The sequence below is a fragment of the Desulfovibrio mangrovi genome (assembly GCF_026230175.1).
GTDB classification, from domain to species: Bacteria; Desulfobacterota; Desulfovibrionia; order Desulfovibrionales; family Desulfovibrionaceae; genus Halodesulfovibrio; species Halodesulfovibrio mangrovi.
Window position 1 is genome coordinate 2,008,783 of the sequence record NZ_CP104208.1, and the last position, 115,343, is coordinate 2,124,125.

Genomic DNA, 115,343 nt, shown 5'->3' on the forward strand with positions numbered 1-115,343 from the left:
GTGCACAGCTTCGCCCCGGACATTTTCGCACGCTTCGCACGCAATGTCTGGGGCATACAATACGACAGCAAGGACGCCGTTTCGGTTCTCGCCGCAGCCCGTGAAGGGATTGCAGCCACGCGCAACGCCTTTTCCGGCTGGGGTGCCCCGAAGGACCTTTCCCACTGGGGCGTCACCGCAGAACATGTGCCTGTAATGGTGCGCAATGCCTTCAGCTACCGCGCCCTCGGAAGGCTGGTTCCCCTGAACGGAGAGCAGGTCACGCGCATATTTACGCGAGTGCTGTAACGAGGACGAACAGAGCTGGAGAAGATAGCAATCAGAGGTGCAGAATCTCTGTACAGGGACCCAGCGGCGGCAAAGCTGCCGTCACCTCGAAAATGCACTCGCGCAGCCAACGCTGCCCCGCTTCAGCATCACGTGAGGCATGCCAGAACAGACGCAGGGTGAATTCCGCATCCGGAAACGGCAGAGGACGTATGCTCAATTCTTCCCCGTGCACGGTCAAACGGGCCAGACGCTCCGCCATGGTTCCGGCAAGCCCCGTCTTCCGCACCAGTTCCGGCACCGCCAGCTCCTGCTGGATGGTCACCACGGGAGCAAGCGCATAACCGGTCTTTTCCAGCACCGAATCCAGCACGTTCTTTCCTGACACACTCAGAGACAGGGCAATGAAGGGCACACCGTCAAATCGTGACGGCTCCAGACCCCCTGCGGCCAATGGATGATCAAGCTGCACCACGCAGGCTTCACGATCCCTGATCAGGTCGGCACTCAGAATATGCCTGCCCGATATGGGGTGACAACCCATGACGGCATCCAGTTCGCCCTCCTCCAACATGCGTAGCCGCTCTTCATGGGTTGTATGCACCACATGCAGCGACACGCCGGACGCTTCGCGCCGGATGCGTTCCGTCAGAACTGGCAGGACCAGGGCACTGCCATAGTCGTTCATACCGATACGGAACGTCCTGCGAGCCTTGGCCGGATCGAAACTCCCCACGTCGCGCACTGCGCCCTCCAGCATTTCAAGCCCGGATAGAATCCCCGACGCGATGCTTTCTGCCAGTGCGGTGGGCTCCATGAGATTGCCCTGCCGGATGAAAAGAGGGTCGCCGAAACGGCTGCGCAGCCTGCCCAAGGCATGACTCACTGCCGACTGGGAAAGGTTCAGATCGCCACCGGCAAGCGTGAGGTTCCGCCTGCGATAGACAGCGGCAAAGACGGTGAACAGATTGAGGTCCAGAGACTCCAGAGTTGCTGCATGAATTTCATTCATGGTTACATTGCTATCATTTCATTTGATTCATGTACAGCAGAGGCATATGTAGTTGGCTGAGGATCTTTCCGGAGGCATTACCCAATGACATCATTCTACATTCCCTTTGCGCTCACCGTGCTCTCCATGGCCACCTATCACGTGGCGCAAAAACTGCTTTCTTCCAGCGATTCCCCGTTCTCGCTGCTGGCGGCGGCCTATGCCGTGGCAGCGGTACTGTGCATAGGTGCGGCCATGTTTGCCGGTTCAACCGCAGGCGAATCCGGCGCGGTGGCGCATCCCTCGGCCCGTGACACCCTGCATCAGGTCTTCAGCCTGAAAAACTGGCCCGTTCTGCTGCTGGCCGTTGCTGTGGTGGGAATAGAGGTGGGTATTCTGTTCACTTACAAGTACGGCGCATCAATGGGCACCCTGCCGCTGCTGACCAACGCAGGACTGCTGATAATTACCGTACCTGTCGGGGCGCTCTTCTTCCGTGAGCATGTATCCATGAGCACCCTTGCCGGGGGACTCTGCGTGCTGGGCGGCTTCTGGCTCATGACCCGCCACGCGTAGCGCGGCCTTTGCCGCATCGAGACATCACGGTCTGCCCGCAGTCCCCGGCTGCGGAGGCAAGATCAATCAGATTTCCTCTCCCGTTGATCGCCCTGTCCTGCCTGCCGGTCCTGCCGCTCGTGGGACAGGGCGTCCGTCATGCTGACCGACACCGCCGTAACCGGAGGCGGGGTATCCACAGGCGTCCGCACCCGTTGCCAGACATCCCTGCGCCAGCGATTGAGCGGACGGCAGCATCCTTCCCCCACCTGCAGTACAGCTGCGACATCCGGTGATTCGTCGATCAGACGGCAACGATAGCACGTGCCATTCCAATACAATCCGGCACACACGCCTTGTTCTCCGTACCGCTGCTGCCCCGGGATGCACTGCGACTTGACGCAGCAATAACCGCAACCAACGCAATCCCGCTGAAACAACAGAAGATGCAACATGCCGCCTCCATATCCCGCCGGGGAAAACAAGGCCGGAAGCCACTGGAAATCCGTTAAAGGAATCATTACCGCCTGAGACATTTGCCGCCATTGTAGCCTGCCCGACCGCAATCAGGAAGACGGCCCCCATGATATTTCGGCACTCCGCTATAAAAAGGCTGATTCCAAAGGTATTCCGTTTGACAAGGCCGATGCGGGCTAGGTACGGTTCGAGCGGTTTTCTACCGTACAGAAACGCTTTTTCGCGCCATCTCTTACGTGGGAGTACGCTGTGCATATTTCCGGCCTGTCCAACACCTCATCCGCCCCTCGGAATGCTTTTCATGGCAGCCTTCGCGCCATATGCCGCCTATCGGCCTGCATGCTGCTGTCCGTCATTCTGCTTTCGGGCTGCGGCGGTTACTCCGGCGATACGCCCATAGAACGGGTCAGCAAGGCACTTGCGGACAAAGCGAACTTCTCCGTCGTGCTTGCGGACGCCAAGGAAGAAAACGGCCAATACTTCCAGAAGCTTTACGTAGTGGAAGAAGGCAAGGAGCAGCCAGAAGCCACCGACTGGCTCGAAACCTCGCAGGAGGATTTCGAGTCGATGATCCCTCTGATGGGCATGACCGTGTTCAGCAAGAAGGACGGGCAGGAGAGCTTTGAAGCCGCTCCCCCCGGCTACGAATATGTTGGCGATTCCCGCTATGGCGAATGGCAGCGTGACAGCTCCGGCGGCTCCTTCTGGATGTACTACGGCCAGTACCGCCTGATGTCTGACCTGCTCGGCTGGGGACGCGTACGTCAGGGCGACTACGCCACCTACCAGAACCACCGGCAGAACAGTCAGCCCTATTACGGCCCCAACAAGGAATACGGGATGAACGGCGAGGCTACCCGCAAGAAGCATCCCGAATTCTTCCAGCGTGCGCAGTCCAAGGAAGTGATGAAAAAGTCCTCGTTTGCGAACAAGGTGCAAAGCCGCATAGGCCGTACCTCCACGTCATCCATGCGCGCCCGTAGCGGCGGAGTGGGGAAATAACCATGTCCATAACCGAAATTCTTTCCGGCATCGGCCTGCTGATCGGCTTTTTCGTGGTGTTCTTCACCGGCAAGAAGGTCAACGACCTGTGGCACAGGGATTACGACCTGAACGAGGAACTGGTCAAAAAAGACAACGCCGCGCTGGCGCTTACCCTCACGGGCTACTACGGCGGCATGCTCATGACCGTGGGCGGCGCGCTGCACGGCCCCAGCGGCGGTTTTCTCAGCGATATCTGCAACCTGTTCCTGTACGGCATTTCCGGCATCGTACTGCTGAACGTGTCATGGCTTATCTGCGACAAGCTGCTGCTCTACAAATTCCGTGTGACCGATGAACTCATCCGTGACCAGAATCAGGGCACGGGAGCCGTTGCGGGCGGCGTGTGCCTCGCCACCGGCTTCATCCTCTACGGTGCCATTACCGGCGAAGGCTCCTTCGTCACCATGCTTGTCTTCTGGGCCAGCGGGCAGGCGCTTCTGCTGGTAGCAGGCTGGGTATACAACCGCATTGTGCCCTACGATGTGCATGACGAGATAGAAAAGGACAACGTGGCTGCGGGCATCAGCTTCGCCGGAGCGCTCATTGCCATGGGCATGCTGGTGGGTCTTGCCGCTGCGCAGGACTTCGAGTCGTGGCACGACACGTATGTGCCTTTTGTCGTCTATTCCGCACTGGGACTTGCCGCCCTGCCCGTAGTGCGCTGGCTGGCGGACAAGGTTCTGCTGGTGGGCGAATCCCTATCCGACGAAATAGCCAAACAGGAAGTGCCCAACGTCGGCGCGGCATACATTGAAGCCTTTTCCTACATAGCGGGCGCGCTGGCCATTTACTGGTGCGTGTAGCCCTGCCGCCCCGAGGACCGCTAGAGGGCTGCCCCCTTGCGGGCCGGAGAATCAGACAGTGAACAGCATTCGCCGTTTCAGCCTCATTCTGAAGGCTTCCGTCTTTGCCACGGGCCTTGCCGGTATTGTGGCGGAATACGTGCTGAGCACCCTTGCCACCTACCTGCTTGGCAACGCGGTGTTCCAGTGGACCATCACCATGTCGCTCATGCTCTTTGCCATGGGCCTTGGCAGCCGCATCAGCAAGAGTTTCCGCTGGAACCTGCTCGACCTTTTCATCGCCGTGGAATTCCTGCTCTCGGTGCTCTGCGCCTCGGCTTCCGTGCTGGCATACGGGCTTGCCGCCTATACGAGCAACATAGGTCTGGTGATCTATGCCCTCGCCGTTGCCATCGGCCTGCTCATCGGCTTCGAGATACCACTGGTCACGCGCATCAATGAGGACTACGAGGAGCTGCGCACCAACATCGCCAACGTGATGGAAAAGGACTATTACGGCGCACTGGTTGGTGGGCTGCTGTTCGCCTTCATAGCGCTGCCCTATCTTGGCCTGACCTATACCCCTATCGCACTCGGCGCCATCAACTTCGCGGTGGCCTCGCTGTTCCTGTGGTCGTTCCGCCACCTGCTCTACCGCAGCCGCATAGCCATCGGCGGCTTCTTCGTGGTCACGGCCTACCTTGTCGCTCTGGCTATCTCGGCAAAGCCCATCATCCTCTTCGGCGAGCAGTCCCGTTACAAGGACAAGATCGTGTACGAGGAGCAGAGCATCTACCAGAAACTGGTCATCACCCAGTGGAAGAATTACCATTGGCTGTTCATCAACGGGCAGGAACAGTTCTCCACCTATGATGAAGAACGCTACCACGAGCCGCTGGTGCACCCCGCCATGCAGCTTGCCACCTCGCACGAACGGATACTCATCCTAGGCGGGGGAGACGGACTCGCCGTGCGCGAGCTGCTGAAGTACAAGGATATCGGCTCAATCACGCTGGTCGATCTGGACCCGGCCATGCCGCGCCTCGCCAAGACCCACCCCGTTCTGCTTGCCGCCAACGGCAATTCGCTGGCGGACCCGCGAGTAACCGTGGTGCATGAAGATGCCGGCACGTTCCTGCTCAATTCCGCCGACCTGTTCGATGTGGTCATCATCGACCTGCCCGACCCTGATTCCGTGGACCTGATGCACCTTTACAGCCTCGATTTCTACCAGACCCTGCGCCATCACCTTTCGGCGGACGGCGTGGTGGTGACGCAGGCAGGCAGCCCCTATTTCGCGACAATGGCCTTTCTGTGCATAGACAGAACCATGCGCGCGGCAGGGCTGGTGACGCTGCCCTATCACAATCAGGTGCCCACAATGGGTGAATGGGGCTGGGTGCTCGCCATGCGGGCTGGCACCCACGGCACAACCGGCATGCGGGAACGTCTGGAACGCGCAGGACTGGACGGCATTCCCACCCGCTTCCTCAATGAAGAAGCCATGCAGGCCATGTTCAAGTTCGGCAAGGGTGTGTTCGATCACCCCAAGGCCGGAGACGTGGAGGTAAACACCCGCCACAAGCCCGTGCTGTACAGGTACTACAAGGATGCGCGGTGGGATGTGTATTAGAGGGATGACTGGAACCAGAGCTTCCCCGTTGTCCGACCGGTTTTAATAGACTGATACAAGTAAGAAAGCCTCGATCAAAAGATCGAGGCTTTTTCATGCGTTTCGGCTCTTCAGGTCACCCGAGGAACTCACAGCCATGAGTGAGACAAGTGAGCCCACCCGAGCCAGACACAACCCGAACGTGGAACTCCTTCAAAATGGCTTCATATCCAACCTGCAAAGACGTGATACTGGAATAACGAACAGGGATTTGAATCTGTTTATAATCCGTGCAAATAGTCCTTAAGAAATGCATTCACCTTATTCAACGCTGCGTCCGACTCTGGAGCCCCATACAACGCTGCTTGAAACACGTGTATCATTCCTTCATAAATATCCAATTTGACCGTTTGCCCTGCTGTGTCGATATTCTGATAAAGCCGTACGAAATTGCTCAGAAAAATCTCCTTGGTGCCACCTTGGATCAAAGTCGGAGGAAACCCCTTGGTGTAGTCTCCATAGACTGGTGATACATAAGGATTCTTCTGATCCTCAGGTGCAGCATAGGCATCTGCGGATGGTTTGAGGTGCTTGGCGTAAACATACGCAGGCTCAGCGTGCTTCAGCGTTTCATAACTGTCACCCGTATCGGTGATGTCGGCCCATGGCGACCAAAGCACCACCGCAACAGGCATGCCCATCCCTTGATCCCTCATTTTCAGAACAGCCCCGGCGGCCAGCCCGCCACCCGCAGAATCCCCCCAGATTGCGATGTCGTTCATTGCATACCCAAGACTGCGAAGTGCTTTGAAAACGCTCAGGACCTGATCAGTTATCTGCTGCCACTTGGCGTGCGGAGCCAGCGTGTAGTCTATTGAAATAACACGTAACCCTGTTGCGGCAGCCATCGAAGCCGAACAGACTAGCGTGGATTTCGCGCTGAACAGCGTGTAAGCGCCACCATGCGTGTAAACCAGAACCTTGCCATTATCCGCCCAATCTCTAGGCTTGATATCCAAAACCGGCACTCCGCCCAATTCCAACGCTGTAACTGTTGGCTGCAATCGCTCAAGTATCTGCCCTTGTCGTTTAACGGCAAAGGCCTCTCTTTCATCTTGTATGGCCTTCCACGCCTTGATGTCATCAGGACCAGGCAAGGCTGGGCGCAACTCCGGATTGGTTAGCTTTTTCAAAACATCCTGTGCCTGCCCTGAAATAGTGCTTGGAACATATACAAAGGGTGCCTCCCCCTCCTGAGCAGCAGCAAGATGAACAGGCGAATACAGTAAGGCAAGAAGGATGGCACACACTTTGATCTTGTTTATGATCATTTTTATTCCTTTGCTATTTTCACGTGAGAAGCATTGGCACATTGGGTCATTTGTGTTTCTACACAGCAAAGGGGCAACCTGCAATCTGCGTCTTCACAGTCGTGCCAGCACGATATAGCGTTGTCTAGTTGCTGACCATCAGGCGCGGATTAAATCACCACATTGCCTCAGGCATTCCCGCAACGGACCAGACAGACCGGCTCGATTCACCTGAATCCGTCGTTGCCGCCCACCTGTATTACTATTGCCTAAATTCAAACGCTTCACTGAACCAGATTATGAAAACGAAAAAAGCCTCGATCTTGCGATCGAGGCTTTTATTCTCGTGGCGTCCCCAAGGGGATTTGAACCCCTGTCGCCTGCGTGAAAGGCAGGTGTCCTGGGCCAGGCTAGACGATGGGGACGCTTGGTGCATCTGCCGTTTCAGGCGACGCGAAGTGGGTGTATAAGCAAGCACACCCCACTCTGTCAACTGACTTTTTCAAAAATTCTCAAAAACCCACCTTGACCCTTGCCAGCACATGATTACCTTATGGCCGGAAGGAACATGATACATCTCTTCTTAGTAATATTTAGGAAGGACCCCAACGGAGGGTAAGAAGGATTAATATGGAAGATCAGTTCCGCGGCGAGAGAATCTGCTGTTGAAACTACGCCCCTGAGAGCCGGTACGCACGACGTACGACAGGCCGGGGAGAGCCCACCCGCTCAAAGATATTTCAGGCAGATTCTCTCTTTTTGTGCCATAAACACCGATTACCGGCACCGGAAAGCCCCTCCCCTCCCACAAACATCCGCCCCCATTACGCGCCTGAAAAGGCGTTTTCTGTTTTCCAGCCCCCCGCCTCCTTTCTCCTGCAACATTCCCCAACCGAACCAAACGGGTCCAAACAGGCCCAAACAGGCGCGGGATTCCTCCAACACCAAGCTTCCTCCTGCGCCAACAACGGTTGCGCATTCGGCCCTGTAGCACTCCCGCTCCGAACGCTTTACAGGTTACTCATTCTTGGCACTTGCACTTCCAAAGAAATTGTCTATCCTCGCTAGTTCATACCTATTCTCGCTTGGAGCTACCATGGTCAGACTGGAACCGCTTACACATCTCTTCGACATGCTGCACCACTTCTGGGAACACCCGAAGACGGAGCGGCGCGTCTCACAGATGCTCATTGTCATATTTCTCGGCAGTCTGCTCGGAATCGAGCTGAAACGACAGGGCCTGCTGCCGCCTTCTCTTGCCGCCATAACGCCCGACAATCACTTCCACGCCGTAAATCTGGCCTTTTCCATGCTGCTGGTACTGGAAGTGATGAGCCTTGTCTTTGTACTCTCCCAGTCGGTCACAAAATCGCTGGGCAAGCAGTTCGAAATTCTCACGCTCATCCTTCTGCGCAACTCATTCAAGGAACTCAGCAACATGCATGAACCCATCGACATCATGGCCGATTGGGAATCCATGCTGCACATCCTGACATCCAGCGTCGGAGCTCTTGTGGTCTTTCTCGGGCTGGGCATCTACTACCGCATGCACCGGTATCAGGGGTACCTGCGCGACCCCATGGAAAAGCTCCACTACATCATGACCAAGAAGATACTGGCACTGGGCCTCTTTGTGGTCTTTCTCGGCACCGGAGCCTTCAACCTCTGGGATTTCGCCGTAAACGGCGTGCGCCATGAGTTCTTCCACACGTTCTATACCGTGCTGATTTTTGCCGACATCCTGCTGGTGCTCATAGCCCAGCGCTATATGCCCAGCTTTCATGCCGTATTCAGAAACTCAGGTTATCTGATCGCCACCCTGTTCATACGCATCGCCCTTTCTGCACCGCCCTACTATGATGCTGCCGTGGGCATCGGCGCGACGCTCTTTGCACTCGGCGTGACCTATGCGACCAACATGTTCCATTACGGCAAACTGACGCCAGACCAACCCGCCGCAAAGGAATAATGATCTGTCCAGTCGCAAGACCACAGCCCGCAACATCTGACATGAAAAAAGCGCCGCAGATTGGCTCTGCGGCGCTTGTTCTTTATTGAAAGAGAAGGCTGCTACTTGTCGCCTTCCAGACGCCTGATGATTTCCTTGGCAGGAATAAGGCCGGTTGCTGCAGCAGAAACAATGTTGCCAGCCACGCCGGGACCGTCACCGGCCACAAACAGCCCTTCCAGGGCGGTTTCCAGTTCGTTGCTGGTTTCCACCTGCGTTGCAAAGAACTTGATTTCGGGCGCGTACAGCAGCGTGTTGTCATCCGCAATACCGGGGATGACATAGTTGAGCTGCTCAAGCCCTTCCACAATGTTGGTCACGATGCGCTCAGGCAGAGCCATGGCGATATCGCCGGGCACCACGTTTGTCATGGTGGGCTCTATGTTGCCGTTATTGATACGGGTCCACGTGGAACGGCGGCCTCGGCGCAGGTCGCCAAGACGCTGCAGAATGGGCTTGCCCTCGCCGATGATGGTGGCAAGTCTGCCGATGGCTGTTCCGTAACCGGTATTGTCGGAAACGGGGTCAGTCAGCACTACCTTGGACAGGAAGGCGAAGTTGGTATTCTCCGATTTCCTGTCACGGAAGGCATGGCCGTTCACACAGACGAAATCCTGATAGTTCTCCAGCGCAATGAACCCGCCGGGGTTGGTGCAGAAGGTACGGGTCTGGTCGTCATAACGCTTGGTACGCACAAAGAAGGTGGGGTCGTAGATCACATCGGTAGTGTCGCGCATGACGTCGTTGTGGGTTTCCACACGTACGCCCACTTCAATGCCACGCTGCGAGACGTTCAGCCCGAATTCACGGCACACCTCGCCAACCCAGTCGGCACCTACGCGTCCCGGAGCCACGATCACCGCTTTGGCGGAGTATTCGCCACGGGTTGTGACAACGCCGGTCACCTTGCCGTCCTTGGCGAGAACCTTCTTCACCTCTTCCTCGCAACGGATCTCAACGCCACGGGATTCGATATGGGTGGACATGCCGTCTATGTGGTCCGGCAGGCAGTCACTGCCAAGGTGCTTCTGCTTGATGAGAAGCAGTTCGATGCCGTTCTTGCGGGCTTCCTTGCGGATGGACTTGGCACGTTCCATATCAGAGGGAAACACCGGCCCGTCCATATTGAAACGGTTGAAGATGACTTCGGTCTCGTCGATGAGCGCTTGCGCCTCGCTCTTGCTCATAAACTGCGTCAGGTCGGTCTTTCCCAGTTTATGAATGTAATTGAGTTTGCCGTCGGAAAAAAGCCCGCCCCCGCCAATACCGGAAAGGATATGGCAAGGTTTGCATTTAATGCACTTCTGGGTTTTACCGATGGGACAGTTGCGTTTTTTCACACTCTTGCCGCGATCGATCATACAAACGGAAAGTCCGGAATGTTCGGCCAGATAGTAGGAGGCGAAAAGTCCTGCAGGTCCGCCACCTACAACTATCACGTCGAACTGCATCTTCTTGGTCATTACCTGTTCTCCACACTATATATATTGCTCTTGAGCCCACCTTGGAAAGCATGGCGCGCACGAAGGCTTATCCTACCTTGCACACGGAATAATAATTCTGTCAACACGATTTTCCCTGTAGTAAAAACAGGATTTTTCCATAAAAAAACCCCGGCATGACCGGGGCTTATATTCCGAATTCTCGGCGTTCAGCTACTTCTTGCCGCCGCCGTTTCCACCACCATTGCTACCGCCATTACCGCCGCCCTTGCCGTTACTACCTCCGCCTTTGCCGCCGCCCTTGCCGCCGCCCTTGCCACCGGAACCGGAGTTACCGGAGCTGGCGCTACGCGAGTCGGCCTTGCTCTGACCAAGACCTACGGACTTACCGTTACCGGAAGCGCCTTTCGCGCCCCCTGGCTCGGAACTGCCAGTCTTGGTATTGCGGCTGTTGCCGGAAACATTGGCTCCATAAACGCCTTTGGCTTTGGCCTGCGCGTCAACTCTGGCGTTCACCTTGGCCTTGGTCTGCGCCTTTGCGGTTCCGGCAGCCTTTGCGGAAGTCTTAGCAGCAGTCTGAGCCCGTTTGGTCAACCCCATACCCAGTACGCTGGGATGCAGACCCAACTCATGCGCTATCTGGCCCCAGCCCATACCGGCGGCACGCATACCGGCGATGTCGGCCTCGGTAACGGACGTGGATTCGGCCATTACCGTATCAGCCTTTTCGTTGGCGGCATCCAGAGCTGCCTGAGCTGCGGCGATGGCAGTCTCGTCCTGCGCTTCTTCAGCTGCAGCCAGAGCGGCCTCGGCTTCCTGCACCTCGGTAAGGGCACCTTCAAGCGCTTCATTGGGCTGCGCAGCCGCAGCTGCAGCAAGATTGGCTGCACGGGCTGCCTGCGTGGGATTATTGAACGAGGGAGCTTCAGGCTCTGCTTCAGCCTGCTCTTCTCCCGCAACTTCGCCATCAGGTGCCGTGGCATCCGGAGCCTCTGTCACAGTATCAGTAGGCGTCGCCGGATCGTCAGCCGCAAACGAGGCACTGACAAACACAACCAACGCAACGATCAACACTGCAAAAGCGAGTGAAACTATTTTTTTTGCCATGTCATCTCTCCAAATCACTGCTTCTCCACCTCCGTGATGAACGAAACAGCTTCTCTGAGGTCCTTGGTCTTCCCACCTGCGGTCACCTTTTCAGGTACGCCGAACCAGCTGAGAGGCAATTGGGCCGGGGAAACACCCCCGGCATACCCAAGAATGTATTCCCTGATCCGCAAAGCCCGTTTTCTGGCCAGTTCGGGGGCGGCATCCACATACGTCACAATGTGCACCTTCAACGTCTTCGAATTGCCGAGCATGGCGCCCAACAATTGAAGAGAGGGCTTCGCGTCGTTCTTCAGCTCATCGGTACCGGGTTCGAATTGTACAGCTTCGAAACTTACCCGTCGTTTACCGATAAGAAAATTACGCCACGAGAAATCGCCCAAGGCATTCAAACTATCAACAGCCCGCAGTGCAAGCGCACCATCGGGGTAATACTTCAAATATGTCAGCCACGCCTTCCGCTCTTCCTCGAACCGTTTGAGGCCGTGCAGTGCACGAGGACGGTTATAGAGGGCATCGGGATCATAGCTGTCCCGCCCGAGAACCTTGTCATATGCAGCCAGCGCCCCGTTCCAGTCCTTCCTGTCCAGCAGGTTGTGTCCCATGTACAGGCGGGCGTAGAGGTTCATCGGGTTCAGGGCCAGAGCCTTTTCATACGAGCGGAGTTCCTCGTCGTATTCCATGAGCGCCCAGTGTGCGATACCCTTCCAGAAAAGATAGGTATCGTTCCCCGGCTCCAGCTCGACCGCTTTGGTAATGTAAGGCAGCGCCTGCTCGGGCTTGTCATCGGCCAGATACAGACGGGCCATGTAATACCGGGCTTCAGCATTTTCAGGATCCTCTGCCAGTATGGCAGAAAAGTCCTGAACACCTTCATTATATTTCTTCGTATTGAGATAATATGGACCCTTCACAACCGTACATCCAGTCACAAAACCCACTGCCAGCATTAATAAAAGAAACGCCGGCATGACTGATTTTCTCATCGGAACCTCTCAGATACAATTATTTGATAAGGTTCTTACAGTGCATTACGTAAGAACAAGATTCAAAGTCACATCATTTTACAAATTCATTTATTGCCGAACATGTCCCGAGCCGCCAGCACCTTGCAGCGTATCGCGCGAGGTCAGCCCAAGGGCGTCATACAGATCCTGTAACGGTGCACCGTTACGCAACATGGATTCCGCCTGAGCCATCAGGGAGTCGTCTTCAATTCCCTGACGACGGGCAAGTGCGACAAGCCGATTGAATCCTCGCCACCGCGGCATAAGCCCTTCATGAGCGAGTCCGGCGGAAACAAACGAATCCACGCCCGCTTCACCGATACCGTCCTTGCGCAGCTGCGCGGCAAGCCTCACGGCCGCCGCCAGATCGTCAGCCGACGACGAGACATGGTCGCGAATCAAGGCTGCGACAACATCGAAGGGCAATCCCTGCTGCATCGAAGAGCCAATAATAACGACCGCATGATCACCGGCATTCCTGACTCCGGCATTTCGCAACAGATCTCCTGCGCGCTGCATGTCATCCTGCAATGCTACGAGCACCGGCAGAATTCTGGCGGCAGAAATTCGCTTTCCCATCCCCTCTTCCACCTTCTCCTCAAGAGGGTAGAGAGGAACGTTTTTCTCACAGGCATGCTGCAGAGAATCCAACAGGGAAAAGGCATCTTCCCCGGCCAACCTTCCTTCAACGGAGTCAGCCAGAATCCGGTCTACAAGCGAAGGCGATATCCCGCATTGGCGAGCCGAAGCAGCAGCGCTCGCCAGATCACCCTGCTCTGCGACAGCCGTGCACGGCAACCCAAGGGCCACCGCAGATGCCAGCAAGAGTCCCAGCAACGGCATCAAGAAACCGGACTTAAATCTCACGGGTCTCTTCCCCAATGTACAGCACAGAGTTCCTGCTGCCGAAGCTGTCCTCGCGGAACAGGCTCACCCCCGGATCGGGAATAGTCATATGCCCATCCACAAGAAAGACATATTCATGTTCCCCGCGCGGCAAAACGGCTTCCAGCACCCACGCCTTCGAGCCATCATCATAACGCATGACAAAGCTTCCTTCCTGCCACTGGTTGAACGTACCTATTACCGCCACCGATCGCATGCGTTTCTGTCCGTCGGCCAGAACAAAACGCACCGGCACACCGTCATACTCCCGGAGAGAGGCTGGCGTGGCTTTGGCAGAATACAATATCGAGGTCCCCGGAGTCATCGGCGCACCAGCATCACGCAGCATCACATTCACCGATACAACGACCACTGCGGCTAAAGCCAAAGCACAAAGACCGGTTGCAGGTCTGAAGCTCAAGGTTATCGGCTGACGAAAGGTGCGCAGCATTCTTTGCCACACAGAAGGCTGCTTGGGTTGGATTCTGGACAGTATGTTCGGCATGAGCTCCGGCGGGGCGCTGATATCCTCATAGTCCCGAATAGCGTCACGCAGCACAGGTACGCGTTCCTTAGTACCGTTTTCAGGAGTGTGCATCACTCACCTCCAATCAGGTCACGCAGGAGTTCGAGCCCCCGCTTGATACGCATCTTTGCCGCGCTCAGACCGATATCCAGAGCGCGGGCCACCTCGGCAAGTTCCAACTCTTCGCGGTAGCGTAATATTAATGCCTCTCTGTAGAGAAGCGGCAACTGTTCCAGCGCTGCGAACGCCCTGTCCCTGTCGAGCCTGACTTCTGATGACGGCTCCTCAAGGACGGGAATGACTGAATCAATATCCACATGCACCACATTCAATCTGGCCTGCTTGCGGTAGTAATCCCTTACGATATTAAGCGCCACGGCATGCAGCCAAGGATAAAACGGGCGATTCGGCGAGTACTGTTCCAGCTTTTCATATGCCTGCACAAAGGCATCCTGCGTCAGGTCTGCGGCCAGATGAGGGGAGCGCACCGCGCGAAAGACCATAGCATAAAGACGTTGCTGATACCGAAGTACGAGCAACGAAAATGCGTCAACATCACCGTCCAGCACATCACGGACGATTTTCGCATCATTGGAAGCACCTTGCTGGGTGCGGGCAGTTTGTCGCATGCGAAGAATCCGAAACAGTATGTACCTCCTTATACGACATACGAGAGCCTCAGGTCACATGACCATAACAAAAAAAAGAAGCCCGCAAAAGCGGGCTTCCTGTATTTACGTTCGCAGGCTGCTAACGTCCCCTGCCGAAATCGACATCCATATCCTTGGGTGCAGTCACAGTCACGGCATGCCTGATGACCGATTCTCCGCCTGCGGGCAGCTCCAGCTTCCACACAAGCTTGTGTTCCTCGTCCTTTTCAGGGCGTGGTGCGGACTCCATTTCAATTCGAATATCCGAATGACCGGATTGCGGCTCAGGCTCTTCAACCGTCAGCACCACAGGATGCTTTCGGTCGTTTTTCAAGGCAATCTCCCAAGCCCAGACCATGGTCTGTTTGCGGCCTATGATGCCCTTGTTGCCGGACTGCTTCTCAAGAAGACGCATGGTGGCGGAAACCAGCGGGTCAGCGCCGAAGAAAAGGTCCGCTTCGGTACCGGACAACCTGAAGCTGCGCTTACCGATAAGCGCCCCATCCACAAGGAACATTGCCATGCCTTGCGGCAGTTCCCTCGGGGCAGGCAGAACGACCTGTGCGGTCAGGTATGCCTTACTGTCGCCCGAAGGACGGGCCGTGTAGTTGAAGTCGGTTCGCCAGTATTCCGCCTGCACGGGCAGACTGATACGCCTGCCGGCAGGCACCGTGCGACGCCCAAGCTCCCATACGGCATAACTTCCACGCTCCACCTTGCGGGGAGCCGGTGCTGCGGCAACGGATTTCATCATTTCCGGTGCAGCCTCCGCCATCATGGGAGCCCTGCCGCCCACAGCACTGTCATACATGACCACCTGACGTTCTTCCACCAACCAGTCGGGCAGTCCGGGCGGCACGAGCGCGACAAAACGCTCCACCGTGGCGAGGGCTATATTGGCATCCTTCCAATCCAGGCCGGAAGCCTGTTCTATTTCCGCAGTAAAGGTGAAGGCCACCTTGCCCTGACCGGGCAGAGCCTCAAAACGATACAGAGGCTGCCAGTTGCAGTTGCCGAGCACATAGCTGTAGCGCACTTCCATTTGCGCAGGCGCATTGACGAATGCGGCCTGCACGCGCCAGACCTGCCTATCACCGCCTACGGCACGTTTAATGGCGTCTTCAAGTTCGGCAACTTCAGCCTCCAACGCCGTACGGCGCTCCTCCACGTCAAACCGGCTGCGATGCAGCCCCGCAAGGTGTTTGGACATGGCAGCATCAAGTCGCTCCATCTCAGCGGCAGACGAGCCGTCAGCAGGGGTATCGCTCCACAGCGAGATACGGGAGTCTATGGCTCCCAGCTCACCGGAAACCACGGCAAGCTCCCGTCGCTTGGCCAGCAGTTCCTTGCGCATTGTTTCAACGACTCCCTGACCCACGGCAGGAACACGGTCCAGACGTACATCCACAAGAGTTCCGGACTTGGCTGCAATACGCAGCGTCTCGGGATCGGCATAGGCCGGCAGAGTTACCAGAACCCCGCGCTGTCCGTCCGGCAGAATCTCCTGTGAAAGTACCTCAGTGCATTCAAGCAAGGCACGTCCCGGAAACAGCGTTACGGAATCAGGGGCAACAGGCTTCTCCGCGGCAAAGACAGGCGATGCGAACACCACCAGCACAGCCAGCAACGCAAGAAAATGCCCGCCACAAGCATACGAGTATCGTTTCATGAAAACTCCTTTATTCGCTGAATGACGAGACACCCTACCATATACAGAGCGAGCATTGCCAGCGCGGATGAACCCGGAAACACAGCCAGAGCACACTATTTTGTCCAAGCATTGCAATACCGGAAGACAGCGACGAAAGTCCGCCCCCCTCTCACTCCCAAAACCGTTAGCCGTTATCAGCCGCGCCCCCTCGGCTCACGATTATGAAGGATCGACGTCTGCCTCTACAACCAACTCCGTATCCGAATGCGAATACGCCGGTGAGCAACAGCAAAGAATGCGCAAAGGCACGCTGCCCGCATTGGCTATGCAATGCGCCGTGCCCGGCGCTATCAACACGGTGTCACCAACCCCGACCTCATAGCTACCTTCGCCGAGCGTCATGCGGCCCGTTCCGGCAGTCACATGATACAACTCTTCGGTTTCATGGTGCACATGCAGAAGGGTAACGGCCCCCACGGGCACTTCCGCCTCCGCCAGCGACTGATTCCTGCTGCCGTGCACTGCGGGATGCATCAGTTCACGAATGATGGAGCCATCCTTGGTCACATAGGCGGGAATGTCGGCATAGACTGTTTTCATGATCCCTCTCAAGCAAACGCCCCCGCGGGGTTCCACGGGGGCGTTGTCTGTTTTCAATAATCCATCAGGCTAGAACATCTGCTTGAGCAGTTCTTCGCCGCTGGTCGCGTCATCCTGCTGGCCTCTCCGCAACGGAGCACCGGACATGACGGTTGGCTGCGTTCCCTGCTTGAAAGGCAGGAAGTAGGTTTCATCCGAAGCGCCGCCAGCCAGCTGGCCGGTCTTGCCGTCGATCTGCACCTGCACGATGCCGGGCGGCATGGGGAAGTCCATGACCGGATAGCTGTCTTCAACAGCAAGACGGTAATCCCTGACGATGGGCGACGCGGCTCTTGAGCCGGTCTCCCACTTACCCATGGGAGTCAGCTGGTCAAAGCCAACATAGGCACCGGAAACAAGGTAGGGGGTAACGCCCATGAACCATGCATCCTGCTCGTCGTTCGTGGTGCCGGTCTTGCCGCCGATGGGGCGGTTCAGGACCTTGAGGCGCGCGCCTGTACCGTCACGAACCACTTCCTTGAGAATGCTGGCCATGATGTATGCGGTCTGAGGACTCATGGCCTCATGGGCCTCGGACTCGAAGTTGGCAATGGTTTCGCCCCATGCATCCTGAACGGAGCGGATGACGCGATGGTTGATCCATGAACCGCCACGGGCGAAGGTGGTATACGCTTCAGCCAGGTTCAACGGAGTCACTTCCACAGCACCAAGGCTCACGGAAAGGTTGTTGGGGAACGGCCCTTCAAGGCCCATGGCCTTGGCGCGCTCCACAATAGCGGGAATCCCCACCTTCTGCGCCACACGGATGGTACAGAGGTTGCGCGACTTCACCAGCGCCGTACGCAGCAGCATGGGACCGGAGAAAGTGCCTTCAAAGTTCTCGGGGCGCCACACCTTGGAGGTGGACTCGTCCGTATAGACGATGGGGGCATCCAGAACGATGGAGGCCGCCGTAAAGCCATGATCCATGGCTGTGGAGTACACAATGGGCTTGAACGCGGAACCGGGCTGACGCTTGGCCTGCGTTGCACGATTGAACTGGCTGTCGGCAAAGGAGTATCCGCCCACAAGGGCCAACACATCGCCGTTGACGGGGTCTATGGATACGAAGGCGCCCTGAACGGCGGGGTACTGCTCCAGCGCCAGCGGAATGACATCGTCAACGCCGAGCTCCACGGGGTTCCAGGCGTCCTTCTTTTCCTTGGGCACACTGACGGAGGCCCACACGACATCGCCGGGCTCCATCACCTGACGGGCATCCTTGACGGAGGGAACCTGATCGGTGGCCAGTTTGGGATCCGGCTTGCGGCACCAGTGCATGGTGGAAACGGGAATATATCCCTTGTAGGCACCAAGACGCACCGTTGCACCGTTGGCATCAACGGTGGAGACAAGCACCTTGATCCATGCGCCGTCTTCGAGCGCTCCGGGGGATACGGCCTCCTGCTGCAGGAAGTCCTCGTATTCCTCCTTGCCCAGCTTCTTCAGCGGACCGGCCCATCCCCTGCGCTTGGAGGAGTCTTCCAAACCTTTGCGCAGAGCGGCTTCCGCCGCAACCTGATGGTGCATATCCACGGAGGTGTAGATGTGCAGACCGGATTCATACACAGCATCTTCGCCATAACGGGGAAGCGTTACGCCAAGGCGCTGCAGATTCTCTTCGCTGAGGAAATCGATAAGCCTGCGGCGAACTTCTTCAAGATACCATGCGCCCTGCTTCCAGCTGGGATCTTCCATGCTCTTGTAGACCAGTTCCTGCGCCATGGCCTCTTCATACTCGGCCTGCGTGATCCACTGCAGTTCCAGCATGCGGCCGAGCACATAATGCTGACGTGCCACAGCCAGTTCCGGGTTACGCAGGGGATTGTACTTGGAAGGCGACTGGGTCAGGCCCGCCAGCAACGCACACTCGGCAAGGGTCAGCTCGTTGGCATGCTTGCCAAAGTAGGTACGGGCTGCAGCCTCCGCACCATACGCGCCGCCGCCGAGGTAAATCTGGTTCAGATAAATGGTAAGGATTTCGTCCTTGCTGAGATAACGCTCCAATCTGTAGGCCAGAATGGCTTCCTTGATCTTGCGTTCGTACTTCTTCTCCGAAGTGAGCAGAAGCTGCTTGATGATCTGCTGCGTGATCGTTGAGCCGCCCTGCTTGATGGAGCCAGCCTGCATGTTCTTCACAAAGGCACGCATGATAGCGCGCAGATCAATACCATCATGCTGGTAGAAGCTGTCGTCCTCGGCGGCAAGGAAGCTCATGGGCAGCTTGGGAGACATGTTGTCCAGAGAAACGAGGAAACGCTTCTCGCGGTAGAAGTAGCCCAGCACCGAACCGTCGCGACAGTAGACGGTGGTAACAAGCGGAGGACGATAATCGGCAATCTTGGTAAACCCGGGCAGATCCTTGGAGGCCCACCAGTAAAGGCCGGAAAGGCCAAGCGCCCCGAGAGCGGCGCACAGCGCCACAACCATGGCGCCATACATGAGAAATTTTTTCATATCGTGTTCTCTGATTCGAGCTCAGTTCAAGGTGAAGCAGCGGACCGCAAAAGTCACTGCATCATGATTCGTTCGCCCACCTAGTAGACCCTTGGGCCAAACAAGGCAACAGGCGAAAAAACAAAACGCAGGGCCGGAGCCAAAACGCGCCCTACCCCGCTATGGAAAACTCATCCAAACAAATCATCAAAAGCACTATGCAAAAAGAGCCATTCTCATACGATTCATCCTGCAGAACGGCCTACTCATCAGATTCCGGTTCAAATCCCCATGCAAGCTTCAATCGACCGAAAATATACCGGACTTCCTTGGTCGTGGTGCCGATAAGAACGAGGGACTCCTCAAGGGTCTTCGTCTCACGGCAGACAAGGCAATCCGAGGCCGTAAACATGGTCAGCATCCGCCCCCGCACCCAGAAGGGAAAAAGCAGGCAGAACCACGGCCGCACATCGCGCGGCAATCGACATCCTTCGGAAGTAAGGAACGCACAGTAGCCCTCTTCGTCTGAAGCAAGGCGCATATGCGTCCCGTGCGGCGGGAACAGCTCCTCCACTTCCAGATCATGCAGGGGAAACAGACGACGCATGGTATCCACAAAGGGGCGGGAATTCCTTTCCTCGGCAAAGCCGCCTTCATCACGGCAATGCTCCACTATCCGCTCCCACTCGGAACGGGACAGGGGAAAACAGAACTCCTCGTTTCCCGGCGCTACGTGACAGCAAGTCGGCCCCAAACCTGCACAGCGGGCACAAACATGCGGGTCACCATGAGCGAAAGATTTCACGTCATCCTTATCATGCACTGTTAAAACGCTCCGAAACTCTGTCTGGGCCATACGCCCTTGAAATTTCTGAGGGTGACGATGAAAAAGGACCGTCCTTTCCTGCCACCGTGCATAGTCTGATACTCGATATATGAATATTCTTCAAACATGTCCGCAAACTGTGGAACGATCACGGGATATTCCTTGCAGACATACAGCGCATCCCAGCCTTTCTTGTCCTGCGGCCCCGGCCAAATGTCGTACTGGCTCATGCGTCTGCCGAAGTCCGCACAGTAGGTGATGGGCTTTCCGGGCGCATAAAAGGCCAGCGCAGCGGTAACATCGTAGGAATCGGAAAAATAGAACACCTTGTCGGGGGCCGGCAATTCATGCCGCATTTCATCCAGCTTGTTGCCAAGGTCGTGCCAGCCCATGAGCCGCACGGCAGGATTAAACTTGTCCGGCAACGGCAGATACGGCAGGCTGTGCACCACAACAAAGATGAGGCACCCCAAGACAACGCAGCCTCTGCGGAAGGAAATACGCTTCTTCCGTGCACTGACGGCTGCCCTGCGCAGCAGCAGCGATCCCCTGTCCGCAGCCGTGGCGGCAAGGATAATGCCTGCCACATAGCTCATGGCGGACCAGTTGGGGTAGATACGGGTATGGAAACTCCAGATGATGAAGAAGCCCCACAGCATCCAGAAGGCCGAAGCAAGCAGCATTGCCTGCCGGACATGCACCCTGTCCTCGCGGACACCGTCCTGCGAGGCGCCTCTCCAGCCAAGCTTGAGGGCACGCCATGCACCCGCGATCATGAACGCGAACCACCACGGCGTAATGATGCCTATCTGAGACCCGAAGTATTCGGGGAAACGGTCAAAGCGGATGATCGGCTTGGGTTTGGACGAAGTGACCCCGGCCAAAGTGGAAACATGCTTGAAGCCCACCCAGTCATTCTGCATATTCCAGATGAGAATGGGAGCAAACCCGATGGCCGTGCCCACTGCCATGGCAAGAAATGCCCGCACGGCAAAACGGCGGGACAGCATGCGGTGCCGGTACAGCCCGAGCATATAGAATACTGCTACACCGAACATGGCAAGCATCATGTACTTGGCAAGCATGCCCAGCGCCATACTCAGCCCCAGCAGCAGATAAGGCCAAACGGCATCCTCCCGTTCGCCGGCTGCATACAGGGAGAACAGGGCCATGGCCCAGCAGACCAGCAGCGGACTGTCCGTGGTCATGAGAATGCCGGAGACCATGAACAACGGTGTGGTGTTGGCTATGACAAGGGTCCAGAGAGCCACGGAGGGTTTTCTGAACACCCGGGCAACCCCGTAATACAGAAGCATCTGGGCGAGGCACGAGTGCAGCACAGCCCCGAAACGAACCCCCAACTCCGTATCGCCGAAAACACCGGTCCACAGATGGATGATCCACGCGATGAGGGGGCCTTTGGAATAGTAGGAAAGCTGCAGTCTGCGGGTCCAGTCCCAGTACTGGGCTTCGTCCTGAACAAGATCTAGCTGAGAACTGGCCACAAACCACAGCCGGACTGCCGTGGTAATGAAGATAATGGCTGCAGCGGCCAGAACCGGCCTGCGCTGCCATATGGGGATATTTTGCAAGAAATGTCTCTCTGGTCGCGGTTACTCGATGCTCCGGCACCTGCCCAAAGCCGCCTTTGAACGCATGGCTGTCATCCTGAGCATTCAAGGCCAGACACCTTACCCCCTCATCCACCACCTGTCCAGAACGTGAAGTTATAGTAGAATGGAGGGCAATGACCTGCTATAGTCATGAAGGATGGACATTTCACATTCTGGAACAGGAAGCAGCCCATCATGCACAAGATCCTCATCATCGAAGACAGCAGGTCCACTGCGAAACTCATCCAGCACGCCATTACCGAGCGACTGGGCATCGCGTGCGACATTGCCATGAACATGACAGAGGCTGAAGGGTTCATACAGCCCAATCCGGCCGCCTACGACATCGTGCTGTGCGACCTGAACCTGCCGGATGCGCCGCAAGGCGAAGCCGTGGACATGGTCATGCGCTACCGGCTTCCCTGCGTCGTCGTCAGCGCCAGCATTACCGAAGGCACACGCAGGCAGATGCTGCACCTGCCCATCAGCGACTATGTGCTGAAACGCGGAGCGCGCGATATACAGTACCTGATCTCCGTCATAGAGCGCCTGCTGAAAAACGAACAGACCAAGGTTCTGGTGGTGGATGATTCAAACACCTACCGCAAGGGGCTGGTGGACCTGCTTACCCGCCAACGACTTCAAGTGCTTGAAGCAGCAAACGGTCTGGAGGCGCTGGAGGTTCTTGAAAAGAACCCGGACATCATGCTCATCCTTTCAGATTTCAACATGCCTCATATGGACGGGTTCCAGCTCACGGAAGCCGTGCGCACGAAGTATGCGCATGACAGGCTGGCCATCATAGTCACAACGGGTCTTGAAGAGGATCTTGCGGCCCAGTTCCTGCGCTTCGGCGCCAACGATTTCATTCCCAAGGCTGCGTCCTTCGAAGAATTGCTGTGCCGCATAAACATGAACCTGACCATGCTTGACCTCATCAAGGTCAACCGCGACCTTTCCGAACGCGACGCCCTGACCGGACTCTACAACAGACGCATGCTGTTCAAGGAAGGCAACGGCATGCTGGACAGAATCAAGAACGGCGACCGGATCACCGCAGCCATGCTCGACATAGACTTCTTCAAGAAGGTAAACGACACATACGGCCATGCAGGGGGCGATCAGGCTCTCAAAAGCATGGGCAAACTCATTGCGCAGGAGTTCCCCCTCCCGTGTATTGCTGCCCGCTATGGCGGCGAGGAGTTCTGTATCCTGTTCCCGGAGACTGTCCCCTTCGAGACCGCGCTGCAGCGACTTGAAAGTTTCCGCGAACAAGTCGCGGCAATGCAGGTTACCTCCGGCGGCAAGGAATTCGGTTTCACCATATCCATCGGGGTAACAAACAAAGCGACCACCAGTCTTGATACTCTTCTAAACGCCGCAGATCTCTTTCTCTACGAGGCTAAAAAGTCTGGCCGGAACCGTGTCGTCGCAGAGGTACACCAGTAACAATTACTGCTGACGCCCCCTCAGAAATGCAGTACCGTATGCCACAAACAGCGGTGACACCACGCACAACAGAAGTCATGCAACACTCCTTTCAAAACCAACCTAAACTCTTAGCAGCAAAAGACGACTAGACCAAAAGACAGGAAAGACACGAGGCACACCAGCAATACGACAGCAAAAAGGGCCAGCAATGAACATCTTCGCCAACCTTCGCATGCGTCCGAAATTGATCACCCTCTTCCTCTTGGCCGGCGCTCTCCCTGCGCTCATCATCGGCCTGTGGACAGCCCGCCTTTCAAGCCAGGCACTCCTCGAAAAGAGCCTTGCGCAGCTTGCAACCGCGCAGAAGATCAAAACCATTCAGGTGGAACGCTTCTTCAGCCAGCAAATGGGGACAGTGGAGGTATTCGCTCAGAACCCCTATTTCATTGAAGCCTTTGCCAAATTCAGCAGTGCCTTCATGGCATCAGGCGGCAGCAGTTCGGGCAAGGTCAAGGGGCTGGGCAACGGCGAGGTGGAGGCGCCCAACTCCTACAAATCCGTCATGCGGCGCTACGATGAGGCCATCAAAAACTTCCAGCAAAGCAACGGCTTCAGAGACATACTGTTCCTTACCGCCAACAATGCCCAGATTTGCTACACCGCCCAGAAAGGGGCAGATCTCGGGGCCTCGGTCAGCGACTTCAAGTCGGTACTAAGCAACCTGTTCACCACAGCCATTGAAAAGAAAAGCGCTACCATTGGCGACATGCAGCCTTATGAACCGGACGGCAACACCCCTGCCCAATTCCTCGCCGCCCCCGTTTTCAATGGCGAAACCCTGCTGGGCACTGTGGTTTTCCGCATGAACCTGAACGCGCTGAGCAACATAATGCTGGAGCGCGAGGGCATGGGAGAATCCGGCGAGACCTATCTGGTCGGCAGCGACTTCCGCATGCGTTCCGACTCATGGCGGGACAATGACAACCGCTCCGTAACCAAATCCTTCAGCGGCACGCCGGATGCAAACGGCATCCGGACCGCTCCGGTCAAATCCGCCCTGTCCGGCACAACGGGCGCAGACGAAACTACCGACTTCGCAGGCAAACTCACCCTCGCAGCCTATGGCCCCGTCAAGGTGGGCGACATGACGTGGGCACTGGTGGCCGATATCTACAAGGAAGAGGTGCAGGCTCCCATCACACGTCTCTATACCTCCGTCGCCATCATGCTGCTTGTCGTGGCGGCGCTGGTGGCCTTAGCCGCCCTCATGGTGGCCAATTCCATCACCAACCCGCTCAAGGCGGTGCAGGGCTATGCCCGCAACATCGCACAAGGCAACCTCAACAGCGAGGTAGGCTGCACCCTCAGTGCCGAACTGGGCGAGCTGTCCAACGACATCTGCACCATGGTCGGTGAACTCAAGGTCCGGCTCGGATTCGCACAGGGCGTGCTCAACGCCATTCCCATCGCCGTTGTCACCACGGACCGGCAGGACCGCATCACCTTCGTGAACCAGGCCATGCTGGACCATGCGGACAGGGACGGCACGCCGGAGTCCTTCATCGGCATGCATGTGGGGGAATTCATCTACGGCGAGGTACGCGACACATACTCCTCCCGCGCCATCCGTGAAGAGCGTACTCTGGACGATGAAGGCACCATGCAGACACGCAAGGGCAACACCCGCATATCCCGCGCCGTGGCCACACCGCTCTACGATCTGGATAACGAACTCATCGGCTGCATCGAACTCATTGTGGACCTGACCGAACTGCGCACACAGCAGGAGGCCATGCGCCGCAAGAACGACATCATCGAAAAGGCCGCAGCGGATGCGGACGCCATCTCGGAACAGGTTTCCTCGGCGGCAGAACAGCTCGCCGCACAGGTGGAAGAATCCACTCGCGGTTCCGAGATACAACGGGAGCGCACCGGCCAGGCCAGCTCTGCCATTGACCAGATGAATACGGCTACGCTTGAAGTGGCTCAGGCCGCCTCCACTGCCTCTGAAAACGCCACCACGGCAGTCAACACCGCCCAACACGGCAGCACTGTTGTAGAGCGTCTCGTCCAGTCCATCGGCGATGTCCGGCAGAAGTCGGACACCCTCAAAAGCCTGCTGGCAGATCTGGGAGTTCAGGCGGAAGGAATCGGCAAGATCATGGGCGTCATTTCGGATATCGCCGACCAGACCAACCTGCTTGCCCTGAACGCCGCCATCGAAGCAGCCCGGGCGGGCGATGCCGGTCGCGGATTCGCCGTGGTAGCGGACGAAGTTCGCAAGCTTGCGGAAAAAACCATGAACGCCACCCGCGAAGTGGATGCCGCCGTCACGGCCATCCAGCAGGGCACCCGCAAAAACATTGAAGAAATGGAATCGGCGTCCAAGTCCGTCGATACGACGACGAGTCTTGCCGGTGAAGCGGGCGACTCCCTGCGCGAAATAGTCTCCGTCATCGAACAAACCGGCGACAATGTCCGCGCCATCGCCACTGCGGCGGAAGAGCAATCCGCCACCAGCGAGGAAATAAGCCACGCAGCAGAAGAAATCAGCGTTATCGCCTCTGAAACGGCCCACAACATGACGCAGTCCTCGGAAGCCGTGGCCGACCTGGCCCGCCTTGCGCAGGAGCTTCGCACCATCATTCAGGATATGCAGAAAGAATAGCCTTTCTCCGCCAGAAAAACAGACGGGGCGCACCGCATGCACGGTACGCCCCGTTTTTTGATTCGCTTCAGCCTCTGAAAAAGGCGGGTCGCGCTAGAAGCTCCTGATGGCGCTCTGGCAGAACACCACGGTATCCTGCGCCATTGTCTCGTGGTTGGGCGCGATGGGGCCGAACAGCCTGCGGCGGTTCACCCCGACTAGCAGGGTCGCAATAATCACGGAGGTCTGCTGAATGGCGATATCACTGCGCACAGTGCCATCCTTGATCCCGCGGTTGAGGCAGGCCACAACGGTCTCTGCAAGGTAGTCGTAGAACGCATCCATGGCCTTGCGGGCGCTGTCTATCGTCGTATAGGCGTTCAGGATAACCTTGAACTCGATGTTGCGGGCGTCGATGAAGCCGCACAGGTCGAGGATGAGGTTCTCTATCAGGCAATAGCCGGACTTCTGGCGTTCCTTGATCTGGTCCAGAAGCACGCGGTAATCAGCCAGAAAGGTCTCCACGATCACATCGAAAATCTGCTGCTTCGACTTGTAGTGCCGGTATATTGCGGCATCCGTCACATTGGAGGTCTTGGCTATCTGGGCGATGGTGGTGCCCTTGAATCCATTCTCGGCGAAAAGCTGCTTGGCGTTTTCCAGAATCAAGTCTTTGGATGATGCCATCATTGCCTCGTATTGGTTTGGGATCTGACCGGACGCCATGGCCTCCGGAGCACGGTCTCAATATGTCTGCAGTATCCCGCCCCCGGTACAGTGGACGGGCAAACCTAACGTACATTCAAGTATGCAATGCAACACACGCATTGCGTTCACTATACTGCACTGTCAGACCAAAAAAAGCAAACCGCCATGACAGCAGATTCCGAAACGCCCCGTCCGACACCGGCCAACAGACCGAAGCCCGCCCGGAATCAACGTTCCGCATCAGACAAGATCACGCTCCGTGCCCGTATACTCACGCGGAGTCTCCCGCCCCTCCAGCACGCGCAGGCAACCGGCTGCCAGCGCCTGCATCTCCTCCACTTCAGGCAAGACAACAAAAGGCGCAAGGAATCCCATTCTGCGGCGAAGCGTCTCAATCAGCCGTACACTCCGGGCCATACCGCCCGTAATGACAATGGCGCTGATGCCGTCTTCCCCGCGTGCATCCTCCACTCCTTCAAGCAGGGCTGGGGCAAGAGAGACCAGTTCCTTGGCAACATTATACGCCATGGCCTCGAAGATTCGTCTGGCCTGCTCGTCACCTTGCTGCATGCGGCGCTCAACCTCGCGCAGGTCGTTGGTGCCCAGATGCGCCCACAATCCACCTTCCTTGAGGATGATTGTGCGCAGGGCCTCATAGGTATACCTGCCCTCGTGCACCAGATCCAGCACCCCCAATGCAGTGAGCCTGCCGGTGCGCTCCGGCGTGAAGGGACCGTCGCCATCCAGAGCGTTCACAACATCGCAGATGCGCCCGTGCCGGTGCGCCGCAACGGAAATGCCGCCCCCCATATGGCAGACGAGGAACTTACCCTTCTCATACTCGATCCCCAGCTTGCGGGCGGCGGTACGGGCAGCGGCGCGCTGCGACAGAGCGTGAAACACGCTGCGTCGCGGCAGTTCCGGCAGGCCGGAGATGCGGGCCACGTCGTCCATTTCATCCGTAACCACGGGGTCGACGATGACCGCCTCAACGCCGTGCTGTCTGGCAAATTCCAGCGCCAGCGGAGCCCCGAGGTTGCAGGGGTGTTCACCATGTTTAGCGGAAGCCAGATCATCCAGCATGGCCTGCGTAACCCGCCACGAACCACCGTGCATGGGGGCCAGCAGACCACCGCGACCAACCACGGCAGCCAGTTTCACGTCTGCGTAGCCATGTTCGGCAAGCGCCTGCAAAATGGCATCGCGTCGCAGGGACATTTGTTCCGTAACCCGCGCATAATGGCGCAATTCCTTCTTGTCGTGCTCGACGGTATGGGAAAACAGTTCGGTTTCGCCATCGAACAACGCCACCTTGGTGGAGGTGGAACCGGGATTGATCGCAAGTATGTGCATCAGGGAGCTTCCTTCTGTGCCATGGTCATGAGGGTGGCCAGCGCAATGGAGTAGAACTTGGTTCTGTCGGTATCGCCACGGGAAGGCAGCACCACGGGCACGCTGCTACCGGCCACAATGCCGGCCATTTCTATATTCATCATGGAAGTCAAAGCCTTATAGAGAATATTGCCACTTTCAATATCAGGCGCGACCAGAATATCAGCATTCCCGGCCACGGGATTGCACACGCCCTTGCATTCCACGGCCCGCTGGCTCACGGCAAGGTCAAGCGCAAACGGCCCGGCCACAATGGCATCACCGAACTCGCCCTGCTCGCCCATCTTAGCCACCATCTGAGCATCAAGGGTGGCAGGCATGGCGGGATAGATAACCTTCTCCGTAGCGGCCAGCATGGCAACGCGGGGAGCCGCAATGCCCAGCGCCTCAGCCACCTTGAGGGCGTTACGCAGGATATCCGCCTTACGCTGCAGATTCGGCGAAATGTTTATGCCGGCGTCGGTAAGGATCATCAGCTTGTCATGCCCCGGAGCATTGAACACACCGACATGCGAAAGCACGCCCGTGGGCGGCACGCCGGTTTCCTTGTTCAACACGCCGCGAAGCAGAACATCCGTATTCACCTTGCCCTTCATGATGGCACCTGCGTCACCGGCCTTGTAAAGACGGATGCACAGTTCAACCGCTGCCGCGGGATCGGCCACGTCATGCCGTTCAAAGGAAGACATGTCCGCACCAAGCTTGCCTGCAATATGGGCCACCTTCTCCTGATCCCCAACGAAAATGGGATCAACCAGCCCCCGTTCATGAGCGGCCAGACACGCCTGAATGACAAAGTCCTCGGCACAGGCCGCCACGGCCAGACGGGTCCGGACATTCCGGGCGAGCATATGCTCGGCAAGATGCTCAAGAGATCGAATGGTCATGCTTTCTCCGCTGCTATTCATCGCCACGCTTCAAGGCCACCACGCCGGTGCGGCACAGGCTGCGTATACCGTGAGGACGAAGCATCTTGATAAGGCCATCCACCTTGTCCTCGTCACCCGTAATCTCAACGCTGATGGTCTCCTGTCCCATGCCGATGACGTTGGCCCGGAACACCTCGAAAATCTGCATGACCTGCGTCATGGTCTCACGGGTGAAGCCTACCTTGATCAGCGCCATCTCGCGATCGACGAACTCCTTGCGGGAAAGGTCATCCAGTTCGGCAATGGAATCGAGCAGGCGCACTTCGTCGAGAACCTTTTCCAGTTGGGCGTCGTGATTTTCCACGGTGATGACCAGACGGGACACGTCAAACTCTTCCGTTTCCGCACAGGAAATGGATTTGAAGTTCACGCCGTTTCTCTTGAATACATCAGTAACGTCGGCAACTACACCGACCCTGTTTTTCACCAACGCGGAAATGGTATGTTTCATTGTACTACTCCTTGATAAGCTGGCAGGACTATACCTTTCTCCGCCGCGCATCACAACATCGCCAACCCGCTTTAATCCTTACATAAGACCATTTCTGACAATAATCGTAATTACTGCACCGGCCCCATTCCGTAAAAAACCCCGTCCGGCTCGCTGACACATAAGATGTCTGCCGGACGGGGTTGCCGCCATGTGTCCGCCCTCTGTAAAGAGCGCCTGTCTGTTCATCAGATGTCAAAATGCCCCTGCTCATCCATCACCGGACAGACAAGATCAACGCCGGAACGCAGATGAAGATCCATAAGGGTTTGCAGCGAATGTGGCGTGTGACGTGAAAGCCGTGCCGTGAACGCCCGCAACAGCGCCGGAGAAGCCCGCCCCTGCATATACAGACGGCGCAGCCACTTCCAACGGTCGCGGTACGGGTAGCACCGGCCCAGCCCAGTCATTGACACGGCCCTGTCCATGGCTTCCACAGCCAGGTCACCTTGCCTCAGCACCATGAAATCGTGTTGTACTTGCTGTCCCATAGTCACCTCCCGCAATCGCTCTTACGGTATCCGCCTTCCGGCTCATATCGCTGCCCGCTTTGACAGATGTCCGGCTCCAGCAAAATATGTCGTCATCCGGAGGTTCGGCAGAGGAAAAGCGAAGCCCCCGTCCGGGGAAGCAAACTTCTCCTGTTATATAGAAAATGCTTCTCGGATGCCTTTCTGGCAATGATTCTTTCCTCTCTTGCCCAATTTATCATGGGTGCTTACATTCGAAAACGAGCTACAATACAAAATGTTCGGAGATTACCATGCGCTACATCACTCCCTTGCACCACCTGCTTGCCTTTCTGCTTGTTCTTTCCATGCACGCCGCAGCTTTTGCCGAGGCCGGAGACGTTACACCGGAAGAGGCCATCCGCCTTATCAACGAGGCCACCCCGCAGAACGAGCTGGTCATACTCGATATACGGACAGCACCCGAATTCATGATGGGACACATACAGAATGCTGTGCACATGAACTTTTACAACAGCGACTTCGAAACGCAGCTCAGCACCCTGCCCCGCGACAAGCGCTACCTGCTTTACTGCCATTCCGGCAGCAGAAGCGAGCGCGCCCTTGCCATGATGCGCAAGATGGGCTTCCACCATGTCTATCATCTGCAATCAGGCATTGTCGGCTGGTACAAAGCCGACCTGCCCCTTGAACACTGATGCCCGGTCAAACGCCCTTTGCTACGATTTTGTAGCGCCCGTGAAAAAGCGGGATTTTCCCGCATCATTATGTTATTATTTCATCGCATTTTCTATACGCCGCTTGCACTGCTGTGCCAAAATCAGTAGGAAGGGCAACATCAATAACATGCAAAGCCGACTCCGGCCTTTTTTAAGGAGTTATATATATGTGTGGCATCATCGGATACACTGGACACAGACCTGCCGTTCCGCTCATTGTTGAAGGCCTGCGCCGTCTGGAATACCGCGGATACGACTCCGCCGGTGTTGCCTTCATCCAGAACAAGCAGCTCACCACCATACGCGCCGAAGGCAAGCTGCTGAATCTGGAAGCCAAGCTCGAAAGCGTGAACACCACCCTTGCCACTTCCGGCATGGGCCACACCCGTTGGGCTACCCACGGCATTCCCGTTGAACGCAACGCGCACCCGCACATGTGTTCCGACGGCTCTCTTGCCATCATCCACAACGGCATCATCGAAAATTACCAGCCCCTGAAGAATGAACTCATCGCCAAGGGCTACACCTTCAAGTCCGAAACCGACACCGAAGTGCTGGCGAACCTCATCGCCGAAGGCCGCAAGCAGACCGGTGCGCTGGACAAGGGTATCAGCTGGGCCCTGCAGCGCGTTGAGGGTGCCTACGCCGTGGTGGTTTACGCCACGGATATGCCCGGCATCATCTACGGCGCACGTCTTTCCAGCCCCTTTGTGATGGGTATCGGCCAGGGCGAGAACTTTGTTGCTTCCGACATCCCCGCCTTCCTGCCCTACACCCGCGACGTAGTCTTCCTTGAAGACGGCGAGATGGTCCGCATCGAAGCCAACGAGTGGCAGGTGCTGAATGTGAAGACCCTTGAGCCCGTGGAAAAGCAGATTCACCACATCCAGTGGGATATCCAGTCCGCCCAGAAGGGCGGGTACAAGCACTTCATGCTCAAGGAAATCTTCGAGCAGCCCCGCGTCATCACCGACTGCATGACCGGCAGGGTGGACTGGCAGCGCAAGGAAGTACTGCTGCCCGAACTGGATGCCATGCCCGTGCCCAAGCGCCTGCACATTGTGGCCTGCGGCACCAGCTACCATGCGGGCATGTGGGGTCAGACCCTCATTGAGAACTGGGCGGGCATTCCCGTGAACGTGGAAATTGCCTCCGAATTCCGCTACCGCGATCCCATTCTGCAGGACGGCGACATGATTCTCGTGATCAGTCAGTCCGGCGAAACCGCCGATACGCTCGCGGGCCTGCGCATTGCCAAGGAACGCGGCATCGAGGTCATCGGCCTGTGTAACGTGGTGGGTTCCTCCATCGCACGCGAATCCGACACCGTCATCTACACGCAGGCAGGACCGGAAATCTCCGTGGCCTCCACCAAGGCCATGTGTTCGCAGATGACCGTGATCACCCTCATGGCGCTCGCATGGGCACGCCGCAACAACACGCTTGCCGACGAAACCCGCCTGAACGCCATCGCGGGACTTTCCAAGCTGGCAGGCCAGCTGGAAATGGAACTGCCCCGCATGCGCACCGAAGCGCAGACCCTTGCCCGCCAGTACTCCACGGCCCGCAGTTTCTTCTTCCTCGGCCGCGGCCAGTGCTATCCGCTGGCGCTGGAAGGCGCGCTGAAGCTGAAGGAAATCTCCTACATTCATGCGGAAGGCTATGCCTCCGGCGAAATGAAACATGGCCCCATCGCGCTGATCGATCCGGAATTCCCCACCTTTGCGCTGGCGCTGAACGACCACCTGTACACCAAGGTCAAATCCAACCTTGAAGAAGTGCAGGCCCGTTCCGGCAAGGTTATCGCCCTTGCCAATCCCGGCCACGACCTCAAGGTCGACCACCCGTGGATTCTGCCCGAAGCATGGGGCCCCCTGAACGCCTTCCTCGCCCTGCCCGCCCTGCAGCTCTTCAGCTACGAGGCTGCCGACTACCTCGGCAAGGACGTGGACCAGCCGCGCAACCTCGCGAAGAGCGTGACGGTGGAGTAAAATCATCCACAATGACTATGTGTTACGTCTAATGTGAGCATAAAGAATAGCTCTTAACAGAAAGCGCTCCCTGCCAACCTTCACCAGAAGGTATAGCAGGGAGCGCTTTTTTATGGCTCGCAGCAGCCTTTCTCGAAAACGATCTGGGACTAACCCTAGAAGGATTCCTCAGAATAGAGTCACCGATGGCCGGGCATTCTGATGCGGAAATAAGTTGGTTAAAATCAGTGGGTATGACTTTCTCACTCTGATGGTGCTTTTAGCCGCACTCACAGCATGTGATTGCGTAAGCCTCCCCTAAAAGAACACAGGTCAAAAATAGAGTCTTTTGGCATAACCATGTCAGGAGACGATCATGAAACAATCACGATTCACCGAGACACAGATTATTACGATCCTCAAAGAGGGCGAAGCTGGTATCAAAGCAAAGTATATTTGCCTTAATCGTGGTATTTCAGACGCGACTTACTACAACTGGAAGGCAAAGCATGGTGGCATGCATTAGTCCGCCCTGAAGCGCATGAGGGATATGGAAGCGGAAACGTATCAGCTTAAGCTGTGGGTTGCTGACATTGCTCTGGAGAACAGAGATCTTAAGGATTTAATTGAAAACAAGCTCAAAGGCCGTTCAACAAACGACAAGCTGCGCTCTTTCTGAACTTTGAACACAACATGCACATACAGCGTGGCTGCCGCTGTGTAGGCCCGTCTAGAACGGCCTACGACTGCATCCCGGCCAGGAATGCCCGAGACAAAGGATTACCAGGAACCAATTACAACTGTGACATGCTACCGCTTTCGCCATACTGCACGAAAGGCTGCAAATGCTGAACGCCCCGGCAACTGATTGAATAGACTTTCTAGTGGGAAAAGGATGGGGGCCAGGAATGGTTTCGCCTTTAAAGGAACTCGTGTAATCAAACTATTCAGTATCAAATAAAAAGCAGGACCTCCAAAAAAACTTAAAGAGTGTGGCTCAAAATATGCTTTAGCAAGCTCCAGTATCTCGTCATGGCGTAGAGCAGACTCTGACTCAGCTTCAAACCACTTGTCCTTCTTGTACCAAATATTCCTAACTGAATTTAAGAAGAACTCTTCATTAGGCTCTACCATAAAAAGATAACCATTAGGTTTTAGCACCCTCGCAATGTTCAAAAAAACAGCATCTAAATTTGAAATGCAGTGATGGAGCCCTCCGACAATAAGGACAGCGTCGTATTCAGCATCGGCAGTAAAGGGATTGGTAAGATCAACCTGATGCGCCTTGCCCCCTGTATTTTGAACGTACGCCTCACATGCTGCTTGAGAAATATCATACCCTGTTGTTGATATTCCGGGGAATAATGTGCGAAGCTCAATGGAGTTATGCCCACTTCCGCAGGCAAAGTCTGCCAGTCTTGCTCCAGAAAGGTCAAAACCCTTGAATAAAGGAGTATAAATAAATTCACGCCGATACTGCAACGAAGAATTGTCATAGTAGTGCTTTTCATATGCATCATGTACTTTTTCATAATGCGCTTTCTGAGGATTCACATTTGGTGAATTCATTGTATTTTCTGCACTTTTGGTAATGATTGATAAATTATATTGCTATGCCTATCGCACACCAGAAGATATAGGCTTCATTCCTATAAACACATTATTCATCCCATACACAAATCGCTCATGGACAATGTCAATAAAAGAATTATCCTCTAATAGTTTTAAAATTTCACCATTATTCATCCCCATCTCTTCATCCTCGTCCACATCTCGATGTTTATCTTCACTGTACCACCAAATTTTGTGCCCTAATGTTCCAAGCGTTCTATTTATCATAGTAACAACCACCCTCCCTCCGGGTCGAAGGACCCTGAAAGCCTCTGCTATAGCCTCATTTCTTTCAGGAATATGATTCAGACATGCAATGAAACATATAGTATCAAAGGAATTGCTTTCAAATGGCAGCGCTTTACAATTAGGAACTATAATACAATTGCCACCCCAGTCAACGACATCAAGACCAATGCTATCATGAACATTAGAAGCTGATCGTTCCGCATACAGCTTGAGCAACATATTGTCTCCAGCACCAATATCTAAAACTCTACCTTTAAGAAGAGGTAATATTTTTGCGAATCGTTCTGCGCGGAGAGATGTAATATGAAACCGCTCACAAATATGATCAGGAAGCATTGCCATTCGCAAAGGGATGGCAATAAAATCAACAAGCTCTTGCAACAGCGTTTTGGGCCTGTTTAACGCCCAAGACGGGACTTTAATTGAATTCATATCGTTCTCCTATACACAAACGTCGTGCTTATGCTTGTTTTTTTGAACTGAGTTTCAATCTTGCGTTGCCAGCGGGACCCTACTCGTCTTCGTCGATGTAAGGATGGCGACTGGCTAGCCCAGTCAATCTGATCTGACTGATCTGGTCCGCGACCAAGCCGAGAGCGACTACGAGCAAGCCGGATAGCATTGCAAACATCCCGGCAACCGGCAGGCCATTATGAAAGTTGTAAGCAATGAACAAACTGTAACAAACTCCAAGCATGAAAATTATCATACCTGTAGGCAAGAAGAAACGCATCGGTGCAAAGAGAAGAACAGAACGGATCAACTGCAAAATAGCTTCGAAGCCGTCTTTCAATCTTACAGTAGAGTTACCCACTCGAGCGTTTGTTTTAACCGGGTGAAACTTCATAGGAAAACCCCGTTCGAGAATGATTAGCGTTGTAACAAGACTCGAACTGAAGCGATTGGGTATAAGTTGCAGGTAATTTGTGATAACTTTCTTTCGGAATATCCGTAATCCGCAATTGAGATCGGTACCGGCTTTAATTTTCAAGCTCTTGCCAATAAGTCTAATTACCCATTTGCCCAAAGCCCTTGTAATTGATGCAGAAGGTGTTGAACGCTGACCGATAACAGCGACTAGATTCTGAGATTGAGCGAGCTCATATATCTGTTGCAAATCTTCCACTCTGTGCTCATTGTCAGCGTCAAACCATGCGACCCATTCCCTGCTTGCCAGCATCATTCCGGTACGTAAAGAAGCACCTTGCCCCTGATTAAAGCTATGCTGTACGTACTGTACATTTGGAAATTCTTTGATAACATCTTTGGTTTGATCTGTTGACCCATCATTTACAACTATGACTTCTGCCCCAGGAACCCCACTGATAAGCGAAGGGATACTTTCTTTTAGGCCATTTTCTTCATTATAGGCCGGAACGATTACTGTAAGATTACAATAGTTCTTAGTCTTCATGCTAAATCCTCAGTATATATTTTCAGCTTCTAGCCAAGTTCCAATAGTAAGCAGGGTCCAAATTGTATATTTACAGTCAATATTTTGTATAAAATGCTCTTTCCAAAGCTGACGGATACCATCAGGATTGAGGTAAGGAGAAAAAATATCAGGATTGGTAAATAAAAAATACCTGCAACGTTCATAAAGGGGGCCAGACAGAAGGAGACTCACAGGGACGCAAAATCCTTTCTTCTTTCCAGAAACAATTTCGTTAGGAAGCCCTGTTTTTGCCAAAGCCTTTCTGAGTATAGATTTGCATTGTCCTCTGGAGGTAAAGAAATTGGAACTATCAATCTTTCCCGCAAGCTCCATGACTCTACGGTCAAGAAAGGGGACGCGGACTTCTAGTCCGTGCGCCATACTTGTTCTATCAACCTTTACAAGCATGTCTCCAGGAAGATAGTAGCGCTGATCTGCCACTAAAGCCTTGTCAATGATATTTCCATCTGTATGTAAAAAAATCTCAGCATATTTTGAGAATGGGTCATTGGAAAGCTCATGCAGCATCATCTTGCCATATATAGATTCGCGCTGTGATGCATGAAGATAATGCCTCCAAACGGCATGCGGAACTCGGTGCGGCAAACCAGAAAGAAATCTAAAAGCTTTTTCAGAATTAGAGATTCTTTTATTCGATGATTTGACTTGTTTTCTAGCAATGCTAGAGATCCTTTTCCAAAAACAAGCTGGAAGCAATTTGGAAAGGTGTGTAGCAATGCGGGTTGCCTGATATGTTGGATAACCGCCAAAAAACTCATCACTACCATCGCCTGATAGGGCGACTTTTATATGACGACTTACTGCGCGGCTTAGGGCAAAGGTTGCAAGCGCACTTGAGTCGGCCAGCTGTCCGTCAACGGCTCGCACGACAGCCTTGAAGTCATCAACAACATCAGCTCCACTCTCTAGCTCCACCCATCGGAGTTCACGTTTTGAAGCCTTTGCGACCTGCTCTGCCAAGCGGGATTCATCGTGATCAGTCCCAGGAAAGCGCACAGAATATAGCGGTATATCACGGTTCTTCGGCGCAACCATTGTAATCAAAGAGGAGTCTACACCTCCGCTTTGCATGATACACACCGGAACATCGCTTGCTAGCTGATCATCAACAACTTTAGAAAAAGTATCCAAAAAAACAGTCTCAAAATTATTAGAATACTCACTTGATACAAGGCGGTTGGGCAGCCAGAATCGTTTCTCGTACACCTTTTCTGCAGAAAAGACAAATAATGTTCCCGGAGAAAGCTGCCTAATGCTTTTAAGCAAAGACCCAAAGGGACTTGTATATCCCAACGCAAGCATATGAGCTAATTCGGTTGATGATATATCCTTGTTAAGCCCAGGATAAGCAAGAATTGCCTTTATTTCGCTTGCAAAAATTATAGTTTCATTGTGCTCTGCAATATATAAAGGCTTTGTCCCTATACCATCTCTTGCTAAAATAAGTTTTTGCTGCACCTCATCCCAAAGGGCTATAGCAAAAATCCCTTCAAATTTATTGAAAGCCTCAAGCCCCCAAACTTCGTAAGCCGCTGGAATTATTTCAGTATCTGACTTACTTTTTCGTACAAACCCCGTTAATCGTTCAAGCTCACGCGCAATATCAGTATCATTATAAATCTCGCCGTTGAAAACAACACACGTTTTAGACTTTTCATGGATAAAAGGTTGATTTCCAGCAGGGGAAAGCTCCCTAATAGACAACCTTCGATGCCCCAGTGCAATACTACCATTGTGCCAAACCGCACCAAAGTCTGGGCCCCGGTGTGAAAGTTGCGCACACATAGACTCGATTACACGAAGGTCGACCCTGTCACCTTTAGTATGCAAAACACCAGCGATACCGCACATTACGCTTTCCTTGGTTTAGTACTTACTATTACCAATTCTATTAAGAATTATGTTATATTAAAACAAGTACACAAGGTTTATAAAACACCAAGATACAACAACACCATAAACGAACACAGATTATCAATAGCCTTACCAACATTTAACATCAGAATGTATACAGATAGACATAATAAACAACATCTTACACTACAGAAGCGCAAGATCGAAGCATATTGATTGAATTAAAACACCACCATAATCCGACACATCTATAAGCAGCACAACAAGGACACTATAAAATAAGACTACATAACTTTAAATTTCAAAATAAAATACGACAGCACAGTCATACCGATTGCACAAATTGTATTTGACAATAAAATCGAAAAGCTTGCAATGTTCACTAACACATCAACTGCTCCACCCATAAAAATAGAACTTACGGCTAGAAACATCACATAACGCCAAAGAGATTGAAGTATTTTTTTATTTTTTGGGAATGTATAAAATCTGTGCATCACATAGTTGAAACATCCGCTAACTATATAAGCCACACATGTCATGATCGGAACTGAAACAGAGAAAAGAGCAGGAATTCCACTAGAAATAGATAAGTATATTATAAATGTAGACAATCCGACTAAAAGATAGCGAACAACGCTTCGATCAAAAAAGTAATCAAATGACTTCATAAACACAACATGGGTAATATTGTTTAATACTGGAAAAGGATTTGCAAAAAGATTAACTACGTCTTTTAATATTGCAACTCCTATGGTTAATTCGAGGACAATCCCCCCCATCAACAGAACACCTGAAAAGCAGAGACCATGCAGCAACTATCAACTCCTGGACAAGAGCGACTCCCTGACGTCTACGTCTGACAGTTCTTTGTTGCAGGCTAACAACCAACCGACGACATCCCAACCACACATCTTCAATGTATGAAAAAAGGAACTGCTCAAGCCAATCATAACGGACGACTTGATTGCGCCACTCCTCGCAGGCGCCCTGCTGGACTACCTTAGTTGAATACGCCCAATGCCCCCCCCGACCCGCAGCCTACGCCAGGGGCTTATTGCCTTTACACTCCAACCCATTGCCAAAACGATTAGGCCCCAGATTTCACCACAACACGACACCCCGTTCAGAACTGCGGATGACTCGTTTTTTTTGCAGACAGGGAGAAGTACGCCTCTATAGCCCACCCCTCACGGCTGAAGCAGTCGATTACATTAAACAACCTGACACAGCGTCAAACTTGCAGCTAGTCGCGCACAAAGTCCATCGGCCACGATCGATTATGGACATCAGGGGTTGGACAAAAGGCTCTGTTATTTTTACCCGCAAAGCGTTTCTTGGACTTGATCCACATGTTGAGTTTTAGTTCGCAGCATATTCGACACACGCCTATGGCTACGCTGTCCCCTGTCATTGCGCAAATCCAAATAGCACAGACCAATACTCCAGCCCGTTGATCGTGCGTCAAACCAACAAGAAAGCACCTGACCAGCCCGTTCTCGGCAAAAAACTTCGCCTCTTGGAGGCAGCACGTCGAACTGATCCTGAAAGCAGAACACTCCTACCGGACACTCAGCCGCTTCTGACTCACGGCTTCCCTAGCTCTCTCCCGCCAGATAGATAGTCTTATCACTTTCTCCGACGGCCTCCCGCAGCAATTCTGCCTATACCTGAGACTCGGCAAACATCTTCTTTAGTTGCCGATACTCCTGCCTCAACGCCTTCATTCGAGCCACAAGCGAAGCATCCATACAGACACACCCGGCCCACCACTTGAAAAACGTGACACAGCTCATGCCATGCTCGAGACAGAGTTTAGAAACACAGGGACACCATCATCGGCCTGCGTTAAGGTGTTCACGACTTAACTGTCGGTACGCGCGAGATCTTCATGCAGGATGTCCTCATCATGACTTGTGAGAAAATTGCACCTTTCAGCAACAACATCATTCGGAGACATCACCGGAACACATGAAATGTGACAGATCAACTACAACAACGCCATCGTCAACAACAGCATATGCAAATTGTTGCGACCTTGCAAATTCAGCTGTAGTTAAAAAATAACGAGCATTTAAATTATCTCTTACATAAAGAAGAAAATCACAATAAGTAGACTCTGTTACGTTATTTAATTTTCTTTCTACTTTCCACCAGTTTATGAATGTTTTTTTGTTGTTAAATCCAGCCCATCCGCCAATTTTATCACCATGAACCACTCCCCTGTGGGTAAGCAGTCGAACATGAAATGACTTCAACTTTAAGTTTGGATCTACAAACAATAAATCATCTTTTGAAGTAGATGACAAAGCCCAATTAATTAATCCCGCATATTTATATCTCCAATCATATTCAGATAAATATGCAACGTTTTTATCGACAAAAAGCGGGTTCACGAGCCTTTTATCCAACTTCCAAGACTTTAATAGCACAGTAGTGAATACAAGAACTGTCACCAATACCAAAAACGTATTGAATGTAACTTTGTACACATTTGCATATCTGAATATCAATACAAAAGCTGAACCCATTAAGAGAATTGGAATCTTTCCGAGTCCCAACATTGCAATAATGATTAAAGAAGCAACAAAGAACAGTGATAACTTTACATGCTGTGAATTCATTTCAGAAAATGAAAGTGCAACCTCTTTAAGCAACAGTCCAATCAACGGAATGCACGGCAACAAAATATAACCAGTGATCTTTGGTGAAATTAAGAAAATAGGAAATCCTATTCTATTAGTAACCAGATAAGAGTTAATTACTTCATTTGTAAAAAATGCGAGAACCGAACAAATGAATGCAAGAAAGAATGAATTTAAAATAAAACAGTCTTCTCTTTGCCAAGGATCTTGACGAGAAATTCGCATTAGAGAATAGACAACAGGCGTACAAAGCAAGACAATAAAAGTCGAAAATTCAAATCGATTCCCAAGCAAGAGGAATAACAAAACAGTTACTAGCGAGTACGAAACTACAAACAGACTTTTTGACTGCCTTCCTTTTCTGATGTGGTAATTAAAATATAAAACAAATACAATAAAAGGCACAGCCAACATTAGCTGCTTATCGCCAGATAAAATATTCGACTTGGATCTTGTTAATGAAATATTGAATGGATAGTCTACAGTAAACCCGTCCGTTCTATATCTTTCTCGGAAACCTTCCATATATTCCGAATACTGTTCGGGGGTGAAATCACCTACTGGAGTTGTGTCCACAAACGCAACCATGTGCGATATTGCAACTAATGGCAATACAGTGTAAATAGCCACCTGTTTCACTGTATACCTTTTGCTGATTATAAGCGGTAAAATAAAGAATATTACTAAAAAACCGACTGCGGTTGGGGGATGAAGCAGGCTGCACAAAGAGACGACCGTGAGCGGAACGGCATACTTTTCCAGCCGCGAGTCTTTTTGAGCACATTTATATAACATAGCGTAACAAAGAAGAATGAGCGGCATTATCGCCGATCGAGACCACCAGGATGATGGAAACCCAACACACATCAATACCGAATCAACAGTTCTGATGTATTGTGTAAAAAACAGTGCGACTATAAATGATATGAAAGGAGCTCTTGTGAAAGTCCCAACCAAGAAGTATGCGGAAAATAAAAAAAGAGCTGTAAATATGAACTGCATTAATGTCACCTGCATCTGCAGTGTGCCAGAAATGTCTCTAAAGAACTGAGCTATCCTTCCGTACACAGGGTACAATGAAAACTTTGCATCTTGTTGATGAGTAAACATTGGATCATTTGACCACAGCGAAGGATCATTACTGTGCTCAAAAAGTGTCATATATATAGTTCGATCGCCAGTCGGCAACTGCTGGTAAAAACTAACATATTCTGCAAGCGCACTTACAAGGGAAATAACAATTATTGCCACACAGACGGCAACGCGTATTTTGATATTTTTTGACATACTATACTACATCAGATGGAAGCTGAATTTAATTATTACGTGTAATATTTTGCAAATTCAATATTCGCGCTGCACTGACCACTACACTTCTCACTTTAATCAGTATAATTAATTCTACATGTTAAATCACATTCTATTTTTACTTAAGAACTCGCTACACACCATTACTTAACAACCTTTCGCCGACCACTTTTAATATCCCTTATTTTTGCAACTTGAAGGGACTTGAAAGTATTTTGATTGATGTCACTATAAGAACAATTTTTCTTTAGGCTGCCTACAGTGAGCGCGAAGGGGATATGGAAACCATGCCTAGCCGATATTTCACACAGGTTATCATGAGAAAATATTAGATTTTCTTAAAACCTCTGCCGTCTGAATAACGCCTATTACATAGTCTAACTAGATTTACAATTGGGGTGTAGCTAGCTGATTTGTTGACATTCTTCAGGCACACAGCATTCTATATATGTGAATAATTATATTAACTATATCGTGCGCTGGAGTTACTCGTCAAGCTTGTTCAGTTGAGTGTAATCCCCCCCTAAAGTCGTAGCCGACGGTCTCCATGCATGATCAGCCTCAAATCGGATACAGCTTCAGGCTTTTCTATGTAATCGACGACTTCAACCGCGAAGGATTGATCATAGAAGCTGATTTTTTCCCTTCCGCATAAAGTGTCATCCGAAGACTTGATCAGGCTATCGAGTGACGAGGAAAGCCAGAGTCGATTCGTTACGACAATGGGCCGGAGTACATCAGCTACGAGGCTGCCGACTACCTCGGCAAGGACGTGGACCAGCCGCGCAACCTCGCGAAGAGCGTGACGGTGGAGTAAAGTTTCAAATTTGGGAGAAGGACATTGCAGGATGCCCCTCCCTGTCCTGACGAGTAACTTTCAAAAATATAAGTTCCCTGCCATCCTTCAACTGAAGACATGACAGGGAACTTTTTTTGCGTACTCTCAAGCCCCCCAAACGACCAATGGGCTGGAACTGGTTTTTTACGCACAACAGCAAACTCCTCACTCTCGTCCCTGGAGACCTGAGCAGGATTAAAACCGCCCCCTCCTCACCGAACCCCAAAAATCATCTCCCTTTCCGCCACATACGCATAAAAGACTTGAATGCCGGAGAGCATCGTGGCAGAAGCCTTGTTACGTCATTCTGATTGAGGGCCATCCCATTGAAGATCAAGCGTTCACGCTGTCTCGTCCTCCTCAAGCTGCCCCAGCGCAAGCTTTCAGGCCGCACACATTCTGTGCGCCGCTTTCTTGCGCCCGGCGAGCAGTCCGGCGAGCCCTATAGTACGCACATTTCCTCCACGCTGCCCGAAGTCTGATCCCCTTTTCTACTGTCTCTGTCTGATCCGACTCCGTAGCGTGGCTTACGGTTGCGGTGCGCGCCCCTGCGCGTTGTAAACTGTCTGCCCCGGCTGTGCCCGGGTAATGGAACTTCGATGGCGAATACGGACTCCATTTTTGAATTGCGTGGTGTCAGCAAATACTTTGAAGACACCTGTGCCCTTTCCGATATCAATCTCAGCATCCGCAACGGTGAATTTCTCACCCTGCTCGGCCCTTCCGGCTGCGGAAAAACCACCATTCTGCGCCTGCTTTCCGGCTTTGAGACCCCTTCTTCAGGCGAAGTGCTCCTGAACGGCAGCGTGGTCAACGATGTGCCGCCTGAAAAGCGCAAGGTGAACACCGTATTCCAGAACTACGCCCTGTTCCCCCACATGACCGTGCGCGACAACGTGGCCTTCGGGCTGAAAATGGCAGGTGTGGACAAAGGCGAAATCGCCCAGCGCGTCCGCGAAGCCCTGACCATGGCCCACATGGACCACCTTGCGGACCGACGCCCCGGCCAGCTTTCCGGCGGCCAGCAACAGCGTGTGGCCATTGCCCGTGCCGTGGTGAACAACCCCCTTGTCCTGCTCCTCGACGAACCCTTCAGCGCGCTGGACTTCAAGCTGCGCAAGGCCATGCAGCTTGAAATCAAGCAACTGCAGCGCAAGCTCGGCATCACCTTTGTTTTCGTCACCCACGATCAGGAAGAGGCCTTTGCCATGTCCGACCGCGTGGTGGTCATGAATGAAGGTCACATCGTTCAGATCGGCAGTCCCAAGGAAATATACGAAGACCCCGCCAGCCTGTATGTCGCCCGTTTTGTGGGAGATATCAACATCCTGGATGCAACCATCCTCTCCTCTTCCGGCAACGGCATGTACGATGCCGAGGTGGAAGGCGTGCCCATGTCCCTGCACAGCAAGCGCACCTTTGCTGACGGACGCGACGTGAAGGTGCTGCTGCGCCCTGAAGACCTGCGCGTGCACCGCGTTGCCGAAGGCATGCTGGACGAGCCTCACCTGCTGGGCCGCATTGCCCAGACCGTATACAAGGGAGCCACCGTGGACCTGCACGTGCAGCTCGACGACGCGCATGGCGGAAGAACTGTCATGGCTTCCGAGTTCTTCAACGAGGACGACGAAGAGATCATCTACGACGCCGGTGAACGTGTTGCAGTGACCTGGGTTGACGGCTGGGAGGTGGTACTGGATGCAGAAGATCACTAGCAGCTTCGCCAGAACAAGCATCATCATCGTGGCCGCATGGCTCAGCCTGTTCGTGCTCGCACCGCAGGCCCTGCTGTTCGTTGCCACGTTTCTGCAGCGCGGACAGCAGGAATTCATCACGTCCACCTTCACGCTGGAAAATTACGCGCGGCTCTTTGATCCGGTATTCCTGTTCATTTTCTGGGAATCCTTCCGTCTTGCGGGCGTTACCACGCTGGTCTGCCTGCTGTTCGGCTATCCCTTCGCATACATTCTGGCCACCAGCCGCAAAACCATACGCCCCTGGCTGCTGCTTCTGGTGATCATCCCCTTCTGGACGAACTCGCTCATCCGCACCTATGCCATGATCATCATCCTGAAGTCCGGCGGGGTGCTCAGCAACCTGCTGCAGTGGGTCGGCTTCATTGATAAGCCCTTGTCGCTGATGTACACCGACTTCGCCATTTTCATCGGCTTTTCCTACACACTTCTGCCGTTCATGATTCTGCCGCTCTATGCCGCCATCGAGAAGCTGGACATGCGCCTGCTGGATGCGTCCAAGGATCTCGGCGCCTCGGCGCTTCAGACCTTCCGGCACGTCACCCTGCCGCTGACCATGCCCGGAATACTTGCTGGCTGCATGCTGGTCTTCCTGCCCGCGCTCGGCATGTTCTATGTACCTGAGATTCTGGGCGGTTCCCGCTTCATGCTGCTGGGCAACTACATTACCAACCAATTCCTTGTGGCCCGCGACTGGCCGCTGGGTGCAGCGGCGAGCACCATTCTCACGGTCACGCTCATTATCATGATCGCCCTGTACCTGCGCAGCGTACGCGCCTCTTCGCGCACCGGCGGAGACGATCTGGAAGATGAACTGCTGAGTTCGGCGGAGGGCGCATGATGAAGCGACTTTCCAACGCCTATCTCTGGCTGGTCTATGCCTTTCTCTATACGCCCATTTTCGTGGTCATGGTGTATTCCTTCAATAATGCACGCTTCGCCACGGACTGGCGCGGCTTTACCTGGAACTGGTACGCCAAGCTCTTTGCCAACACCCAGCTCATGGACGCCGCGCTGAACACGCTCATGGTCGCCACACTGGCAGCCACCTTCGCCTCCGCACTGGGAACGCTGGCCGCACTGGTACTGCACCGCTACCGCTTCCCCGGGCGCAAGGTGCTGCACGGCTCCATCTTCGTACTCACCGTATCGCCGGACATCGTCATGGGCATCGCCATGCTCATGTTCTTCATCGCCGTGAATATCGAGCTGGGCTTTCTCACCCTGCTCATCGCGCACATCACCCTGTGCCTGCCCTTCGTGGCGGTCACGGTGCTGGCGCGGCTCGCCGAGTTTGACGAAAACATCGTGGAGGCCGCCAAGGATCTGGGCGCTACGGAATCAAAGGCCTTCAGGCACATCATCCTGCCGTTGATCATGCCCGCCGTGGCCGCAGGCTGGCTGCTCAGCTTCACCCTTTCCATGGATGACGTGCTTATCAGCTTCTTCGTCACCGGGCCCACCTTCGAGATTCTCCCCCTGAAGATCTATTCCATGGTCAGACTGGGGGTTAAGCCGGATATCAACGCCTTGAGCGCTGTCATGTTCACCCTTACCGTGGTGCTCGTACTTGCCGCCCACGTACTGACCAAAACGAGGAGAAAATGATGAAAAGACTGTGTATGGCCCCCGTGCTGCTCCTTGTGATGCTGCTCACCCTCGCAATCGCTCCTCTGAGCGCGAGCGCCGCAGAAGAAAAGGTACTGAACCTGTTCTGCTGGAGTGAGTATTTCCCGCAGGCCGCGCTGGACATGTTCGAGGAAGAGACGGGCATCAAGGTTGTGTACACCACGTATGAAACCAACGAAGCCATGTTTGCCAAGCTCAAGATGCTTGACGGCAAGGGCTACGACATTGTTGTTCCTTCCACCTATTTCGTCTCCCTGATGCGCGAGCAGGGATTGCTCAGCAAGATCGACCGCAGCAAGCTTTCCAACTTCGGCAACCTTGATCCCAAGGTTCTCGGCGGCCCCTTTGACCCCACCAACGACTACTCCATTCCTTACATGTGGGGCTCCGCAGGCATGATGATCAACACCAAGCATGTTGATCCCGCCTCCATCACCAGCTGGAACGACCTGATGCGCCCCGAATTCAAGGGCAAGGTGCTGCTTTCCAGCGACCTGCGCGACACCATGGGTATCGCCCTCAAGGCTCTTGGGTACTCCGTGAACACCCGCAACGAAGCTGAAATCAAGGCCGCCTACGAATTCCTGAAGGCCTTGAAGCCCTCCGTGCTGGTCTTCAACGTGGAATCCACCAAGCAGGCGTTCATCGGCGAGGAAGTGGTCATCGGCATGAGCTGGAACGGCGACGCCGTTATCGCCATGCAGGAAAACCCCGACCTGAAGTTCGTCTACCCCAAGGAAGGCCTGCCCCTGTGGCTCGACTCCCTCTCCATTCCCGTTGGTGCAGAGCATAAGGAAAACGCCCACGCGTTCATCAACTTTACCCTGCGTCCCGACATCGCCAAGATGATCGTTGAGGAGTTTCTCTATTCCACCCCCAATACGGCGGCATGGAACCTGCTGCCTGACGAACTCAAGAACAATAACGCTGTGTCTCCCACCGACAAGGATCTTGGCACGTCTGAATTCACCAACTCCGTGGGTGATGCCAAGGCCATCTATGAAAAGTATTGGGAAATGCTGAAAACAAACTAGTAAACCGCTACTGTTTACGCTATGTTTGTACGAACCATTAGCTGCGCACTGCAGATATTGTTCGTCAAAAAAGACTTCGGGGCGGTGCCGTGCATCGCCCCTTTTTTATACAACACGCCTAGTTAGGCATAACAGTGGAGAGGCATCCCCCGCAGGGCCGGGACGTACAGTCAACGGTCTTAACGGTGCCGATCCGACAGGATTGACCGCCTTATGGCTTCTTCCGGAGACAGCTCCTCTGAAAAAGGGGTCATTGCTGCCGAGGAATCGGCAGCCCCCTCCTTTTCACCGCTTTCCGCAGAAGAGCTGCTGCAACGACTGCAGCAGAGCGAGCAGCGTTTCCGCACACTTTTCGATGGTATTGAGGATGCCGTCATACTCTTTGCCATCAACCCGGACGGATCACGCGGTCCGATACTGGAAGTCAACGCTGCAGCCTGTGCGCGTCTGGGATTCACACCGGACGAATTTCGCGGCATGACCGTCAACGACATAGACGCACCGGAAACGCAGAAATCCCGCCCTCAAATTTTCGAACGATTCCGAAACGGTGCTGGCGCAACGTTCGAAGCCGTCCACGTTTCCAAAAATGGCCAGCGCTGGCCTGTCGAGATAAACGCACGACTCTTTGACTATGAGGGAACGCCCAGCGTTCTTGCCATAGCCCGCGATATTTCGGAACGGTACAAGGCCGACCGGATCCGGCAGGTATATTTGCAGCAGCTGGAGGCGGAGGTAGCCCGCCGTACCTCGGAACTCGAGCAGACAAACCGGCAGCTGAAGGAACAGATAGAACGCGCCAATGCGGCCGAAGCTTCGGCCCGGCAATCCGAGGCCAGACTGCGGGGCATATTCAATGCCACAGGCCAATCCATCCTGCTGCTGGGCAAAGACGGCACTGTGCATCATGCCAATGCCATTGCGGCATCCGGTTTAGACCTTCCCCCTGAGAAAATTGAAGGTACCAATATATATGACTACCTTCCCGATCACATAGCCAGACACCGCAGGGAGATTCTTGATATGGTCGCGGCCAGCAGAAGTCCCGTGGCCTTCAAATCCCGAAGAGGCAAGGCCTTTCTTGCTAACAATGTCTATCCTGTCTTCGACCGCAACGAGGTTGCAGGCTTTGCCGTCTACTCCGAAGACATCACCCGGGAACTGGAAGCGGAAAACGCTCTGGCAGCCCACCACCGCCTGCGGGATGTTCTGCATGAAATTCTGAACTACTCACACTCGACACATAATCTGGACGAGCTTCTCGCCTCCATCCACACAGTCATGCTGCGGGAACTGCAGGCGGAGAATCTCTATGTGGCATTAATCAATGAAGAGAATGACACCCTGACCTACCGGTACTGTGTTGACGCACACAGTACGTTTCACGATATCCCCAGCCTCAGCACCCTGTCCGCTCCGCTGCTGACGCTGGAACCCATCCGCAGAAACGCCGTGGTCCACTTCACACAGGAAGCCCTGTCCCGCTCCATCAAAGAGGGCACAGTCCTGTTCTTCGGTCCCATGCCACGCTCATGGCTGGGCATTCCCCTGCGGGTACGGGGACGTACCATCGGGGTACTGGTTACGCAGGACTATAGCTCTGAACGCCGCTACTCGGAAAACGACGTCCACCTGCTTACCGCCTGCTCGGAACAGATAGCGCTGGCCATCGAGCGCAAGCAGGCGGAAGAAATGGCACAAGCCGCAAGAGACATCTTTGCCAATATCCCGTCCGGCCTGTTCATCTATCAGCATACGCCGCCGGATTCACTCACGCTGGCCAATGCCAACCCCGCTGCGGAACGGCTCACCGGCATATCACTCAAAGACTGGGCTGGTGCCGAATTCAAGGATTTGTGGCCTTCAGCACAGAGTTCAGGCCTGTATGAATCCATCACCAGTCCGCTGAACACGAAACGAGATTTTACAGCCGAAGACATACACTATGAAGATGACCGAATCTCCGGTGCCTATCAGGTGCATTCCTTCGCTCTGCCGGAGAACCGGCTCGGCGTGACCTTTCAGGACATTACCGAACGCAAGAAGGCCGAACTCACCATTCAGGAAAGCAATGAACAGTATCGCGCATTCTTTGAAGATAACCATTCGGTCATGTTCGTTCTCGATTCCGAAAACGGCACGATACTGGACGTCAACAAGGCTGCCGAACAATTTTACGGCTACCCCCGTGAAGAGATGAAGGGCAACAGCGTCGGGATACTGAACCATTTTCCCGAGAAGAAGCTCAAACGCACACTCAAACGCCTTGTCAACCAACGCATCTCAAGCATCATTACCCGCCATAGGCTGGCCAGCGGAGAGTGGCGGGACATTGAGGTCTTTTCCGGTCCTTTTATCGTCAACGGCCACATCCGCCTCATCTCCATCATCCATGACATTACCCAACGCAAGCGTGACGAGGAAATCCTTGCCGCCGCAAAGACTGCGGCAGAACAGGCAAGCAGGGCCAAGAGCGAATTTGTGGCTAACATCAGCCATGAGGTACGCACCCCGCTCAGCGGGCTCATGGGCATGCTGCAGCTCCTGCTGACCACGCCGTTGAACACTGAACAAAAAGGCTACTTAAACACCGCCCTGAAGTCCTCGAAAAACCTTTTGCAGGTGCTCAACGATGTGCTGGACTTCTCGAAGATCGAGGCGGGCAAACTGACCCTCACGGACAATAGTTTCGACGTATCCGAACTACTGGGCCAGTGCGTGGATCTATTCCGCCATCAGGCTGCCGCTAAGGGACTGACCCTGATTCCCGAGCTTTCCTCGCCGTTGAACGGTTGCTGTATCGGTGACGAGATGCGCATCCGCCAGGTACTGCTGAACCTGATCGGCAATGCCATCAAATTCACCGAGCAAGGAGCCATACACATTGACATGTCCATCGCTCCATCACGCGGGCGAAAATCTGCCCAGCTTGAACTGATGGTTCGCGACACGGGCATCGGCATACCGAAGAACAAGCTGGACAACATCTTCGACGCCTTTACGCAGGTTGATGGATCCATCACGCGCCGGCACACGGGAACCGGTCTTGGCCTTGCCATCGTTAAACGTCTTGTGGAGCTGATGCAGGGGACTATTCAGGTAGAAAGCACCCTTGGCAAAGGAACGTCCGTACGAGTCTCCGTCAAATTGGGGTTGACCCCTGAAGCCGCACCGGCAACCTGCACGGAACCCGATAGTATCCCGGAACTGCCACCGCTACGCGTACTGGTTGTGGAAGACGAGGCTGTCAACAGACTTATGGCCACACGCCTTCTGGAAATCATGGGACACAAGGTCCAGGTGGCGGAAAACGGACTGCAGGCTCTGGAACAGCTCAAGAGCAAGGCATTCGATGTCGTACTCATGGACATCCAGATGCCGGTCATGGACGGTCTGGAAACGGTCCGATATATCCGCGGTGCAACCGGCATGGTCACCCCTTCGGATATCCCCGTCATTGCCATTTCCGCCCACGCCTCGGCCGCGGACCAGGAAAACGCCCTGCAAAACGGCATGGATGACTACATCGTCAAACCATACGAGACAACGGAAGTGAAGATGAGCCTGCTCCGCGTAATGCAAGGCCAGCGGCAGAAAATGGCTGCCGACGCGTCTGCCCCCCCGGAGAACGGTACGGGATAAGCCCCTTCCGCCCTGCGGATCAGCGAAGACCCAGCACGCGGTAGACGGCCTGCATGTCCAACGCCTCACGCACCACCGCAGCCAACCTGTCCAGAGCAGGGTCCAGCGAATATGGTGCGACAACCCGGCCGAGGGGAGACTCGCCCTTGCGGAACCGTAGCCTGTCCACAAAGGCACGACGGAATTCGTCCGAATCGAACAGGCCGTGCAGATAGGTTCCCCACACCATGCCGTCGGAAGACGAATAGCCGATGGCCATTCCGTCCTGCAGCACTACGCAGGGCGCTACACCGGCGCCTTCGCCCATCAGCGTTCTGCCGTGGTGGATTTCATAGCCGTTTACAGGAAGGTCGAATCCGGTATGGGTTCCGGACACGCGGGTCAACACCTTGTCCTGCCCCATAACGGTATGCACATTCAGCAGTCCCAGCCCGTCGCAGTCTGTGGCCCGATCGGCAGACTCTACCTGCAGCGGATCTTCCACGCTTCTGCCAAGCATCTGCAGACCGCCGCATATGCCCACGATCTCAGGAGCCGCATCTCCGGCAGCAAGAGCTGTCACGGCCTCGGCAAGCCCCGTGCTGCGCAGCCATGCAAGGTCGCCCAGCGTATTCTTCGACCCAGGCAGGATGATGCAGTCCGGATGCCCCAGCGACTCCGGAGAACGTACACCGCGAATCTGCACATCCGGTTCACAGGAAAGTGCGTCCATATCCGTGAAATTGGCAATATGGGGCAGATCGATAAGTGCGACATCCACGCAGGCCCCCTGCTTGACCACGGTTCTCCCCATGGCCTCCTTGAAGGAGACGGAGTCTTCTTCAGGAAGTCCCAGTTCCGGGACATGTGGCACCACCCCGAAGAAAGGCTTGCCGGTCTTCTGGGTGGTATATATGAGGGCGGGGTCCAGCAAACTGGCATCGCCGCGGAAACGATTGAGGACAAAGCCAACCACCAGCTCCCGTTCCCACGGATCAAGCAGCTCCATCGTTCCCACCAGCGAGGCGAACACCCCACCCCGGTCGATATCTCCCACCAGCAGCACTCTGGCGTCCGCATAGCGGGCCATCTGCATGTTGACGATATCGTGCGCCTTGAGGTTGATCTCGGCGGGGCTGCCTGCTCCTTCAAGCACCATCACATCGTGTTCGGCAGCAAGCGAATCATAGGCCATCTGTACGGTCCGAAAGGCTTCCGGCTTGAAGGAGACATATTCCTTCACACGCATATTCCCCACGACACGTCCCATGACGATGACCTGCGAACCGGTATCGGAGGAAGGCTTGAGCAGCACCGGATTCATTCGAGCGTCCGGCTCAAGACGGCATGCGGCAGCCTGAACTGCCTGCGCCCGGCCTATTTCACGGCCGTCAGGCGTAACAAAGGAATTCAGCGCCATGTTCTGGGCCTTGAAGGGCGCGACGGAATACCCGTCCTGCAGCAAAATACGGCAGAGTGCGGCGGTCAACACGCTCTTGCCGGCATTGGAACTGGTGCCCTGCAGCATAAGAGCGGGAATCTTGCGGTTCAGACTGTGATTTGGCATGGTGGAAGCTGTATCCCGTTTCCCTTTGTAAAACCAGTGCATTCCTTGTCTACAGGGCGCACACAGGCATTATATTCTGTCGTTTTAGCAAAGAATAATGGACGGTTGCCGAAATAATCGGCACAAGGGCCACATGACTCAAATTCTTGTCATTGCGCGCGATAACGAAAATGGTGACATTCTCAAACGGCGGCTTGAGCAGCTGGGAGCTTCCCCCATCCTTGCCTCCGAATCAGATGCCATTGTACACGTCATGCGCACCGTTCCACTGCAGGGCATATTGATCAACATGCCTACGTTCCTGCGTCTGCACGGGGAAGGGAAAAACATTCTCAACGAATCCATGGACAGCTTCCCCCTGCTGCGCTGCAGGCTGGACAGCGAATCCGGTGCGCTCACGGTCTTTGAGCAGGGGCAGAATCCCGACCAGGCTCTCACCCTGTTTGTCCGGCAATGCACTGAAGCCAAAAAGCGGACCATCCGACGCGAGGAGCGCACGGTCATCACCTGTGCCGTACTTCTGTCTCAGGACGCGAGCTTCAATCCCGCCACCACGGAACGGACCATAACATTCAACGTCTCCACTCTTGGCGCCTTCTGCTTTTCCACACACGCCTGGAAGCCCGGCCAACCGGCTTGGCTGCAATTCCTTGACCTTAATGACAAAACCCCCATATCCGGCTCTGTCGCCCATGCCACCCGATGGGGCAAGGGCTGTCGCCAACCCGGATGCGGCATCAGCTTCAACCCCATCACGGATGCACAACGTGAAGAACTGGCAGCTCTGCTCAAGGGCAACGGGGTAAAGGTTAGGCAGCTTGTGACAACTTGATTGCATCTGCAAATAGCATATTGATATGCAAGCTGATTACGACTACATGTTCCTCTGCCGGCGGCAAGCATTCACGGCCCCCTCCTCTGACGGAGCGCGTCCCCTTGCCCGCACTCACCGGCACAGGCCATCCAGGAGTAACTCATGGGAAAATTCCTTAAAATATTCGGATCCATCGTCGGCGCGTGCCTGCTCATTGTCGCCGTCGGCACCATCGCCCTCATCACGCTGGTGAATCCCAACGACTTCAAGACCCGTATCGCCGAAGAAGTCCGCAAACAGACCGGAAGAACCGTGGAGTTCACCGGCGACATCACGCTTTCCTATTTCCCGTGGCTCGGACTGGAAACAGGCCCTGTGCGCATGGCCAACCCTGACAACTTCGGCGGAGGCGACTTCCTCTCGCTGGAAAAAGCCGGCATCCGCGTAAAGCTCATGCCCCTCCTTAAAAAGGATGTTCAGGTCTCCTTTGTCACGGTTGACGGGCTCAAACTCAACTTCATCCGTAATGCCAAGGGACAGGTGAACTGGCTGTTCACTCCCCAGCAGCCTGCCCCCGCGCAGCACGCGCCCGCCATGGACAAGAACGGCTTCAGTGACGAAACGGCCGCATCACCGCTGGAAGCCTTTCCCGCTTTGCTCGTGAACTCCATCGGCATCACCCGCGCCAGCATCTCCTACACGGACGAACAGAGCGGCGCGAGCTACGCACTGAACGAACTCTCGCTTGCCACCTCAGCCCTCACGCTGGGCAAACCCGTGGATATTACGCTGAAAGGTGATATCGCCGCCAATGCCCCCAAGCTGGATGCGGCATTCGACTTTCATACCACGCTGCTGCTGGCTCACGACCTGACCCGCATCGAACTGGACAACCAGACCCTGACACTCGACGCCACAGGGGAACCGTTCCCCGGCGGCAGCATGAATCTGAACCAGAAGGGGGCCATGTCCTACGATCTGATTCAGCAATTGTTCCATGTCCGTTCCTTTGCCGTCTCCGCTTATGAGGCCGACCTTGCTGCCAACGGCAAGCTGAATCTGGCGGACGGCCCGAGCTTCCACGGCAAAGTGGCACTGGGATGCGCTCTGCGCGACACGCTCAAGGCGCTTGGCGTGGAAGTGGCAACAACCGATCCCGCCGTGCTGGACAAGGCATCGCTCAGCTTCAGCATCGCCGCCTCTCCGGTCCAGATTGCTCTTTCCGAAATCAACGGAGCAGTGGATGATACGACCCTCACGGGCGCCCTGCGCGTAAAGCAGTTCAACCGTCCGGACATCAAGGCCGAACTGGCCGTTACCGGCATCGATGTAGATCGTTATCTTCCCCCCAAGACTGAAGCTGCCGAAGAAGAGAAGTCCCTTCCTTCGGAAACGGCCCAACCTGCTCCGGCTCCGGCTCCAGAGCAGGGGTTGCCTGCCGAAACCAGAAAGGCCCTGCGCAAACTGCTGCTGGATGCTGCTCTCAAGGTTGGCTCGCTTACCGTACAGAAGGTTACCCTGACCGACGTAGACATCAAAGCCACGACCCGGGACGGCCTCATCAAGATTTCTCCATGCTCGGCAAACCTCTTTGAAGGTCGTTACGATGCCGACATCTCTGCCGATCTTCGCGGCAAGACCACAAGATCAGGTCTCACGCTGGCCGTGAAGGACCTGCAGCTTGCCCCCATAACCTCCACCTTCATGGGTGAGCCTCGCGCCACGGGAACGGCTAATTTGCAGACCAGTCTGGATGCCAGCGGCGAAACCATGTCCGACATCCTCTCCACCCTGAACGGCAAGGGCTCGTTCGCGGTAACGGACGGTGCCGTGCTGGGCGTGCAAATCCTGCCCGACAATGCAAAAACCCAACTGAAAGACACCAAGGTGGACAAGGCAGACGAGGCTGCGCGTCAGCAGCGCTTCGACCGTCTTTCCGGCAGCTATGTCGTCCGCTCCGGTCGCGTCACCAACAAGGATCTGGCCTTGGTAGCCCCCAACATAAAGGGATCCGGCGCAGGCTATGTGGATCTGTATCAGGATAAGATCGACTACAAAGCCGTTGTGCGCGTTGCAGGGCTTCCCAAAATGCCCGTAACAATCACCGGAACGCTTGCCAACCCCCGTTATGGATTTGATGCCACTCTCCTGCTGAAGAACACCCTGAAGGACGTGCAGAACCTGCTGCCCATCCCCGGCCTGTTCGGCAAGGAAGCCAGCACCACCGACAAGCAGCAGAACGGCACCACGAAGGAATCCCAGAAGCCCCAGAATCCGCTTGAACAACTCGGCAAGGGCCTGCAGCAACTGTTCAAGCAATAACTACGGGACGGTAGACAGCCATGACAGCACAGACGCAGGACCACAAGACGCCGCAACCAGGCGACAAGGCCCCGTTGTTCGACCTCGTAAACGCGAACGGTGAGGCGCGTCCCCTTTCCTGCTATGCCGGAACATGGCTTGTGCTCTACTTCTATCCCAAGGCTTCCACACCGGGATGCACACGCGAGGCCCAAGGCTTCACGAGCCTGCTTCCCGATTTCGCGGCCTGCAACGCAACCGTAGTCGGGGTATCTCCCGATTCATGCAAGGCCATCACGGGCTTCATCAGCAAGCAGCAGCTTGGCGTTGAGCTGCTCTCCGACCCTGAACGTTCGGCCGCCAAAGCCTACGGCGTGTATCAGCTCAAGAAGAACTACGGGAAGGAGTCCATGGGCATTGTGCGTTCGACCTTCATCATTGACCCTAAGGGTGTAATCCGGCAGGTCTTCAGCCCCGTAAAGAAGGTCGATACCCACATGCAGGAAGCGCTGGAGGCTGTCCGCAGCCTTACGGCCCACGTCTAAAAAAACCTGTGCATTCCGGCATATTACAAGAGCCCGCCCTTCCTTTTACGCCCCCCTTCCCTTGACATGGGTGTTGGCCGTTGTTACCCGTGAAGTCTTGAGGGAAGCGACGACCGTATGACGGAGCACGCAAATTGCTCCCTTATGACGGCCTGTTGCGCCACCGCCTTCCCAGTGCTGCATGGCGGCACAGGCATCGGGATGTTGATCCTGCCAGCGGACAATGCTGACGGCTGACGAATCATGGCCGTCCCCTCCGGAACCCTTCATACGGAACGGGCAGCGAATACGAATGACCCTTGCACAACGCGAGACGGACGTACTCTCCACGATCATCGAGTCCTACATTTCCACGGCCCTGCCGGTGGGGTCTCGTACCGTGGCCAACGCCTCGCGTCTCAAGCTTTCCGCAGCCAGCATGCGCAACACCATGGCCGACCTGACCGACAAGGGGTATCTGGAACAGCCCCACACCTCGGCAGGCCGCATTCCCACGGCAAAGGCATTCCGCCTGTATGTGGACTCCCTGTTGCGCATGCGTCCCATCTCACGCGAGGAACGAAGCAGCATTCTGGCCAGACTGACCCTGCAGGGGCTGGAAATCAGCAAGATGCTCCAGCAGGCAACGGCCATGGTTTCCTCGCTTTCCCATGAGGTGGCTCTGGTCCTTGCTCCCGGCGGAAACGATGTACGCTGGCGCCGCGTGGACTTCTCCCTGCTGGCCGACCGGCTGATATTGGCCGTACTGGTGCTGGACGGCGGCATGGTCCACAGCCGCGTGGTGCAACTGGACGAACAGGTCACCACTGACGACCTTATCCACTTTGCCAACTACCTGAACAGCCACTACACGGGACTTTCATTTTCCGAAGCCCGCAGCCGCATTCTCCGCGAACTGCACCGCACCGAAGCGCATCTGGAAAAACTCTGCGCACGGGCGCTGGGGCTTGCCCGTCTCGCCTTCTCCGGTGAAACCGAAGAAGAACGACAACTGTTCGTAGAGGGCACCCTGACCATGCTGGACAAGGCGGAGTTTACCGATGCCGCCCGCATGCGGGAACTGCTCGCCCTGCTGGATGAACGCACCCGTCTGCTCAAACTGCTGGACAACACCATGCGCAGTGCGGATGTTTCCGTTTCCATTGCACCGGACATGCCCGAGGCAGAAGACAGCTTTGCCGGACTCAGCGTCATTTCCGCCCCCTACGGCGGCGACGTGCCGCTCGGAGTCGTCAGTGTCATCGGCCCGCTGCGCATGGATTACGGCACAGTCGTCCCCGTTGTGGACTGCATTTCCAAATCCCTTTCCACCCTGCTGAAAGACCGGTTTTCCGCTTAGAAAACCGAAGCGAATATTCTAAGGAGCGATTATTTCCATGGTAAAAGACAAGGTTGAACTGAGCGAGGAAGCCGCGGAGCAGCTTGAAAAAGACAAGGCCAGCGCCCCCGAACAGGGAACCATCGAATTGACTGATGAAGAGCTTGTGGCACTGTGCAAGGCGCGTGTTTGCCCCGCCTGTGACGAGAAGGTAAGCGCTGATGAAGCACGCCTTCGCTCTCTTGCAGAGATGGACAACTTCAAAAAGCGTATCCAGCGCGAAAAGGAAGAACAGGCCAAGTACGCTGCAGAAAGCGTTCTTTCCAGCCTGCTGCCCACGCTGGACAATCTGGGCCTCGCCATCGACTACGGCCGCAATCTGGAAGGCTGCAAGGACATGCTCATCGGTGTGGAAATGACCCAGAAGCTCCTGCTGGACGCCATTGCCCAGCATGGCCTCGTACAGGTCGGCACCAAGGGCGAAGAATTCAGCCCCGAGATTCACGAAGCCATAGGACAGGAGCCCTGCCCCGAAACGCCCGAAGGGCACGTAAAGCAGGTCATGCAGAAAGGCTACCGTCTCAAGGAGCGCCTGTTGCGCCCCGCCAAGGTCGTCATTTCCTCCGGCAAATAGCTGGTACAAGAAACCGAGAAACGCCCGCACTGCATACAGTGCGGGCGTTTTTTCTTTGTCTCAGCCGCCAGCGGGTGTCGATCTGACAATGCAGGCATGGGATTCGCTGCAACGCAGCTCAAACAACGTACGCAACCTGCGCAACCTACGCACCGGGCACGCAAGCCCCCCCAAGTTGGCCGGAGTGCCTCCAAAAGCTCAAGTGAATCCTGTACATACGACAAGGACGGGCAACAAGGAAAAACCCTGAAAAACATGCATTTGCAACAAGTTGCAACATCTTGTGTAAAAAATTTCACCATTCCCCCTTGCCCCTCCCGAAAACGAACTTAGTTTCTCCCCGACGCTGACACGACGCCGCGCCGCCCGGCAGCGGCTCATATATCAGGTAGAATTTACACTCATATTTCGTGACCATCTCGTTAGGAGGAATCGCACATGGGCAAAATTATCGGTATTGACCTTGGAACCACCAACTCCTGTGTCTACATCATGGAAGGCAAGGACCCCAAATGCATCACCAACCCTGAAGGCGGCCGTACCACCCCTTCCATCGTCGGCTTTACCGACAAGGAACGCCTCGTTGGTGACATTGCCAAGCGTCAGGCCGTTACCAACCCCGAGCGTACTGTTTTCGCCATCAAGCGCCTGATGGGGCGCCAGTTCAGTTCTCCCGAAGTTTCCCGCTGGGCCGACCATTCTCCCTACAAGATCGTTGCCGGTAACGGCGGCGACGCACATGTGGAAATCGAAGGCCGCAGCTATTCTCCTGCCGAAGTTTCCGCAATGATCCTCGGCAAGCTGAAGTCCGATGCCGAAGCCTATCTGGGTGAAGAAGTAACCGAAGCGGTCATCACCGTTCCCGCATACTTCAACGACTCCCAGCGCCAGGCCACCAAGGACGCAGGCCGTATCGCCGGTCTTGAAGTGAAGCGCATCATCAACGAACCCACCGCAGCGTCTCTCGCTTACGGCTTCGACAAGAAGGCCAACGAAAAGATCGCCGTATTCGACCTCGGCGGCGGTACCTTCGACATCTCCATCCTTGAAGTTGGCGACAACGTTGTTGAAGTTCGCGCCACCAACGGCGACACCTTCCTCGGCGGCGAAGACTTCGACCTTGCCATCATCAATTACCTGGTGGACGAGTTCAAGCGCGAGAACCACGGCATTGACCTTTCCAAGGACCGCATGGCCCTGCAGCGCCTGAAGGAAGCCGCTGAAAAGGCCAAGAAGGACCTTTCCACCTCCATGGAAGCGGAAGTGAACCTGCCCTTCATCACCGCCGACCAGACCGGTCCCAAGCACCTCATGCTCAAGCTCTCCCGCGCCAAGCTGGAAAAGCTGGTTGAGAGCCTGGTCGACCGCACCATCGCCCCCTGCAAGAAGGCGCTGGCTGACGCTGGCCTCTCCGCAGCGGAAATCGACGAAGTGGTGCTCGTTGGCGGCATGACCCGTATGCCTCTGGTGCAGAAGAAGGTTGCCGAGTTCTTCGGCAAGGAACCCAACCGTTCCGTGAACCCTGACGAAGTGGTTGCCATGGGTGCGGCCATTCAGGGCGGCATTCTCGCCGGTGACGTGAAGGACGTTCTGCTGCTCGACGTGACCCCGCTGTCTCTGGGTATCGAAACCCTCGGCGGCGTGTTCACCAAGCTGATCGACCGCAACACCACCATCCCGACCAAGAAGTCTCAGACCTTCACCACCGCTGCGGACAACCAGCCCTCCGTGTCCATTCACGTCATGCAGGGCGAACGCCCCATGGCCGGTGACAACATGACCCTCGGCCGCTTCGAACTGACCGGCATTCCTCCGGCACCCCGCGGCATGCCCCAGATCGAAGTCAGCTTCGACATCGACGCAAACGGCATCGTGCATGTTTCCGCCAAGGACCTCGGCACCGGCAAGGAACAGTCCATCCGCATCACCGCTTCCTCCGGTCTTTCCGAAGACGAGATTCAGCGCCTGATCAAGGAAGCCGAATCCCATGCTGACGAAGACAAGAAGAAGCAGCAGGTCATCGAAGCCCGCAACCAGGCCGACACCCTGATCTACTCTGCCGAAAAGTCCATCCACGACCTCGGCGACAAGCTGGATGCAGGACTGAAGAGCGATATCGACAGCAAGATCGAAGTGCTCAGAAAGGCCATGGAAGGCGAAGACATCGACGCCATCAAGAAGGCCACCGACGAACTGTCCCAGGCTTCTCACAAGCTGGCTGAGCAGCTCTACGCACAGCAGGCTCAGGGCGCTCAGGGCGGTGAACCCCACGCCGACGCAGGCGATGCAGGCGGTGCCCGCAAGGATGACGACGATGTAGTCGACGCCGACTACACCGAAGTGAAGAAGTAAGCCTCCCTGCCTGCATGCAGGAGTCGGAACACCCCGCTCTTGCAATTGCAACGGTATATGATTAGCTTGGCCTGATTCGCTGTTTGGCGGATCAGGCCTTAATCATTATGGTACCTACTATGCAAAAATACTCTGCCTTGAATTCCCTGCGGCGCTCCGTGCTGCCGCTCTTTGCCGTCCTGAGTCTGCTCCTTGCCATCACCCTGCTTGCAGGCTGCCAGAAGACGGTTGTGGTTCCTGCACAGTCAGACGCCCGGTACCTGACGCTGCCCGAACAGGCTTTTGCGGCCTACTCAATCGGCGACTATCAGCGTGCTGAAGCCTTGTATGACAGGACATTGCAGTTGCCTCAGCTTTCGCCGTCCGAAGCGCAGGAAGCCTGGAAGTATTTCGCCCTCAGCACCATCGCCAACGGCAAATACAACCTCGGAGTGGAAGCACTGGAAAAGTGGCGTACCCTCGCACCGGATGCTGACAGCTCCACTGAATGGCTGGACGCTTTCAGCAAGTGCATGCTCAACCTGCCGCGCCAGAAGGCCGTGGACATGCTTGCTCCGCTGGCTGTTGACACCGAGCGCTCCTGGGCTGTCCGCACTGAAGCCTCTCTGCTGCTTGCCAGCCGCGAGTGGACCGACGGCAAGGATACCTACGGGGCCATGCAGACCCTATCCAACCTGTACCAGCAGGCCCCCGACGCAGACGGCGCCAAGGCCTACAGAGGCACTCTGGAAAACCGCCTGTTCTCCCAGCTGCAGACGGCCGAACCCGAAGCGCTCGCCATGCTTGCCGGTCTGCTTACCCCTGAAAACGAACTGAATTTCCCCTATTCCGTCATCCTGCTGGAAAAGGCCCGTCGCTCCGCCACGGATACCGAAAGCTGGCCGTTGGCCTTTCAGGCCCTGCAGCGCCTGCGTCAGGCAGGACATTTTGCTGACAAACTGCTGGTGGAGCGCGTACTGCGCCCGCTGGAGCAGGAGTTTGGCCAGCCTGTACAAGGCATCGCACTCGCACTTCCCCTCACCGGCCCTTACGGCAACATCGGCTGGAAGATCATGCGCGGTGCAGGCGTTGCCCAGTGGGATCTTGCCCGAACCGGCAACGACCTTTCCGTAACCGTCATCAACACCGCTGCCGATGGCTGGGAAGAGAAACTTGCCGGACTGCCCAAGGGCATCAGCATCGTGGGCGGCCCCCTGCGCAAGGATGCCTTTGATCACATCAAATCCCACGGGCAGTTGAACCATCGAAACTTCTTCACCTTCCTGTCCTCGCTCGGCGAGGGCGAAGAAGGCAGAGTGGCGTGGCGTTTCTTCTCCAGCCCGCGCGACCAGGTACGCACCGTTCTCGAATTCGCCCGCAATGATCTGGGCATAGAGAATTACGGCATTCTGTATCCCGACGAACCGTTCGGCTCGCGCATGAGCGGCCTGTTCAAGGAAGCCGGTGCCGAACTGAGCATCAACACAGCGGCTACCGCAAGCTATGCCCCCAAGGACTCCGCTTCCTGGGGCAAAACGCTCAGAAGCTTCCTCAAGGTTCCGGCCCCCCGCCCCGGCGAAGACGACCCCATGCCGCCACAGCCGCCTTTCCAGGCCGCGTTCCTGCCTGACGGCTGGCAGCAGATGCAAAGCCTTATTCCGCATTTCTTCTTCTATCAGGAAACCCGCATGGTATTCCTCGGTTCAGCGCTGTGGGAACAGGGACTCACCTCCGCCAAGGATATTGAAAGCCGCTACTTCCATCTGGCGGTATTCCCCGGCTCGTGGAATCCCTTCACCCCCACGACTGCCTCGGCAAACCTTGCCAAGACCCTTGACGAATCCGGTCTCGGCAAACCCGACCTGTGGGTCGGGCTGGGGTACGACTTCGTCCGCTTTGCCTCGCTGCTCGGCTCTCCTGAAGAAGCCCTTTCCGCTACGGAAATGAACAAGCGCATACAGACGGCGCAGGCCATGGACTGGAGCATCGCTCCCATCCGGTGGAATGAAAAAGGCCGTGCGTCCCAGAAGATGTTCCTGTTCACGCCTTCCAGCTCCGGTTTCACTCCCCTTGATCCGGAACGCTTCCGCGAACGGCTGGAGCAGGCCCGCCTGCGTCAGGAAGAGCGCGTGAAGATGCTGGAAGAAGAATATCAGACCAAAATCAAGGCCGGTGCATCGCCCCAATAACAGGGCGACAGGCCAGCACCCCACGGCCAAACGGTTGTGCAGGTGCGCATAACGGATACGAGGAGATCATTCCATGAAGATATCACCCGAGCGGGTTGCCGAAATAGCAAAACTCGCGCGCCTTGAACTGGACGATGACAAACTGACGCTGTTTGCCGGTCAGTTCGAATCCATTCTCAACTACATGGAAACGCTCAACGAGCTGGACACCAGCGACGTGGAGCCGCTCTACAGCCCTGTCATGCACAGCACGGTCCTGCGTGAAGACGTGGCGGCCAAAACCGCCGAACGGAATGCCGTTCTTTCCAACGCCCCCCAGACAGACGGGCAATTCTTTGTGGTGCCCAAGATCGTCTAACACGCCGGAGAAACAGTATAATGTCTAACCTGTACACCAAATCGCTTTCAGAAGTCCGCTCTCTGCTGCTCTCGCGAGAGGTTTCGGCGGAAGAGGCTGTCACCTCCTGCCTTGATCGCATAGACGCAACCGAGCCCAAGATTCAGGCCCTGCTCTCCGTGCAGCGTGAAGAAGCCATTGCCGCCGCAAAGGCCATGGATGCGGCCGGTCCCGATGCAGACAAGCCGCTCTGGGGCGTTCCCGTCACCGTAAAGGACGTGCTCTGCACCAAGGGTGTGCCTACCACCTGCGGCTCCAAGATACTCGGCGACTTCAAGCCCTTCTACGACGCTTATTCCGTACGCAAGCTGAAGGAAGCCGGAGCTGTCATCGTGGGCAAGACCAACATGGACGAATTCGCCATGGGCTCTTCCACCGAAAATTCAGCCTTTCATCCCACACGCAACCCGTGGGATCTCTCCCGCGTACCGGGCGGTTCTTCCGGCGGCTCCGCAGCTTCGGTTGCCGCCTCCCAGACCTTCGGCTCGCTGGGCACGGACACCGGCGGCTCCATCCGCCAGCCTGCGTCCCTGTGCGGCTGCGTGGGCATGAAGCCGACCTACGGTCGAGTTTCACGCTATGGCATGGTCGCCTACGGCTCCTCTCTGGATCAGATCGGCCCCATGACCCGCACCGTGGAAGACAACGCCCGCATGCTGCAGGTCATTGCCGGACACGACCCCAAGGATTCCACCTGCTCCGACCTTGCCGTTCCCGACTATCTGGCCGCGCTGGGCCGTGCAGACCTGAAGGGCCTGCGCATCGGTCTTCCCAAGGAATTCTGGGGCAAGGGGCTTGACCCCGAAGTGGAAGCCTCCTGCGCCTCCGCCCTGAACACCCTCAAGGAGCTCGGCGCGGAACCCGTGGAAGTATCCCTGCCGCATTCTCCCTACGCCATCGCGGTCTACTACATTGTGGCCACTGCGGAAGCCAGTTCCAACCTCGCCCGCTTTGACGGCGTGCGCTACGGCTACCGCGATGCCGATGCCTCCGAGTTGCTCGACATCTACGTAAAATCCCGCAGCAAAGGCTTCGGCGACGAAGTGCAACGCCGCATCATGCTGGGCACCTACGTGCTCTCCTCCGGCTACTACGACGCATATTACCGCAAGGCGGCACAGGTGCGCCGCCGCATCCGCGAAGACTATGAGCAGGCGCTTGCCCAGTGCGACGTGCTGTGCGGCCCCGCTTCGCCAGTCACCGCATGGAAGGTGGGTGAACTGACCGACGATCCGCTGAAGATGTACCTCATGGACATCTACACCATTTCGCTGAATCTTGCGGGACTTCCCGGCCTGTCGCTGCCTGTGGGACTCGGCAGGGACAGCGGCATGCCCGTGGGCCTGCAGCTGCTCGGCAAGGCCTTCGATGAAGCGACCCTTTACTCAGTGGCGAGCGTTCTCGAAAAGGCTACCCCCACCATCGGTACCCCCGCAGGCCTCTAGTACCGGCAGCTAGTTACGCAAACAGACAACAGGCGGGAAAGCTCCATTGCTTCCCCGCCTGTTTCCTTTACAATAGCCATACACGATCACCCCATCAGGACTCGCACCATGACCACAGCGGTAGCCATCAGCGGCGGCACGGATTCCATGTTCGCCCTCCTGACCCTGAAGGAACAGGGACACGACGTCTTTGCCCTGCACGCACATTTTCTGCCCCGCAGCACTGAACGCGAAGAGGCATTGGCATCCATGTGCAGACAACTGGACGTTCCTTTTCATGCCGTGGACCTGCATGAGGAGTTTGAACGGTGTGTGGTAGCGCCTTTTCTTGATGAATATGCCCGTTCGCGCACGCCCAACCCCTGCGCGCTCTGCAACGCCCGCATGAAGTTCGGGGCCTTGTGGCGTGAGGCCGAGAAGCTCGGCGCATCGCGCATCGCCACCGGACACTATGCCGTTCTGCACGATCATCCGAAGTATGGCAGGGTGCTGTCACGCGGCCATGACCCCAACAAGGACCAGAGCTACTTTCTTTCTCTGGTACCGGCCGCCAGCCTTGCGAGGGCGGTCTTCCCGCTGGGAGAGCTGACCAAGGACGCCGTAAAGGCGGAACTGGCCCGACGGGGGCTGACGCCTCCGTATCCCAGTGAAAGTCAGGAAATCTGCTTCGTACCGGATGACGACTATCGCGCTTTTCTACGCAGCCGGGCAACCAGCTTGCGAGGGGCAGGCCCCATTGTCACGACAGCTGGCGAAAAGGTGGGAACCCATGCGGGATTGTGGCAGTACACCGAAGGGCAGAGAAAGGGGCTTGGTATTGCATGGAGAGCGCCGCTGTATGTTGTGGGCAAGGACGCCCGCAATAACACCCTGATTGTCGGGGAAAAGGAGAAACTGACCTCGGAAGGCTGCACTGCTGCACACGTGAACCTGCTGGTGCCTCACGAATTGTGGCCCGAAGACCTGCTCGTGAGAATCCGTTACAGGCAGCAGCCGCTGAAAGCCGCCGTCTCTCTGGAAACGGACCGGGACAATGGTACACACAGTGTGACTGTGCGCTTTGAAACGCCCCGCACCCCTCCTGCCGCGGGACAGGTCTGCTGCATCTATGACGCAGAGCAGAATGTACTGGGTGGCGGAATAATCGAAAACGCCCTGTAAACGCTCTGATTACGCCGTGGCGCCCCCCCCGATCAGGCTGCCCATCAAGTCCAGAAGTGCACCGTGATTCAGGGGTTTCGCGATGAAGCCGTCAGCCCCCAGCAAGGTGGCCGTCTCCCGCGCATTCTGAAGGCTCAGATAGGCCGCGCCTGATGTCATGGCCACCACGCGCACAGCGGGAAATTCCTTCTTGAGCTGCATGATGGTCTGCAATCCGTCCTGTTCCGGCATAAACAGATCGGTAATCACAAGGTCCGCCCCATGACTGCGCATGGCCTGCATCCCCTCGACACCGTTACCGGCAAGGACCACCTGATAGCCCCCTTTCAGGAGCACTGCCTGCAACAGGTCGCGATACAGGGCATCGTCTTCCACAACAATGATCCTGCCACTGCCGTTCACGTTGCAGCTTGGCGTACGATTCATAGCCACCTCGTCAAACCCCGCGAGCGGACTGCTCCTGTCCGCACTCAGCACCATCGCCCCTGCGCTGACCGGAACAGCTCACATCCGGCACAAGGTCAAAACCGAACTGCTTGGCCATATAAATCAGGGGATCCACGTTTCCTGTCTGCCGCATTATTTCCATGAGCGTGTCCACGCCCAGCTTTGCCCCCGTATCATAGGGATTAACCTCGCGGAGCAGCGTGGAATAGGATTTCCCGACTTCCTTAGCCAAGGCCTTTGCGGGCATTTGGCTATTCAACACGACATGATGAACTATCCGAGATAAATCAGTAAGCATGAGTCCCTCCCATTTGCCACCCTGGAGAGTACAAAATGCATACCACCAGAAAGAAACTCCTAACCCCATCAATTACAGGATATTACAAAAAAACACCCATCATTATGTGCAGGGCAGTACAAACTATAACAGCATTTTGTAAACTTTAAGTTTACAAAATAAATAAATCCAAGATCACAGCTCCGTTTCAAAACGCCAGGATTTACTGATTCCGTGCTTGCGCAACATGGCGTAAAGCCGCTGGCGAGATATGCCTGCAATGCCGCTGGCCCGGGTCACATCTCCCTGCGTACTGTGCAGCAGCCGCAGCAAATAACTACGCTCCGCGTCATCCAGCACCTTGTCACGAAACTCTTTCCATGGAGACAACACCCCTGCTTCGCTTTCAGCTGCGAAGGTGTCCCGTGCATTGCTACTTGCCTTTGCCCAATTCCTTTCCTGAGTTTGCCCCCTGTTCTCGCTACCCCGCCAATCCTTTCCGGATTCATGCGAATCGTCACCATGTTTCTGCAGATATTCAGATTCGGCCACCTGCCCGGTATTCATGATACGCGATCGCGCAACGGCTACGCGGATACTGCTGGGCAGATGCTCCGGCAGCAGTTCGTCAGAAAAACGCCCCCTGATGATGCTCTGCTCCGTCACATGCAGCAACTCGCGCACGTTCCCCGGCCAAGGGTAGGTCTTAAGCTCATTCACAAAGGCAACATTGAGTGTTTTAGGCTGGAACCCATAGCGCTGGCAGCCCTTTTCGATGAAATGCGTCACCAGTTCCGGCAGATCCTCCATACGCTCCCGTAAAGGCGGCAGGTGAATATGCACCGCCTGCAGGCGATACAACAAATCCGCTCTGAAGGTCCCCCGATGCACCATGGCCGGTAGAGGACGGTTTGTAGCGGCAACCAACCTGAAATTGCTGAAAATCTCATGCCCACCACCAACCGGCCTGAAACGCTGCTCTTCCAGCACCCGCAGAAAAGCCCGCTGCTGAGGCATGGCCAGTTCGCCGACTTCATCAAGAAAGAGGGTGCCGCCGTGCGCCTGAAGAACAAGACCGTCTCTCGGTCTATCCGCTCCAGTGAAGGCCCCCTTGGCGTGCCCGAACAGTTCGCTTTCAGTAAGGGATTTGGCTATGGCCCCGCAGTCCACAGCCACAAAGGGACCGGACACTCTCTGGCTGTTCCTGTGTACGGCCCGGGCAAACAGCTCTTTGCCGGTACCGGTCTCACCGGTAATCAGCACAGGGGCATCGCTGGAGGCCGCTTCGGCAAGCAACCGGAAACAACGCTGCATGGAGACACTGTTACCCACAATGCCGAAGCGTTCAGGCTCTGAAAGCTGACGGGCCCCCTGCCGGTAGGTCAGAGCACGATCTACTGCCTGATGAACGGAAGCCAGTGATGCCGGCTTGCTGATGTAGTCCAGAGCGCCACTGGATATGGCCAGCTCCGCACCGTCCGCGTGTCCGTCGCCAGTGATGATGATCACCTCGGGAGCCCCTTCCGCAGACGAAATTTCCGAAATGAACCTCAGGCCGTTTCCGTCCGGCAGCCCGACATCGAGCAGCACCAGATCAAAGGCCGGTCCGGCAAAAGCCACCCGTCCCTGAGCCATAGAGCTTGCGCCTTCCACCTCATGCCCTTCCAGCTGCATGGCGGAGGTAAGCATCTCCCTGAACAGTACGTCGTCCTCAATAATCAGAATACGGGCCATTATGCTTCGCCCCCGCTCCCCTTCCGGTTCATCGTTGCCCCTCAGGCAGCAGGATGCGCACGGTTGTGCCTGCCCCCTTCTCCGAAGTCACAAAAAAACGTCCGCCATGCGCCCAAATTATGCCGCGGGCCAATGCGAGCCCACGCCCCTTTGCCCCTTCGGCCTCACGGGTGGTGAAATACGGTTCGGCGCACACAGCGAGTACATCTGGCTCCATTCCCGCGCCGCTGTCCTGCACGTCGAGCACGACATGCCCCCCCTGCCTTTCACTGCTGCCAATGCGCACGAGCAGTGTCCCTTCACCATCAAGGGCACGCAAGGCATTATCCCACAATGCGTCAAAAGCTGTTTCAAGCAGGGAGACGTCCACCGAAAGCATCACATTCTCAGGCTCCGCCTGAAACTTCAGCTGAACAGCGAACGGCAGAAGGGACGAACGCCGCCTGCACCATTCGCCCACCACAGAACCGATATCCACCACCTCAAACTTGCAGTCGATCCTGCCCGCCATGATTCGGGCCATGAGAATGGCCTCTCCAGCCTGTTCACATCCACGCAGAATATTCTGCAATGCCCGCCCCACCATGGGAGCTCCCTGTACATCAAAGGAGGCGGCAATTTCGGCAAATCCTTGAATGGAGGCAAGAGTATTATTAAATTCGTGCGTTACCCCTCTGGCAAATCGAAGCAGGGCACTTTGCTGGCCCTGAGCCAGCCCCAAATCTTCCACAACGAGTACGCCCACCCCACTCTGGCCCATGGGCATAGGATGAAAACGCGCAAGAAGGGGAATGCCGTCAGCCCCCGTCAAGGCCCCATGCCACTCGCCACCAGCCGCCACGGCCTGATGCAACGATGCGGGGAACCGTTCCGCAATGTCGGCGTGCAACATATCGGCACCGACGGATACTCCCATCAGCTCCTGAAAAACGGGGGTTGCCTGGCACACGCGGCCAAAGGCATCCACCGTGGCTGCTCCCGCACGAATACCGGCCTTGTCATTATATATGGTCACAGGCAGTTTCTCCCCTTATCAGTTAGACACGGAGCCCAATGGCCCCTTCAGCCGAGTCTGGCGGCAAGATCATTCGGGAACTGAACGGCTCATGCCTTGGTGCGCATGGCAGCCAACCCGCTCCTGATGCGACGTGCTTTGGCCGGTCCGATACCGGGCAGCGCAGCCAGTTCAGCCTCAGACGCATCTGCCATATCCCTGATTGAAGAAAAATGCTCCCACAGAACCTTGGCGAGAGACGGTCCGATTCCTTCGATGCGTTGCAGTTCACCGGCCAATGCCGAACCCGCCCGCGCCTTTCTGTGTCTGCGTAACGAGTAATCATGCACGGCATCGCGGATAAGCTGCAGATACAACAGTTCCGGAGATCCCGCCCGCATGGAGACTGGATTCATTCTTCCCGGCAAGAAAATGGAATCGGCAACCCCGCCCTTCCTCCTGTCCGCACGGTTGGAATCCTCGGACCGCGCCTTGGCGATGGCTGCCACGGCAAAAAGCTGCCCGCAACCGGCCTCCTCAAGCACGGACATGACCGCCCCGAGCTGGCCGCGCCCGCCGTCCACCAGCAACAGATCCGGCCATGGCGGACCGGATTCCAGCCTGCGGCGCATCCATGCGGCAAGCACACCGTAATCATCTCCTCCTGATTCCTCATCCGTAAAGGCGTAAGTGCGGTACTGGTCTTTGGCCGGTTTGCCGTCTTCAAAGACCACCACGCCCACGCGAGTATCCCTTCCTCCCGTGTGCGAGACGTCCACGGCTTCAATCCGGTGCGGCAGGGATGCCATCCCCAGCTTCGCCGCCAGAATCTCCTCCACGTTTGCAGAGGCTGAAGTGCGGGCCTCTTCCGCCGCGTTGGTCTGCGCCATGGTTACGAGCCTGTTCTCGGCATCGCCGCGCGGAGGTCCGATGCGTACCGTACTCCCACGCAGCTCGCTTAATGCTTCGGCAAGCGCGGCGAGCGGATCATCACTGTCTGCAAGCACCTCTTCATCTGACAACCCCAGACTATCGGACATTACCGGCAAGGCCGAACCATCTTGAGCCTGCTCTTCCAATGCCCATGGAATGACTATTCGTTGCGGTACCACACTCTGCGGGCCGTAATACTGCCCCAGAAAGCTGAGCACCATTTCCGGAGCCTCTTCCAATCCCAGTCCGCTCCAGAAAAAGTTACGCCCGTCGAGCAACACGCCACCGCGGACAAACAGCACACCAAGCGCGAGCCCCTTGGAGGTTTCGGCAACACCAAGCACGTCCATATCTCTTTCGGAGCCGAGCACCGCCGCCTGCTTCTCAACAGTACGCCGGATAGCGGCAATCTGATCGCGCAACTCTGCAGCCTTCTCGAACTCCAGCGCTTCCGAGGCATCCAGCATCTGTTGCTGCAGCAACTCAAGCAATTCCGATGAACGGCCATTCAGAAGCAGTTCCACCTTGCCGACCATGGCCCTGTATCGGGCATTATCCACGGGCAGGCAGCAGGGGCCGAGACACTGTCCCATATGATGGTACAGGCAGGGCCGGACCCTGTTTCTGAAAGCGGTATCCGAACACCGCCTGAGCAGAAAGACACGCTGGATGGCCTTCCATGTATCACGGGCAGCCTGCGCCGATGTATACGGCCCGAAATAGGCCGAACCATCGCGCACCACCTTGCGGGTCAGCGTAAGACGCGGCCACTCATGCCGCTTTGTGAGCTTGAAGAGAATGTACTGCTTGTCGTCGCGCAGCACGATGTTGTACCGCGGCCTGTGCTTCTTGATGAGGCTGGCCTCCAGCAGCAGCGCCTCCTTCTCCGAAGTGGTGGAGAGGGTATCCACGCTGACAGCCATGCGAACCATGGCTCTGGTCTTTGGCGTAAGCGTCTTGTCAGGCCGGAAGTAAGAGGCAAGGCGCTTGCGCAGCACCTTGGCCTTTCCAACATATATGATATGGCCCCCGGCATCCTTAAAAAGATAGACGCCGGGCGTAAGGGGAATGTTTCGCGGTTCAATGGAGTCCATGACCTGTTCTCTGCCAAGTTAGCCAAGAGCCGTCAAATGCGATGTCAGCCAAATCTTGAAAAACACTGTCATAATATTGACGAAACAACGGCCAATCCAGATACAAAACTTTGTACAAAATTAATCTCTAGACTTAACAATAATATCAACATGCCAATTTAATTACACATTACTGAAGAAACGTCATCCGAGATAAATTTTTTGTACCGTTTAAAAAATTTTACCTTTTCTCTTGCCATGCTTCCGGTACTGGGATAAAAGTCTCGTAACTGATTATGGTCATTCGCGTCAGGAACGTTGACCAAAGCAAAAGAAAGAAGGACAAACCAATGAAAAGAGTTATCACTCTGATGCTCGCTCTGGCACTGGTATTCGGCGCTGTCGCCAACAGCTCCGCTACCGATTTCAAGGCCAAGGGCACCTACCAGATCGGCTACCAGTGGACCGACAACACCAACTTCAACGACGCTGATTCTGACGGCGCATCCGAAGACGATTTCGTTGCTAAGCAGCGTTTCCGTACCCAGATCGACATCGTTTCCAGCGAAAACCTCTCCGGTGTTGTTTTCTTCGAAATCAACAACACCTGGGGCCGCACTTCCGGTGGCGCTGGTAACGGCGCTGGTGGTGCAATCGGCGCTGACGGCGTGAACGTTCAGACCCGTCGTGCTTTCATCGACTGGACTGTTCCGAACACCGCTCTTGACATCCGCATGGGTATCCAGGGCCTGGCCCTGCCCGGCGTTGTTGCTGGTTCCCCCGTTCTGGACAACGACGTAGCAGCTGTTGTTGCTACCTACAAGTTCAACGACATGTTCTCCATGAATGCTGTTTGGGCACGCCCCTTCGACACCTCTGCAGGTGAAGACACCACTGTCAACGCTCAGGACGAAATGGATGTTTTCGCTCTGATCGGCGGCGTTAAGATGGACGGCATGGAATTCACCCCCTGGGCTGCATACGCAGCTGTTGGCAAGGACATCGCCGACATCGGTAACGAACTGCCTGGCCTGCTGTCTGTTGCTGGCGCACAGGGCGTGGAAACCTATGAAGACAACGCCCGCGCTTACTGGCTGGGCCTCGGCTTCTCCATGGACATGTTCGATCCCATCGTTTTCAAGATGGACGCCATGTACGGTTCCGTTGACTCCGGCGACGCCAAGAACTCCTCCAACGACGACGCTCTTGACCGTTCCGGCTGGACCATGATCGGCAAGCTGTCCTACAAGATGGACATGGTTACCCCCGGCGTTATCGGTTGGTACTCCTCCGGTGAAGACGACGACGTAACCAACGGTTCCGAGCGTCTGCCCCGCGTTGACGGCTCCTTCACCGCTACCTCCTTCGGCTTTGACGGCGCTGCTGCCGGCTTCGCTTCTCAGGACAACATCGGCCTGACCAACGAAGGTACCTGGGCCGCTGGTCTGCTGCTCGAAGACATCAAGGTTATCGACAGCCTGACCTCTCAGTTCCGCGTTGTGTACGTAAAGGGTACCAACGATGCTGACTTCCTCGACAGCTATGTCAACGACTACGCTGGCGCCAAGTCTGACCTGCTCGGCACCATGCTGACCGACGAAGACAGCGCTTGGGAAATCAACTTCGACCACAAGTACGACATCTATGAAAACCTGGCTCTCTTCGTAGAAATGGGTTACATCAACCTGGATCTCGACGAAGACGCTTGGGGCATCACCGACAATTCCTACGACGACGACGCCTACAAGCTGGGCTTCGTATTCCAGTACACCTTCTAAGGTTTACTGCGAATCTCGTACGCAAAAAACATCCTGACGCTTTGACAGCCGGGGGCTTCGGCCCCCGGCTTATATTTTTGCAGCATCACGGATGCATGGTGCTGCCAAAGCGTCCGACAAACTCCGGTTCTTGCCCGATTATCCCATCCCTCCCCTCCAGAAAACAGCCTGTCTCCATACTCGACTTTTCCCTCCCCCTCCTATAAGAGAAGTGCGTTCCGAACAGTTCCCACGACCAGCCTGCCATTCAGCCGCTCTGCTCTTTCCTGCGGTCTGGTGAAACCATACGCAGTCACCGCCCGGGACGGCAGAATACGCATAACGGTCAGGCGCAACATAAGGAGCCGCAATGCCCTGTCGTACCTTTTCCTATCAGTCGCCCGCAGATGCCGCGCCCATTCGCGCACTGCTCTCCGGGCGGGATGATCCCAACAACTCCGTAGAGCCCGTGGTGCAGGACATCCTTGCCACCGTGCAGAAAGACGGGGATGCGGCCCTCATTGCCTATACCCGGAAATTCGACTGTCCTTCCTTTTCCCCCGAGATGCTTCGCGTTCCCGCAGCCATACTGGAGAATGCCTCGAAGCATGTTCCTGCAGAAGATCTTGCCATCATTCTGGAAGCAGCGGACAACATCCGCGCCTTCCATGAACGCCAGAAGCAGAATTCCTGGTTCACCACGTCTGAAGACGGCACCGTGCTGGGTCAAATGGTGCGCCCCGTAGATCGCGTAGGCCTCTACGTTCCCGGCGGACAGGGCGGCAACACTCCGCTCATTTCCAGCATGCTCATGAATGCCATTCCCGCGCAGGTAGCCGGCGTTCCGTCCATTGCCGTGGTTTCGCCCCCGCGTGAAGACGGCACTCCCAACCCGTACATTCTGGCAGCAGCCCATGCCCTCGGCATTGACGAGGTGTATGCATGCGGCAGCGCATGGGCCATAGCCGCACTGGCCTATGGCACAGAAAGCATCGCGCCTGTGGATGTCATTGCAGGCCCGGGCAACATCTTCGTAGCCACGGCCAAGCGCATGCTCATCGGCAAGGTGGGCATAGACATGATTGCAGGCCCCAGCGAGATTCTCATTCTTGCGGACAATACCGCCCGCGCCGATCAGGTAGCGGCCGATATGCTCTCACAGGCCGAGCACGACACGCTGGCCTCATCCGTGCTGATCACCGACAACGCAGCGCTGGCGGATGCCGTAAAGGCCGAACTCATCACACAGACAGAGGCATTGCCGCGTTGCGACATCGCCCGCAAGGCTCTTGCCGACTGGGGTGCCATCGTCGTCACAGACACCATGGAACGCGCTGTTGAGCTTTCCAACATCATCGCGCCGGAGCATCTGGAAGTCATTGTAGCAGATCCCTGGACCATGCTGCCCAAGCTGCGCAACGCAGGCGCCATTTTCCTCGGGGCCAACTCGCCCGAGCCTGTCGGCGACTATTTTGCCGGCCCCAACCACGTGCTGCCCACCAACGGCACGGCACGTTTCTCATCCGCCCTTTCGGTGGAGACCTTTACCAAGAAATCCAGCATCATTGCGGCATCTGCCTCCTTCACGCAGGAAAACGCGGCCAAGATAGCCCGCCTTGCACGCCTTGAAGGACTGGAAGCTCACGCCCGTTCCGCGGAATCCCGCACACGATAACCATTTCAGGAGAAGCACCATGAACGTTGTCACCAAGACCAACATTACCGAGTATCCGCTCATTTCCCGCGGCAAGGTTCGCGACATTTATGAAATCGACAAGGACACCCTGCTGCTGGTTACCACCGACCGCATGTCCGCCTTTGACGTCATCATGAACGAACCCATTCCCTACAAGGGCGTGGTGCTCAACCAGATCACCCTGTTCTGGATGGAAATGTTCAAGGACATCCTGCCCAACCACCTCATCGCTTCCGAGGTGAAGGACTTCCCCGAGCCTCTGCACAAGTACGCCGCTGACCTTGAAGGCCGCTCCGTACTGGTCCGCAAGGCCAAGCCCCTGCCCATTGAATGCATCATCCGCGGCCACATCACCGGTTCCGGCTGGAAGGATTACCTCAAGACCGGTTCCGTCTGCGGCCACAAGCTGCCTGAAGGACTCAAGGAATCCGAAAAGCTTGCCACCCCCCTGTTCACCCCCTCCACCAAGGCCGAACTGGGCGAGCACGACGAAAATATCACCGTTGAGCAGGCTATCAACATGATCGGTGAAGAGCTGGCCCGCAAGGTTGAGGCCGTCTCCATCGCCATCTTCAGTCAGGGTCGTGAATACGCAGAAAGCAAAGGCATCATCATCGCCGACACCAAGTTCGAATTCGGCCTGCTGGACGGCGAACTCATCCTTATTGACGAAGTTCTCACCCCCGACTCTTCCCGTTTCTGGCCCATGGCAGGCTACGAGGCAGGCAAGGGGCAGCCAAGCTTTGACAAGCAGTACCTGCGAGACTGGCTCTCCGCCCAGCCTTGGGACAAGACGCCTCCTCCGCCCGCTCTGCCCGAAAATGTAATCGCCGAAACCAGAAAGAAATACGAAGAGGCATATTCCATTTTGACGGGCAAGGCGCTTCCCTGCTAGTATTACTCTTACACTGCCCGAAACATGTTTTTCATGCGCGCCGAAAGTTGCGCATCCCTCACAAACAATAACGGAGAATCACATGCTGCTTGAAGGTAAAAGAGCCCTCATTTTCGGAGTGGCCAACAACAAGAGCATTGCATACGGCATAGCCAAGGAATTCAAGGCGCAGGGCGCCCGCCTCGCCTTCAACTATCTCGGCGACGCGCTGCTCAAGCGTGTTGAGCCCATTTCCGAAGAACTTGGTGGCGACTTCATCTTCCAGTGTGACGTCACCAGCGATGAAGAAATCGCAGCCAGTGTTGAACGGGTCAAAAAGGAATGGGGCGGGGTAGACATCCTCATCCACTCCATCGGCTTTGCAAACCGCGAAGACCTTCAGGGACGCTTCATCGAAACTTCCCGCGACGGCTTCAAGCTTGCGCTCGACATTTCGGCCTACTCCCTCACCGCTCTGGCAAATGCCTATGAAGACCTGCTGACAGAGAACGCATCCGTGATTACTCTTTCTTACTACGGTGCGGAAAAGGTCATCACCAACTATAACGTCATGGGTGTAGCCAAGGCCGCTCTCGAGGCCAGCGTGCGCTATCTGGCTGTTGATCTGGGTGCAAAGGGCGTCCGCATCAACGGCATCAGCGCCGGCCCGATCAAGACCCTTGCAGCATCCGGCATTTCCGGGTTCCGCAGCATCCTCAACTACATTGAGGAACAGGCTCCCTTGCGGCGGAACGTAACCATCGAAGACGTGGGCCGCAGCGCCGTCTATCTCGCCTCGGATCTTTCCTCCGGCGTGACCGGCGAAATCCTGCACGTAGACAGCGGCTACAACGTGATGGGCATCGGACTATAGGCGAGCCATAAGGAGAAACCACCATGTGGGATTTCATCATCCCCCTTGTGGGATTCGTGATTCTTGCCTTCATCACCATCAAGGTGATGCCGAAGGACTATGTGCCCAAAGGCGGCTGAATTCCGCACATTGATGGACGGAGAGGCTCTTCGTCCGGCTGTGGCTGCGGTGCAGGCCTGCGGAAACAGAAAGGCTGCAACAAGTAGCAAAGGGGCGGCGCCCGTGTGCCGCCCCTTCTTTTTTTTGCTTGCCAAGCATACGCCCTTTTGCTAGTTACACGCTTCCTGATGCGGTGAGGTGTCCGAGTCCGGTCGAAGGAGCACGATTGGAAATCGTGTGTACCTTAACAGGGTACCGAGAGTTCGAATCTCTCCCTCACCGCCATCAAAAAATTTTTCTGCCATGGCAGAAAGGGAGTCGGGCGGCGGATGCGCTGCCAACCCGGTCAGGTCTGAAAAGAAGCAGCCGCAACAGTTGCTTTCGGGTGCCCGACTCCCAGAAGGCGCAATCTTCGGATTGTGCCTTCTTTTTTTGCCAAAACAGCTTTTTTCCGCATTTTTCGCTTGCCAAGGTCACGCCCCTTTGCTAGCTATCTCTCCGCGTTGGTGAGGTGTCCGAGTCCGGTCGAAGGAGCACGATTGGAAATCGTGTGTACCTTAACAGGGTACCGAGAGTTCGAATCTCTCCCTCACCGCCACCGCAAACAAAAGCGGCGCAATCTCACGATTGCGCCGCTTATTTTTTATCCTCTCAAGAATCCGCTACCACTCGGGCTCCTTCTCCTTATCGAGCTTGCATGCAACCCAACTGGTGAGCTGCCTGACCGGGGCAAAAATCGACGCAACAACCAGCCCCACGACAAAGCCTCCGAATGCGGTGCCTCCTGCGGGAACAACTCCGAGCTTGTTGAACGCCGTAGCGGTCAAGATGGACACGCCTATTCCCAGCGCAAGGAACCACACAGCGCGCAGACCGGTCTCGGCCCCGTCGCGCAGCACGATGAGCAGCTTGGCATACAGCCCCACGGCCAGCAGATAGGCTGCAAAGGTCACCAGACCGGCGTAAGGACCGGCATACAGGAAACAAAGCAGCAATGCGCCTGCCACGGTGGAGAGCCAGATGCCTGCCTGAATATTCATGCCGGTTTCACGATCAAGACAGCGCAAGGTCAGGGCAAGCAGCAGGCCGGAACTAACCAGACATCCGAGGACCACAGCCCATTTCCCGGGGAGATAGAAGGCCGCATTCGCCATGGCAAAGGCGAGCAGCCCCATGAACGCACAACCGGGCATGAACGCGCCACTCTCCTTGCGAAACTCGGCAAAGGCGTCCAGCATCACTGCGCAGATGCAGCCCAGCAGCCCTCCCAGCCCAATCATCGCGAAAGGAACGCCGCCAAACACCAGCGCCACAGACAGCAACAAGGCGCAGACGCCCCATTTCAGCCAGAAGGCACCCCCTAATGCGACCACACCGCACAGGACGGCATCCTTCCAGGCCTTGATTCTATTCCGTATCTTCATAGCAACTCCTGTATTCCTCTCTCTTGTGCGGCTACCGCACGCCGCGCAGAGGTAGCACATATCGCCCCGACACGCCAGCTTCAGGCCCTGCAGAGAAGGCTGGCAAGGCCGCAAAAAAGCCCCCGTCATCCGTAACGGGGGCTCAAATACTTAGTCAGATGCAGGGCTACATGCAGGCATCGGAAATAAGCTTCTCCAGAAGCTGCTGATCAATCTCCATGCCGTTAGCAAAGCGGATACCGAACATACCACCCTGTACCCATGCCACCTGAGCACGGGCATTGGTAATGACTCCATCCAGTTGCACAGGCGGATCAAGGATGACGATATCGTCACCAACGACCACGTCAATGGAAAGCTCACCCGGAGGCAGCGCCACCTGCGCTCCCTGCAGACTCAGATCGCGCAACAGACAATACACTTCCAGCCCGTCCTTCAACTGCAGAGTCGCAAACACCGGACAATCAAGAGGAACCCGCGGCTCACTACGTCGCTCAACCATACAATTCTCCTTGAGGCCTAACCTTTTCCCGAAGCATCCAGAAACCGCAGAAAACGCCGTGCCATTTCCAGATCGGGATTGATTTCCAACGCTCTGAGCAGCATGTCGCGTGCCTTCTCCACCTGCCCCTTCTCAAAATAGACTCTCGCGAGGTTGAACAAGATGTGGTCGTTATGCCCGTCCAGCTCAAGAGCCTTGGAGTAGTAGGCCTCAGCTTCATCAAACTTGCGCTGCTTGCGCAGGTCAATGGCCGCCCCGGTCAGCACGCGCTGATACTCGAGAATCACGTTACCCGTATGCCGCATGGCATCCAGCATGCTTTTCACGGAAAACAGATCCGTATCCGTCAGGGGCACGTCAGGACGTGCATGCATGAAAGCCATGAGCCCCCTGAGCAACATTCCCTCCTCGCGGGAAAGCGACGGCACCTCTTTGGCTGCCCTCGCTCCGTTCACCTTGTCCCGTAGCGAGTTCACCACGCTGCGCAGGTGCTCTTCATACACATCCGGCACCAGCACGTAGTCTGCGAGAAATTGGTTCTTGTCGATCTTCTGTACGAAACCGGAAGGCAGATTGTCTTCATTGAGCGGCTGACAGCTAATTTCCCCCCCGGGAACCTGCGCCGCAAACCAGAGAATACGCAGTTCATGCGTCTGACGTGTTACCCCCGAGCCGAGGGTATCGATCCTGCGGGTTTCATACACACCTAAAACTGTCGGGATCATCGACTCCCCTTTCACCCATAGGTTTCACAGTGGTTACGCTATGGTCCCCCCACTGCTGTATTTTTTAACTAAACCTGCAAACTCCGGCAAAGTCAATTTGTTACCCGGCCCCCAAGCCCAAGTTTTTCAACATATCCTTGGCGAAAACCAAAGAATGTGGAATAGTAAGAATAGGTATCGGAATTACGCCCATCCATCTGTTGTCGTTTTGCACATGCATGTTTACGGGAACCAACATGAGCCAGCAGATTTCGCCGTTTCGCAGCAGTCAGGAGTTGGAAGAGACGTTTGCCCTGGTGCAACAGCGTATCGCCCAAAAGCTTCTGGACTATAAGGCGTATGACTTCAGCAAGAAGCAGACCTGCGCATTCAACGTATTCTTCGACCTTGCGCAGGAATTCGACGCCCTTGAAGACCTGCTCACTCTTGCCGTTCTCATCATCCGCTCCATGTTCGACGTCCATGCGGAAATCTACGTCCTGAACAGCCGCTCCGTGCTGTTGCGCTACGGTTGCTCCACAGGGGCATCCTGCGCCATTCCGGTCATGAATACAGAAGGTCTTCCCCTCACTGACGGTCCCTTCTGGCAGGATAAACGGTACTGCATCCCCATCAGGGGAAAAAAAATCGATCAGGATCTGCTTCCCATCACCCCGGTAGGCGAAACGCTCGGTCTTCTGGTGCTGCATCCGGAGCCCGACATTACCGAAAAGGACGCATTCTTTTTTGAAAAGTACGCCAACCGCGTAGGCTACCAGCTGCACAACCGCATGCTCGCCTTCAAACACCGCGAGCATCTGGAATTCATCAAGAATCTCGTGCATGACATCGGCCACAACGTCATTGTTCCGAACATGTACTTCAAGCTGCTGTTCCGGCAGCTGGACGGCAAGATGAAGGCCATGCGCCATGCCATTTCCGACCTCATGGAAACCTCCATCAGCTCGCCTACCCTTGCCCAGCTGGACTACATTCAACACCGCATGGACGAACAGTATAATGAGGTGTTCCGCCACTTCCAGCAAACCAGCCTGTTTCTGGAAACCCTTCTCCGACAAAGCCATTTCGAGAAAGGCCGCTACGTCCTGCACAAGAGCGTTGTCAATCTGAACGACCGCATCATCACACCCCAACTGGAACGCTTCAAGGCCCGTTTTGACGAAAAGGACATAAAGCTCATTCCCTATTGCGAAGGCAGCGGCACCTTTGATGACAGCATTCTGGTCACGGCCGATGTGGGGCTCGTCAGCCAGGTCCTGGCAAACCTCTTTTCCAATGCTGTAAAATACACTCGTCCGACACCGCATGACGAGGCCGCCCCCAATGGCGAGAAAAGCGGTAAGTACCTCTGCTACGGAGTAACTCTGCTGCCTGATCATTTCGGCAAGGGGTGTTGCGGAGCCCGTGTAAACGTGATCACCTCCGGCCCTTACATCAATGCCGAAGATGCCCCTCAACTCTTCAAGGCAGACTTCCGCGGCAGAGACGTGGGATCCGAATACGGCACCGGCCACGGCCTGTTCTTTGCCAAGGAAATATCGCGTCTGCACGGCGGCGACGCCGGTTATGAAGCCCACCCCATGGGCAATTGTTTCTACTTCACCCTGCCCTGCGACGACTCAGTGCCCAAATCATCATAATTCCACCATGATATGATGAAACCATCACCAAATTACACTCTTGTAAAATAGTTTTGCAAACAGCCCCCGAAAACAGGGCTTTTCCTCCCTTCATCCCTCCTGCAAAACCCCACCGGGGCGGGAACTATTTTTTTCCGCAATATTTTTGCAGAGCTAACCGCGTCCCATCAGCTTTCCCAGCCGTTTCGCGCCCAAAATGCAGCAGACAATATTGTCAACTCGCCAGTTTTTCGTTGCCCCACCAAGGGCTTTTTTGTTAGCACCCATGTGCGGGATTGAGGCATTCCGCAGCCTTTTTTCTTTTACTGGGAGAGATACGTGATCCGTTTTGAACAGGTGAACAAGTGGTACGGCAGCGACCACCACGTGCTTAAGGATATCAATCTTGAAATCGCACAGGGGGAGGTTGTGGTTATCTGCGGCCCCTCCGGTTCCGGGAAAAGCACGCTCATCCGCTGCATCAACAGGCTGGAACCCATCCAGAAGGGACGCATCATCGTGGACGGCATGGACCTTCACGACCCGCGACTCAACCTCACCAGCCTGCGCGCCGAAATCGGCTTCGTTTTCCAGCAGTTCAATCTCTATCCGCACATGACCGTGCTGGAAAACATCACCCTTGCCCCCACCATGGTACGCAACACGCCCCGCGCCGAGGCGGAGCGTCTGGCCATGGAACTGCTGGAAAAGGTGAACATTCCCGACAAGGCCAAAGCCTATCCCAGCCAGCTTTCGGGCGGCCAGCAGCAGCGTGTTGCCATTGCGCGCGGCCTTGCCATGAAGCCCAAGATCATGCTCTTCGACGAGCCCACGTCAGCGCTCGACCCCGAAATGATCAATGAAGTTCTCGACGTCATGAAGACTCTTGCCCGTGAGGGCATGACCATGGCCTGCGTGACCCACGAAATGGGCTTTGCCCGTGAAGTGGCCGACCGCGTCATCTTCATGGACTACGGCGAACTGATCGAAGAGAACACTCCCGAGGAGTTCTTCAACAATCCCCAGCAGGATCGTACCAAGGACTTCCTCAGCAAGATTCTTTCACACTAGCATGGTTGCACAACTCCGGTTCTACACCGGGGTTAACGTATGTTGAGGCGCGTTGCGCTCGTACCGTAACGCAGAGGAAACTGAAAACACTGGGAGTAGAACATGCGTATTGGGAAGATTATTGCCATGGCTCTGGCCGCCACCATGATGGCTTCCACCGCCTTTGCCGGTGCCGTTTACGACAAGGTCATGCAGGACAAGAAGATCCGCATCGGCATCATGACCGACTCCATCCCCGGCGCCTTCTTTGACGCCAAGGGCGAATGGACCGGCTTCGACTACGACATCTCCACCGAACTGGCAAAGCGCATCGGCGTTGAAATCGAGCGCGTCAAGGTGAACAACAAGACCCGCATCGCCTTCATCCAGCAGGGCCGCATCGACGTTTCCGTTGCCAACATGACCCACACCCGTGAGCGCGACAAGTCCATCGACTTCTCCATCACCTACTTCTTCGACGGTCAGAAAGTTCTTTCCAAGAAGGGCGCCTTCGCTTCCCTCGCAGACATGAAGGACAAGAAGATCGCCACGATGCAGGGCACCACTTCCGAAATCAACATCAAGAACGCCCTGAAGGCTCTTGGCGTTGCCAACCCCGATGAGCACATCATTTCCTTCCAGAAGGAATCCGAATGCTTCCAGGCGCTGGAAATGGGCCGCGTTGCCGGCTGGACCACCGACGCCACCATCCTTCTCGGCTACGCAGCCAAGAAGCCCGGCGCATTTGAACTCGTAGGCGACTTCCTCTCCGACGAACCCTACGGCATGGGTCTGCCCCAGGACGATTCCGCTCTGCGTGACGCCGTGAACGCTGCCCTGCAGGACATGTGGCGCGACGGCACCTACATGAACATCTACAACAAGTGGTACGGCCCCGAAACTCCCTACGCCATGCCCATGACCAACCAGATCGAGCTGTGGCCCTAAGCCACACCGGTTATTGAGAATCTGCGCGCGCCCGGTTCAGCCGGGCGCGCGCTTATCCGCCTTTCGGCGTACGGGCAGCGCCCGCCGCACCTCAACATAATGGTTTATTGTTCATGATACGTTTCTGGCTGGAAAAGGTTTGGGTTCAGAACACCGTGCTGCTCGCCATTGCGGCGATCATGACCTACTACTGGGGCTGGGTTTTCGACTTTGGTTACAAGTTCGAATGGTCCATGCTCTATACGGTCAACGAAACCTATCAGGTCAATCTGGGCCTTGAGATCCTCAAGGGTCTGTGGGTAACGGTAAAAATCACCGCGATCAGTGCCGCCATCGGCCTCGGCCTCGGCACGGTTCTGGGACTTTCGCGCCTGTCGGACTTCAAACCGCTGCGCTATACCGCGACCTGCATAATCGAATTTTTCCGCAACACGCCGCTGCTTGTCGTCCTGTTCTTCTTCTACTTCGCCTTCCCGCGTGCCTTGCCTGACGCGGCACGGGAATGGATATTCTCCTTCCATTTCGAATTCTGGACTGCAGCAGTGGCCGTGGGCATGTACACCAGCGCATTCATGGCGGAAGTCATCCGCGCCGGTCTTCAGTCCATCCCCAAGGGGATTCTGGAAGCCGCATACTCCTCGGGCCTCAGCTACGTGCAGGTGCTTCGCAAGATCATCCTGCCCCTTGCCTTCCGCGAAATCATTCCGCCGCTGGGCAGCGAATTCCTCAACAACATGAAGAACACCTCGCTGGCCATGTTCGTTGGCGTAGCAGACATGACCTGGCAGGCTCAGCAGGCCGAAGCCCTTACCTTCAAAGGCTTTGAGGCTACCACCGCAGCGTCCGTTATGTATCTCAGCTTTTCGCTGATCATCTCCTTCGTCCTCAACGGCGTGAACGGCAAACTGCGCACCGTTGGCAACACCAACCGCTCGCTGCCTGTATTGTTTGTTTCCCTCTTCTACTTGCCGTTCTCCGTGGCAAGCAGCGCCCTCTTCAATCCCGTCGGACGCTTTTTACGAGCCCGCCGCCGTCAGCGCGCTGCCAGCACGTATGTCTCCGCCCGGCAGGCCGCCCTGCGCATGGTTGCCAAGCGCGCGGCGCAGGCTGCCATCCTTGCAGGCAAGGCAGCCTTTCTCCTCCTGCTCGGCTCGTGCCTGTACGTCACGATAAAGGGTCTGATCACTTTCGACTGGGCAGCCATCGTCACCGAATTCAGCCACCTGATCATCTGGCAGTTCCCGCACGAAGAGGCAGATCCCTTCCTCGGCATGGGCGGCTTCACGCTCTCCTTCATCATTGCCGTGGTGGCCATTGCGGCCAGTTTCCTCATCGGGCTTGTGGTAGGTCTTGGACGCTGCTCCAACAACCGCATTTTCCGCATTCCCAGCCTGCTCTATATCGAGCTCATTCGCGGCAACCCGCTGATCATCGTCATCTACTGGGTGTACTTTCTCATTCCCGTGCTGTTCAACACCTTCTTCAACACGGTTTGGTCGGCATCCATAGCCCTGACCCTGTTCACAGCCGCCTACCTTGCGGAAATCGTCCGAGGCGGCATCCAGAACATCCCGCCCGGTCAGGTGGAAGCCGCCACGGCATCCGGCCTGACTTACTGGCAGACCATGCGCAAGATCATTCTGCCACAGGCTCTCAAGCAGATGATTCCGCCTATTGTGGGCCTGTTCATCGCCATCTTCAAGGATACCTCGCTGGTTTCCATTCTCGGCGTCATGGAGCTTACGTCCGTGGCCAAGGCCGTGGACAACCGCCTGATGGTCGCCTCAATGGAAATCTGGACAACCACCGCCCTGCTCTACTTCATTCCCTGTTTCCTCATGTCCAAGTATGCCGCTGCCCTTGAGCGGAAACTGAGCCCGGAAAAGGTTAACCTGAAGATGTAGCACGGTTTTCAACCGAAAGACGACCAGCAAGCCCCCGCAATAATGTTGCGGGGGCTTTCATTTTTCATCCTGCGGACGTATAGTGTGAAGTAGAACCGTAACCCTCTTCCCGGGAGCATCAAAAGCATGAAGGCCAGACTTTCCCTTTCCCTGATTGCAGCCACAGGAGCCCTGCTGTTGCTGGTTCTTGTGCTCAACCTTCCGGCGGCGAAGGAAAGATTGACCATAGTCTGCGACATATGGCCGCCTTATCAGATGGAAGAGCAAAGCTCCGCAATAACCGGCTTCTCAACGGAGGTTGTTACACGCGTGCTGGATAACATGGGCGAAAAATACAATCCCATTCAGGCGTACCCGTGGAAAAGAGCTTTGGAACTCTTTCAGCATGGCAACGTAGATGCGCTCTTCTCAGCCAACCACACCAAGGCCAGAGAGGTGTACGCCCTGTACCCTTCAGTTCCGATAGTGGAGTCACCGTGGGTGATATGGACCCGCGACACCGCCATATCTTCGTTGCAGGATCTTAAAGGGAAAAGGATAGGAGTGGTATCCGGCTACAGTTACACTCGAGAATTCTGGGAGTTCATTCAAGTATACTGCACTGTTGAAGAAGTGTATTCGGACGAACTCAATTTCAAGAAACTCCAGATAGGCAGACTTGATGCGCTTGCTGCCGAACTGGGCAACGGCCTGCACATAGCCCGCAATCTGGGGGCAACCAACATTTTTCCCAACCGTGACCTGCAGATCAAGACTGACGGGCTCTACATCATGTTCAAGCGGTCAAGCACCAGCCCGGAATTCATAAACCGCTTTTCCGAAGAACTGGTACGCTTCAGAAAATCCGATGAGTACCAGGCCCTGCACAACAAGTATTTCCTTACGGCAAACTGCAACACGTCTCCCCAGCGAAGTACCACACAATAACAGGCCAACTTGCACGCCACCGGCATAAACAGCAGGAATCGCCCCCCAGCAGAACGTGACAGAACTGGCAGAGAGTATCCGCCCTCATCAGATATCAACGACGGCACACCCCTATTCGCACAGCGCAAAGGAGGTCCGCCATGTCTGCCGAAGTACGAGAACTGGTCAGAAAGTATCTACCGGACTTCCCCATCCAGTATTGCAGAAGTCTTGTGACAGACACCACCCAATTCATGTCCATAGATTACGGTAACGTCATCCGGCTCAACGACATGCATTACATGGTATACAAGAACGAAGCTGAACGCCGTTTCGGTCTGGAAGACCCCAAGTACTGGGTCAAGCGATGCCATGAACTGGAAACGGGACAGCGCAAGATTCTGAAGCTGGAATTTTTTGAAACCTTCCCCGTGCAGGTCGGGCGGTTCAGCGTGGAGTGCTACCGCAGTCCCGACAAGGAATCGCGCATACTGGAAATAGTTCGCGACGATGAGCGGTTCATGCAGGGAGTGACCGTCAAAGACGCCGCAGGACGAAATGTGCGAATACTGGAAATCGTCAACGGAAGGCGGCTTGATGTAACCGTGGACCGCATAGACCTTGACCACCAGACCTATTTCCGTGAACGCCTGCCCGGGCTGCTGCGCAAGTACCTCGAAGCCATCCGCGCCATCGGCATGCTGCATCAGCATGGGGAACGTCATGGCGACATCCGCCGTGACCACCTGTATATGGAGTTTGGCACCGAACACCTGCGGTGGATCGACTTCGACTACACATTCCACTCCTATGAACACCCCTTCGGGCTGGATCTCTTCGGCCTCGGCAACATTCTTGTCTTTCTGGTTGGCAAGGCCAACATCACCGTGCAGTCCATAGAGTCCATGGGCTTTGCCGAACAGTTGCAGGGCAAACTCTCAACCGAGGACCTATCCATAGTCATCCCCAACCGTATCGTGAACCTGCGCAAGATTTATCCTTACATTCCGGAAGCGCTGAATAATGTGCTGATGCATTTTTCCAACAGCGCAGAAATTTTCTACAACACCACGGACGATCTGCTCGCCGACCTAGTTCCCTGCATCGAAGCACTGGAAAAGGAATTCGGCGGCGCCGCTCCGGCATAAAGGACGACAATACGAAGGAGAACACCGTGAGTAACAATCGTATTCTCATCGCATTTGACTCTTCCGAATACGCGTTCAAAGCTGTCGCATATACGGGCGAGATGGTCGCAAAGCTGCCGGGTGTCCAGATCACCTTGCTTCTTGTGGAACGTCTGCCGGACCGGGACTTCTTTCCCGACGAAGAGCGATGGAGAGCGGAATGCGGCAAACGGGTGCAGGCCCACAAGGAAGCACTGGCAAAGGCGCGCGGCATTCTTGAAAACAGCGGCATTCCCCCGCAGGCCGTCACGGTGAATTACCTCGTGAGCTGCAAGTCGCCCTTTGAAGAGGCCATCGTATGCAGCACGGGGGAAAGTGTAGTGGAAGACATTCTGCGCACTCAGCGCGAGGGCGATTACGGCACCGTGGTTGTTGGACGACGAGGCGTTTCGAAGACCGAAGCCTTCATGTTCGGCAGCGTCTCCAACCGTATCGTACAGGAGACGCATACCTGTACCGTATGGGTCGTGGGCTAGCGAGAGTCGAACTTGCCCATAGCGGCATCCACGATGAGCTGCACGTTGCCAGGCAAAAGCCGCTCAAGGCTGAACCGCTCAAGAACGGTCCTGCGGGCTTCTTTGCGCATGGGAAGCATTTCAGCAGGGTTGGAAAGTGCCCTGCATACCGCTTCGGCAATAGCATCGGAAGAAAAGAAGTCTACAAGCTGCCCGTTCCTGCCATGCTCCACCACCTCCTCAACCGGAGCAGTGGCGGAGGCAATGAGCGGCACTCCGCAGCTCATGGCTTCAAGCATGGACCAGGAAAGCACAAAAGGTCTGGTCAGGTAGACATGTGCCATGGAGTGCTGCAGCACCTGACGGTATTCACCGTAGGGCAGTCCCCCCGTGAAGTGCACCCTGTCCATACCCGGCACCCCTTTCAGCCTGTCCAGCATCACAGCCTTCCAGCTGCCGCCCTCCTGAGGCGGTTTGCCGTAACAAACCCTGTCCTCACCCACCACGAGCACGTGTGCCTCTGGCCGTTCGGCAAGGATGCGCGGCAACGCCTCCATGAACTGCGGAAAGCCTCGGTAGGGCTCCATACCCCGCGTGGCGTAGGTGACGAGTTCACGGACACCGGAAAGATCAAGGCCGGGCAACACAAGCCCCTTGGCCCGCTCCTCGGCGGATAGCGGTGCGAAAAATGTGGTATCCACTCCGTCATGACGGATGGCGAGCTTATCGCGATACCGTTCAGGAAACTGTGACGCCTGCCATGTCGTAGGCAACTGGCCGATGCAGCAGGCATCAAGGTCGTTCAGGATCACCGCGTTGCGTGTACGCAGGTTCATCCGCTGAATCCCCGTGACCGTTTCGGCGGGATCAAATCCCACATCCGCTCCGTCCGCATTGTAATACCATTCGAAGTACCCCACGAAGGGGGTTTTCGGCAGGGCATCACGCACAAACATGGTCGCCCCCCAGCCCGAATGTCCCACCACCACGTCCGGCGTGAAACCGGATTCGACAAGCTTGCGGCACAGCATGTAGCCAGCCTCGCCCTGTGCCACAGCCCGCTCATAATAATGCGCCAGCTTGTGGCCGTTTGTCGGGGGCTGAAAGCGCGTGCCGAACTGCACCTTGCGCACGTTGGCTATCACCCACTCCGGGCGCGTGTTGGTGCAGGCAAAAACAACCTGATTCTCGGGCGACTGGGCCAGCCTTGCTGCCACGTGCCGGAACTGCGCAGGAAAATTGGGGTGGATAAACAGGTATTTCATACAGTTTGTCTACTGAAATTCCAGTCGGTTGTCTGCATCCAAGCAGAAAAAAAAGCCGGAGACGCAAAGCGCCTCCGGCTGAATAAACGGCTTGTCCCGTAATCTAGAAGGTCACGGTAACGGCGGAAGACACGCGCTGAGCCTTGGCTTTGGCTTCCTCAATGGAATCGGCCAGCGCCAGAGCCACGCCGAGACGACGCTTGCCCTTCACTTCAGCCTTGCCGAAGAAGAGCAGCTGGGTTTCAGGCTCCTGCAGGGCCTTGTCCAGATTGCCGAAGGTGGGGCCGGTGCCGTTGCCTTCCACCAGCACCACGCTGGATGCGGCAGGTCCGCGCTGGGTGATGGCGGGAATGGGCAGGCCCAGAATGGCGCGCGCATGCAGGGCAAACTCGCTCATATTCTGAGAAATGACGGTTACCAGACCGGTATCGTGAGGACGCGGAGACACTTCACTGAAGATAACGGCATCACCCTTGATGAACAGTTCCACACCGAAGAGGCCGTAGCCGCCCAGAGCATCGGTAATGACCTTGGCTACACGGCGGGATTCCTCAATGGCCTTGGGGCTCATGGGCTGAGGCTGCCAGGACAGACGGTAATCGCCGTCCACCTGCAGGTGACCGATGGGATCGCAGTAGCTGGTGCCGCCCTTGTGGCGAACAGTCAGCTGGGTGATTTCGTAGTCAAACTCGACAAAACCTTCCACGATTACACGCCCGCTGCCGGTGCGACCGCCTTCCTGGGAATAGGCCCATGCCTTGGCGATATCGGCTTCGGTCTTCACGGTGCTCTGGCCCTTGCCGGAAGAGCTCATAACGGGCTTCACAACGCAAGGAAGACCGATTTCCGCGATGGCGGCACGGTATTCTTCCTCGGTGTCTGCAAAACGGTAGGGAGAAGTGGGCAACCCCAGTTCCTCGGCAGCAAGCCTGCGAATACCTTCGCGGTTCATGGTCAGTCGGGTTGCGCGTGCCGTGGGCACAACGGTAAACCCTTCTTTCTCCAGTTCCACAAGGGTATCGGTAGCGATTGCTTCAATTTCCGGCACGATGAGGTCAGGCTTTTCGGTCTCGATGATTCGACGCAGCGCAGCTCCATCAAGCATATTGATCGGGTACGACCGATGCGCAACCTGCATGGCGGGGGCGTTATCATAGCGGTCCACGGCGATCACTTCAGCACCGAGACGCATTGCCTCGATGGCGACTTCCTTGCCCAGCTCGCCGGAGCCGAGCAGCATGATTTTGGTCGCGGACGGGGTAAGAGGGGTTCCGATGGAAGCCATGGATGGTGCTCCTGATACGGTAAGAGGTTGTTGATGCGGTTAGGCGGAACACGCCTGACGCGGTTTTGCACATACCGCAGCGTATTGCAAGGAACTTCTGCCCCACCGCTTGCATCCGTGTGAGTCAGCCATGCAGCATAATAGGGCATCACCCGCCAAGATCTACCCAAGTCAAAACCCTACGAATCACATTGGCAGAGTCAAGCCGGAACAACACACCAGTCCGCAGGCTTACCCTCTAGGAATGGTCTCCCAGAATAACACCGGTAAAGGTCTGGTTCACATGCAGGGCGTCAACCTGTTCCCCGTAGGTGTGAAAACCGATGTGCTCCATCCTGTCCAGAACACGCTGCATCTTGTGGGTAAGCCCCAGTGACTCCACTTCAAGCCGGCGATGTATGCATTCGCAGCCTATAAGCAGCTTGGGATACGGCACCTGAATAAGGCTGTCATAAAAAGCGCGCTCAAGATTGGCGACGATGTCGTGACTGGTTCCCAGATACAGAATGAGTCCGGTCTCAATGGCGCTGTAGAACTGCAGACTGCCATCCGGCAACGCAGCGCGCACCGCCCGCACGTAATTCTGCCCTGCAACCCTGAGGATGAGCGGATGCAGCGAAAACAAATCCGGAGTCAGGTCGTTTTCAGGCACACCAATGGCTTCGGCATAGACAGAGGCTGCCCGCCGGTCATTAATGGTGAAAACCGTTCGCGAATCAGGGTCTGCGTCCGTGATCTGAAACCGGCTCTCAGACCTGACGAAATGTTGCGCCTGCAACACGGTGAAAGGCAGAGTCGTCTCAAACAGAGCCAGCAAAGCGGCACCGGAGTGAAACTCCCCGTCGTGGTAGACGAAGGTCTTGTGCAGTTCAAGATCGTCCCCTGCCGAGCCGCCCACGATTGGGACGGAACCAAAGACCTTTTGCAACGCAAAGACCACACGCTCCTCAGCTCCGGAGAGTCCGTCTATCATCAGCAGGCCGAACCTGTTGTTCTTTTCCTCATGTCCCTGCAAGCCGTTGCCCAGCAACGAAGACGCCACATTGTCGGCCGCATCCTGCGAAAAGGACGACAGCGAATCAATCAATACAGGGCGAACTGACAGTTCTGACGAACTGATGCTGGCCGCCACGATACTCCCTTTGCGATATCCCATGCCGGAAACGAACTCTCCGGCCGAAGTGCATCCAATAATGGGACAGGGAAACGTCTTCCGGAGCGCCTTGCCCAACGCTGCAAGGTCATAGCGGACAGAACAGAAGAACACCACCACCGCCATTTCAGGCTGCATAATGGCATCTGCAAGCTCGCGGACAGCCTCTTCGGCATCAGCGGCAACAGATATTGAGGTACGAACTGATACGGCTTTCAACGCAACCCTCTCATTGAGTGAACATAACTATGCAACATTCATAATCCCATACGCATGGCATTTGCCATAAAAATCATCAACAGACACATACCGGAGACCCATATTATAATAACATGACTTTTCGAAACGCTGACAAGCGGTTACACTGTGCTCCAGCATCAGTACACTCTACCAAAACAACGGACAAGATTCCATGGCTCACCCTCCATCTGAACGCATTCTGCTCGTGGAAGACGACCCCGCCTTCGGCACCATGCTCAATGAAGCACTGGAAGCCAAAGGATATCGTGTGCAGCGGGTATCAAGAGCTGAAGACGGGCTGGAGCTTTTACGCACGGAACGCTTCGACCTGATTCTTACAGATGTGAAGCTGCCCGGAATGTCCGGACTTGAATCCATTCCCCACTTCAAACAAAGAGCACCGGAGAGTGACATCATCGTCATGACCGCTTTCTCGACCAAGGAAATGGCTGTTGAGGCCGTGCGGCAAGGGGCCTACGACTTCTTCTCAAAGCCTTTCAGCCTGAGCGAACTGGAAATAGTGGTTCGCCGCTGCATGGAAAAACGGCACCTCCAGAACAAACTGGTCCAGTTGCAATCCAACCTGCTGTGCAGTGGGCCAACAGGATGCATTATCGGCGAAAGCACAGCCATCCGTGAAGTGAAGGAGCGCATAGAGCGCATCGCCCCGCTGGAAACCACAGTACTCATTCTCGGCGAATCCGGCACCGGCAAGGAACTGGTATCAGACACTGTGCACGCCCTCTCACCTCGGGCAGGAAAACCGTTCATACGGGTGAACTGTGCGGCCATCCCCGAAAACCTGTTCGAAAATGAACTGTTCGGTCATGAAAAAGGAGCCTTCACCGGCGCAGTGCAAGCGCAGCCCGGAAAGTTCGAGCTGGCGGACAAAGGCACCATCCTGCTGGACGAAATCGGTGACATGCCGCTTTCCATCCAGCCCAAACTCCTGCGCGTGGTGGAACAGAAACAGGTGGAGAGGCTGGGCGGACGCAAACCCATTACGCTGGATGTGCGCATAATAGCTGCCACCAACCAGCACCTTGACGAGCTGATACGGGAAAAACGCTTTCGTGAAGATCTCTACTACCGCCTGAACGTGGCTGTCATCGAGCTTCCCCCCCTGCGGAAACGCAAGGAAGACATCCCCCTTCTTGCGCGCCACTTCCTCAACCGCATCCGTACACAACTGGCCCTGGACGTGGACGGCTTCACCTCAGCGGCTGTATTCGCCCTGCAGCAGTACGACTGGCCGGGCAACGTGCGCCAGCTTGCCAACGTTCTGGAAGGGCTCGCCATCAGTGCGGCCCCCGGCCGCATAGACGAACGCCATGTAATCCGTGCATTAAGCGGTTCAACCGAAGGTGCGGCAGCCTTGCAGGTTTCCGGCACCGCAGATTGGAAAGCGGAAAGCAGCCTCGCCGCCCTGCCTGACGGCCCCATCAATCTCAAGGACAGTGTGGCAGAGCTGGAACGCATGCTTATACTCAACGCCCTGCAACGCACCCATGGCAACCAGAAGGAAGCAGCGGCCCTGCTCGCGCTTAACCCCAAGAATCTTTGGGCAAAAATGCAGAAGCATGAGATTTCACAAAACGATATAAAAGCATCACTTCCATAGTTCTAATTTTTATAGATCACCATTATCTTCTGATAATCTCCCCGCCTTCCTCCCCCTCTTCGTTGTTCCACAACGGGTTACCAACCATCCTCAAAAGTCTAGAAAATACCTAAAATCAAGGGCTTCGTGTAGCTCTATTTTTTTTAGATCACCCGTTTCTTCGCGAATTTCCACAGTTCCCAACCCCTTCCCGCGAATACCTGAGCAATTGCCCTTTTTTGCGTTCTAATTTTCATAGAAAACATCCTGAACGCCCCCACCAGAATACTTCCTGCCAGAGCCGTAAAAACGTGAAAAACAGACGTTTTACATTTTTTTACATTTAAATAACAGATGGTTAAAAAAAAATCCGACACTTCAGATCAGAATTGGCACAAGGGTTGCCATAGAAGAGTCGTGCAGCTTCGATAGGCAGTCTAATAAGACAAACGTCATCCCAAAAAAAAGGAGCCCCCAAATGCGTACCATTAAGAATTTTATCCGTGAAGAAGAAGGCGCAACCGCTCTGGAGTACGGCCTGCTGGCCGCTCTGATCGCCGGTGTTCTGACCGCCGCCGTTACCTTGCTCGGTGGCAACATTCGTGACCTGTTCAACCGTCTTGCTGGCGACATCAGCGGCGCATAACGGCTACCGAACACACGGAAGCATACTACGAAGGAGACACCCCAAATGCGTACCATCAAGAATTTCATTCGTGAAGAAGAAGGCGCCACTGCTCTGGAATATGGCCTGCTGGCCGCTCTGATCGCCGGTGTTCTGACTGCAGCAGTTACCCTGCTCGGTGGCAACATTCGTGACCTGTTCAACCGTCTTGCTGGCGACATCAGCGGCGCATAACAGCTACCGAACCACGAAAGCATATTACGCCTGATCGCAGCGTAAAGCGCTCGACGGGACCGGGAGCCCCCGACCCCGGTCCCGTCAACCTTTTAAATGACCAGACGAGGAGGAAGCCATGCAAGTATACCTGAACCTTCTTCTTGCAACCATACTGCTCATCGCAGTGGTCACGGATCTGAAGGGCCAGCGCATCCCCAACTGGCTTACCTTTCCCGCCATGGCTTTCGCTCTTGCTTTTCACGGCATAACCCAGGGTCTGGACGGGCTGGTTTTCAGCTTTTCCGGCCTGGCCCTCGGTTTTGGCGTGATGATCCTCCCCTACCTCTTCGGCGCCATGGGAGCCGGTGACGTCAAGCTCATGATGGCCACCGGAGCCTTTCTTGGCTTCTCACTCACCCTGCAGGCATTCATCCTTACAAGCATTGTGGGCGGCTTCTACGCCCTCGTGATGCTGGCAAGGCACATGGATGTTCTTAAAAAGGTACTTGCCGCACTGCGCGACACGGCTTCGCTCTTTCTTGCGACACGCCAGTTCGCCTATGTCCGGCAGGCCGACGACAAGCGTTTCCCGCGCCTTTGCTACGGTGTGGCCATTGCGGCGGGAACCTTCGGGGTTATGGTCATCACTTGGGGCCCTGCCGGATTCTTACCGGCACCTTGGATGTAACCGGCAACCATTCCGGGGGGAATAATGCGCGCGTCCACAATAATTCCCATAGCCTTAGGGCTCATCCTTTCGCTTGCCGCCGGCTTCATGGTCTTCACATGGATGCAGGGGAGTCAGAAGCGTCAGGCTGTGCAAGCTCCTCAGACCATTGAGATCGTCGTTTCCGCCCAGCCCATTGCCAAAGGCACCAAGCTGACGGAGACCCATCTCAAGCTGGCCTCTTTCCTTCCCGAGACCGTGCCGGCAGGCACTTTCTCCGAAGCCACCAACCTCATCGGCCGCGTTGTCTCCACGCCTTTTGAACAGGGCGAGATGATCACCGCAGGACGTCTGCTCGACGACAGCGTGCAGTACGGCGGCGTTTCCACCCTCATCAGCCCCGGCATGCGCGCCATAGCCGTGAAGGGCAACCAGATTCTCGGCATCGCCGGATTCATTCGCCCCGGCAACCGCGTAGACGTGCTCGTGACCATTGATGACGAACGTCGCACCAAGGACAAGGCCGTCACCAAGACCGTACTGGAAAACATCCGCGTCATCGCCACCGGCACCGAACTGGAGCAGAAGGGCGAGGACAAGGAAACCTCTTCCGTAGATGTATACACCCTTGAAATGGAACCCAAGGACGCGGAAAAGCTGGCTCTGGCAGCCACCCGCGGCACCTTGCACTTTGCCCTGCGCAACCCTGCGGACACCGAATCCATCAAGACCAAGGGCACCAACGTTCCCGACACACTCTCCTCTCTTGCCCCGCCCGTACCCAAAAGCCGCACGGCAAAGCCTGAAACCAAGGTGGAAGTCATCTCCGGAACCAACCGCCAGACCATGAGGTTTGCACAATGAGAACCATGCACACAACCATAGCGGTTATCGCGGCAGTTCTCCTCTGTGTTGCCTCGGCGGCCCTTGCTGCCGGCCCCGCACAGATTACGCCGCAGACCCTGGAAATCGTAAAGGGCAAGTCGGAAGTCGTGTCCCTCACCATTCCCGCCTCCCGAGTTTCCATAGCCGATCCGGACACTGCCGACATCGTCCTGCTCTCTCCGTGGCAGGTATACGTAACCGCCAAGAAACCCGGTGTGACCAGCCTGACCCTGTGGTCCCGCACCGGTGAGCTTGCAGGGGTGTATGACATCCATGTCACCGCCGACCTTGCGCAGCTTAAGGAAATGCTCCATCGCCTGCTGCCCAAGGAAACCGACATACGCGTGATGGGCACCGGCGACAAAATCACCCTTTCCGGCACCGTGACCAGCGCAGCCAGCCTTGCCACGGCGCTTGAGATTGCCGAAAACTACGCCCCCGAAAAGGTGACCAACCTGCTCAGCGTGGGCGGCGTGCATCAGATCATGCTGGAAGTGAAGATTGCGGAAATGCACCGAACCGTGCTGGACCGTTTCGGCATCGACCTTGCCTACGCCTTCAAGGGCGACTTCGCTTACTCCATGCTGAACAACCTGTTCTACCTCGACCCCACGAAGGGTGCCTTCTCCATGGGTGAAAGCGCCGCTATTGTTAACCCGGCCCGCAACGGGATGTTTCGTATGACCTCAGGTCAGGTGACCCTGACCGGTTTCCTTGACGTGCTCAAGCAGAACGGCCTTGTGCGTGTGCTGGCGGAACCCACCCTTATCTGCCGCAGCGGTGAAGACGCCCAGTTCCTCGTGGGCGGAGAAATCCCCATCCCCATCCCGCAGGGCTTCGGCACCATCGCCATCGAATACAAGCAGTACGGCGTACAGCTCGTGTTCAGCCCCACGGTTGTTTCCGGTGACCGCATCAGCCTCAAGGTCTTTCCCGAAGTTTCCGAACTCGACTACTCCAACCTCATTGAGATCAGCGGCATGAAGATTCCTGCTCTGAGCAGCCGCCGCGCCTCCACCGTGGTCGAACTCGGTAACGGCCAGAGTTTCGCCATCGCGGGCCTGATGCACAACCAGATCCGCGAGAACATGAAGAAGTATCCTGGTCTCGGCGAAGTTCCGATTCTCGGCACCCTGTTCCGCTCCAGCGAATTCCGCAAGGAGGAAACAGAGCTCATCATCATCGTAACCCCGCACCTGACCAAGCCGCTGGACGTGGCTCAGCAGAAGCTGCCCACCGACAACTTCGTTGAGCCCACGGAAATGGAATTCTTCTTCCACGGCAAGATGGAAGGCGACCGCCCCGCCAACTCGGGTCGCATCAAGCCCGTGAGCACCGGTTCGCCTGAAGACGACAACCAGCCCTCCACCGGTATGGAAGGCGACTTCGGCCATATCATCCCCCAATAGCGGAAAGGAGAATCACCATGAAACGCACCATGCATCGCATCGCCCTCCTTGCCGCACTGCTCGTTTCCATGACGTTGCCCATCATGCTTTCAGGCTGTGCCAAATTCTCGGAAACATGGAACAGGCCCATGGGTGAACAGGGCTTCCACGCCCCGCAGGGCGAGGCCTTCCGCCAGCAGCTGGAAGCGCAGAAGTTCGACCCCGTGCCCCCCACGACCACGCCGGTCATGGGCATGAACGGCCAGCTTACCGAAAAAGCCATCAAATCCTATCAGGATCCGCGCCCCGAGGATAAGGGGCCGTCCTTCGCGGAAGTGATCGACTCTCTCATGAAGGAAAAAAAGTAACCAAGGCATACTTGCCGGAGTCATATCATGAACGCCGTACCCATTCACTTCAGACTGCATCACACGGAAGCCGTCACTTCCTTCGCCAAACTGGTGAAGGAAGACGCGCGTTTTTCCGTGGTGCTGCCCGGCTCGGCAGAGGCTGACAAGCCCGCCGGTCTGGTCATCGTCGAGGTTGGCGGTACGCAGGATGTTCCGGTCATCGCGGTACTGGCGGCCAATCCTTCAGTTCGTGAGATATTCGTCATCGGGCCCGCCCAGAACGCCGACCTCATTCTCGGCTGCATGCGCGCCGGTGCCACCGAATATCTGCCCCTGCCGCTCAAGGTAGGCGAATTCCGCGCCGCCTTGGACCGTTTCGCCACCCGCAACACCCGCTCCGCAACAGAGCGTAACGCTGGCCAGCCTCAGCCCACCCGCCCCGGACGCATCATCCACATCCTCGGCGGCAAGCAAGGAACCGGCGTGACCACCATTGCGGTCAACCTCGGCGTGGAAGCCTCGCAGCTTGAGGACGCCCGTCCCGCAGCACTGGTGGATATGCGCCAGCCGCAGGGTGAAGTGCCCCTGTTCCTCGACGTGCACTACACCCACACCTGGGCAGCCGCCACGCACAACGCGCACAGACTGGACGACGCCTTCATGCAGAGCCTGATGGTGCGCCACGCCTCCGGTCTGGACATTCTTGCAGCTCCCGACCGCTCCGAAGACACCGGCGCCGCCGCTCCGCAGGCCGTTGCCGCCATGCTCAGCATCATGCGCTCCATGTACTCCACTGTATTCGTAGACGGCAGCCCCTTCGTAGACGAAATATCCCTCGCCGCAATGCGCGAGGCTGATGTTGTGCTGCTGGTATCGGAACTGTCCCTCCCCTGCCTCGCCAACACCCGCCGTCTGCTGGAAACCCTGGATAGCGTAGATCCCGAGGTGGCAGACAAGGTGCAACTCGTGGTCAACCGCTACACGACCAAGGCCGGGGTAACCATTGCCGAGGCCGAGGAGCTTCTGGGCCGCCCCGTGGTATGGAAAATCGACGAAGACTACATAGCTGCCGTCAACTCCATCAATATGGGCACCCCACTGCGCGATACCGCACCTAAATCGCCCTTGACCCGTAATATCGCCAAGCTGGCCGCCACGTTTTCGCGTCCTGCCACGTCAAGCAGCCCGATGAAGCCCAAGTCCGGCTTCATGGGCAAGCTCTTCCGCGCCTCCCAAGCCGAAGCTGGCACAGATGAACAGCAAACCCCCATGCACATATTGCAGGGAGCAGGAGGTTAGCCATGTCGTTGTTAGCCAGACTCAACCGCACTACCCGCAAGTCTCCTTCTGTTGACGATGCAGTACCCGCCGCAGACGCAACTCCCGTCCGTGAGCAACGTCCTGCGCAGCCAGCTCAGCCCCTCAGACTCCGCGATGAACAGAAGCAGGACAGCATCTTAATCGAACCGGAAGACGGCCACGCACTTCTTGATCTGCACGAGTTGGTGCTTGATGACGTAACCCCCGAGGCACAGGCTCCCGAAAAGCCCGATACGGCCATGGCAGCCGCGTCCCTCGCGTCATCAGCCAAGTCCGCAGCTTCCCGCACCAACGCTCCCACCACTCATCCCGTGAGCAGGACTGCCTCCATGCCGGAAGCCCGCGAAACCACCTCAAACCAGAACGCTGCCCGCGCCGGCATCCTGCCCCCCCAGTCCAGGGTGGAACCGAGATCTCCCACCACACAGGTTGCCGCGCGCCTGGCAGAGGCCAAGAGCAGGACGCAGGATCAAGCTCGTGCAGCCCAGCCCCAGCAAGCCGCACCCAAGCCTGCGCCTTCCGCACCCGTGGCCGCACCTGCGGGCAACGGCAACGAAGAGACGCACGATGAAGGCTACTACCTCATCAAGGCACAAATTCATGAACGTCTCATCGAACTGCTCGACCTTTCCGCCGTGGAATCCCTGCCCCCGGCCAAGCTGCGCGAAGAGATAAGCCGTCTGGTAGAAAAGCTGCTGCGCGAAGAATTCCGTCAGGCCCCCCTGAACGGGCGCGAACGTCGCGGCATCATCAAGGAAATTCAGGACGAAGTACTCGGCCTCGGCCCTCTGGAACCCCTGCTGCAGGACCCCACGGTTTCCGATATTCTGGTGAACAACTACCGGATGGTCTACGTGGAACGGCACGGCAAGCTGCAGAAGGTGCAGACCCGATTCAAGGATGACAACCACCTGCGCAAGATCATCGACCGCATCGTGGCCATGGTCGGCCGCCGTGTGGACGAAGCTTCGCCCATGGTGGACGCACGCCTCATGGACGGCTCACGCGTAAACGCCATCATCCCTCCGCTGGCGCTGGACGGCCCGAGCCTGTCCATACGACGTTTCTCGAAAGACCCGCTCGAACTGGCGGACCTCATCAACTTCAAAGCTCTGACTCCCGAGATCGGCAAGGTGCTGGAAGGCATCGTCAAGGCCCGCCTTAACATCATCGTTTCAGGCGGTACCGGTTCCGGTAAGACCACCATGCTGAACTGCCTTTCCCGCTTCGTGCCCCACGATGAACGTATCGTTACCATCGAGGACGCGGCGGAACTGCAGCTCAAGCAGGATCACGTGGTGCGCCTGGAAACCCGCCCCGCCAACATCGAAGGAACGGGCGAAGTGAATGCCCGCGATCTGGTCAAGAACTGTCTGCGTATGCGCCCCGACCGCATCATCGTGGGCGAAGTACGTTCCAGCGAAGTGCTGGACATGCTGCAGGCCATGAACACGGGCCATGACGGCTCCCTCACCACCATCCACGCCAACAACCCGCGAGACTGTCTGATGCGTCTTGAAACCATGGTGGCCATGTCCGGCCTGAACATCGCCAGCAATTCGCTCAAGCGCTACATATCCTCCGCCGTGGACGTGATCATTCAGGTGAACCGCCTCTCCGATGGCTCTCGTAAGCTCACGAGTCTGCAGGAAGTGACAGGCATGGAAGGCGACGCCATCACCATGCAGGAAATTTTCGCCTTCAAACAGACCGGCCTTGACGAAAACCGCAAGGTTGTCGGCAAGTTCGTCTGTTCCGGCATCCGGCCCAAGTTCTCCGAACGCCTGCTCGCGCAGGGTATCGAACTTGACCCGAGCCTCTTCGACCCCTCTCTGGGCAATGCATAACTGCCCTAAGGGATAACAAGGGAGACGCGTATGGGAACCATAGCCATCATATCCGGCATAGCCATCCTCGGCCTCTTCGTCCTGTATATCGGGATGATGAACCTGCTGTTCGCGCGCAAGCGTTCACAGAAGGAACTGGTGCGCCGTCGTATGGAACGCCTGCGCGCCGCCATGGACAAGACCGAAGACATCAGCATTGAACGTCACTACAGCATGTCTTCCGTACCGTGGCTGCACCGCTTCCTTTCCACGCAGGAATGGTCGCGCAAGTGGGAGTCCGTGCGTGAACAGGCACAGGTAGACGTCAACCTCGGCACGCTGGTGCTCATCAGCGGCGTGGGCGCTTTGGCCATGTGGTTCGTCATGCAGTTCGTCACCGACCATTTCCTCATGCGCCCCATTCCCTCCCTGCTCTTTGCCTATGCGCCTTTCGGCTGGCTGCGCCGTCGTCAGGCCAAGCGCATGGCCCACTTCCACCGCCAGTTGCCGGACGCCCTCGACCTTATCGCCCGCGCGCTCAAGGCTGGTCATGCCTTCACGCAGGGCCTGCGCATGGTGGCAGAAGAAATGCCCGACCCTATTGGCCCCGAGTTTGCCAAAACCCTTGATGAAGTGAATTTCGGCATCGCCATGGACGTGGCGCTGGCCAACCTCATCAACCGCGTTGACTGCCCCGACCTGAAGTTCTTTGTGGTTTCCGTGAACATCCAGCGTGAAACGGGCGGCAACCTTTCGGAAATCGTGGGCAACATCGCCCGCCTGGTCCGCGAACGCTTCAAGTTCAACGGCCGCGTGCGCACCCTTGCAGCGGAAGGTAAACTTACCGCCTACGTCCTCTTTGCCCTGCCCTTTGCCGTGGGTGTGGTCATTAACCTGATCAACGCCGACTACATGAGCCTTCTCTACACCACGCCCGAAGGCAAGTTCATGCTCACGAACGCACTCATCCAGATGGGCCTCGGGGCGCTGTTCCTGAAAAAGCTCATCACCATCAAGGTATAGGAGGCGCATATGAATATTGAAACATACGCACCCCTTATCGCCGCCGGACTCGCCTCCGCAGCCGTCATGCTGTTTATCTCCGCCATCATGCGTATGACCGCGGGCAGAGGCCGCGTGCGCAAGATGCAGCAGCGAATCACCAACACCCCGCAGGAAGCCACGGCTGCTTCCCGCGGCGTCTTCGGCAACGTGGTCGCCAAGGCCGCGGCCGGAGCGGACCGCATAGGCGAACACCTTTCCCCCAGCAAGAAGGAAGAGCTGGAAGAAGCCAATCTTTCCATGGTCCGTGCGGGTCTCAGCAACCCGGCACGCGCCAACCGCATTTTCTGGGGCGTGAAGGGCGGCCTCGTACTCATAGGCCTTATCGCTGCATCCTTCGTCTTCTTCGTCCTGCGCATACCCGCGCCCCCGGCGATCATGGCCCTGATGTTCATCTTCCCCATGGTGGTGGGTATGTACGTTCCCAACATCTGGCTGCATTTGCGCACCTCGGGCCGTCGCACCGCCATCACCAACGCCCTGCCCGACGCACTGGACCTGCTGGTAGTGTGCGTGGAATCCGGCATGGGACTTGATCAGGCACTGAGCCGCATCGCCCGCGAAATGAGCTTCACCAACCCCGAACTGGCAGGCGAGCTTAACACAGTCATCCTTGAGCTGCGCGCAGGCAAGACCCGCACGGACGCCCTCAAGAACCTCGCCCGCCGCGTGGGCATCGAAGACATGAACAGCCTTGTAACCCTTATCGTACAGGCGGATACCTTCGGCACCAGCATCGCCACCACCCTGCGCGTCTACTCGGACCACATGCGGACCACGCGCTACCAGCGGGCCGAAGAAATTGCCGCCAAGCTGCCGGTAAAGATGCTTTTTCCGCTCATATTCTTCATTCTGCCTGCCCTGTTCGTGGCCATCATGGGTCCTGCGGGCATCCAACTCATGCGCGTATTCCAACAACTTTAGGCATCCGCAGCAGAACGATTATCAGGAGGAACAACCATGAAGCGCATAACCACCATATCCGTCGCAGCCGCCACCATAATCGTCATGGCGCTTACGGGCTGCATGGGGTCCAAACAGGACCAGGGCTCTTCCATGTCGCTCAAGGAACGCTATCACAGCGGCAAGTCCCTTCTCGGTAACGAACGCGACCTGACCGCCGACGGAAAGGAACAGAACCTGACCAAGGATCAGGCCGATGCGCGTGAAAGCTTCATGCGCGGCCTTGCCTACGCCAATCAGGGCAGACAGGAACTGGCGCTTGAGCAGTACTCCCGTGCGGCCATGCTTGATCCGTACCTGATGCAGGCACGCTACCAGCGCGGCCTCCTTTTTCTGGAAAAGCAACTGCCCGCTCCGGCCCTTGAAGAGTTCAAGGCAGTCATGGAGCTCAGCCCGGACTTCGCTCCCGGTTATGCATCAACGGGCCGTGTATACTTCCTGAACGGTCTCTATCCCGAAGCTGAAAAATTCTTCAACAAGGCGCTGGAGATTGACCCCGAACTGCTGGATGCCTACGACCACCTTGGCGCCATCCATAATTACAACAAGGAATACGAAAAGGCGCTGGGCACCTTCCAGAAGGCGATCATGCTCAATCCCAACGCAGCCTACCTGTACAACAACCTCGGCCTCGCCTACTCCATGCTTGGTCGGGACAAGGATGCCGTTGAAGCATTCCGCAAGGCTGTCATGCAGGGTGCCCCTTCATCCAAGGCATATAACAACATGGGTCTTGCCCTGTGCCGTCTCGGCAAGTACCGCGAAGGGCTGGAAGCCTTCCGTGCCGCCAGCGGCGAAGCTGCAGGTTGGAACAACCTCGGCTACTTCTTCTTCCTCGACGGACAGTACGAACGCGCCATCAAGAGCTTTGAAAAGGCCATTGAACTGGAACCCACCTACTATGAACGCGCCGCTGAAAATCTGAAGCGCGCCCGGCTTGCCGCCCAGTTCACGGAAGGTTCCGAGGGCTCTCCGGCACGCCCCTACACGCAGGACGACCTGTTCGCACCGCGTCCGCCTGCAGTTCCCTCCAACACCTATCCAATGAAGCCTCCGCAGGTCATACCCACAAATGAGCCTGCATCAGCACCTGCCGCCAAGAAACACACCCTGACTAAGGCTGAACCGTCCAAGCCCAGCACTTCTGCCGCGCAACCGGCCAAGGCCGTGGCAACCGGACCCAAAACGCCGGAACCTGCACAGCCCCGCGCCAGCAAATCATATGCGCTGCACGTAAGCTCCTTCCGTTCACGCGCAGCAGCCGAATCGCACGCTGCAGAACTGCACCAACGCAACATGGATGCCCGCGTAGTCAGCGTACTCATCCCTGACAAGGGAGAGTGGCACCGTGTGCTCGTGAATTCCTTTACCTCTGTGGATGAAGCAAAGGCCGGACTGCTTGCCCTGCAGGCAACCCACCCCGAACTTACCGACATCCGCGTGGTGAATGCCGGTTTCTTCACCGATACCGCACAGGCTTCAGCCAACACTGCTGAAGAAACCGCTCCCTCAACCAATGATACGGCAAATGCGCTGCCCGAAGCTGCCATTTCAGGACAGGCGCACGCCATTCAGAATGACATGAAGTCCGATACCGAATCCGACGCCACTGCAGACGGGGCCTCCGCCCCTGCCGGTCCTGCCACCGACCAGATGCAAGCCGCGGACCACACGCCTGACTCCCAAGGAGGCGTAGAGTCCCTGCGCGTTCCCGCAGCTCTTATGCTTCAGCCTTAAAGGAGAGATGCCCCTGATGAAACGATTCCGCACCTCTGAACACGGTATGGCCGCTGTGGAAATAGCCCTGCTCCTGCCTGTGCTGGCCATAATCCTCTATGTACTGGTGGAAGGGGCCAACACCCTGCACGACTATTCAACCATCTCGGAGGCAAGCCGCTCTGCCGCACGGCAGGTGGTCATATCCGGAGATACTTCTGTTGCCACATCCGTCGTGAACTCGCTGGTCACGGAACTGCCCATTGACGCACTCACCACCACGACGGTGCTGGGCGACAACGGCAAGTCCGTCTGCGTCGAAGTCCGCTACGCTTACCGCTCGTTCTTCAACGCAAACAGCAACGAAAACGGCCCGCTTCCCTCCTTCTACACCCTTACGGCACGGACAACGATGCCCATCCCCTAAGCGAGGATTTCGACCATGAAAGGACTGCACACCATACTGCAGCGATTCTATTGCGACGAGCACGGGGGAACGGCGGCCATTCTTGCGGTACTCATACCGGTCATACTCGGTGTTTCCGCACTGGCGCTTGACTCCGCCCTGCTGTTCACGTCCCATTCCCGACTCCAGGCGGCAACAGATGCTGCCGCTCTGGCCGGAAGCCTTGAACTGCCCTACGACCCGAACATGACGCTGGGCAAGGTTTCCGCTGCAGCCACTGACTACCTTAACCGCAACTACGCCGAATCGGAGGTGGTCTCCATTGCCCCCGGCCCTCTTTCCCGTTCGGTACAGGTCAACACGCAGGCGACTGTTCCCCTGCTGCTTATGCCCGTACTCGGCATCAAGGACCGCCTCATCAAGGCAACGGCAACGGCCGGGTTCAACAAGCTTGAAGTGGTGTTCGTCATCGACAACTCCGGTTCCATGAAGGGCACGCCCATCAACGAAACCAACGCCGCAGCCAGCAAGCTGGTCGACCTGATCATGCCTGACGGCCTGAAGACCTCCGTGAAGGCAGGCCTTGTTCCCTTCCGCGGCAAGGTGCACGTTCCCGTGAATGTGGACGGCATCGAAGATGGATGCCGCAATGCGGACGGCACCCTCAGCCCCGACCTGAACGCGGAATACTACAAGACCCAGTATCGTTACCCCAGCGACTCCAGACTGCGCGTCAGCATGGACACCTGCGATGTCATTCCCCGTACGCAGGGACTCACCAACGACAAGACCGTCATCCTTTCCGCCATTGCCAAACAGAATGCACTGGGCAGCGGTTCCGGTACGGTCATCTCTGAAGGGCTCAAGTGGGGACGCCACGTGCTGACCAAGGAAGCCCCGTATACCGAAGCTTCCGACGATCCGGAAATGCGCAAGATCCTCATCCTGCTCACGGACGGTGATACGGAAGACGGCAAGTGCGGCGGTAGCTATGCCACCAGCTACACTCCCAACAACTACTGGACCAACGCCTTCTACGGCATGCTGGACATGAATTCCCACTGTGAAAACGGCGGCAAGCTCAACCAGTATGCCCTTGAGGAAGCGGCTGCGGCCAAGGCGGCTGGCGTCGAAATCTTCACCATCCGCTTCGGGGTTTCGGACACCGTTGACGTGGACATCATGAAGGCCATCGCCTCTTCATCGCCCGGCACCACGGACCATTACTTCGACGCACCGTCGGCATACGACCTTGACGATGTGTTCATGCGCATCGGACGCCAGCTCGGCTGGCGGCTTCTCAACTGATTGGAGGTAGCGTCATGAAAAGCATACACGCCGATACTGATACCGGATACAGCCTCAACCCGTTGCGGCATGCCCGCCGCCTGCTGCGCGGCGACAGGGGAATAAGCACCACGGAATTCGCACTGGCTCTACCCGTTCTGCTGCTCCTTGTCTTCGGCCTCATTGAAACGGGCTATCTGTTCTTCGCATCCGCCTCCATGGACAAGGCGGCGCAGGCCGGAGCCCGCGTCGCAGTGACCGGAGCGGGAGCAGACGACGGCACCCGCGTAGAACTTATCAAAAACAAAATAATGACCACGCTGGACGCCTTTTCCGGCAAGGGAACCATTTCGGTAGAAGTGAAGAGCTTCCCGCAGTCGGCTCCCGGCAACATCACCACGGGGGCCGGTGGCCCCTGTGACATCGTGGAAGTTAACGTGGAGTATGTCTACGCCTCGCTCACCCCCATCGTCGGGCCCATTTTCGGCCCATCGATCACGGTGCACGGGACAGACAGGATGGTCAACGAACCGTGGCGGGTATGCGAATAATTCTGTAACCGGTTGTCCCCGAAGGCATGAGTTGCTACTATGAGTCAGGCATGTGAACTTTGCGATCTCCTCCCACGTCAATCGGGCATGCAGACCGCTCGCTCCTCCGTCATGCGGACCATAATGCGTACGACTACGGAGAAGCGGGAACAGTACTACGCCCCCAAGGACTACGCCATGGCTACCCGCTTCAGCCTGCTTGTGGTTTCCGATTCGGAAGAACTTGCCCGCACACTCTCCGGCCTGCTCTCCGGCGCGGGATATGATCCCGCGTACACACTGGTGGACACCCCTGTGGAACTCAGCATGGCTCTTGCGGAAGAGCCGTGGGACGTAGTGGTCACAGCCGCGGATTGCCCCGGCCTGCCGTGGGAGGACGTGCTCGCCTTGGCCCGCGCCACACGTAACACCATGTCTGTGGTCCTCATGGTGCCCGACGCGGCCCCCGAGCTTGCCCGCGAAGCCATTGCCGCAGGCGTGGACGATGTGCTTGCGCCCGAGGACTGGCGCACGGCGGCCGCCTTTTCCCGCATCCTCCGCGAGGGGGTGCGCCGCAAAGAACTGGCCCGTCTGTGGGACAAGCTGCGAGGAGAAGAACGCAAATACCGCGGAATGATAGACAACTCGGTGCTCGGCATATTCCAATGCCGCCCCTGGGGCGAAATCATCAGCGCCAACCCTTCCTTTGCCCGCATCTTCGGCTACGGAGATGCCACCGACATGATGCGCGAATACGCGCGCAACAAGACCCGTCTGGACATCCTGCCGGAAGACCGGGAGCGCATGCTGGCGCAGATACAGACCAGCCGCCTCGTCTCCGGCTTCGAAACGCAGGCCTTCCGCAAGGACGGCTCCACCTTCTGGGTTTCCGTGAACGCCCGCCCCGTACTCGGGGAATCGGGCGAGATTGCCGCCATCGAAGGTACCGTGGAAGACATCACGGACCGCAAGTCAATGGAATTGCTGATCATCCGTGCAAAACAGGAGTGGGAAAAGACGTTCGACAATGTACCGGACATCATTGCGATTCTTGATCACGACCTGCGTCTGCGACGCGCCAACCGTGCCCTTGCCGAACGCCTTGGCGTGCATCCGCGCGATATCATCGGAAGACCCTGCCACGAGGTTCTGAACCTCCCGGAAGTATGCTCCTTCAACACTTCAGACGAGGAGGACGGTGATACCCGCCAGTCTGAAGAACTCTTTATCCCCGCCCTCAACGGCACCTTCCTTGTCACCTTCTCGCCCTTCTTCCTCAACGGAGACGAGCATAGCAATGCCGCGGGCACAGTCATGGTCGCCCATGAGATCTCGCGCCGCAAGCAACTGGAAGGCCAGCTGCGCCAGAGCCACAAAATGGAAGCCATAGGCACCCTTGCAGGCGGCATTGCCCACGACTTCAACAACATCCTCGGCGTAATGATGGGGTACACGGAAATGAGTCTCGACGAGGTGGAGCGCGACACCCGCCTGCACCGACGCCTTGGCGAGGTGCTTACGGCCGGCCGCCGTGCCCGCGACCTTGTGCACCAGATTCTCACTTTCAGCAGACAGGAAGAGCTTGACCTGCAACCCCTGCAGTTATCCGGCGTGGTGAAGGAGACAGTGAAGCTCATGCGCGCCTCGTTGCCTTCCAACATCCGCATCCACACAGAGATAGAGGACTCGGGCGGCACCATCTATGCCAACCTGAGCCAGATGCAGCAGGTGCTGATGAACTTGTGTACCAACGCCGCCCATGCCATGCGCGACAAGGGAGGCGTCATGGAGGTGCAGCTTGTACGCAGGCATCTGGAAGCGCCCACCGCAGAAGGATTTCCCAACCTTCCTGCAGGCGAATACATGCAGCTTTCCGTCACTGATACGGGCTATGGCATTTCCCCGGAAATCATGGAAAACATCTTCGACCCCTTCTTCACCACCAAAAAGCCGAATGAAGGGACGGGAATGGGCCTTGCACTCGTGCACGGCATCGTCAACGCTCATAACGGCGGCATCAGTGTGCGAAGTATTCTGGAAGAAGGCACCCGCTTTGATATCCTGATCCCCGTAGCGGATGCTGTCCCTATCAGAGAAAGCAAGGCCCCAGTGCACACCCTTACCGGACGAGGGCGAGCCCTCATCGTGGACGACGAGGCCCCCCTTGCCGAAGTGGTGGGAGAAATGGTGCAGCGTCTGGGATACGAGCCGGATGTCTTCTCTGACAGCGGCAACGCCCTGCAACACTTTCTTACCACCCCAGACGACTTCAGCCTGCTCATCACAGACCAGACCATGCCCGGGCTGACAGGCGGCGAGCTGGCAAGAATCGTTCTCAAGCACCGTCCGGACATGCCTGTCATTCTCTGTACCGGGTACAGCGAGCAGCTCTCGCCTGAAGAGGCAAAATCCCTTGGCATCCGTCAATATCTGCTCAAACCCGTGCTGCGCGAGGATCTGGCTAAAGCCCTTGCCTCCATTGCCGGAGTTGCCGAACAGTCCTGATTCCGGCTTGACTTTGGGCCTTCTTATTAGTATTGATACCCAATAAGAAAAGGAGACCAAACCATGCAGGATAAAATTCTCAAGGTTCTTAAAGATACAGACCAGCCCCTCCGCCCCGGTGAGATTGCAGCGACCCTTGGTGTAGACAGTAAAGAACTGAGCAAGCCTCTCAAAGAACTCAAGGAAGCTGGAAAAATCCACTCCCCGAAGCGTTGCTATTACGCAGCAACATAGCGAAAACACACAACTTATTACACAAGACATTTCACCTTACAAAAGCCCGTTGTTCGCAGCGGGCTTTTATCATTGTATCACCCCGATTTTTTTTGTGTTATAGCACTCTAAAGCTATTTCCAAATCGATCGAAAGTGTTACCTTAAAAAGAGGATTACACACACCATCCTGAGGGGGTGCCCATGAAACGTTCAGTCATCATTCAATTACTGCTCTTCGTAGTTCTTGGCCTGCTGGTCCAAGGGGGGTTCTTTTACTCCTATGTGTCATACGACCTGATGAAGTTCTCCAATAATCAGGCAGAAAAGACACGTACCAACGTGTACAACGAAGAACAATATTCCCTACGGGACATGGTACAGATGGCTCACAGCGTCGTTGAAGAATACCACGCCCGTTCTCAGGACGTAGAAGCCCTCAAGGAACTCAAGGCCAAAGAACTCCGCATTGTCATCGACGGCCTTGAAAGTCAGATCAAGGCCTTCATAAAGGCCAATGACTACCTCCCCCGTGAAGATGTAGAAGCGGGGATAAAGGAACTCGTGCGCACCATGCGTTTCAGCGATGGAAACTACGTATGGATCAATGACATGCATCCGACCATGATCATGCATCCCATCGCCAGCCAGCTGGACGGCAAGGACCTTTCCGAAAACAAAGATCCCAAGGGCAAGCGCCTGTTCATGGAAATGGTCAAGGTCTGCAAGGCCAACGGTGAAGGCATGGTGGACTACATGTGGGCAAAGCCCGGCGAAACCGAAGCCAAGCCCAAGGTTTCCTATGTCCGGCTCATCCCTGAACTCGGCTGGATCATCGGAACCGGTGCGTGGATAGAAGACATCTCCACCGTCCTCCAGAAACAGGCCCTTGATCAGATCAGCAAGATCCGCGTCTCCAACGGCAACTACTTCTGGATCCACAACACCGAGAACATGATGGTGATGCACCCCATCAACCCCAAGCTTGACGGGACTTCCGTTGCCGGCATCAAGGACACCAAGGGCAAATCCCTGTTCGTTGAGATGACGGACGTTGCCACGCGGGACGGTGAGGGCACGGTATCCTACTACTGGGCCAAGCCCGGCAAGCAGGGCGCCTTTCCCAAGCTCTCTTTCGTGAAACTTTTCGAACCCTGGGGCTGGGTCATCGGCATGGGCGTATACATGGATGAAGTGGATGCCCAGATTCTGCAGGAACAGGAGGCGTTCTCCGACTCCATCTTCGGCGTCATGAACCGCACCCTGCTCTTTGGCAGCATTATCGTGCTCGGCGTGGTTGCCGCTCTGGTGCTCTTCATCCGCAGCACTCTGCGTACTCCCATGAACAAGCTTGTGCAGTATGCTGACGACGTTGCCTCCGGCAGGCTAGATGCAAGCATCGACGGCAAATTCAAGGGGGAAATCCTCAAACTCAAGGAAGCCATCCACGCCATGGTGCAAAGCCTGAAGGCCAAGATGGGTGAAGCAGAGCAAAAGAGCCGCGAAGCCGCTGAAGAAGCCGAACGCGCCAAGCTGGCGACTGCAGAAGCGGAAGAAGCCCGCAAAAAGGCAGAAACCGCGAAGCAGGAAGGCATGTTGTCTGCCGCGAACATTCTGGATGAAATTGTCAGCTCCATCTCTGCGGCCTCCGAAGAGCTTTCCGCGCAGGCCATAGAGATCAACCAGAGTTCCGATAACCAACGCGGCCGCATCAGCGAAACCGCTACCGCCATGGAAGAAATGAATGCGACCATTCTTGAAGTCGCGGGCAGTTCCGGCAGCGCCGCGGAAAACGCCGATTCCACCCGCAACCATGCCGAACACGGCGAAGACACGGTCCAGAAGTCCGTAAAGGCAATCGAGCACGTGCAGCAACTGGCCGGAGAACTGAAGGAAAACATGGGCCATCTGGCACAGCGGGCCGAGTCCATCGGTCAGATCATGACCGTGATCACGGACATTGCCGACCAGACCAACCTTCTCGCCCTGAACGCAGCCATTGAGGCCGCCCGCGCGGGCGAAGCCGGACGCGGATTCGCCGTCGTGGCTGACGAGGTACGCAAGCTGGCCGAAAAGACCATGCAAGCCACCAAGGAAGTAGGCGATGCCATTCATGCCATCCAGCAGGCAGCCGCCCAGAACAACGAGAGCGTGGATACTGCGGCAGAAGCCATCGACCAGGCGACAGGCCTCGTGGTTGCCTCCGGCGAGGCGCTTGCCGAGATTGTCCGTCTGTCCGAGACCTCCGCAGACCAGATCCGCGGCATAGCCACGGCCGCGGAAGAGCAATCCGCAGCCAGCGAAGAGATCACGCAGACCCTTGAAGAGGTGAACTCTCTCTCCGCCCAGATAGCGGAAGGCATTGCACAGAGCACACTGGCCCAGCAGGAACTGGCCTCGCAGTCCGCCCGGTTGAAGGAACTGATCGACAAGATCAAGATGGAAAACAAGTTGTAAAGCGATGCCCCCCCTGCAGGGCAAAAAGCAGCAGAAAAAAGCACGAACAATAAAAGGCCGCACGGAGTACCGTGCGGCCTTCCTTGTTACTACAGATTCGGCTCGGCAAGCCTCACTTCCCAACTCTCCCGCCTGCCCCTGTTGCCCCGTGTACCCATGGGCATGAAAAAGGCCGCTTGCTTGGCGGCCTGTTGTTTACAGAGGATATCGTTACTGAAGGGACTGGTTAGAGTATGGGCCAGCGCACCGAGCGAAGCAAGTTATTCAACCACAACGGCATCGGCCTGCAGAGCGGGCGGGATAATCAAACCGGCTTTCTCAGCTTCAGACCGGCTGAACATGAACACACCTTCCTCCACGGCCAGGGGAACACCAATATTCCGCTCTCCGGCAAGAAGCTTCTTGGCAATTTCTCCGGCAGCCCTGCCCTGATACTCGCCTAAATGTACCAATCCGGCAGGCAACTTGCCCTTCCCTATACTGAAATCCCAGAGTCCCATACAAGGAACAGGGGCGTTTTTCACCGTCCACTCAAGAACACTTTCTCCCTTGGTGCACAGTCCCCTCGCGTCCTTGAGCCGTTGCAGAAGACCCACAAAAAGCAGATCATACCCATTTTTCTTGGCGGAACGCACGATTTCCATCCATTCCGCGACGGTGGAAACCTGCCGCACGTCCGCCCTGACATCGCATATATGCTTGGAAGTGCCGTCATGGAACGCATTGGCGACAACGAGGTTGGACGTCTCGCTGGAATCAAAGAGGAACAGAACCCTCTTTATGGCGAACGGGCTAATCTTACGGGCAATATTAACGGAAGCGAACAACAGGGGGCGCTCAATTATGCCGGCCACATGGGGATAACCGTACAACCCGTATTCACGGGGATTGTTGTTCACCCCGAGAAAAACGATGGGAACGCCGGTGCCCAGAAGCTTCGGCGCCAGAAAACGGTTGGCGTTGTCATCCGCAAGCACAACAAGATCAGGCCGGTACTCCTGAAACAAGGCAAATGCCTCTTCTGCCTTGTCCGCAAAGAACTCTTCGGGGATACGTTTGGTATCCATTTCAAACGTACGTATCTCATGCTCGGGAGAAAGCACTCCGTATAGACCACGCAAGTAGCTCTGATCCCAGCTGAATTCATTATGATAGCTCTCTATCACGAGCACCTTACCGGCCCACGCCTGTTGCGCAAAAACCAGCAAGACCGCAATGTAGCATAAGCACCAGATACGACGCATACCTTTCTCCTGACGAGGGATAGTACCATGATACCCCTACGGAGTAGCAAATCAAGTATTCCGGCGTTAGAATCTGCTAAAATGAATAGGACAGCTGTAAGGAACCAAAGTGCTGCTCCTTGTCCTGTTCAACAAATTCTTCCGTTCTCACGACATGCGTGTAGGCAATGCGCCATCCGCCGATAATGAATGCGATGCCGCCGTTAATGTCGGCCACGAGATTCTTTTTCTCCACATGATGGCTTTGCACAAAGGTATTCCCGTCAAGAAAGATATTCCGTGCCACCCCCCGCACATCCGTCCCCAGAAAAAAATAAAACCCGAAATCGCCGTTCACGCGGGGATCATCATCACTGGTGGGCGCGCCAACTCCTCCTCCCGCCCTGATGAGCGAAGTGCCGAAATCAGAGGGCAGGTTCCAGCCGAATCGCAGTTCTCCCCCTGCATTGGCATAGGTCATCACGTTGCCCGCCGTGGCACCGAAGTGCGGCAGGGCATCCCAGTCCCAACCGGTCCCCAGCTCCTTGTTCATGCGAAAGGTCCGCTCCCACGCAACCATGAGCCCGGGTTCATTGTGCAACTGGTTGTCCCATCCCTTGGCCGTTTTGAGATGCCGCAGGCTGTGCACTTCGTTCTGTGCCGTTTCGCCAAGGGCATAAGGCCCCACAACGCCCAGCGTGAATTCCAGCGTATCCAGCCTGCGCCCTTTCTTGGCATGCAGTCCCACGGCTCCGTAGAGGAACCCCGCATAGGGTCTGTCATCCTCTTGCAGCCCTCGGGCCTGCGTATCAGAAGGTGTATAAATGGACTGCCCCAGACTCAGGCTCACGTTGTAGAGGGCATCATCATCCCCGGCAAAGGGCAGGGACATGATCGCATTGTCCAGCATATCGGGCAGGTCACGGGACTCCGCCCAGTTTACCAGATCGGGCGAGATGGCTGTAACGCGCACGGCGTTCGTATAATACTGGTCTGTGCCGCCAAAGAGATCATTCTCGAAATACAGGATAAGAGTGCGGGCATTGCGCGCCGAATTGGGGGCATGCCCGTCGGCACGACCGGAAACGGGAATTGCGCAGACGGCAAGAAGCAGCACAGCAGCGCAACACAACTTGCGAACAGTCACTTTCACAGACAAATCCTTTGTGGTGATAATATGCAGGCCCGACAGACCTGTGGAACACCGCCCACGAAAAAGGGGCGCTACGCGCCCCGTTATTTCACAGCCAACGCGTTACCGCCCCGGCATCTTGGGCAGATCGAGGTCGTATTTTCGAATGATATCGTTATGCTCCCGCAGTTTGGCAAACGTTGAGGACTTGCGGAAGGAACTGTTGCGGTTGGTGCGGTACAGCACGTTCAGATCCCAGATGGTATCCACATCGTTCCAGTCGGGAAGACGCAGTACCTCCAGCCCCTTTCGGCGCATACGCTCCATGGTGGGCCGGAACACGTCCGCCTCGCCCCAGACAATGCCGTCAAAGATTTCGGGGAAGAAGAACTCACGGCGGAAACCGATGAGGTAGTAGCCACCGTCATATGCGGGTCCGATAACGGCGTCCTTCATATCCAGATCAAGCAGCGCCTTCTGTACCAATTCCGGCGGAAAGTCCGGGATATCGCTGCCCATGAGTATCACACGGGAAAAGCCGTCGGCAAAAGCCTTCTGCATGGCGGCCTTCATGCGCTCGCCAATATTCTCCCCTTCCTGCGGGAAATAGGCATACCCCTCGCCGAGCCACTCACGAATGCGGGGTTCGATTTCCGCGCCGCTCACAGGCAGGTAACAGATACGCAGGGCCGCCTGCACCTTGGAAAGTCCCTTCAGCATATCCTCCACAAAGTGCTTGTAGAGGTCAGCGGCAACATCATCGCCAATCACTTCGCCGAGGCGGGTCTTCACCTTGCCGGGCTCCGGATACTTGACGAACAGCAGCACACAGGTATCGGTCATGATTTCCCCTTGTACGCGAGATACCATCTCGAAAGCGTTTGCGCGGGTACCCCCAGCGCGTAGAGAGTTCGCAGGCAGACATTGCGCAGCGAACAATACAAAACTCCCTCGGCCTGCCAGCGCCGTGCCGAGGTGCGCACCTTCTGCGGCAGCAGTGCAAGAACATCGCCCCGCTGCCGGATACGGCGCATGATATCCACGTCCTCCATGATGGGAATGGCCGAATAGCCTCCCAGCAGACGGTAATAGGACGTTTTGAAAAACTGCACCTGATCGCCGTATGGCGTACGCGTCAGGCGGTTCCTCCAGTTTGAAAGCCTTTCCACGGCATACAGGAAACCGCGGGCTCCTTCAATCCCGAGCCGGAAGGCTCCGGCGCCGCCCTTTTCGCCCAAGATCTCCAGCCCCTGCCGCATGGCGGCAAAAGCGTCGGGCGGCAACGCCGTGTCCGCATGCAGGAACACCAGAATATCGCCGGACGCCGTATGTGCACCGGCGTTCATTTGCACGGCCCGCCCCTGCGGGGCACGCACCCTGATGACTTCCGTATCTTTAATGGCGGCAAGCGTGTCACGCTGCGGTGCTCCATCGCTCACAATAATCTCGAGCTGTTCATCACGGCCTGCATGACGCACATGCGCAATCAGCTCATTGATGCGCGCAGCCTCGTGCCACACCGGAATGATGACGGAAATACGTGATAAACCGGAATGCATGAAACTCCCGCTTGCAACTGAATTCTCCTGCCGCCATGGAGACAGACGGCACCGTATCAGGGTACTCCCAAGAGGCATGGCGCACAAGCCCCCACGTGACAAGCCTGTATCAAATAGGTACAGTCAGAACGCGTGTCCCGCACGCCGACCATCTTCACATCCTGCAGGAGCATCATGAGCAAAGTCCGTCCTCTTCCCGCGAGCAAGTTGCGCACCCAATTTGACCCTAAACGCATCAGCTGTGATGACAGCCACGGTATTTCACGCAAGCCCGTCAGACGCTCTCCCCAGCCCCGCGCCATGGAAGCGCTGGAGCTTGCACTCTCTATTCATAACAACGGCTACAACGTCTACCTTGCTGGCGGCCCGAGCCTTGGACGCAACTATATGCTGCAGGAATTTCTGCGTCCCCGCGCCGAAAAGCTGCCCACGCCGTCCGACCTTATCTACGTAAACAATTTCGAAGATGCGGATGCGCCCAAACTCATCGAACTGCCCGCTGGGCAGGGACGCAAGCTCAAGACCGAACTGGCGCAGGCCATTTCCAAGGTACGCAAGGAACTGCCCGCCCGTTTCGAGAACGATGCTTACATCAAGAAGCGCAACATCATAATGGATCGTTTTCAGGACGAGCGGGACAAGCTCTTTCAGGAAATGGACAAGGTTGCAGTGAGCGAAGGCTTTAACATGGACCTGGATGAAACGGGC

The 115,343-nt window shown here is 56.0% G+C and carries 97 protein-coding genes, 3 tRNA genes, 1 other RNA gene and 2 pseudogenes (2 of these 103 only partly in view); 61 read left to right on the forward strand and 42 right to left on the reverse strand.

Features of this window, described 5'->3' with window-relative positions; translation table 11 throughout:
- Positions 1 to 288, forward strand: partial view of an iron-containing alcohol dehydrogenase gene (locus tag N1030_RS09290; RefSeq protein WP_265825173.1) — the end only. Its footprint begins 915 nt before the window's first position; 288 of the gene's 1,203 nt are visible here — the last part of the coding sequence; its start codon lies beyond the left edge, outside the window; it ends in the stop codon at positions 286 to 288.
- Between the two features lie 31 nt (positions 289 to 319).
- Here the strand turns inward: N1030_RS09290 and N1030_RS09295 are convergent, their stop codons facing one another.
- Positions 320 to 1,279 (reverse strand): LysR family transcriptional regulator, encoded by a 960-nt coding sequence (locus tag N1030_RS09295; protein WP_265825175.1) that lies wholly within the window; start codon positions 1,277 to 1,279, stop codon positions 320 to 322.
- An 84-nt stretch (positions 1,280 to 1,363) separates the two neighbouring features.
- Here N1030_RS09295 and N1030_RS09300 point away from each other — a divergent pair, with 84 nt between their 5' ends.
- On the forward strand, positions 1,364 to 1,834 hold the full coding sequence (locus N1030_RS09300) for a hypothetical protein (RefSeq protein ID WP_265825176.1): 471 nt from the start codon (positions 1,364 to 1,366) through the stop codon (positions 1,832 to 1,834).
- Positions 1,835 to 1,896: 62 nt separating this feature from the next.
- Here N1030_RS09300 and N1030_RS09305 read toward each other — a convergent pair whose 3' ends face one another.
- The gene (locus tag N1030_RS09305) at positions 1,897 to 2,268 is read right to left on the reverse strand and encodes a hypothetical protein (RefSeq protein ID WP_265825177.1); all 372 of its coding nucleotides are present in this window, start codon (positions 2,266 to 2,268) and stop codon (positions 1,897 to 1,899) included.
- A gap of 271 nt (positions 2,269 to 2,539) precedes the next feature.
- Here N1030_RS09305 and N1030_RS09310 point away from each other — a divergent pair, with 271 nt between their 5' ends.
- From N1030_RS09310 to N1030_RS09320, 3 genes are read left to right on the forward strand one after another with little or no spacing between them, the layout of a single operon-like run.
- The gene (locus N1030_RS09310) at positions 2,540 to 3,292 is read left to right on the forward strand and encodes a hypothetical protein (protein WP_265825179.1); all 753 of its coding nucleotides are present in this window, start codon (positions 2,540 to 2,542) and stop codon (positions 3,290 to 3,292) included.
- 2 nt (positions 3,293 to 3,294) lie between these two features.
- Positions 3,295 to 4,137, forward strand: a complete 843-nt coding sequence (locus N1030_RS09315; RefSeq protein WP_265825181.1) for a DUF350 domain-containing protein — start codon at positions 3,295 to 3,297, stop codon at positions 4,135 to 4,137.
- Between the two features lie 58 nt (positions 4,138 to 4,195).
- Positions 4,196 to 5,749, forward strand: coding sequence for a polyamine aminopropyltransferase (locus N1030_RS09320; protein WP_265825183.1), 1,554 nt, complete (start codon positions 4,196 to 4,198; stop codon positions 5,747 to 5,749).
- A 260-nt stretch (positions 5,750 to 6,009) separates the two neighbouring features.
- Here N1030_RS09320 and N1030_RS09325 read toward each other — a convergent pair whose 3' ends face one another.
- Together N1030_RS09325 and N1030_RS09330 are read right to left on the reverse strand one after the other, a co-directional pair.
- On the reverse strand, positions 6,010 to 7,059 hold the full coding sequence (locus N1030_RS09325) for an alpha/beta hydrolase fold domain-containing protein (protein WP_265825184.1): 1,050 nt from the start codon (positions 7,057 to 7,059) through the stop codon (positions 6,010 to 6,012).
- Positions 7,060 to 7,385: 326 nt separating this feature from the next.
- A tRNA-Glu gene (locus tag N1030_RS09330) sits at positions 7,386 to 7,463 on the reverse strand.
- A 671-nt stretch (positions 7,464 to 8,134) separates the two neighbouring features.
- On the opposite strand from N1030_RS09330, the gene N1030_RS09335 reads away from it, so the two are divergent.
- Complete coding sequence (locus N1030_RS09335; protein WP_265825185.1) at positions 8,135 to 9,007, forward strand: hypothetical protein; 873 nt, start codon at positions 8,135 to 8,137, stop codon at positions 9,005 to 9,007.
- A gap of 101 nt (positions 9,008 to 9,108) precedes the next feature.
- On the opposite strand, the gene N1030_RS09340 is transcribed toward N1030_RS09335, so the two are convergent.
- The 11 genes from N1030_RS09340 to N1030_RS09390 form a co-directional block, all read right to left on the reverse strand.
- Entirely contained in the window at positions 9,109 to 10,509 is a 1,401-nt protein-coding gene (locus N1030_RS09340; protein WP_265825186.1) for an NAD(P)/FAD-dependent oxidoreductase, read from the reverse strand.
- A gap of 192 nt (positions 10,510 to 10,701) precedes the next feature.
- The gene (locus N1030_RS09345) at positions 10,702 to 11,595 is read right to left on the reverse strand and encodes a hypothetical protein (RefSeq protein ID WP_265825188.1); all 894 of its coding nucleotides are present in this window, start codon (positions 11,593 to 11,595) and stop codon (positions 10,702 to 10,704) included.
- A 14-nt stretch (positions 11,596 to 11,609) separates the two neighbouring features.
- Entirely contained in the window at positions 11,610 to 12,509 is a 900-nt protein-coding gene (locus N1030_RS09350; RefSeq protein ID WP_265825190.1) for a tetratricopeptide repeat protein, read from the reverse strand.
- Between the two features lie 162 nt (positions 12,510 to 12,671).
- On the reverse strand, positions 12,672 to 13,469 hold the full coding sequence (locus tag N1030_RS09355) for a hypothetical protein (RefSeq protein WP_265825192.1): 798 nt from the start codon (positions 13,467 to 13,469) through the stop codon (positions 12,672 to 12,674).
- A complete protein-coding gene (locus N1030_RS09360) occupies positions 13,459 to 14,085 on the reverse strand; it encodes a glycogen-binding domain-containing protein (protein WP_265825194.1) in 627 nt (208 codons plus the stop codon). The genes N1030_RS09355 and N1030_RS09360 overlap by 11 nt, the downstream gene beginning before the upstream one ends.
- The gene (locus N1030_RS09365) at positions 14,085 to 14,642 is read right to left on the reverse strand and encodes an RNA polymerase sigma factor (protein WP_265825196.1); all 558 of its coding nucleotides are present in this window, start codon (positions 14,640 to 14,642) and stop codon (positions 14,085 to 14,087) included. The genes N1030_RS09360 and N1030_RS09365 overlap by 1 nt, the downstream gene beginning before the upstream one ends.
- A 121-nt stretch (positions 14,643 to 14,763) precedes the next feature.
- Positions 14,764 to 16,332 (reverse strand): DUF4139 domain-containing protein, encoded by a 1,569-nt coding sequence (locus N1030_RS09370; protein ID WP_265825198.1) that lies wholly within the window; start codon positions 16,330 to 16,332, stop codon positions 14,764 to 14,766.
- 201 nt (positions 16,333 to 16,533) lie between these two features.
- A complete protein-coding gene (locus N1030_RS09375) occupies positions 16,534 to 16,914 on the reverse strand; it encodes a cupin domain-containing protein (protein ID WP_265825200.1) in 381 nt (126 codons plus the stop codon).
- 69 nt (positions 16,915 to 16,983) lie between these two features.
- Positions 16,984 to 19,410 carry a penicillin-binding protein 1A gene (locus tag N1030_RS09380; RefSeq protein WP_265825202.1) on the reverse strand — a complete coding sequence of 809 codons (2,427 nt, stop codon included), beginning with the start codon at positions 19,408 to 19,410 and terminating at the stop codon, positions 16,984 to 16,986.
- Positions 19,411 to 19,651: 241 nt separating this feature from the next.
- The gene (locus N1030_RS09385) at positions 19,652 to 20,062 is read right to left on the reverse strand and encodes a YkgJ family cysteine cluster protein (RefSeq protein WP_265825204.1); all 411 of its coding nucleotides are present in this window, start codon (positions 20,060 to 20,062) and stop codon (positions 19,652 to 19,654) included.
- A 152-nt stretch (positions 20,063 to 20,214) separates the two neighbouring features.
- On the reverse strand, positions 20,215 to 21,807 hold the full coding sequence (locus tag N1030_RS09390) for a glycosyltransferase family 39 protein (RefSeq protein WP_265825206.1): 1,593 nt from the start codon (positions 21,805 to 21,807) through the stop codon (positions 20,215 to 20,217).
- A 216-nt stretch (positions 21,808 to 22,023) separates the two neighbouring features.
- Here N1030_RS09390 and N1030_RS09395 point away from each other — a divergent pair, with 216 nt between their 5' ends.
- Complete coding sequence (locus N1030_RS09395) at positions 22,024 to 23,277, forward strand: GGDEF domain-containing response regulator (protein ID WP_265825207.1); 1,254 nt, start codon at positions 22,024 to 22,026, stop codon at positions 23,275 to 23,277.
- A 190-nt stretch (positions 23,278 to 23,467) separates the two neighbouring features.
- Positions 23,468 to 25,927, forward strand: coding sequence for a methyl-accepting chemotaxis protein (locus N1030_RS09400; protein WP_265825208.1), 2,460 nt, complete (start codon positions 23,468 to 23,470; stop codon positions 25,925 to 25,927).
- 93 nt (positions 25,928 to 26,020) lie between these two features.
- Here N1030_RS09400 and N1030_RS09405 read toward each other — a convergent pair whose 3' ends face one another.
- The 5 genes from N1030_RS09405 to N1030_RS09425 form a co-directional block, all read right to left on the reverse strand.
- Positions 26,021 to 26,593 carry a TetR/AcrR family transcriptional regulator gene (locus N1030_RS09405; protein ID WP_265825210.1) on the reverse strand — a complete coding sequence of 191 codons (573 nt, stop codon included), beginning with the start codon at positions 26,591 to 26,593 and terminating at the stop codon, positions 26,021 to 26,023.
- Between the two features lie 261 nt (positions 26,594 to 26,854).
- Positions 26,855 to 27,967 carry a butyrate kinase gene (buk, locus tag N1030_RS09410; protein WP_265825212.1) on the reverse strand — a complete coding sequence of 371 codons (1,113 nt, stop codon included), beginning with the start codon at positions 27,965 to 27,967 and terminating at the stop codon, positions 26,855 to 26,857.
- Positions 27,967 to 28,893 carry a bifunctional enoyl-CoA hydratase/phosphate acetyltransferase gene (locus tag N1030_RS09415; RefSeq protein WP_265825214.1) on the reverse strand — a complete coding sequence of 309 codons (927 nt, stop codon included), beginning with the start codon at positions 28,891 to 28,893 and terminating at the stop codon, positions 27,967 to 27,969. Before N1030_RS09415 ends, buk begins: the two co-directional genes overlap by 1 nt.
- Positions 28,894 to 28,906: 13 nt before the next feature.
- Complete coding sequence (ilvN, locus tag N1030_RS09420) at positions 28,907 to 29,386, reverse strand: acetolactate synthase small subunit (RefSeq protein ID WP_265825216.1); 480 nt, start codon at positions 29,384 to 29,386, stop codon at positions 28,907 to 28,909.
- A 227-nt stretch (positions 29,387 to 29,613) separates the two neighbouring features.
- The gene (locus N1030_RS09425) at positions 29,614 to 29,916 is read right to left on the reverse strand and encodes a hypothetical protein (protein WP_265825219.1); all 303 of its coding nucleotides are present in this window, start codon (positions 29,914 to 29,916) and stop codon (positions 29,614 to 29,616) included.
- A 272-nt stretch (positions 29,917 to 30,188) separates the two neighbouring features.
- Between N1030_RS09425 and N1030_RS09430 the strand changes: the two genes are divergently transcribed.
- The 3 genes and pseudogenes from N1030_RS09430 to N1030_RS17710 all read left to right on the forward strand — a co-directional run.
- Positions 30,189 to 30,593 (forward strand): rhodanese-like domain-containing protein, encoded by a 405-nt coding sequence (locus tag N1030_RS09430; RefSeq protein WP_265825221.1) that lies wholly within the window; start codon positions 30,189 to 30,191, stop codon positions 30,591 to 30,593.
- Between the two features lie 188 nt (positions 30,594 to 30,781).
- Positions 30,782 to 32,605, forward strand: coding sequence for a glutamine--fructose-6-phosphate transaminase (isomerizing) (gene glmS / locus N1030_RS09435; RefSeq protein ID WP_265825223.1), 1,824 nt, complete (start codon positions 30,782 to 30,784; stop codon positions 32,603 to 32,605).
- Positions 32,606 to 32,960: 355 nt separating this feature from the next.
- A pseudogene (locus N1030_RS17710) lies at positions 32,961 to 33,104 on the forward strand (transposase); the annotation flags it as partial.
- A 290-nt stretch (positions 33,105 to 33,394) separates the two neighbouring features.
- On the opposite strand, the gene N1030_RS09445 reads toward N1030_RS17710, so the two are convergent.
- The 6 genes from N1030_RS09445 to N1030_RS09470 all read right to left on the reverse strand — a co-directional run bounded on the left by N1030_RS09445 (position 33,395) and on the right by N1030_RS09470 (position 41,686).
- Positions 33,395 to 34,153, reverse strand: a complete 759-nt coding sequence (locus tag N1030_RS09445; protein ID WP_265825225.1) for a class I SAM-dependent methyltransferase — start codon at positions 34,151 to 34,153, stop codon at positions 33,395 to 33,397.
- A gap of 48 nt (positions 34,154 to 34,201) precedes the next feature.
- Positions 34,202 to 34,876, reverse strand: a complete 675-nt coding sequence (locus tag N1030_RS09450) for a class I SAM-dependent methyltransferase (RefSeq protein WP_265825227.1) — start codon at positions 34,874 to 34,876, stop codon at positions 34,202 to 34,204.
- Between the two features lie 79 nt (positions 34,877 to 34,955).
- On the reverse strand, positions 34,956 to 35,858 hold the full coding sequence (locus tag N1030_RS09455) for a glycosyltransferase family 2 protein (RefSeq protein WP_265825229.1): 903 nt from the start codon (positions 35,856 to 35,858) through the stop codon (positions 34,956 to 34,958).
- Between the two features lie 9 nt (positions 35,859 to 35,867).
- On the reverse strand, positions 35,868 to 37,751 hold the full coding sequence (asnB, locus tag N1030_RS09460) for an asparagine synthase (glutamine-hydrolyzing) (protein ID WP_265825231.1): 1,884 nt from the start codon (positions 37,749 to 37,751) through the stop codon (positions 35,868 to 35,870).
- Between the two features lie 287 nt (positions 37,752 to 38,038).
- The gene (locus tag N1030_RS09465; protein ID WP_265825233.1) at positions 38,039 to 38,572 is read right to left on the reverse strand and encodes a GtrA family protein; all 534 of its coding nucleotides are present in this window, start codon (positions 38,570 to 38,572) and stop codon (positions 38,039 to 38,041) included.
- A gap of 1,128 nt (positions 38,573 to 39,700) precedes the next feature.
- Positions 39,701 to 41,686 (reverse strand): hypothetical protein, encoded by a 1,986-nt coding sequence (locus N1030_RS09470; RefSeq protein ID WP_265825235.1) that lies wholly within the window; start codon positions 41,684 to 41,686, stop codon positions 39,701 to 39,703.
- Positions 41,687 to 42,254: 568 nt separating this feature from the next.
- Here N1030_RS09470 and N1030_RS09475 point away from each other — a divergent pair.
- The 7 genes and pseudogenes from N1030_RS09475 to N1030_RS09505 all read left to right on the forward strand — a co-directional run.
- Positions 42,255 to 42,395, forward strand: a pseudogene (locus N1030_RS09475) (IS3 family transposase); the annotation flags it as partial.
- Between the two features lie 476 nt (positions 42,396 to 42,871).
- Positions 42,872 to 43,027 carry a hypothetical protein gene (locus N1030_RS09480; RefSeq protein ID WP_265825237.1) on the forward strand — a complete coding sequence of 52 codons (156 nt, stop codon included), beginning with the start codon at positions 42,872 to 42,874 and terminating at the stop codon, positions 43,025 to 43,027.
- Between the two features lie 117 nt (positions 43,028 to 43,144).
- A complete protein-coding gene (gene potA / locus N1030_RS09485) occupies positions 43,145 to 44,260 on the forward strand; it encodes a spermidine/putrescine ABC transporter ATP-binding protein PotA (protein ID WP_265825240.1) in 1,116 nt (371 codons plus the stop codon).
- A complete protein-coding gene (gene potB / locus N1030_RS09490) occupies positions 44,244 to 45,140 on the forward strand; it encodes a spermidine/putrescine ABC transporter permease PotB (protein WP_265825242.1) in 897 nt (298 codons plus the stop codon). The genes potA and potB overlap by 17 nt, the downstream gene beginning before the upstream one ends.
- Complete coding sequence (gene potC, locus N1030_RS09495) at positions 45,140 to 45,907, forward strand: spermidine/putrescine ABC transporter permease PotC (RefSeq protein WP_265829048.1); 768 nt, start codon at positions 45,140 to 45,142, stop codon at positions 45,905 to 45,907. The genes potB and potC overlap by 1 nt, the downstream gene beginning before the upstream one ends.
- Entirely contained in the window at positions 45,907 to 46,962 is a 1,056-nt protein-coding gene (locus N1030_RS09500; RefSeq protein ID WP_265825244.1) for an ABC transporter substrate-binding protein, read from the forward strand. Before potC ends, N1030_RS09500 begins: the two co-directional genes overlap by 1 nt.
- A 213-nt stretch (positions 46,963 to 47,175) precedes the next feature.
- On the forward strand, positions 47,176 to 50,604 hold the full coding sequence (locus N1030_RS09505) for a PAS domain S-box protein (protein WP_265825245.1): 3,429 nt from the start codon (positions 47,176 to 47,178) through the stop codon (positions 50,602 to 50,604).
- 19 nt (positions 50,605 to 50,623) lie between these two features.
- Here the strand turns inward: N1030_RS09505 and N1030_RS09510 are convergent, their stop codons facing one another.
- Positions 50,624 to 52,150 carry a cobyric acid synthase gene (locus tag N1030_RS09510; protein WP_265825246.1) on the reverse strand — a complete coding sequence of 509 codons (1,527 nt, stop codon included), beginning with the start codon at positions 52,148 to 52,150 and terminating at the stop codon, positions 50,624 to 50,626.
- Between the two features lie 133 nt (positions 52,151 to 52,283).
- Between N1030_RS09510 and N1030_RS09515 the strand changes: the two genes are divergently transcribed.
- From N1030_RS09515 to mnmA, 10 genes are all read left to right on the forward strand, one after another.
- The gene (locus N1030_RS09515; RefSeq protein WP_265825247.1) at positions 52,284 to 52,982 is read left to right on the forward strand and encodes a PilZ domain-containing protein; all 699 of its coding nucleotides are present in this window, start codon (positions 52,284 to 52,286) and stop codon (positions 52,980 to 52,982) included.
- A 144-nt stretch (positions 52,983 to 53,126) separates the two neighbouring features.
- Positions 53,127 to 55,286, forward strand: a complete 2,160-nt coding sequence (locus N1030_RS09520) for an AsmA family protein (RefSeq protein ID WP_265825248.1) — start codon at positions 53,127 to 53,129, stop codon at positions 55,284 to 55,286.
- A gap of 20 nt (positions 55,287 to 55,306) precedes the next feature.
- A complete protein-coding gene (locus N1030_RS09525) occupies positions 55,307 to 55,810 on the forward strand; it encodes a peroxiredoxin (RefSeq protein WP_265825249.1) in 504 nt (167 codons plus the stop codon).
- A 292-nt stretch (positions 55,811 to 56,102) separates the two neighbouring features.
- Positions 56,103 to 57,149, forward strand: a complete 1,047-nt coding sequence (gene hrcA / locus N1030_RS09530) for a heat-inducible transcriptional repressor HrcA (protein ID WP_265825250.1) — start codon at positions 56,103 to 56,105, stop codon at positions 57,147 to 57,149.
- A 37-nt stretch (positions 57,150 to 57,186) separates the two neighbouring features.
- A complete protein-coding gene (locus tag N1030_RS09535; protein WP_265825251.1) occupies positions 57,187 to 57,762 on the forward strand; it encodes a nucleotide exchange factor GrpE in 576 nt (191 codons plus the stop codon).
- Between the two features lie 438 nt (positions 57,763 to 58,200).
- Positions 58,201 to 60,114 (forward strand): molecular chaperone DnaK, encoded by a 1,914-nt coding sequence (gene dnaK, locus N1030_RS09540; RefSeq protein ID WP_265825252.1) that lies wholly within the window; start codon positions 58,201 to 58,203, stop codon positions 60,112 to 60,114.
- A gap of 119 nt (positions 60,115 to 60,233) precedes the next feature.
- Positions 60,234 to 62,282, forward strand: coding sequence for a penicillin-binding protein activator (locus tag N1030_RS09545; protein WP_265825253.1), 2,049 nt, complete (start codon positions 60,234 to 60,236; stop codon positions 62,280 to 62,282).
- A 73-nt stretch (positions 62,283 to 62,355) separates the two neighbouring features.
- Positions 62,356 to 62,640 carry an Asp-tRNA(Asn)/Glu-tRNA(Gln) amidotransferase subunit GatC gene (gene gatC / locus N1030_RS09550; protein ID WP_265825254.1) on the forward strand — a complete coding sequence of 95 codons (285 nt, stop codon included), beginning with the start codon at positions 62,356 to 62,358 and terminating at the stop codon, positions 62,638 to 62,640.
- 20 nt (positions 62,641 to 62,660) lie between these two features.
- A complete protein-coding gene (gene gatA, locus N1030_RS09555; RefSeq protein ID WP_265825255.1) occupies positions 62,661 to 64,124 on the forward strand; it encodes an Asp-tRNA(Asn)/Glu-tRNA(Gln) amidotransferase subunit GatA in 1,464 nt (487 codons plus the stop codon).
- Positions 64,125 to 64,232: 108 nt separating this feature from the next.
- Positions 64,233 to 65,285, forward strand: coding sequence for a tRNA 2-thiouridine(34) synthase MnmA (gene mnmA, locus N1030_RS09560; RefSeq protein ID WP_265825256.1), 1,053 nt, complete (start codon positions 64,233 to 64,235; stop codon positions 65,283 to 65,285).
- Between the two features lie 9 nt (positions 65,286 to 65,294).
- On the opposite strand, the gene N1030_RS09565 is transcribed toward mnmA, so the two are convergent.
- From N1030_RS09565 to uvrC, 5 genes are all read right to left on the reverse strand, one after another.
- On the reverse strand, positions 65,295 to 65,711 hold the full coding sequence (locus N1030_RS09565) for a response regulator (protein WP_265825257.1): 417 nt from the start codon (positions 65,709 to 65,711) through the stop codon (positions 65,295 to 65,297).
- Between the two features lie 10 nt (positions 65,712 to 65,721).
- Complete coding sequence (locus N1030_RS09570; protein ID WP_265825258.1) at positions 65,722 to 66,030, reverse strand: phage regulatory CII family protein; 309 nt, start codon at positions 66,028 to 66,030, stop codon at positions 65,722 to 65,724.
- 174 nt (positions 66,031 to 66,204) lie between these two features.
- Entirely contained in the window at positions 66,205 to 67,743 is a 1,539-nt protein-coding gene (locus N1030_RS09575; protein WP_265825259.1) for a sigma-54-dependent transcriptional regulator, read from the reverse strand.
- A gap of 28 nt (positions 67,744 to 67,771) precedes the next feature.
- Entirely contained in the window at positions 67,772 to 68,758 is a 987-nt protein-coding gene (locus N1030_RS09580; RefSeq protein ID WP_265825260.1) for a sensor histidine kinase, read from the reverse strand.
- Positions 68,759 to 68,847: 89 nt separating this feature from the next.
- A complete protein-coding gene (gene uvrC, locus N1030_RS09585) occupies positions 68,848 to 70,764 on the reverse strand; it encodes an excinuclease ABC subunit UvrC (RefSeq protein WP_265825261.1) in 1,917 nt (638 codons plus the stop codon).
- A gap of 329 nt (positions 70,765 to 71,093) precedes the next feature.
- Between uvrC and N1030_RS09590 the strand changes: the two genes are divergently transcribed.
- The 7 genes from N1030_RS09590 (at position 71,094) to N1030_RS09620 (ending at position 76,641) form a co-directional block, all read left to right on the forward strand.
- On the forward strand, positions 71,094 to 72,521 hold the full coding sequence (locus tag N1030_RS09590) for an outer membrane homotrimeric porin (RefSeq protein ID WP_265825262.1): 1,428 nt from the start codon (positions 71,094 to 71,096) through the stop codon (positions 72,519 to 72,521).
- Positions 72,522 to 72,870: 349 nt separating this feature from the next.
- The gene (hisD, locus tag N1030_RS09595; protein ID WP_265825263.1) at positions 72,871 to 74,175 is read left to right on the forward strand and encodes a histidinol dehydrogenase; all 1,305 of its coding nucleotides are present in this window, start codon (positions 72,871 to 72,873) and stop codon (positions 74,173 to 74,175) included.
- Positions 74,176 to 74,194: 19 nt separating this feature from the next.
- Positions 74,195 to 75,091: a phosphoribosylaminoimidazolesuccinocarboxamide synthase gene (locus N1030_RS09600; protein WP_265825264.1), complete on the forward strand. Its 897-nt coding sequence runs from the start codon at positions 74,195 to 74,197 to the stop codon at positions 75,089 to 75,091.
- An 82-nt stretch (positions 75,092 to 75,173) separates the two neighbouring features.
- Complete coding sequence (locus tag N1030_RS09605; RefSeq protein WP_265825265.1) at positions 75,174 to 75,944, forward strand: enoyl-ACP reductase FabI; 771 nt, start codon at positions 75,174 to 75,176, stop codon at positions 75,942 to 75,944.
- A 291-nt stretch (positions 75,945 to 76,235) separates the two neighbouring features.
- Positions 76,236 to 76,328 (forward strand) — tRNA-Ser (locus N1030_RS09610).
- A 24-nt stretch (positions 76,329 to 76,352) separates the two neighbouring features.
- Positions 76,353 to 76,448, forward strand: an RNA gene (ffs, locus tag N1030_RS09615) — signal recognition particle sRNA small type.
- Positions 76,449 to 76,548: 100 nt separating this feature from the next.
- A tRNA-Ser gene (locus tag N1030_RS09620) sits at positions 76,549 to 76,641 on the forward strand.
- Positions 76,642 to 76,705: 64 nt separating this feature from the next.
- Here the strand turns inward: N1030_RS09620 and N1030_RS09625 are convergent.
- From N1030_RS09625 to N1030_RS09635, 3 genes are all read right to left on the reverse strand, one after another.
- Entirely contained in the window at positions 76,706 to 77,467 is a 762-nt protein-coding gene (locus N1030_RS09625) for a hypothetical protein (RefSeq protein WP_265825266.1), read from the reverse strand.
- Between the two features lie 166 nt (positions 77,468 to 77,633).
- Complete coding sequence (locus N1030_RS09630; protein ID WP_265825267.1) at positions 77,634 to 77,969, reverse strand: PilZ domain-containing protein; 336 nt, start codon at positions 77,967 to 77,969, stop codon at positions 77,634 to 77,636.
- A 17-nt stretch (positions 77,970 to 77,986) separates the two neighbouring features.
- Positions 77,987 to 78,694, reverse strand: a complete 708-nt coding sequence (locus N1030_RS09635; protein ID WP_265825268.1) for a tetratricopeptide repeat protein — start codon at positions 78,692 to 78,694, stop codon at positions 77,987 to 77,989.
- Positions 78,695 to 78,930: 236 nt separating this feature from the next.
- Here N1030_RS09635 and N1030_RS09640 point away from each other — a divergent pair, with 236 nt between their 5' ends.
- From N1030_RS09640 to N1030_RS09670, 7 genes are all read left to right on the forward strand, one after another.
- The gene (locus N1030_RS09640; protein WP_265825269.1) at positions 78,931 to 80,334 is read left to right on the forward strand and encodes a sensor histidine kinase; all 1,404 of its coding nucleotides are present in this window, start codon (positions 78,931 to 78,933) and stop codon (positions 80,332 to 80,334) included.
- A 318-nt stretch (positions 80,335 to 80,652) separates the two neighbouring features.
- A complete protein-coding gene (locus N1030_RS09645) occupies positions 80,653 to 81,384 on the forward strand; it encodes an amino acid ABC transporter ATP-binding protein (RefSeq protein ID WP_265825270.1) in 732 nt (243 codons plus the stop codon).
- A gap of 102 nt (positions 81,385 to 81,486) precedes the next feature.
- Positions 81,487 to 82,311 (forward strand): transporter substrate-binding domain-containing protein, encoded by an 825-nt coding sequence (locus N1030_RS09650; RefSeq protein ID WP_265825271.1) that lies wholly within the window; start codon positions 81,487 to 81,489, stop codon positions 82,309 to 82,311.
- A gap of 113 nt (positions 82,312 to 82,424) precedes the next feature.
- A complete protein-coding gene (locus N1030_RS09655; protein WP_265825272.1) occupies positions 82,425 to 84,215 on the forward strand; it encodes an amino acid ABC transporter permease in 1,791 nt (596 codons plus the stop codon).
- Positions 84,216 to 84,341: 126 nt separating this feature from the next.
- The gene (locus tag N1030_RS09660) at positions 84,342 to 85,142 is read left to right on the forward strand and encodes a substrate-binding periplasmic protein (protein WP_265825273.1); all 801 of its coding nucleotides are present in this window, start codon (positions 84,342 to 84,344) and stop codon (positions 85,140 to 85,142) included.
- A 140-nt stretch (positions 85,143 to 85,282) separates the two neighbouring features.
- Positions 85,283 to 86,269 carry a serine/threonine protein kinase gene (locus N1030_RS09665; protein WP_265825274.1) on the forward strand — a complete coding sequence of 329 codons (987 nt, stop codon included), beginning with the start codon at positions 85,283 to 85,285 and terminating at the stop codon, positions 86,267 to 86,269.
- Positions 86,270 to 86,295: 26 nt separating this feature from the next.
- Positions 86,296 to 86,784 (forward strand): universal stress protein, encoded by a 489-nt coding sequence (locus N1030_RS09670; protein WP_265825275.1) that lies wholly within the window; start codon positions 86,296 to 86,298, stop codon positions 86,782 to 86,784.
- Here N1030_RS09670 and N1030_RS09675 read toward each other — a convergent pair.
- From N1030_RS09675 to N1030_RS09685, 3 genes are all read right to left on the reverse strand, one after another.
- Complete coding sequence (locus tag N1030_RS09675; protein ID WP_265825276.1) at positions 86,781 to 88,028, reverse strand: glycosyltransferase; 1,248 nt, start codon at positions 88,026 to 88,028, stop codon at positions 86,781 to 86,783. The genes N1030_RS09670 and N1030_RS09675 overlap by 4 nt on opposite strands.
- Positions 88,029 to 88,131: 103 nt before the next feature.
- Positions 88,132 to 89,313: a formate-dependent phosphoribosylglycinamide formyltransferase gene (gene purT / locus N1030_RS09680; RefSeq protein ID WP_265825277.1), complete on the reverse strand. Its 1,182-nt coding sequence runs from the start codon at positions 89,311 to 89,313 to the stop codon at positions 88,132 to 88,134.
- A gap of 238 nt (positions 89,314 to 89,551) precedes the next feature.
- Entirely contained in the window at positions 89,552 to 90,685 is a 1,134-nt protein-coding gene (locus tag N1030_RS09685) for an FIST N-terminal domain-containing protein (RefSeq protein WP_265825278.1), read from the reverse strand.
- Between the two features lie 193 nt (positions 90,686 to 90,878).
- Between N1030_RS09685 and N1030_RS09690 the strand changes: the two genes are divergently transcribed.
- The 18 genes from N1030_RS09690 (at position 90,879) to N1030_RS09775 (ending at position 110,721) form a co-directional block, all read left to right on the forward strand.
- Complete coding sequence (locus N1030_RS09690) at positions 90,879 to 92,327, forward strand: sigma-54-dependent transcriptional regulator (RefSeq protein ID WP_265825279.1); 1,449 nt, start codon at positions 90,879 to 90,881, stop codon at positions 92,325 to 92,327.
- A 457-nt stretch (positions 92,328 to 92,784) separates the two neighbouring features.
- Positions 92,785 to 92,952: a Flp family type IVb pilin gene (locus N1030_RS09695; RefSeq protein WP_265825280.1), complete on the forward strand. Its 168-nt coding sequence runs from the start codon at positions 92,785 to 92,787 to the stop codon at positions 92,950 to 92,952.
- A gap of 45 nt (positions 92,953 to 92,997) precedes the next feature.
- Positions 92,998 to 93,165: a Flp family type IVb pilin gene (locus tag N1030_RS09700; RefSeq protein WP_265825280.1), complete on the forward strand. Its 168-nt coding sequence runs from the start codon at positions 92,998 to 93,000 to the stop codon at positions 93,163 to 93,165.
- A 118-nt stretch (positions 93,166 to 93,283) separates the two neighbouring features.
- Positions 93,284 to 93,835 carry an A24 family peptidase gene (locus tag N1030_RS09705; protein WP_265825281.1) on the forward strand — a complete coding sequence of 184 codons (552 nt, stop codon included), beginning with the start codon at positions 93,284 to 93,286 and terminating at the stop codon, positions 93,833 to 93,835.
- Positions 93,836 to 93,859: 24 nt separating this feature from the next.
- The gene (gene cpaB, locus N1030_RS09710; protein WP_265825282.1) at positions 93,860 to 94,678 is read left to right on the forward strand and encodes a Flp pilus assembly protein CpaB; all 819 of its coding nucleotides are present in this window, start codon (positions 93,860 to 93,862) and stop codon (positions 94,676 to 94,678) included.
- A 5-nt stretch (positions 94,679 to 94,683) separates the two neighbouring features.
- Positions 94,684 to 96,108: a type II and III secretion system protein family protein gene (locus N1030_RS09715; protein WP_265825283.1), complete on the forward strand. Its 1,425-nt coding sequence runs from the start codon at positions 94,684 to 94,686 to the stop codon at positions 96,106 to 96,108.
- Between the two features lie 17 nt (positions 96,109 to 96,125).
- Positions 96,126 to 96,455: a hypothetical protein gene (locus N1030_RS09720; protein WP_265825284.1), complete on the forward strand. Its 330-nt coding sequence runs from the start codon at positions 96,126 to 96,128 to the stop codon at positions 96,453 to 96,455.
- A gap of 27 nt (positions 96,456 to 96,482) precedes the next feature.
- Entirely contained in the window at positions 96,483 to 97,736 is a 1,254-nt protein-coding gene (locus N1030_RS09725) for a CpaE/TadZ family protein (protein WP_265825285.1), read from the forward strand.
- 2 nt (positions 97,737 to 97,738) lie between these two features.
- Positions 97,739 to 99,604, forward strand: coding sequence for a TadA family conjugal transfer-associated ATPase (locus N1030_RS09730; RefSeq protein ID WP_338033297.1), 1,866 nt, complete (start codon positions 97,739 to 97,741; stop codon positions 99,602 to 99,604).
- Between the two features lie 30 nt (positions 99,605 to 99,634).
- Entirely contained in the window at positions 99,635 to 100,606 is a 972-nt protein-coding gene (locus N1030_RS09735) for a type II secretion system F family protein (protein WP_265825286.1), read from the forward strand.
- Positions 100,607 to 100,615: 9 nt separating this feature from the next.
- Complete coding sequence (locus N1030_RS09740) at positions 100,616 to 101,569, forward strand: type II secretion system F family protein (RefSeq protein ID WP_265825287.1); 954 nt, start codon at positions 100,616 to 100,618, stop codon at positions 101,567 to 101,569.
- A 36-nt stretch (positions 101,570 to 101,605) separates the two neighbouring features.
- Positions 101,606 to 103,345, forward strand: a complete 1,740-nt coding sequence (locus tag N1030_RS09745) for a tetratricopeptide repeat protein (RefSeq protein ID WP_265825288.1) — start codon at positions 101,606 to 101,608, stop codon at positions 103,343 to 103,345.
- A gap of 16 nt (positions 103,346 to 103,361) precedes the next feature.
- Positions 103,362 to 103,751, forward strand: coding sequence for a TadE/TadG family type IV pilus assembly protein (locus tag N1030_RS09750; protein WP_265825289.1), 390 nt, complete (start codon positions 103,362 to 103,364; stop codon positions 103,749 to 103,751).
- 15 nt (positions 103,752 to 103,766) lie between these two features.
- Entirely contained in the window at positions 103,767 to 105,038 is a 1,272-nt protein-coding gene (locus N1030_RS09755) for a vWA domain-containing protein (protein ID WP_265825290.1), read from the forward strand.
- A gap of 14 nt (positions 105,039 to 105,052) precedes the next feature.
- Positions 105,053 to 105,568, forward strand: coding sequence for a TadE/TadG family type IV pilus assembly protein (locus N1030_RS09760; RefSeq protein WP_265825291.1), 516 nt, complete (start codon positions 105,053 to 105,055; stop codon positions 105,566 to 105,568).
- Between the two features lie 123 nt (positions 105,569 to 105,691).
- A complete protein-coding gene (locus N1030_RS09765; RefSeq protein ID WP_265825292.1) occupies positions 105,692 to 108,052 on the forward strand; it encodes a PAS domain S-box protein in 2,361 nt (786 codons plus the stop codon).
- A gap of 63 nt (positions 108,053 to 108,115) precedes the next feature.
- Positions 108,116 to 108,286 carry a helix-turn-helix domain-containing protein gene (locus tag N1030_RS09770; RefSeq protein ID WP_265825293.1) on the forward strand — a complete coding sequence of 57 codons (171 nt, stop codon included), beginning with the start codon at positions 108,116 to 108,118 and terminating at the stop codon, positions 108,284 to 108,286.
- A 182-nt stretch (positions 108,287 to 108,468) separates the two neighbouring features.
- Positions 108,469 to 110,721, forward strand: coding sequence for a methyl-accepting chemotaxis protein (locus N1030_RS09775; protein WP_265825294.1), 2,253 nt, complete (start codon positions 108,469 to 108,471; stop codon positions 110,719 to 110,721).
- A gap of 260 nt (positions 110,722 to 110,981) precedes the next feature.
- Here N1030_RS09775 and N1030_RS09780 read toward each other — a convergent pair whose 3' ends face one another.
- The 4 genes from N1030_RS09780 to N1030_RS09795 form a co-directional block, all read right to left on the reverse strand.
- A complete protein-coding gene (locus N1030_RS09780; protein WP_265825295.1) occupies positions 110,982 to 111,965 on the reverse strand; it encodes an ABC transporter substrate-binding protein in 984 nt (327 codons plus the stop codon).
- Between the two features lie 76 nt (positions 111,966 to 112,041).
- Positions 112,042 to 113,097: a lipid A deacylase LpxR family protein gene (locus N1030_RS09785; RefSeq protein WP_265825296.1), complete on the reverse strand. Its 1,056-nt coding sequence runs from the start codon at positions 113,095 to 113,097 to the stop codon at positions 112,042 to 112,044.
- Positions 113,098 to 113,199: 102 nt separating this feature from the next.
- Positions 113,200 to 113,919, reverse strand: coding sequence for a TIGR04282 family arsenosugar biosynthesis glycosyltransferase (locus N1030_RS09790; protein ID WP_265825297.1), 720 nt, complete (start codon positions 113,917 to 113,919; stop codon positions 113,200 to 113,202).
- Positions 113,916 to 114,635 carry a TIGR04283 family arsenosugar biosynthesis glycosyltransferase gene (locus N1030_RS09795; RefSeq protein ID WP_265825298.1) on the reverse strand — a complete coding sequence of 240 codons (720 nt, stop codon included), beginning with the start codon at positions 114,633 to 114,635 and terminating at the stop codon, positions 113,916 to 113,918. Before N1030_RS09795 ends, N1030_RS09790 begins: the two co-directional genes overlap by 4 nt.
- Before the next feature lie 174 nt (positions 114,636 to 114,809).
- Here N1030_RS09795 and N1030_RS09800 point away from each other — a divergent pair, with 174 nt between their 5' ends.
- Positions 114,810 to 115,343 carry the 5' portion of a Lon protease family protein gene (locus N1030_RS09800; RefSeq protein ID WP_265825299.1) on the forward strand. It continues 1,899 nt past the right edge of the window, so the window shows 534 of its 2,433 coding nt (coding positions 1-534); the start codon lies at positions 114,810 to 114,812; its stop codon lies off the right edge, out of view.

Coding starts and splice junctions, on each gene's coding strand:
- N1030_RS09405 (WP_265825210.1), bottom strand. CDS start 26,593: ATGGCATCATCCAAAGACTTGATTCTGGAAAACGCCAAGCAGCTTTTC.
- N1030_RS09630 (WP_265825267.1), bottom strand. CDS start 77,969: ATGGTTGAGCGACGTAGTGAGCCGCGGGTTCCTCTTGATTGTCCGGTG.
- N1030_RS09735 (WP_265825286.1), top strand. CDS start 99,635: ATGGGAACCATAGCCATCATATCCGGCATAGCCATCCTCGGCCTCTTC.
- N1030_RS09365 (WP_265825196.1), bottom strand. CDS start 14,642: ATGCGACAAACTGCCCGCACCCAGCAAGGTGCTTCCAATGATGCGAAA.
- buk (WP_265825212.1), bottom strand. CDS start 27,967: ATGCACATACTTGCGATCAATCCCGGTTCCACCTCCACCAAGGTGGCG.
- N1030_RS09415 (WP_265825214.1), bottom strand. CDS start 28,893: ATGACCATTCGATCTCTTGAGCATCTTGCCGAGCATATGCTCGCCCGG.
- N1030_RS09625 (WP_265825266.1), bottom strand. CDS start 77,467: ATGAAGATACGGAATAGAATCAAGGCCTGGAAGGATGCCGTCCTGTGC.
- potB (WP_265825242.1), top strand. CDS start 44,244: ATGCAGAAGATCACTAGCAGCTTCGCCAGAACAAGCATCATCATCGTG.
- N1030_RS09690 (WP_265825279.1), top strand. CDS start 90,879: ATGGCTCACCCTCCATCTGAACGCATTCTGCTCGTGGAAGACGACCCC.
- N1030_RS09360 (WP_265825194.1), bottom strand. CDS start 14,085: ATGCACACTCCTGAAAACGGTACTAAGGAACGCGTACCTGTGCTGCGT.
- N1030_RS09675 (WP_265825276.1), bottom strand. CDS start 88,028: ATGAAATACCTGTTTATCCACCCCAATTTTCCTGCGCAGTTCCGGCAC.
- cpaB (WP_265825282.1), top strand. CDS start 93,860: ATGCGCGCGTCCACAATAATTCCCATAGCCTTAGGGCTCATCCTTTCG.
- N1030_RS09655 (WP_265825272.1), top strand. CDS start 82,425: ATGATACGTTTCTGGCTGGAAAAGGTTTGGGTTCAGAACACCGTGCTG.
- N1030_RS09380 (WP_265825202.1), bottom strand. CDS start 19,410: ATGAAAAAATTTCTCATGTATGGCGCCATGGTTGTGGCGCTGTGCGCC.
- N1030_RS09525 (WP_265825249.1), top strand. CDS start 55,307: ATGACAGCACAGACGCAGGACCACAAGACGCCGCAACCAGGCGACAAG.
- N1030_RS09605 (WP_265825265.1), top strand. CDS start 75,174: ATGCTGCTTGAAGGTAAAAGAGCCCTCATTTTCGGAGTGGCCAACAAC.
- N1030_RS09425 (WP_265825219.1), bottom strand. CDS start 29,916: ATGGGACAGCAAGTACAACACGATTTCATGGTGCTGAGGCAAGGTGAC.
- N1030_RS09715 (WP_265825283.1), top strand. CDS start 94,684: ATGCACACAACCATAGCGGTTATCGCGGCAGTTCTCCTCTGTGTTGCC.
- N1030_RS09515 (WP_265825247.1), top strand. CDS start 52,284: ATGACTCAAATTCTTGTCATTGCGCGCGATAACGAAAATGGTGACATT.
- N1030_RS09505 (WP_265825245.1), top strand. CDS start 47,176: ATGGCTTCTTCCGGAGACAGCTCCTCTGAAAAAGGGGTCATTGCTGCC.
- N1030_RS09745 (WP_265825288.1), top strand. CDS start 101,606: ATGAAGCGCATAACCACCATATCCGTCGCAGCCGCCACCATAATCGTC.
- N1030_RS09470 (WP_265825235.1), bottom strand. CDS start 41,686: ATGTCAAAAAATATCAAAATACGCGTTGCCGTCTGTGTGGCAATAATT.
- N1030_RS09725 (WP_265825285.1), top strand. CDS start 96,483: ATGAACGCCGTACCCATTCACTTCAGACTGCATCACACGGAAGCCGTC.
- N1030_RS09345 (WP_265825188.1), bottom strand. CDS start 11,595: ATGGCAAAAAAAATAGTTTCACTCGCTTTTGCAGTGTTGATCGTTGCG.
- N1030_RS09500 (WP_265825244.1), top strand. CDS start 45,907: ATGAAAAGACTGTGTATGGCCCCCGTGCTGCTCCTTGTGATGCTGCTC.
- N1030_RS09750 (WP_265825289.1), top strand. CDS start 103,362: ATGAAACGATTCCGCACCTCTGAACACGGTATGGCCGCTGTGGAAATA.
- N1030_RS09300 (WP_265825176.1), top strand. CDS start 1,364: ATGACATCATTCTACATTCCCTTTGCGCTCACCGTGCTCTCCATGGCC.
- N1030_RS09565 (WP_265825257.1), bottom strand. CDS start 65,711: ATGAATCGTACGCCAAGCTGCAACGTGAACGGCAGTGGCAGGATCATT.
- N1030_RS09635 (WP_265825268.1), bottom strand. CDS start 78,694: ATGATCCCGACAGTTTTAGGTGTGTATGAAACCCGCAGGATCGATACC.
- glmS (WP_265825223.1), top strand. CDS start 30,782: ATGTGTGGCATCATCGGATACACTGGACACAGACCTGCCGTTCCGCTC.
- N1030_RS09650 (WP_265825271.1), top strand. CDS start 81,487: ATGCGTATTGGGAAGATTATTGCCATGGCTCTGGCCGCCACCATGATG.
- N1030_RS09570 (WP_265825258.1), bottom strand. CDS start 66,030: ATGCTTACTGATTTATCTCGGATAGTTCATCATGTCGTGTTGAATAGC.
- hisD (WP_265825263.1), top strand. CDS start 72,871: ATGCCCTGTCGTACCTTTTCCTATCAGTCGCCCGCAGATGCCGCGCCC.
- N1030_RS09590 (WP_265825262.1), top strand. CDS start 71,094: ATGAAAAGAGTTATCACTCTGATGCTCGCTCTGGCACTGGTATTCGGC.
- N1030_RS09315 (WP_265825181.1), top strand. CDS start 3,295: ATGTCCATAACCGAAATTCTTTCCGGCATCGGCCTGCTGATCGGCTTT.
- N1030_RS09340 (WP_265825186.1), bottom strand. CDS start 10,509: ATGACCAAGAAGATGCAGTTCGACGTGATAGTTGTAGGTGGCGGACCT.
- N1030_RS09770 (WP_265825293.1), top strand. CDS start 108,116: ATGCAGGATAAAATTCTCAAGGTTCTTAAAGATACAGACCAGCCCCTC.
- purT (WP_265825277.1), bottom strand. CDS start 89,313: ATGGCTTCCATCGGAACCCCTCTTACCCCGTCCGCGACCAAAATCATG.
- N1030_RS09395 (WP_265825207.1), top strand. CDS start 22,024: ATGCACAAGATCCTCATCATCGAAGACAGCAGGTCCACTGCGAAACTC.
- uvrC (WP_265825261.1), bottom strand. CDS start 70,764: ATGGACTCCATTGAACCGCGAAACATTCCCCTTACGCCCGGCGTCTAT.
- N1030_RS09740 (WP_265825287.1), top strand. CDS start 100,616: ATGAATATTGAAACATACGCACCCCTTATCGCCGCCGGACTCGCCTCC.
- mnmA (WP_265825256.1), top strand. CDS start 64,233: ATGACCACAGCGGTAGCCATCAGCGGCGGCACGGATTCCATGTTCGCC.
- N1030_RS09520 (WP_265825248.1), top strand. CDS start 53,127: ATGGGAAAATTCCTTAAAATATTCGGATCCATCGTCGGCGCGTGCCTG.
- ilvN (WP_265825216.1), bottom strand. CDS start 29,386: ATGAAACATACCATTTCCGCGTTGGTGAAAAACAGGGTCGGTGTAGTT.
- hrcA (WP_265825250.1), top strand. CDS start 56,103: ATGACCCTTGCACAACGCGAGACGGACGTACTCTCCACGATCATCGAG.
- N1030_RS09760 (WP_265825291.1), top strand. CDS start 105,053: ATGAAAAGCATACACGCCGATACTGATACCGGATACAGCCTCAACCCG.
- potA (WP_265825240.1), top strand. CDS start 43,145: ATGGCGAATACGGACTCCATTTTTGAATTGCGTGGTGTCAGCAAATAC.
- N1030_RS09455 (WP_265825229.1), bottom strand. CDS start 35,858: ATGAAGACTAAGAACTATTGTAATCTTACAGTAATCGTTCCGGCCTAT.
- N1030_RS09305 (WP_265825177.1), bottom strand. CDS start 2,268: ATGTTGCATCTTCTGTTGTTTCAGCGGGATTGCGTTGGTTGCGGTTAT.
- N1030_RS09640 (WP_265825269.1), top strand. CDS start 78,931: ATGAGCCAGCAGATTTCGCCGTTTCGCAGCAGTCAGGAGTTGGAAGAG.
- N1030_RS09755 (WP_265825290.1), top strand. CDS start 103,767: ATGAAAGGACTGCACACCATACTGCAGCGATTCTATTGCGACGAGCAC.
- N1030_RS09705 (WP_265825281.1), top strand. CDS start 93,284: ATGCAAGTATACCTGAACCTTCTTCTTGCAACCATACTGCTCATCGCA.
- potC (WP_265829048.1), top strand. CDS start 45,140: ATGAAGCGACTTTCCAACGCCTATCTCTGGCTGGTCTATGCCTTTCTC.
- N1030_RS09730 (WP_338033297.1), top strand. CDS start 97,739: ATGTCGTTGTTAGCCAGACTCAACCGCACTACCCGCAAGTCTCCTTCT.
- N1030_RS09720 (WP_265825284.1), top strand. CDS start 96,126: ATGAAACGCACCATGCATCGCATCGCCCTCCTTGCCGCACTGCTCGTT.
- N1030_RS09665 (WP_265825274.1), top strand. CDS start 85,283: ATGTCTGCCGAAGTACGAGAACTGGTCAGAAAGTATCTACCGGACTTC.
- N1030_RS09535 (WP_265825251.1), top strand. CDS start 57,187: ATGGTAAAAGACAAGGTTGAACTGAGCGAGGAAGCCGCGGAGCAGCTT.
- dnaK (WP_265825252.1), top strand. CDS start 58,201: ATGGGCAAAATTATCGGTATTGACCTTGGAACCACCAACTCCTGTGTC.
- N1030_RS09375 (WP_265825200.1), bottom strand. CDS start 16,914: ATGAAAACAGTCTATGCCGACATTCCCGCCTATGTGACCAAGGATGGC.
- N1030_RS09295 (WP_265825175.1), bottom strand. CDS start 1,279: ATGAATGAAATTCATGCAGCAACTCTGGAGTCTCTGGACCTCAATCTG.
- N1030_RS09795 (WP_265825298.1), bottom strand. CDS start 114,635: ATGCATTCCGGTTTATCACGTATTTCCGTCATCATTCCGGTGTGGCAC.
- N1030_RS09780 (WP_265825295.1), bottom strand. CDS start 111,965: ATGCGTCGTATCTGGTGCTTATGCTACATTGCGGTCTTGCTGGTTTTT.
- N1030_RS09700 (WP_265825280.1), top strand. CDS start 92,998: ATGCGTACCATCAAGAATTTCATTCGTGAAGAAGAAGGCGCCACTGCT.
- N1030_RS09445 (WP_265825225.1), bottom strand. CDS start 34,153: ATGAATTCACCAAATGTGAATCCTCAGAAAGCGCATTATGAAAAAGTA.
- N1030_RS09430 (WP_265825221.1), top strand. CDS start 30,189: ATGCGCTACATCACTCCCTTGCACCACCTGCTTGCCTTTCTGCTTGTT.
- N1030_RS09775 (WP_265825294.1), top strand. CDS start 108,469: ATGAAACGTTCAGTCATCATTCAATTACTGCTCTTCGTAGTTCTTGGC.
- N1030_RS09765 (WP_265825292.1), top strand. CDS start 105,692: ATGCGTACGACTACGGAGAAGCGGGAACAGTACTACGCCCCCAAGGAC.
- gatC (WP_265825254.1), top strand. CDS start 62,356: ATGAAGATATCACCCGAGCGGGTTGCCGAAATAGCAAAACTCGCGCGC.
- N1030_RS09325 (WP_265825184.1), bottom strand. CDS start 7,059: ATGATCATAAACAAGATCAAAGTGTGTGCCATCCTTCTTGCCTTACTG.
- N1030_RS09400 (WP_265825208.1), top strand. CDS start 23,468: ATGAACATCTTCGCCAACCTTCGCATGCGTCCGAAATTGATCACCCTC.
- asnB (WP_265825231.1), bottom strand. CDS start 37,751: ATGTGCGGTATCGCTGGTGTTTTGCATACTAAAGGTGACAGGGTCGAC.
- N1030_RS09600 (WP_265825264.1), top strand. CDS start 74,195: ATGAACGTTGTCACCAAGACCAACATTACCGAGTATCCGCTCATTTCC.
- N1030_RS09545 (WP_265825253.1), top strand. CDS start 60,234: ATGCAAAAATACTCTGCCTTGAATTCCCTGCGGCGCTCCGTGCTGCCG.
- N1030_RS09660 (WP_265825273.1), top strand. CDS start 84,342: ATGAAGGCCAGACTTTCCCTTTCCCTGATTGCAGCCACAGGAGCCCTG.
- N1030_RS09450 (WP_265825227.1), bottom strand. CDS start 34,876: ATGAATTCAATTAAAGTCCCGTCTTGGGCGTTAAACAGGCCCAAAACG.
- gatA (WP_265825255.1), top strand. CDS start 62,661: ATGTCTAACCTGTACACCAAATCGCTTTCAGAAGTCCGCTCTCTGCTG.
- N1030_RS09335 (WP_265825185.1), top strand. CDS start 8,135: ATGGTCAGACTGGAACCGCTTACACATCTCTTCGACATGCTGCACCAC.
- N1030_RS09370 (WP_265825198.1), bottom strand. CDS start 16,332: ATGAAACGATACTCGTATGCTTGTGGCGGGCATTTTCTTGCGTTGCTG.
- N1030_RS09575 (WP_265825259.1), bottom strand. CDS start 67,743: ATGGCCCGTATTCTGATTATTGAGGACGACGTACTGTTCAGGGAGATG.
- N1030_RS09790 (WP_265825297.1), bottom strand. CDS start 113,919: ATGACCGATACCTGTGTGCTGCTGTTCGTCAAGTATCCGGAGCCCGGC.
- N1030_RS09695 (WP_265825280.1), top strand. CDS start 92,785: ATGCGTACCATTAAGAATTTTATCCGTGAAGAAGAAGGCGCAACCGCT.
- N1030_RS09510 (WP_265825246.1), bottom strand. CDS start 52,150: ATGCCAAATCACAGTCTGAACCGCAAGATTCCCGCTCTTATGCTGCAG.